The sequence below is a fragment of the Sphingobacterium sp. InxBP1 genome, from assembly GCF_026191775.1.
In the GTDB taxonomy this organism is placed as follows: domain Bacteria; phylum Bacteroidota; class Bacteroidia; order Sphingobacteriales; family Sphingobacteriaceae; genus Sphingobacterium; species Sphingobacterium thalpophilum.
In genome coordinates this window covers 692,057-807,399 of record NZ_JAINDX010000049.1, presented here as the reverse complement: position 1 = coordinate 807,399, position 115,343 = coordinate 692,057, and the positions used below count along the sequence as shown (strand labels likewise).

116 protein-coding genes, 4 tRNA genes, 1 pseudogene and 1 riboswitch (2 of these 122 running past the window's edge) are annotated in these 115,343 nt (G+C 43.9%); of the genes and pseudogenes, 59 read left to right on the top strand and 62 right to left on the bottom strand.

The genetic code is table 11. The annotated features are described in order from the left end of the window. Together K7A41_RS23330 and K7A41_RS23325 are read right to left on the bottom strand one after the other, a co-directional pair. On the bottom strand, positions 1 to 381 hold the 5' portion of the coding sequence (locus K7A41_RS23330; RefSeq protein WP_265715778.1) for a DUF2306 domain-containing protein. Its footprint begins 327 nt before the window's first position; 381 of the gene's 708 nt are visible here — the first part of the coding sequence; the start codon lies at positions 379 to 381; its stop codon lies beyond the left edge, outside the window. An 8-nt stretch (positions 382 to 389) separates the two neighbouring features. Then, positions 390 to 1,634 (bottom strand): ABC transporter permease, encoded by a 1,245-nt coding sequence (locus K7A41_RS23325; protein WP_028068493.1) that lies wholly within the window; start codon positions 1,632 to 1,634, stop codon positions 390 to 392. A 183-nt stretch (positions 1,635 to 1,817) separates the two neighbouring features. Between K7A41_RS23325 and queA the strand changes: the two genes are divergently transcribed. Continuing rightward, positions 1,818 to 2,867, top strand: coding sequence for a tRNA preQ1(34) S-adenosylmethionine ribosyltransferase-isomerase QueA (queA, locus tag K7A41_RS23320; RefSeq protein WP_028068494.1), 1,050 nt, complete (start codon positions 1,818 to 1,820; stop codon positions 2,865 to 2,867). An 85-nt stretch (positions 2,868 to 2,952) separates the two neighbouring features. Beyond that, on the top strand, positions 2,953 to 3,639 hold the full coding sequence (locus tag K7A41_RS23315) for a 2-C-methyl-D-erythritol 4-phosphate cytidylyltransferase (protein WP_028068495.1): 687 nt from the start codon (positions 2,953 to 2,955) through the stop codon (positions 3,637 to 3,639). Here the strand turns inward: K7A41_RS23315 and K7A41_RS23310 are convergent. The 9 genes from K7A41_RS23310 to K7A41_RS23270 form a co-directional block, all read right to left on the bottom strand. Continuing rightward, a complete protein-coding gene (locus K7A41_RS23310) occupies positions 3,636 to 3,788 on the bottom strand; it encodes a lmo0937 family membrane protein (RefSeq protein WP_138097065.1) in 153 nt (50 codons plus the stop codon). The genes K7A41_RS23315 and K7A41_RS23310 overlap by 4 nt on opposite strands. A gap of 83 nt (positions 3,789 to 3,871) precedes the next feature. Continuing rightward, positions 3,872 to 4,636: an MBL fold metallo-hydrolase gene (locus K7A41_RS23305; RefSeq protein ID WP_028068496.1), complete on the bottom strand. Its 765-nt coding sequence runs from the start codon at positions 4,634 to 4,636 to the stop codon at positions 3,872 to 3,874. Then, a complete protein-coding gene (locus K7A41_RS23300) occupies positions 4,633 to 4,902 on the bottom strand; it encodes a hypothetical protein (protein ID WP_138097066.1) in 270 nt (89 codons plus the stop codon). Before K7A41_RS23300 ends, K7A41_RS23305 begins: the two co-directional genes overlap by 4 nt. Positions 4,903 to 5,070: 168 nt before the next feature. Then, positions 5,071 to 6,198: a glycosyltransferase gene (locus tag K7A41_RS23295; RefSeq protein ID WP_265715777.1), complete on the bottom strand. Its 1,128-nt coding sequence runs from the start codon at positions 6,196 to 6,198 to the stop codon at positions 5,071 to 5,073. 7 nt (positions 6,199 to 6,205) lie between these two features. Further along, positions 6,206 to 7,156 (bottom strand): glycosyltransferase family 2 protein, encoded by a 951-nt coding sequence (locus tag K7A41_RS23290; RefSeq protein WP_265715838.1) that lies wholly within the window; start codon positions 7,154 to 7,156, stop codon positions 6,206 to 6,208. Positions 7,157 to 7,253: 97 nt separating this feature from the next. Continuing rightward, the gene (locus tag K7A41_RS23285) at positions 7,254 to 7,856 is read right to left on the bottom strand and encodes a DUF4199 domain-containing protein (protein WP_051606469.1); all 603 of its coding nucleotides are present in this window, start codon (positions 7,854 to 7,856) and stop codon (positions 7,254 to 7,256) included. A 4-nt stretch (positions 7,857 to 7,860) separates the two neighbouring features. Continuing rightward, positions 7,861 to 8,535 (bottom strand): hypothetical protein, encoded by a 675-nt coding sequence (locus K7A41_RS23280; RefSeq protein WP_028068500.1) that lies wholly within the window; start codon positions 8,533 to 8,535, stop codon positions 7,861 to 7,863. Between the two features lie 3 nt (positions 8,536 to 8,538). Then, positions 8,539 to 9,807, bottom strand: a complete 1,269-nt coding sequence (locus K7A41_RS23275) for a dihydroorotase (RefSeq protein ID WP_028068501.1) — start codon at positions 9,805 to 9,807, stop codon at positions 8,539 to 8,541. A 215-nt stretch (positions 9,808 to 10,022) separates the two neighbouring features. Beyond that, entirely contained in the window at positions 10,023 to 10,592 is a 570-nt protein-coding gene (locus tag K7A41_RS23270; RefSeq protein ID WP_028068502.1) for a UbiX family flavin prenyltransferase, read from the bottom strand. A gap of 334 nt (positions 10,593 to 10,926) precedes the next feature. On the opposite strand from K7A41_RS23270, the gene K7A41_RS23265 reads away from it, so the two are divergent. After that, positions 10,927 to 11,577, top strand: coding sequence for an ankyrin repeat domain-containing protein (locus K7A41_RS23265; RefSeq protein WP_265715776.1), 651 nt, complete (start codon positions 10,927 to 10,929; stop codon positions 11,575 to 11,577). On the opposite strand, the gene K7A41_RS23260 is transcribed toward K7A41_RS23265, so the two are convergent. Further along, complete coding sequence (locus K7A41_RS23260; protein ID WP_265715775.1) at positions 11,574 to 12,854, bottom strand: DUF2851 family protein; 1,281 nt, start codon at positions 12,852 to 12,854, stop codon at positions 11,574 to 11,576. The two genes, K7A41_RS23265 and K7A41_RS23260, sit on opposite strands and share 4 nt — an antisense overlap. A gap of 66 nt (positions 12,855 to 12,920) precedes the next feature. Then, positions 12,921 to 13,964 carry a bifunctional diaminohydroxyphosphoribosylaminopyrimidine deaminase/5-amino-6-(5-phosphoribosylamino)uracil reductase RibD gene (ribD, locus tag K7A41_RS23255; RefSeq protein ID WP_265715774.1) on the bottom strand — a complete coding sequence of 348 codons (1,044 nt, stop codon included), beginning with the start codon at positions 13,962 to 13,964 and terminating at the stop codon, positions 12,921 to 12,923. Positions 13,965 to 13,997: 33 nt separating this feature from the next. Here ribD and prmC point away from each other — a divergent pair, with 33 nt between their 5' ends. The 7 genes from prmC (at position 13,998) to K7A41_RS23220 (ending at position 20,275) form a co-directional block, all read left to right on the top strand. Further along, positions 13,998 to 14,858, top strand: a complete 861-nt coding sequence (prmC, locus tag K7A41_RS23250) for a peptide chain release factor N(5)-glutamine methyltransferase (RefSeq protein ID WP_028068506.1) — start codon at positions 13,998 to 14,000, stop codon at positions 14,856 to 14,858. 119 nt (positions 14,859 to 14,977) lie between these two features. Beyond that, positions 14,978 to 15,050: transfer RNA gene (locus tag K7A41_RS23245), tRNA-Lys, on the top strand. A 254-nt stretch (positions 15,051 to 15,304) separates the two neighbouring features. Then, positions 15,305 to 15,478: a hypothetical protein gene (locus K7A41_RS23240; RefSeq protein ID WP_162835065.1), complete on the top strand. Its 174-nt coding sequence runs from the start codon at positions 15,305 to 15,307 to the stop codon at positions 15,476 to 15,478. A 304-nt stretch (positions 15,479 to 15,782) separates the two neighbouring features. Then, positions 15,783 to 16,853, top strand: coding sequence for a LacI family DNA-binding transcriptional regulator (locus K7A41_RS23235; RefSeq protein ID WP_265715773.1), 1,071 nt, complete (start codon positions 15,783 to 15,785; stop codon positions 16,851 to 16,853). Between the two features lie 30 nt (positions 16,854 to 16,883). Further along, a complete protein-coding gene (locus K7A41_RS23230) occupies positions 16,884 to 18,191 on the top strand; it encodes a Gfo/Idh/MocA family protein (protein ID WP_265715772.1) in 1,308 nt (435 codons plus the stop codon). 15 nt (positions 18,192 to 18,206) lie between these two features. After that, a complete protein-coding gene (locus tag K7A41_RS23225) occupies positions 18,207 to 18,959 on the top strand; it encodes a 3-keto-disaccharide hydrolase (RefSeq protein ID WP_265715771.1) in 753 nt (250 codons plus the stop codon). A gap of 1,094 nt (positions 18,960 to 20,053) precedes the next feature. After that, complete coding sequence (locus K7A41_RS23220) at positions 20,054 to 20,275, top strand: hypothetical protein (RefSeq protein WP_265715770.1); 222 nt, start codon at positions 20,054 to 20,056, stop codon at positions 20,273 to 20,275. Here the strand turns inward: K7A41_RS23220 and K7A41_RS23215 are convergent, their stop codons facing one another. Genes K7A41_RS23215 through K7A41_RS23205 form a run of 3 tightly spaced genes read right to left on the bottom strand, consistent with a single transcriptional unit; the run spans position 20,276 to position 23,066 of the window. After that, positions 20,276 to 21,052 (bottom strand): enoyl-CoA hydratase/isomerase family protein, encoded by a 777-nt coding sequence (locus K7A41_RS23215; RefSeq protein WP_265715769.1) that lies wholly within the window; start codon positions 21,050 to 21,052, stop codon positions 20,276 to 20,278. Positions 21,053 to 21,058: 6 nt separating this feature from the next. Further along, positions 21,059 to 21,898, bottom strand: a complete 840-nt coding sequence (locus K7A41_RS23210; protein WP_265715768.1) for a hydroxymethylglutaryl-CoA lyase — start codon at positions 21,896 to 21,898, stop codon at positions 21,059 to 21,061. Positions 21,899 to 21,917: 19 nt separating this feature from the next. Further along, positions 21,918 to 23,066, bottom strand: a complete 1,149-nt coding sequence (locus tag K7A41_RS23205) for an acyl-CoA dehydrogenase family protein (protein WP_265715767.1) — start codon at positions 23,064 to 23,066, stop codon at positions 21,918 to 21,920. A 153-nt stretch (positions 23,067 to 23,219) separates the two neighbouring features. Between K7A41_RS23205 and K7A41_RS23200 the strand changes: the two genes are divergently transcribed. Further along, a complete protein-coding gene (locus tag K7A41_RS23200) occupies positions 23,220 to 24,827 on the top strand; it encodes an acyl-CoA carboxylase subunit beta (protein ID WP_265715766.1) in 1,608 nt (535 codons plus the stop codon). Positions 24,828 to 24,924: 97 nt separating this feature from the next. Here K7A41_RS23200 and K7A41_RS23195 read toward each other — a convergent pair whose 3' ends face one another. Continuing rightward, positions 24,925 to 26,850, bottom strand: a complete 1,926-nt coding sequence (locus K7A41_RS23195; protein WP_265715765.1) for an acetoacetate--CoA ligase — start codon at positions 26,848 to 26,850, stop codon at positions 24,925 to 24,927. Positions 26,851 to 27,004: 154 nt separating this feature from the next. Then, positions 27,005 to 28,051: a 2Fe-2S iron-sulfur cluster-binding protein gene (locus K7A41_RS23190; protein WP_265715764.1), complete on the bottom strand. Its 1,047-nt coding sequence runs from the start codon at positions 28,049 to 28,051 to the stop codon at positions 27,005 to 27,007. Between the two features lie 168 nt (positions 28,052 to 28,219). Here K7A41_RS23190 and K7A41_RS23185 point away from each other — a divergent pair, with 168 nt between their 5' ends. Then, on the top strand, positions 28,220 to 28,936 hold the full coding sequence (locus K7A41_RS23185; protein ID WP_265715763.1) for a superoxide dismutase: 717 nt from the start codon (positions 28,220 to 28,222) through the stop codon (positions 28,934 to 28,936). 51 nt (positions 28,937 to 28,987) lie between these two features. On the opposite strand, the gene K7A41_RS23180 is transcribed toward K7A41_RS23185, so the two are convergent. Continuing rightward, on the bottom strand, positions 28,988 to 29,386 hold the full coding sequence (locus K7A41_RS23180; RefSeq protein WP_265715762.1) for an SRPBCC family protein: 399 nt from the start codon (positions 29,384 to 29,386) through the stop codon (positions 28,988 to 28,990). Between the two features lie 18 nt (positions 29,387 to 29,404). Then, positions 29,405 to 30,055, bottom strand: coding sequence for an orotate phosphoribosyltransferase (gene pyrE, locus K7A41_RS23175; protein WP_028068519.1), 651 nt, complete (start codon positions 30,053 to 30,055; stop codon positions 29,405 to 29,407). Between the two features lie 22 nt (positions 30,056 to 30,077). Here pyrE and K7A41_RS23170 point away from each other — a divergent pair, with 22 nt between their 5' ends. From K7A41_RS23170 to K7A41_RS23155, 4 genes are all read left to right on the top strand, one after another. Continuing rightward, complete coding sequence (locus K7A41_RS23170) at positions 30,078 to 30,665, top strand: NUDIX domain-containing protein (RefSeq protein ID WP_232048769.1); 588 nt, start codon at positions 30,078 to 30,080, stop codon at positions 30,663 to 30,665. Positions 30,666 to 30,722: 57 nt separating this feature from the next. Continuing rightward, positions 30,723 to 31,439, top strand: coding sequence for a 3-ketoacyl-ACP reductase (locus tag K7A41_RS23165; protein ID WP_265715761.1), 717 nt, complete (start codon positions 30,723 to 30,725; stop codon positions 31,437 to 31,439). 66 nt (positions 31,440 to 31,505) lie between these two features. Next, complete coding sequence (locus tag K7A41_RS23160; RefSeq protein WP_265715760.1) at positions 31,506 to 32,567, top strand: NADH:flavin oxidoreductase/NADH oxidase; 1,062 nt, start codon at positions 31,506 to 31,508, stop codon at positions 32,565 to 32,567. Position 32,568: 1 nt separating this feature from the next. Then, complete coding sequence (locus K7A41_RS23155; protein ID WP_028068523.1) at positions 32,569 to 32,961, top strand: VOC family protein; 393 nt, start codon at positions 32,569 to 32,571, stop codon at positions 32,959 to 32,961. A 100-nt stretch (positions 32,962 to 33,061) separates the two neighbouring features. Here K7A41_RS23155 and infB read toward each other — a convergent pair whose 3' ends face one another. The 4 genes from infB to K7A41_RS23135 form a co-directional block, all read right to left on the bottom strand. Beyond that, positions 33,062 to 36,169, bottom strand: coding sequence for a translation initiation factor IF-2 (gene infB, locus K7A41_RS23150; protein ID WP_265715759.1), 3,108 nt, complete (start codon positions 36,167 to 36,169; stop codon positions 33,062 to 33,064). Positions 36,170 to 36,272: 103 nt separating this feature from the next. Continuing rightward, positions 36,273 to 37,514: a transcription termination factor NusA gene (gene nusA / locus K7A41_RS23145; protein ID WP_028068525.1), complete on the bottom strand. Its 1,242-nt coding sequence runs from the start codon at positions 37,512 to 37,514 to the stop codon at positions 36,273 to 36,275. Positions 37,515 to 37,521: 7 nt separating this feature from the next. Then, the gene (gene rimP, locus K7A41_RS23140; RefSeq protein ID WP_265715758.1) at positions 37,522 to 37,986 is read right to left on the bottom strand and encodes a ribosome assembly cofactor RimP; all 465 of its coding nucleotides are present in this window, start codon (positions 37,984 to 37,986) and stop codon (positions 37,522 to 37,524) included. Between the two features lie 143 nt (positions 37,987 to 38,129). Next, on the bottom strand, positions 38,130 to 38,906 hold the full coding sequence (locus K7A41_RS23135; protein ID WP_028068527.1) for an XRE family transcriptional regulator: 777 nt from the start codon (positions 38,904 to 38,906) through the stop codon (positions 38,130 to 38,132). A 101-nt stretch (positions 38,907 to 39,007) separates the two neighbouring features. On the opposite strand from K7A41_RS23135, the gene K7A41_RS23130 reads away from it, so the two are divergent. Next, entirely contained in the window at positions 39,008 to 39,331 is a 324-nt protein-coding gene (locus K7A41_RS23130; protein ID WP_265715757.1) for a hypothetical protein, read from the top strand. 89 nt (positions 39,332 to 39,420) lie between these two features. On the opposite strand, the gene K7A41_RS23125 is transcribed toward K7A41_RS23130, so the two are convergent. After that, the gene (locus K7A41_RS23125; protein ID WP_265715756.1) at positions 39,421 to 41,856 is read right to left on the bottom strand and encodes a penicillin-binding protein 1A; all 2,436 of its coding nucleotides are present in this window, start codon (positions 41,854 to 41,856) and stop codon (positions 39,421 to 39,423) included. Between the two features lie 380 nt (positions 41,857 to 42,236). Here K7A41_RS23125 and rpoN point away from each other — a divergent pair, with 380 nt between their 5' ends. From rpoN to K7A41_RS23110, 3 genes are all read left to right on the top strand, one after another. After that, positions 42,237 to 43,703 (top strand): RNA polymerase factor sigma-54, encoded by a 1,467-nt coding sequence (gene rpoN, locus K7A41_RS23120; RefSeq protein ID WP_028068529.1) that lies wholly within the window; start codon positions 42,237 to 42,239, stop codon positions 43,701 to 43,703. 80 nt (positions 43,704 to 43,783) lie between these two features. Further along, positions 43,784 to 44,659, top strand: a complete 876-nt coding sequence (locus K7A41_RS23115; protein ID WP_265715755.1) for a carbon-nitrogen hydrolase — start codon at positions 43,784 to 43,786, stop codon at positions 44,657 to 44,659. Positions 44,660 to 44,736: 77 nt separating this feature from the next. Further along, positions 44,737 to 45,813: an agmatine deiminase family protein gene (locus K7A41_RS23110; protein WP_265715754.1), complete on the top strand. Its 1,077-nt coding sequence runs from the start codon at positions 44,737 to 44,739 to the stop codon at positions 45,811 to 45,813. Positions 45,814 to 45,885: 72 nt separating this feature from the next. On the opposite strand, the gene agaR is transcribed toward K7A41_RS23110, so the two are convergent. The 3 genes from agaR to proS all read right to left on the bottom strand — a co-directional run bounded on the left by agaR (position 45,886) and on the right by proS (position 49,153). Further along, positions 45,886 to 46,647 (bottom strand): transcriptional repressor AgaR, encoded by a 762-nt coding sequence (gene agaR, locus K7A41_RS23105; protein WP_028068532.1) that lies wholly within the window; start codon positions 46,645 to 46,647, stop codon positions 45,886 to 45,888. 231 nt (positions 46,648 to 46,878) lie between these two features. Then, on the bottom strand, positions 46,879 to 47,667 hold the full coding sequence (locus K7A41_RS23100) for an NAD-dependent epimerase/dehydratase family protein (RefSeq protein WP_265715753.1): 789 nt from the start codon (positions 47,665 to 47,667) through the stop codon (positions 46,879 to 46,881). Between the two features lie 13 nt (positions 47,668 to 47,680). Beyond that, on the bottom strand, positions 47,681 to 49,153 hold the full coding sequence (gene proS, locus K7A41_RS23095; protein ID WP_028068534.1) for a proline--tRNA ligase: 1,473 nt from the start codon (positions 49,151 to 49,153) through the stop codon (positions 47,681 to 47,683). Between the two features lie 178 nt (positions 49,154 to 49,331). Between proS and K7A41_RS23090 the strand changes: the two genes are divergently transcribed. The 6 genes from K7A41_RS23090 to purH all read left to right on the top strand — a co-directional run bounded on the left by K7A41_RS23090 (position 49,332) and on the right by purH (position 56,229). Next, complete coding sequence (locus K7A41_RS23090) at positions 49,332 to 50,450, top strand: hypothetical protein (protein ID WP_265715839.1); 1,119 nt, start codon at positions 49,332 to 49,334, stop codon at positions 50,448 to 50,450. A 71-nt stretch (positions 50,451 to 50,521) separates the two neighbouring features. Further along, a complete protein-coding gene (locus tag K7A41_RS23085) occupies positions 50,522 to 52,114 on the top strand; it encodes an OmpP1/FadL family transporter (RefSeq protein WP_265715752.1) in 1,593 nt (530 codons plus the stop codon). 114 nt (positions 52,115 to 52,228) lie between these two features. Further along, the gene (locus K7A41_RS23080; RefSeq protein WP_265715751.1) at positions 52,229 to 52,984 is read left to right on the top strand and encodes a hypothetical protein; all 756 of its coding nucleotides are present in this window, start codon (positions 52,229 to 52,231) and stop codon (positions 52,982 to 52,984) included. An 11-nt stretch (positions 52,985 to 52,995) separates the two neighbouring features. After that, positions 52,996 to 53,913 carry a LysM peptidoglycan-binding domain-containing protein gene (locus K7A41_RS23075; protein WP_028068538.1) on the top strand — a complete coding sequence of 306 codons (918 nt, stop codon included), beginning with the start codon at positions 52,996 to 52,998 and terminating at the stop codon, positions 53,911 to 53,913. Between the two features lie 37 nt (positions 53,914 to 53,950). Next, entirely contained in the window at positions 53,951 to 54,589 is a 639-nt protein-coding gene (locus tag K7A41_RS23070; protein ID WP_028068539.1) for a uridine kinase family protein, read from the top strand. Between the two features lie 113 nt (positions 54,590 to 54,702). Then, on the top strand, positions 54,703 to 56,229 hold the full coding sequence (gene purH / locus K7A41_RS23065; RefSeq protein WP_265715750.1) for a bifunctional phosphoribosylaminoimidazolecarboxamide formyltransferase/IMP cyclohydrolase: 1,527 nt from the start codon (positions 54,703 to 54,705) through the stop codon (positions 56,227 to 56,229). Positions 56,230 to 56,369: 140 nt separating this feature from the next. On the opposite strand, the gene K7A41_RS23060 is transcribed toward purH, so the two are convergent. Continuing rightward, a complete protein-coding gene (locus K7A41_RS23060) occupies positions 56,370 to 56,741 on the bottom strand; it encodes a YkvA family protein (protein ID WP_265715749.1) in 372 nt (123 codons plus the stop codon). Positions 56,742 to 56,897: 156 nt separating this feature from the next. Here K7A41_RS23060 and K7A41_RS23055 point away from each other — a divergent pair, with 156 nt between their 5' ends. Together K7A41_RS23055 and K7A41_RS23050 are read left to right on the top strand one after the other, a co-directional pair. After that, a complete protein-coding gene (locus K7A41_RS23055; protein WP_265715748.1) occupies positions 56,898 to 57,140 on the top strand; it encodes a hypothetical protein in 243 nt (80 codons plus the stop codon). Between the two features lie 180 nt (positions 57,141 to 57,320). Beyond that, on the top strand, positions 57,321 to 58,031 hold the full coding sequence (locus K7A41_RS23050; protein ID WP_265715747.1) for a DUF4397 domain-containing protein: 711 nt from the start codon (positions 57,321 to 57,323) through the stop codon (positions 58,029 to 58,031). A 98-nt stretch (positions 58,032 to 58,129) separates the two neighbouring features. Here the strand turns inward: K7A41_RS23050 and K7A41_RS23045 are convergent, their stop codons facing one another. After that, positions 58,130 to 58,435, bottom strand: coding sequence for an FtsB family cell division protein (locus K7A41_RS23045; protein WP_265715746.1), 306 nt, complete (start codon positions 58,433 to 58,435; stop codon positions 58,130 to 58,132). Positions 58,436 to 58,652: 217 nt separating this feature from the next. On the opposite strand from K7A41_RS23045, the gene lpxB reads away from it, so the two are divergent. Then, on the top strand, positions 58,653 to 59,768 hold the full coding sequence (gene lpxB / locus K7A41_RS23040) for a lipid-A-disaccharide synthase (RefSeq protein WP_265715745.1): 1,116 nt from the start codon (positions 58,653 to 58,655) through the stop codon (positions 59,766 to 59,768). Positions 59,769 to 59,824: 56 nt separating this feature from the next. Continuing rightward, positions 59,825 to 60,469, top strand: coding sequence for a hypothetical protein (locus tag K7A41_RS23035; RefSeq protein ID WP_265715744.1), 645 nt, complete (start codon positions 59,825 to 59,827; stop codon positions 60,467 to 60,469). A gap of 50 nt (positions 60,470 to 60,519) precedes the next feature. On the opposite strand, the gene K7A41_RS23030 is transcribed toward K7A41_RS23035, so the two are convergent. From K7A41_RS23030 to K7A41_RS23020, 3 genes are read right to left on the bottom strand one after another with little or no spacing between them, the layout of a single operon-like run. Beyond that, positions 60,520 to 61,599 carry a DUF3810 domain-containing protein gene (locus tag K7A41_RS23030; RefSeq protein WP_265715743.1) on the bottom strand — a complete coding sequence of 360 codons (1,080 nt, stop codon included), beginning with the start codon at positions 61,597 to 61,599 and terminating at the stop codon, positions 60,520 to 60,522. 6 nt (positions 61,600 to 61,605) lie between these two features. Next, positions 61,606 to 62,664 (bottom strand): nucleoid-associated protein, encoded by a 1,059-nt coding sequence (locus K7A41_RS23025; RefSeq protein ID WP_265715742.1) that lies wholly within the window; start codon positions 62,662 to 62,664, stop codon positions 61,606 to 61,608. Positions 62,665 to 62,673: 9 nt separating this feature from the next. Beyond that, positions 62,674 to 63,579, bottom strand: coding sequence for a histone deacetylase (locus K7A41_RS23020; RefSeq protein ID WP_265715741.1), 906 nt, complete (start codon positions 63,577 to 63,579; stop codon positions 62,674 to 62,676). A gap of 241 nt (positions 63,580 to 63,820) precedes the next feature. Between K7A41_RS23020 and K7A41_RS23015 the strand changes: the two genes are divergently transcribed. The 3 genes from K7A41_RS23015 to K7A41_RS23005 are packed head-to-tail and all read left to right on the top strand — an operon-like array spanning position 63,821 to position 66,542. Further along, positions 63,821 to 64,462 carry a YceH family protein gene (locus K7A41_RS23015; protein WP_265715740.1) on the top strand — a complete coding sequence of 214 codons (642 nt, stop codon included), beginning with the start codon at positions 63,821 to 63,823 and terminating at the stop codon, positions 64,460 to 64,462. 3 nt (positions 64,463 to 64,465) lie between these two features. Next, positions 64,466 to 65,656 carry an MFS transporter gene (locus K7A41_RS23010; RefSeq protein ID WP_265715739.1) on the top strand — a complete coding sequence of 397 codons (1,191 nt, stop codon included), beginning with the start codon at positions 64,466 to 64,468 and terminating at the stop codon, positions 65,654 to 65,656. Position 65,657: 1 nt separating this feature from the next. After that, positions 65,658 to 66,542, top strand: a complete 885-nt coding sequence (locus tag K7A41_RS23005) for a DUF72 domain-containing protein (RefSeq protein WP_265715738.1) — start codon at positions 65,658 to 65,660, stop codon at positions 66,540 to 66,542. Between the two features lie 121 nt (positions 66,543 to 66,663). Here K7A41_RS23005 and eno read toward each other — a convergent pair whose 3' ends face one another. The 9 genes from eno to K7A41_RS22960 form a co-directional block, all read right to left on the bottom strand. Beyond that, entirely contained in the window at positions 66,664 to 67,959 is a 1,296-nt protein-coding gene (eno, locus tag K7A41_RS23000; protein ID WP_028068552.1) for a phosphopyruvate hydratase, read from the bottom strand. Between the two features lie 210 nt (positions 67,960 to 68,169). After that, on the bottom strand, positions 68,170 to 69,270 hold the full coding sequence (carA, locus tag K7A41_RS22995; protein WP_265715737.1) for a glutamine-hydrolyzing carbamoyl-phosphate synthase small subunit: 1,101 nt from the start codon (positions 69,268 to 69,270) through the stop codon (positions 68,170 to 68,172). Between the two features lie 248 nt (positions 69,271 to 69,518). Next, positions 69,519 to 69,809, bottom strand: a complete 291-nt coding sequence (locus K7A41_RS22990) for a DUF2752 domain-containing protein (protein WP_037532168.1) — start codon at positions 69,807 to 69,809, stop codon at positions 69,519 to 69,521. Next, complete coding sequence (locus K7A41_RS22985) at positions 69,810 to 70,166, bottom strand: TM2 domain-containing protein (protein ID WP_028068554.1); 357 nt, start codon at positions 70,164 to 70,166, stop codon at positions 69,810 to 69,812. A gap of 317 nt (positions 70,167 to 70,483) precedes the next feature. Further along, positions 70,484 to 71,482, bottom strand: coding sequence for a GTPase ObgE (obgE, locus tag K7A41_RS22980; RefSeq protein WP_265715736.1), 999 nt, complete (start codon positions 71,480 to 71,482; stop codon positions 70,484 to 70,486). 35 nt (positions 71,483 to 71,517) lie between these two features. Then, a complete protein-coding gene (locus tag K7A41_RS22975; RefSeq protein WP_028068556.1) occupies positions 71,518 to 72,087 on the bottom strand; it encodes an adenylate kinase in 570 nt (189 codons plus the stop codon). A 74-nt stretch (positions 72,088 to 72,161) separates the two neighbouring features. Then, positions 72,162 to 72,235, bottom strand: a tRNA-Arg gene (locus tag K7A41_RS22970). Positions 72,236 to 72,393: 158 nt separating this feature from the next. Continuing rightward, positions 72,394 to 72,467: transfer RNA gene (locus K7A41_RS22965), tRNA-Arg, on the bottom strand. 32 nt (positions 72,468 to 72,499) lie between these two features. After that, a tRNA-Arg gene (locus K7A41_RS22960) sits at positions 72,500 to 72,573 on the bottom strand. A 187-nt stretch (positions 72,574 to 72,760) separates the two neighbouring features. On the opposite strand from K7A41_RS22960, the gene K7A41_RS22955 reads away from it, so the two are divergent. Continuing rightward, positions 72,761 to 73,591: an alpha/beta fold hydrolase gene (locus K7A41_RS22955; RefSeq protein ID WP_028068557.1), complete on the top strand. Its 831-nt coding sequence runs from the start codon at positions 72,761 to 72,763 to the stop codon at positions 73,589 to 73,591. 110 nt (positions 73,592 to 73,701) lie between these two features. Here the strand turns inward: K7A41_RS22955 and K7A41_RS22950 are convergent, their stop codons facing one another. Next, entirely contained in the window at positions 73,702 to 74,037 is a 336-nt protein-coding gene (locus tag K7A41_RS22950) for a DUF3276 family protein (RefSeq protein ID WP_028068558.1), read from the bottom strand. A 263-nt stretch (positions 74,038 to 74,300) separates the two neighbouring features. On the opposite strand from K7A41_RS22950, the gene K7A41_RS22945 reads away from it, so the two are divergent. The 6 genes from K7A41_RS22945 to K7A41_RS22920 all read left to right on the top strand — a co-directional run bounded on the left by K7A41_RS22945 (position 74,301) and on the right by K7A41_RS22920 (position 79,704). After that, positions 74,301 to 75,182, top strand: a complete 882-nt coding sequence (locus K7A41_RS22945; RefSeq protein WP_265715735.1) for a LiaF transmembrane domain-containing protein — start codon at positions 74,301 to 74,303, stop codon at positions 75,180 to 75,182. Between the two features lie 3 nt (positions 75,183 to 75,185). Then, on the top strand, positions 75,186 to 76,232 hold the full coding sequence (locus tag K7A41_RS22940) for a sensor histidine kinase (protein ID WP_265715734.1): 1,047 nt from the start codon (positions 75,186 to 75,188) through the stop codon (positions 76,230 to 76,232). Next, positions 76,225 to 76,965: a LytR/AlgR family response regulator transcription factor gene (locus tag K7A41_RS22935; RefSeq protein WP_265715733.1), complete on the top strand. Its 741-nt coding sequence runs from the start codon at positions 76,225 to 76,227 to the stop codon at positions 76,963 to 76,965. Before K7A41_RS22940 ends, K7A41_RS22935 begins: the two co-directional genes overlap by 8 nt. A gap of 31 nt (positions 76,966 to 76,996) precedes the next feature. After that, complete coding sequence (locus K7A41_RS22930; protein ID WP_265715732.1) at positions 76,997 to 78,436, top strand: serine hydrolase domain-containing protein; 1,440 nt, start codon at positions 76,997 to 76,999, stop codon at positions 78,434 to 78,436. A gap of 144 nt (positions 78,437 to 78,580) precedes the next feature. Continuing rightward, positions 78,581 to 79,555 (top strand): 2-hydroxyacid dehydrogenase, encoded by a 975-nt coding sequence (locus K7A41_RS22925; protein WP_028068562.1) that lies wholly within the window; start codon positions 78,581 to 78,583, stop codon positions 79,553 to 79,555. Beyond that, positions 79,552 to 79,704, top strand: coding sequence for a hypothetical protein (locus tag K7A41_RS22920; protein WP_265715731.1), 153 nt, complete (start codon positions 79,552 to 79,554; stop codon positions 79,702 to 79,704). Before K7A41_RS22925 ends, K7A41_RS22920 begins: the two co-directional genes overlap by 4 nt. Here K7A41_RS22920 and K7A41_RS22915 read toward each other — a convergent pair. Further along, positions 79,701 to 80,567, bottom strand: coding sequence for a mechanosensitive ion channel family protein (locus K7A41_RS22915; protein ID WP_265715730.1), 867 nt, complete (start codon positions 80,565 to 80,567; stop codon positions 79,701 to 79,703). The two genes, K7A41_RS22920 and K7A41_RS22915, sit on opposite strands and share 4 nt — an antisense overlap. A gap of 146 nt (positions 80,568 to 80,713) precedes the next feature. On the opposite strand from K7A41_RS22915, the gene K7A41_RS22910 reads away from it, so the two are divergent. The 6 genes from K7A41_RS22910 to K7A41_RS22885 all read left to right on the top strand — a co-directional run bounded on the left by K7A41_RS22910 (position 80,714) and on the right by K7A41_RS22885 (position 86,314). Further along, complete coding sequence (locus tag K7A41_RS22910; RefSeq protein WP_028068564.1) at positions 80,714 to 81,580, top strand: AraC family transcriptional regulator; 867 nt, start codon at positions 80,714 to 80,716, stop codon at positions 81,578 to 81,580. A 2-nt stretch (positions 81,581 to 81,582) separates the two neighbouring features. Next, complete coding sequence (locus K7A41_RS22905; protein WP_265715729.1) at positions 81,583 to 82,008, top strand: DUF983 domain-containing protein; 426 nt, start codon at positions 81,583 to 81,585, stop codon at positions 82,006 to 82,008. Between the two features lie 26 nt (positions 82,009 to 82,034). Further along, positions 82,035 to 83,213 (top strand): cysteine desulfurase family protein, encoded by a 1,179-nt coding sequence (locus K7A41_RS22900; protein ID WP_265715728.1) that lies wholly within the window; start codon positions 82,035 to 82,037, stop codon positions 83,211 to 83,213. A gap of 79 nt (positions 83,214 to 83,292) precedes the next feature. Next, positions 83,293 to 83,619: a HesB/IscA family protein gene (locus tag K7A41_RS22895; protein ID WP_028068567.1), complete on the top strand. Its 327-nt coding sequence runs from the start codon at positions 83,293 to 83,295 to the stop codon at positions 83,617 to 83,619. 276 nt (positions 83,620 to 83,895) lie between these two features. Then, complete coding sequence (gene asnA, locus K7A41_RS22890) at positions 83,896 to 84,903, top strand: aspartate--ammonia ligase (RefSeq protein ID WP_028068568.1); 1,008 nt, start codon at positions 83,896 to 83,898, stop codon at positions 84,901 to 84,903. A gap of 157 nt (positions 84,904 to 85,060) precedes the next feature. Beyond that, positions 85,061 to 86,314, top strand: a complete 1,254-nt coding sequence (locus K7A41_RS22885) for a DEAD/DEAH box helicase (RefSeq protein ID WP_416221956.1) — start codon at positions 85,061 to 85,063, stop codon at positions 86,312 to 86,314. A 112-nt stretch (positions 86,315 to 86,426) separates the two neighbouring features. Here K7A41_RS22885 and K7A41_RS22880 read toward each other — a convergent pair whose 3' ends face one another. From K7A41_RS22880 to K7A41_RS22865, 4 genes are all read right to left on the bottom strand, one after another. Further along, complete coding sequence (locus tag K7A41_RS22880) at positions 86,427 to 87,158, bottom strand: menaquinone biosynthetic enzyme MqnA/MqnD family protein (protein WP_265715726.1); 732 nt, start codon at positions 87,156 to 87,158, stop codon at positions 86,427 to 86,429. Further along, a complete protein-coding gene (locus tag K7A41_RS22875; RefSeq protein ID WP_028068571.1) occupies positions 87,151 to 87,777 on the bottom strand; it encodes a histidine phosphatase family protein in 627 nt (208 codons plus the stop codon). The genes K7A41_RS22880 and K7A41_RS22875 overlap by 8 nt, the downstream gene beginning before the upstream one ends. Before the next feature lie 15 nt (positions 87,778 to 87,792). Further along, positions 87,793 to 88,992 (bottom strand): aminofutalosine synthase MqnE, encoded by a 1,200-nt coding sequence (mqnE, locus tag K7A41_RS22870; RefSeq protein ID WP_265715725.1) that lies wholly within the window; start codon positions 88,990 to 88,992, stop codon positions 87,793 to 87,795. Between the two features lie 123 nt (positions 88,993 to 89,115). Continuing rightward, positions 89,116 to 90,939: an ABC transporter ATP-binding protein gene (locus K7A41_RS22865; protein ID WP_265715724.1), complete on the bottom strand. Its 1,824-nt coding sequence runs from the start codon at positions 90,937 to 90,939 to the stop codon at positions 89,116 to 89,118. A 192-nt stretch (positions 90,940 to 91,131) separates the two neighbouring features. On the opposite strand from K7A41_RS22865, the gene K7A41_RS22860 reads away from it, so the two are divergent. Together K7A41_RS22860 and K7A41_RS22855 are read left to right on the top strand one after the other, a co-directional pair. Then, a complete protein-coding gene (locus K7A41_RS22860) occupies positions 91,132 to 92,292 on the top strand; it encodes a pyridoxal phosphate-dependent aminotransferase (RefSeq protein WP_265715723.1) in 1,161 nt (386 codons plus the stop codon). A gap of 32 nt (positions 92,293 to 92,324) precedes the next feature. Then, entirely contained in the window at positions 92,325 to 93,164 is an 840-nt protein-coding gene (locus K7A41_RS22855) for a prephenate dehydrogenase (protein ID WP_265715722.1), read from the top strand. A 93-nt stretch (positions 93,165 to 93,257) separates the two neighbouring features. On the opposite strand, the gene K7A41_RS22850 is transcribed toward K7A41_RS22855, so the two are convergent. The 3 genes from K7A41_RS22850 to K7A41_RS22840 all read right to left on the bottom strand — a co-directional run bounded on the left by K7A41_RS22850 (position 93,258) and on the right by K7A41_RS22840 (position 97,623). Then, on the bottom strand, positions 93,258 to 94,454 hold the full coding sequence (locus K7A41_RS22850) for a tetratricopeptide repeat protein (protein ID WP_265715721.1): 1,197 nt from the start codon (positions 94,452 to 94,454) through the stop codon (positions 93,258 to 93,260). 68 nt (positions 94,455 to 94,522) lie between these two features. Further along, positions 94,523 to 95,041 (bottom strand): hypothetical protein, encoded by a 519-nt coding sequence (locus K7A41_RS22845; protein WP_265715720.1) that lies wholly within the window; start codon positions 95,039 to 95,041, stop codon positions 94,523 to 94,525. Beyond that, positions 95,011 to 97,623, bottom strand: coding sequence for a TonB-dependent receptor (locus K7A41_RS22840; RefSeq protein ID WP_265715719.1), 2,613 nt, complete (start codon positions 97,621 to 97,623; stop codon positions 95,011 to 95,013). The genes K7A41_RS22845 and K7A41_RS22840 overlap by 31 nt, the downstream gene beginning before the upstream one ends. 383 nt (positions 97,624 to 98,006) lie before the next feature. On the opposite strand from K7A41_RS22840, the gene K7A41_RS22835 reads away from it, so the two are divergent. The 11 genes from K7A41_RS22835 (at position 98,007) to K7A41_RS22785 (ending at position 107,520) form a co-directional block, all read left to right on the top strand. Further along, positions 98,007 to 98,633 carry a Crp/Fnr family transcriptional regulator gene (locus tag K7A41_RS22835; RefSeq protein WP_265715718.1) on the top strand — a complete coding sequence of 209 codons (627 nt, stop codon included), beginning with the start codon at positions 98,007 to 98,009 and terminating at the stop codon, positions 98,631 to 98,633. Positions 98,634 to 98,756: 123 nt separating this feature from the next. After that, entirely contained in the window at positions 98,757 to 99,644 is an 888-nt protein-coding gene (locus K7A41_RS22830) for an NAD(P)-dependent oxidoreductase (RefSeq protein WP_265715837.1), read from the top strand. A gap of 137 nt (positions 99,645 to 99,781) precedes the next feature. Further along, positions 99,782 to 100,528: a dienelactone hydrolase family protein gene (locus tag K7A41_RS22825; RefSeq protein ID WP_265715717.1), complete on the top strand. Its 747-nt coding sequence runs from the start codon at positions 99,782 to 99,784 to the stop codon at positions 100,526 to 100,528. A gap of 236 nt (positions 100,529 to 100,764) precedes the next feature. Then, entirely contained in the window at positions 100,765 to 101,613 is an 849-nt protein-coding gene (locus tag K7A41_RS22820; RefSeq protein ID WP_265715716.1) for a VanW family protein, read from the top strand. Between the two features lie 38 nt (positions 101,614 to 101,651). Continuing rightward, positions 101,652 to 101,744, top strand: a riboswitch (TPP riboswitch). Positions 101,745 to 101,822: 78 nt separating this feature from the next. After that, the gene (thiM, locus tag K7A41_RS22815) at positions 101,823 to 102,626 is read left to right on the top strand and encodes a hydroxyethylthiazole kinase (protein ID WP_265715715.1); all 804 of its coding nucleotides are present in this window, start codon (positions 101,823 to 101,825) and stop codon (positions 102,624 to 102,626) included. Then, positions 102,616 to 103,248: a thiamine phosphate synthase gene (thiE, locus tag K7A41_RS22810; protein ID WP_265715714.1), complete on the top strand. Its 633-nt coding sequence runs from the start codon at positions 102,616 to 102,618 to the stop codon at positions 103,246 to 103,248. The genes thiM and thiE overlap by 11 nt, the downstream gene beginning before the upstream one ends. Next, positions 103,245 to 104,084, top strand: a complete 840-nt coding sequence (gene thiD / locus K7A41_RS22805; protein ID WP_037532178.1) for a bifunctional hydroxymethylpyrimidine kinase/phosphomethylpyrimidine kinase — start codon at positions 103,245 to 103,247, stop codon at positions 104,082 to 104,084. Before thiE ends, thiD begins: the two co-directional genes overlap by 4 nt. Next, positions 104,071 to 104,739 (top strand): thiaminase II, encoded by a 669-nt coding sequence (gene tenA / locus K7A41_RS22800; RefSeq protein WP_265715713.1) that lies wholly within the window; start codon positions 104,071 to 104,073, stop codon positions 104,737 to 104,739. The genes thiD and tenA overlap by 14 nt, the downstream gene beginning before the upstream one ends. Positions 104,740 to 104,953: 214 nt before the next feature. Then, positions 104,954 to 105,697, top strand: a complete 744-nt coding sequence (locus K7A41_RS22795) for a GIN domain-containing protein (protein ID WP_265715712.1) — start codon at positions 104,954 to 104,956, stop codon at positions 105,695 to 105,697. Positions 105,698 to 105,896: 199 nt separating this feature from the next. Then, complete coding sequence (locus K7A41_RS22790) at positions 105,897 to 106,424, top strand: DUF1572 family protein (RefSeq protein WP_265715711.1); 528 nt, start codon at positions 105,897 to 105,899, stop codon at positions 106,422 to 106,424. 208 nt (positions 106,425 to 106,632) lie between these two features. After that, positions 106,633 to 107,520: a helix-turn-helix domain-containing protein gene (locus tag K7A41_RS22785; protein ID WP_028068587.1), complete on the top strand. Its 888-nt coding sequence runs from the start codon at positions 106,633 to 106,635 to the stop codon at positions 107,518 to 107,520. Here K7A41_RS22785 and K7A41_RS22780 read toward each other — a convergent pair. From K7A41_RS22780 to K7A41_RS22730, 11 genes and pseudogenes are all read right to left on the bottom strand, one after another. Then, positions 107,517 to 108,323, bottom strand: a complete 807-nt coding sequence (locus K7A41_RS22780; protein WP_028068588.1) for a DUF2490 domain-containing protein — start codon at positions 108,321 to 108,323, stop codon at positions 107,517 to 107,519. The genes K7A41_RS22785 and K7A41_RS22780 overlap by 4 nt on opposite strands. Before the next feature lie 25 nt (positions 108,324 to 108,348). After that, entirely contained in the window at positions 108,349 to 109,239 is an 891-nt protein-coding gene (locus K7A41_RS22775; RefSeq protein ID WP_028068589.1) for an urea transporter, read from the bottom strand. A gap of 40 nt (positions 109,240 to 109,279) precedes the next feature. Then, positions 109,280 to 110,071, bottom strand: a complete 792-nt coding sequence (locus K7A41_RS22770; RefSeq protein WP_265715710.1) for an urease accessory protein UreD — start codon at positions 110,069 to 110,071, stop codon at positions 109,280 to 109,282. A 2-nt stretch (positions 110,072 to 110,073) separates the two neighbouring features. After that, positions 110,074 to 110,712: an urease accessory protein UreG gene (gene ureG / locus K7A41_RS22765; protein ID WP_265715709.1), complete on the bottom strand. Its 639-nt coding sequence runs from the start codon at positions 110,710 to 110,712 to the stop codon at positions 110,074 to 110,076. A gap of 11 nt (positions 110,713 to 110,723) precedes the next feature. Beyond that, on the bottom strand, positions 110,724 to 111,413 hold the full coding sequence (locus K7A41_RS22760) for an urease accessory protein UreF (protein ID WP_265715708.1): 690 nt from the start codon (positions 111,411 to 111,413) through the stop codon (positions 110,724 to 110,726). A 61-nt stretch (positions 111,414 to 111,474) separates the two neighbouring features. Further along, positions 111,475 to 111,975, bottom strand: a complete 501-nt coding sequence (locus K7A41_RS22755) for an urease accessory protein UreE (protein ID WP_051606480.1) — start codon at positions 111,973 to 111,975, stop codon at positions 111,475 to 111,477. Positions 111,976 to 111,979: 4 nt separating this feature from the next. Further along, entirely contained in the window at positions 111,980 to 112,561 is a 582-nt protein-coding gene (locus K7A41_RS22750; RefSeq protein WP_265715707.1) for a hypothetical protein, read from the bottom strand. A 63-nt stretch (positions 112,562 to 112,624) separates the two neighbouring features. Further along, on the bottom strand, positions 112,625 to 114,346 hold the full coding sequence (ureC, locus tag K7A41_RS22745) for an urease subunit alpha (RefSeq protein ID WP_265715706.1): 1,722 nt from the start codon (positions 114,344 to 114,346) through the stop codon (positions 112,625 to 112,627). A gap of 65 nt (positions 114,347 to 114,411) precedes the next feature. Beyond that, positions 114,412 to 114,717, bottom strand: a pseudogene (gene ureB / locus K7A41_RS22740) (urease subunit beta); the annotation flags it as partial. A gap of 17 nt (positions 114,718 to 114,734) precedes the next feature. Then, positions 114,735 to 115,037 carry an urease subunit gamma gene (gene ureA / locus K7A41_RS22735; protein ID WP_028068595.1) on the bottom strand — a complete coding sequence of 101 codons (303 nt, stop codon included), beginning with the start codon at positions 115,035 to 115,037 and terminating at the stop codon, positions 114,735 to 114,737. A gap of 159 nt (positions 115,038 to 115,196) precedes the next feature. After that, positions 115,197 to 115,343: the 3' end of a hypothetical protein gene (locus K7A41_RS22730; RefSeq protein WP_265715705.1), read on the bottom strand. The gene runs 264 nt beyond the window's last position; 147 of the gene's 411 nt are visible here — the last part of the coding sequence; its start codon lies off the right edge, out of view; it ends in the stop codon at positions 115,197 to 115,199.

The following is a 115,343-nucleotide window of genomic DNA, read 5'->3' as shown; positions in this document are numbered from 1 at the left end:
CAGTTCAAAAGAAATAATGGCCAGTATACCACCATTGGCCACCACGCCAATCAATAGTCCAGAAGGTGCCGCAAGCATTAAAATGCTCAGGACATAACTGTAACCAATAATACGGTGCAAGCGGGGATAACGTTTGAGCAGATAACGGTTAAATTGGGTAAAACCGGCAGGAAGGGCTAATATGGCCGAACATACATGCACATAAAATGCATACTTATACCACCAGAGCGCCTCAATTTCGCTTTGCTTTATCATCAGAAAATTGGCATCCAGCGCAAAGCTTCGGTATCGCCATGTAATCTCTGCCATCAGCGCCGCACTGTAGGCAAAGATCAAAAGCCAAAAGCCCTGTACAACCGAAAACCGAACTTTCTTTAACATCCCCCTGTTTATTTACTACGGATCGCCTCGACAGGATCCAGACGCGAGGCCATCAAGGCAGGAACAATACCCGATATCAGACCAATAAATGTGGATAATGAAACTGTCAGGATCACCATCTTGAGACTGACAACAATGCCCACCCCTGTCGCCACCTGCACGATAAAGGCCAAAAAATACACAACAAAAAGACCAATGCCGCCGCCCAACAGACATAATACAATGGATTCTATCAGAAACTGGGATAAAATAAAGAAGTTTTTGGCTCCCAATGCCTTTTGAATACCGATGATATGCGTACGTTCTTTAACACTCACAAACATGATATTGGCAATACCAAACCCGCCAACGAGGATGGAAAAGATACCGATTGAAAAACCAGCGAGATTGATGATGCCAAACAACTGGTCGAGCGCCCCGGTGATCATCGTTGTTTGATTGATCGAAAAATTATCTTCACGTTGTGGCGAAATACGCCGGATCGAACGCATCAGCGTCTTCGCTTCACTTTCGGCTTCCGCCAATGTATAATTCGATTTGATTAACATCGCGATACTCGGAGAAAAGTTGTCGTAATTCACTAAATTGCGGGCAAGTTCAAACGGAATAAAAGCCGTATCATCCGGAGAAGTATTGATCAGCACACCATTCCCCTCTTTCTTTAGCACCCCAATAACCTGTACCTTTCTCCCAAGCATACTGATATACTTGCCGATCGGCTGCTCATTCGGAAAAAGGCCTTCAGCAATATTTGCTCCCAAAATCGTCACCAGCGCACCACCTCTGGATTCGCTTTCTGCAAAATAACGTCCATTGACAATATTGAGATTCTGTATATACAGGTTTTCATAGGTCGCTGCATTCACGGAAGATCCCTGCGCTGAATTGTTTTTGTATTTAATCGTCGTGTTCCCGATATTGATCATATAGGCCATGTACTCGGCAGTAGTCATCCGGTTTTTCAGATCAAGATAGTTGTTGTAGGTAGGCTCAGGCCGATTGAGGTATTTCCACCAAGGATAATTTGGACCTCCGTCCCATGGCCATTTTTCGATATAGAGTGTCTTGCTTCCTATTTTCTTCACGGATTCCTCTATATTGTTTCGTAGGGTATCCACTGCTGAAAATACACCTATAATCGTAAAAATACCAATCGTCACGCCCAGCAAGGAGAGCATGGTACGTGTCCGGTTGTCCTTTAATGCTGACAATGCAAACTGACAACTTTCCAATATCAATCGAAGGAATAACATAATTATATTCTAAAATACGAGATAGTTTTGATTTAATGTCAAAATCAATAAAAATATATCTACAAATTGGAAATAACGCCTTTCCATACCCAAAAAAGTTATAACTTTGTATGCTTTTTGCAACCTGGTATTTGGTGCACTGTAATGCACTGAAAGGTAGACATTAAAATTATATCATTAAAGATGAAGTTATCTCAATTTAAATTCAACTTACCAGAATCACTACTTGCTTCTGAACCTTCTGAAAATCGTGACGAATCGCGTCTGATGGTCTTACATAAGGATACTGGTAAAATAGAACACAAAATTTTCAAAGATGTATTGGATTATTTTGACGACAAAGACGTCATGATATTGAACAATACGAAAGTTTTTCCAGCACGTCTATACGGCAATAAAGAAAAAACTGGAGCGACTATTGAGGTTTTTTTGTTACGCGAATTGAACAACGAGCTTCGTCTATGGGATGTACTGGTGGATCCGGCACGTAAAATTCGTGTTGGCAACAAGTTATATTTCGGTGATGATGATTTGCTGGTAGCTGAAGTTGTTGACAATACTACTTCCCGCGGCCGGACGATCAGATTTTTATTTGATGGTACAGACGAAGAATTCCGCCGTAATATCGAAATTTTAGGCGAAACTCCACTGCCGAAGTATATTAAGCGCAAGGCTACGCCTGAAGATAAGTTCCGTTATCAAACCATCTATGCCAAAAATGAAGGAGCTGTGGCTGCACCAACTGCCGGCCTTCACTTCTCACGCGAACTGATGAAACGTCTCGAACTTAAAGGCGTTGATTTTGCTGAAGTCACCCTTCACGTTGGTCTCGGTACTTTCCGTACGGTAGAGGTAGAAGATCTGACAAAACACAAGATGGACTCCGAGCAGTTTATTATTACGGAAGAGGCTGCCAGAATCGTGAATAAGGCTATCGACAACAAACGTCGTGTCTGTGCCGTAGGAACCACTTCCATGCGTGCGATCGAATCTTCGGTTTCTGCCGACCACCATTTAAAGCCGGCGTCTGACTGGACGAGCAAATTTATCTATCCACCCTACGATTTCAGTATTGCAAATTCGATGATCACCAACTTTCACACACCCGAATCTACCCTGTTGGTGATGATTGCGGCCTTTGCAGGTTATGAAAACGTCATGAACGCTTATGAAGTTGCCGTGAAGGAAAAATATAGATTTTACAGCTATGGTGATGCCATGCTGATTATATAATTAGACTTTCCAAAGGAATAAAACAGAACGTGGGTAGCTGCAAACTATCCACGTTTTTTTACATAGACACTATAATTTCTATCCGATGAACTTTGTCGTTATCGTTGCTGCAGGCACTGGAAGCCGCATGAACAGCAGCCTTCCTAAGCAGTTTCTTGAATTGAATGGAAGACCTGTGCTTATGCACAGCATAGAGCGGTTTTCCCAATCCCAAGATGTATCAGAGATTATTCTCGTAATTAGCCGCGAGATGGAAGAGTTTTGGAAAGCATTGTGTATGGAAAATCAGTTTGACGAAGTGTATCACTTGGTGTACGGCGGGAAAAGCCGCTTCGAAAGTGTCAGAAACGGCATCTTATATATACAGGAGCATTTTCAAATCGGGAATAATGACTACATTGCCGTACACGACGGCGCCCGGCCTATCATCTCTTCGGAACTGATAGCCCGTGCTTTTCATGGCGCCTACCAGCACCATGCAGTTGTACTGGCTCAATCCAGCGTGGAGTCAGTGCGCATAGGCAATCCTAGAAGCAGTAAAGCACTGGATAGAAATCAGGTTTGGCTCGTTCAGACACCGCAGGTCTTTCAAGCGGAATTACTGATCAACGCCTACTGCCAGCCAGAAGACCCCTTATTTACTGATGATGCTTCAGTCGTTGAAAAAATGGGCAATTCGGTCGCCATCGTTGAGGGTGATCCCAAAAATATTAAAATCACCTATCCCCAGGACTTGCAAATTGCCCAGTTTTATCTCAGCCTGCCAGATTAAGCATTACCACGTATAACACGCAACAAAACGACAATAATGGCGATGACGAGGAGGATGTGGATGATATTACCTCCTGCATAACCTCCAAAAAAGCTGATTGCCCAGATAATGACCAGGATGACGGCAATGATGTACAATAAATTTCCCATTTTTTTATTATTTAATACCTTATTCTGTTTTACACTAGGTATAACAATGAGAAATACAGTAAAGTTTTGAAATAAGTAGAATCTTATAATTCGAGCTGCAGTCTGTCGTAGGCCAAAAACATGGAGGCAGGCAGTTCTTGGGAGACTACTTCGTGCAGTCCCATCCGATGTCCAATATGCGTAAAGTAGGTCTTTTCAGCATGAACATCACGTGCAAACTCAATTGCCTCCTCAAGTGTAAAATGTGAAATATGGGACTCTTTCTGCAGAGCGTTGACGACCAGCACCTTCACTCCCTCAAGAAGCCGCCTCGATGCCGCACCAACAAACTTGGCATCGGTGATATAGGCAAAGTCATCAATTCTATAACCGATTACCGGCATTTTATAATGCATGACCTCAATCGGCATGATATCTTTTCCGAAAAGCTGAAAAGACTCTCCAGCCGTGATCTCTTCCAAATCCAGTCGCGGTGCTCCTGGATATTTTACGTCTGTAAACGCGTAGTAAAACTCACGTTTTAAAGCCTGATGGAGATCAGACGTCCCGTAGATGGCTATAGACGAGTGCTGCTGGTAGTTAAATGCTCTGACATCGTCCAACCCCGCGATATGATCTTTGTGGGAATGAGTCATCAGCACGGCATCCAGATGGGTCACCTTTTCCCGAAGCATCTGGTACCGGAAATCAGGCCCCGTATCCACGACAAGGGTGTGATCGTTATATTCCAGGAGTATGGATGAACGTAAACGCTTGTCCCGCTTGTCCATGGATTGGCAGACTTGACATTGGCATGCTATAACAGGCACACCCTGTGATGTTCCGGTTCCTAAAAATGTTACTCTCAAACTGCTGTCTTTGATTTCAGTACTTCTTCGTATATTGGCACGAGTCCTTCGGAAATGGCTTCCGAATTAATTTCCACTTCCAACAGAATATTCCACAAGGATTGGATCTTTACCTCGAGGTTAGAAAACTTATTTACAACCACGACCTTGGTCGCTTGCAACATACAGGCTCCGGTACGGAATGATCCCTTCTCATACCTCACTTTATATCCCTGTTCCTTAAAAAACTCTTCTATTTTTGCTAAACTGCTTTGTGTAAACGGCAACAAATCTTCCTCCTTTTAAAATATCAAGCTCAGTAAACCAAACTTAGCTAAATTTGCTTTCAAATACAAATTTAATCAACCTGCCAATGCAGCCCTCCTGCATCATACTCATTACGCAAATGCGCTGAATCACTCAATAGCAAACGATGAACTGAGGACGATTTGTCATTACTCAGCAAGCTTAAGAATTACATTACCGAACGTCTGCCAGCTATATTTTTTCTTTTCATCGATAATATTTGTCCGGAATTGCTGCTCTTTGTTACGGGTATAGAAGTCCATAATTCCATTGGCAATAGCCTCTGCGTTGGGCTCCACCACATATCCCACGTAGTCACTTTCCACGAGCTCGGGCAGTCCCCCGACATTGCTGACGATCATGGGGAGATCGAAGTGATAAGCAACTTGGGTAATTCCGCTCTGCGTGGCTGCTCGGTAAGGTAGCACAACACAATCTGCTGCGGAAAAATAACGTCCCACTTCTTGGTTCGGAATAAAATCGGTATGCATAAAAATGGCGTCATCCAGATTAAGCTTGCTGATAATTGCCCGGTAAGGTGCAGGATCGCCATAAAATTCTCCAGCCAGCAGCAGTTTCACCTGAAGCTGCCGAACCCGGGCGTCTGCCAAAGCTTCCAACAGCAGATCCAAGCCTTTATAATGCCGGATAAAACCAAAGAATAAAATGACTTTTTCATTTTCGGGAATATGGAGCTGCTTGCGCGCCTCTGCTTTAGACAGGTGAGCTCCATAATTATCGTACAACGGATGTGGGCTGTATACTGCAGGCATATGCGGACTTAGCCGCCTTAAATCAGCCAATACACTTTTGCTCATGGTCACACAGGCATCGACGGATTTCAAAAAATAACGGATCAGCAAGGTATCACCAAAGCGTTGTTCGTGCGGAATGATATTGTCGGCGATACAAACTATCCGGGTATGCTTGTTTTTCTTTACCTGACGTTGGATTGTACCCAAGCAGGGCCCAAAGAAAGGCATCCAAAACCGGACAATCAACAGGTCATACCGAGCATTTTTTAGTTCTCTTCCGACTCTAACCCAATTCAGCGGGTTAACGGAATTCACTTTGGTCCTGATGTGCAAACCCGCAGGCGGGGGCTCATCCGAGTACTGAGATTTGCCCGGAAAAAGAAAATTCGGATATTGCAAGGAAAAAGAATAGATATCGACTTCATGGCCCTGTGCTTGGAAATGGGATGCCAGCCGCTCGTTGAAAGAAGCGATCCCCCCCCCTCTTAGCGGATAAGCAGAGCCTAAAATGACAATACGCATATGCCGATTAAATGACTTTTTCGATCTGATACTCATTTCGATCAGAGCTGCTCCTGGAGACCAATTCCGCCAAAAAACCGGTCAGGAACAATTGTGTTCCCAAGATAATCGCTGTCAGCGCAAAGAAAAACAAAGGCTGATCTGTGATATCTCTAAACGGTGTGCCATTAGCGATGCTCATCAACTTATGACAGATCAGATAAATCGAAATGAAAAGGCCCGCAAGAAAACTAACCACGCCCATGACGCCAAAAAAGTGCATAGGCCGTTTAGAGAATTTTCCGACGAAAAATATCGAAAGTAGGTCTAAAAAACCCTTGATAAAACGACCGGGGCCAAATTTCGTGGAGCCGTACTTGCGCGGATAATGTTGCACAACCTGCTCCTGAATATTGGTAAAGCCTGCCCACTTGGCTATGACAGGAATATACCGGTGCATTTCACCATATACTTCTATATTTTTGACGACCTCCTTTTTGTATGCTTTGAGACCGCAATTGAAATCATGTAAATTGTGAATTCCCGACATCGATCGGGTCACACCGTTGAACAGTTTTGTCGGAATTGTTTTGGTCAACGGATCATAACGTTTTTGTTTCCAGCCCGAAACCAGGTCAGCGCCTTTATTCATAATGCGGTCATACAATTCCGGAATCTCGTCAGGACTATCCTGAAGATCTGCGTCCATAGTAATGACGACATCCCCCTGAGCAGCCGCAAATCCTACATTTAAAGCAGCGGATTTTCCATAATTACGTCGGAATTTAATCGCCGAAATATTGCCGTTCTGCAGCTTCAGCTGTTCAATGATTTTCCATGAATTATCCTTGCTGCCATCATCTACCAGAATGACTTCATACGAGAAGTGATTGGCAGTCATGACACGATCAATCCAGGCGGTCAACTCCGGCAGGGACTCTTCCTCGTTAAATAATGGAACTACAACTGAAATATCCATGTGTATGTTAATCATGCTAAAAATGTACTATTGTAATACGAACAAAGGTATTACTTTTCCAGCAATACCTTAATGATATATATTAATTTACCTGTTCCTACTTGTTATCTTGCGCATACACGAGTCTTTCCCTTTTTGACAATGCAGCCAAAATCAAGGCAAAGACAAATTGAAACAACAAAGTAATGGCCAAGCCTTTAAAAATCTGTCCAAACGTAATTTTACCGATTGAATCCACCTGTTTCTCCAATTCTGCGATTTTCGAGTCGATTACTTCATCGGGTATATTGTTTTTTTCCATATAGTCAATGGTCACATTAATAGTATGTGTCACAACTTTTTCCTGCAGTTCTGGATTGATAAAATTTACGTAAATCTGGGTTCCAATAGTAGAGATAATGGTTGAAATGGCCAGCATCATGAATATGGACTTCAATGCTATGGAAAAACTCCAATAACCGCCGTAGGCTTTCCGAAGTGCAAAAGAAAATAATGCTGCAATAATAATAAAAATCCCTGTATTGACGATAAACGACATGGACATTACTGCCCAAAAAGACTCTTGGTCTTTGACGACAAAGAGAACCGCGAGACCAAGAATAAAAGAAATAACTCCTAGTATTATACCATAGACTATACTCCTCTTCTTATCGATGACCGCATCGAAGCCAGCATGATTTGGGTTGATTGAATCTACCATGGCATTATTTATTATAGTAAGTACTGATAATTTTATATAGAGCTAGATCAAAGGCTTTATTGTCTGACGCCGCGACATATTCGTCAAATTGACTTTCATTGGGATTTAGCTCGCTAAAGAAACTCATTACCGGATAAAACAACTCATAGATCTCGCTTCTAGGATTGATGCCCTGGGCAACTTTTGCTATCTCGCTGTAAGGGCTATCTACCACAATCTGATTGGCGATGATGTCTTCGTAAATTTCGTGCTCATCCTGAAATTCATCTTCATCCACAAGCAAAAACTCCTTTAAAAAATCATCCAGTTCAGGTTCGATTTCATCGTCTTTGCATTCACCAAGATAAAGAAAAATGTTGAGCAGCTCGGTTCCACGATCTATTGTCTCATCTTCGATGGCTTCCCATTCCTCGGAATCCAGATAATCGTCTTCCAGTTTCAGCACATCACTCGAAAAGAAATTCATTAACAACAAATCAACATAAACCTCCCGCAATTCGTCGAAAAGAGGATAATCATCAAAGGTCTCATCCAACAGGGCCAGCTTGTCGAGATAGGGAGCCTCGGTGTCAAATACTTGCAGGAGTTTCGTTAAAAACTCTTCGGCATTTCCAATGCCGTCAACTTGGCCATAATTTAAGATTCCTGCCTCTATAGCAGCCTTTACATTTGCTTCCATGGTTTAATCGTTTTTAGTCAATTGATTATTATTGATGATCATTTCGACAGCCCCCTGTAATGTCTGTCCGAATAATGGAGAATTTTTTGATTTCGACTTATTTGATTTTTCATCAAAAGTCCAGGATTTTGTCAGATCAAACAGCACAAGATTTGCCAGCGCACCGACCTGTATCTGGGGCACTTCAACACCTAAAATCTGTCTTGGCCTAACGGCAAGGCAGTTAACGATTTGTTCTTCATTTAATCCCGCACGAACCAATAGCGGCAATACGGTCTGCAGGCCGATGATACCATTTTTAGCGATATGGAACTCCACATTTTTAAATTCCACCTCCTGTGGGGTGTGCTGTGACACAACAGCGTCTATAATCCCATCTTTCAGAGCTTTGATTAAAGCTTTGGCATCAGTCTTTGTCCGCAGCGGAGGGCTCACTTTATAGTTGCTGTCGAAGCCGGCAACATCCTCATCCGTAAATACCAGCTGATGTGCCGCGACATCGCAGGTGACACGCAGCCCCTTAGCTTTGGCCTTTTTGATCAGATCCACAGCTTCTGGCGTGCTGATCGAAGCGAAATGTATGGGCGCATCTGTATACTCGGCCAGATAAAGGTCGCGCGAGACCATTAAAGACTCCGCGAGATTAGGTATACCTTTCATCCCCAGATAGGTACTCATAGCCCCTTCGTTCATCTTATTACCCCCTGCCATCGACTCATCTTCTGCATGAGAGAATATTAGCCCCCCAAAACCTTTCGCATAAAGCAGCGCTCTGCTCATTAAGCCGGCCTGCTGTACACTTTTATTCCCATCACTGAAGGCTACAGCACCATTTTGCCTCATATCATAGAGCTCAGCCAACTCCTTTCCTTCTCTATTTTTACTGATCGCTCCAATGGGGTGCACGTCCACAATATTACCTTTGGCGGTATTGACCACAAGCGCCACTTCGGCGCGGCTCTGTATGGCCGGCTGTGTATTCGGCATCACCGCTACGCCGGTAAAGCCGCCTGCAGCAGCAGCCGCGGTACCCGTTACGAGATCCTCCTTTGTTTCCAATCCCGGCTCCCCGAAATTGGCATGTAAATCAAAAAATCCGGGCGACAAAATTTTACCAGTACCGTCAATAGTCTCTACGTTTTTATCAGCTACCTTGATGCTGTTTGCAATTTGCATAATCTTGCCCTTTTCGATCAATACATCAACAACCTGCTGATGAAATTCGTTACCTGGCAAAATTACTTTAACAGCAGTAATCAATAAGCTCTTCATATGTGAATGGAATTGAAATTAATAGGATACAAATCATTTGCTGAAGCTTGTGGCGTGTTCCATGTCATCAGACAAAAAACGGATCGATTACGATAATTAGTATCGTTATAAACCGATATTTTGCGTGATGCCTCTGATTGCTTCATTTCGAGAAACAAAGTTACAAAATACAATTTTATTATAGAACACCAAAAATGGATTTCAGTTCGTACTCCTTAAGAATTTTCTCCCCATTGGTAATGCTTAAATTCGAAGCCCGCCAGACTCAGAATCCGGTCGACAACTGTTTCTGCCAGCTCTTCCAATGTCTTCGGCAAGCTATAAAATGAAGGTGACGCAGGGCAGATAATTCCCCCCGCTTCGGTCACGAGTTTCATATTTTGGATATGGATAAGGCTCAGCGGCGTTTCCCGCGTGACCAAAATCAATTTCCGCCGTTCTTTTAGCATAACGTCAGCCGCACGGGTCGTGAGATCAGAGGAAATACCGTAGGCAATTCTTGAAAGTGTCCCCATCGAACAGGGACATACAATCATCGTATCAAAACGAGCCGATCCCGAAGCAAATGGCGCAAAAAAATCATTTTTGTCATAAAATTTAAAAGGGACATCCTGATAGCTTTCATCACCCAGTTCAGCACGCCACACATCTTTAGCATTGTTTGACATCACAATGCCGACCTCAGCGAGCTGAGTTTTTAATGAATTCAGCTTTTCCAGCAACACTTTCGCATATATAGAGCCGCTTGCTCCAGTAATGGCAACAACAATCTTTCTTTTGGACATTTCTCTTAAATAATAAACAAAGCTATAAAAAAAGGGCCGAAGTGAGAAACACCCGACCCTACATCTACCTATGAAAAACATGCCCTTGGGAGGGGCTTAACAAAAGTACATCTACTTTTGAATTTTCAAAAATATTATATGAAATACTACACATTTGTGTATTAAAAAATCGCAAAAAAGTATTTTTTCATGCTTCGCTATCCGCTTCAGCCGGATCGAAACGCGCCGAATCCGACTGAACTGGTTCTTTTTCCTGCAAATAAATTCCCGGATCAAACACAATTTTCGCGAATAAAACTTATTTTAGCGAGTAAGTTATGCAATTAGACTAAACATGAATCTTTCTATTTTAGAACAATATATCGAAGAAGGCAAAAGCCACGACATTGATTTATTATTGATTGGCAATCCCGAGCTACTGCAAGAAACGACAAGCCATGGCATATCACCACTTCTGCTGGCCTGTTATTACAATAAACCGCAGATCATCCGCATATTGTTACAGCATACCAAGACAATGACAATACATGAGGCTTGCGCTGCCGGACTAACCTCTTATGTGGAAGCAATCATCCAGCAGGCTCCATCAGTAGTTAATGAGTGGTCCGCCCATGGCTTTTCACCGCTGGCTATGGCCACGTATTTCAACAAAACCGACATTGTACGACTTTTGTTATCAAAAAAAGTAAATCCGAATATTGCCAGCAGAAATGAACAGCAGGCCTATCCACTTCATATTGCGGCAGCAAATAATCATGAAGAAATTGGAAAAATGCTGCTCGAAGCTGACGCGGACGTCAATGCCGTGCAGGCGACTGGCGAAACAGCTTTGCATTTTGCGGCCCAGCATGGAAATATCGACCTGATCGTTGCTCTGCTGGAATTCGGTGCCGATACCCGGATAGTCAACATAAAGGGACTAACACCCGCAGATCTTGCCGCCGAAAAAGGTTTTAAAGAAATTGCGGAGATACTTGCAAATTAATTACGTAAAATTTCGGTTCCGATCCTACACTTCAGACACTGCTTCCGCTCACAGTAGTGTTTCTTGAGCTGTAGCATACCCTGCCCCTGAGATGCATTCGTCGCATGCCAGCCCAGATCTGCGAACTGCTTGATAATAGCATTTTTTTCTGCCGGCATCGCTTCCAGCAGCGCGACCGCCCGGTCCATATATGGATGAATACCATAGTATTTTCCATAAGCAAATAGCATCAGAACCACAGTGTTGATAACCAAGATATCAACGGTCCCCTTTCCAATTTTTCCGCTCCGTTCGATACCTGGGCTAGCCCCTATTGAAAACCGGGATTTCCAATAAGAATTAATAGACGAAATATCGAACAGTAACCTCGCCTCAGCCAGGTTCTGAATTGTTAAAACCTTGGATAAACTCAGTGATTTTTCAGTGAATAAAGCGACAAGCTGTGCAATACGCAACTCGGGGAAATTATAGGGTCTCATACGCAGCTTTTTCCAGACACCATTAACCAAACGGATACCGTGCACTGCCTGCTGATAGGCAAATTCATGATAAAGCCGCTGCATGTACTGATCAGCGCACTCCGGGGTTAAAAAGCCGGCAATCCCAAACAACAAAGCTTCTATTTTCAGCCCATCGGAGCGGTATTTTTGCATCGTCGCCAACGGAAGTTTCTCCCCCAGCTCCTGAAATGTATCCGCATTAACCTTGAGCCCCATACATCGGCACATCCAAACCCAAAAGACCTTCTCCCAATCACTATTAAATTGCGCCAGCAGACCAAATATGTCCTCGGCTTTCACCTCCAGCCGCTCGACAGATAAGGCATCCAGCCACATGTCTTTTTTAAGCTCCTCCACTTCGCCGATCCGGGACTGACAGGGAAGCCAGTTTGTAGCACGCATCATGTTGGCATACTTATCCAGGAGATCCTGCCTTACGTACTCTGACAACACAAGCGTGGGTATAACACTTCCGTCGCTCCGATAGATAATCTGATCCTCTATCCATACCACATGTAAAATAACATTATTATAGGCTTCATCATATTGGTGCAGGTGTCTGTTCCAATCGGAAGAACGAAAATGGATTTCAATATTCCCAACCCATTCTTCATCAGCGAGTATAATATGTGACAGCACGAAATCCGGCCCGGCATCGGTATTATGCTGGCCAACACGAACTACAGCCAAAGGCGTCCCCGCACTCGTTCGCAATCCCACCCTATTGAATAGCCGTAGTTTCCAGATAAACTGCATTAAGTTTTCTGACACTACCATATTTGTATCTTAATAGATCTTGTTGATCAAAGGTTTATAACGCTCTAAAGATACAACTTTATACGATCATTTCACAAAAATGGTTAGTAAATCACTGGAAATTAACCGTTTTTCTAAAACATGCCCGTTCAGACGGGGAGCTGCTATTCCCATATGCAGTGTTTTCTCTGCTTGAAAAACACGCGCCTCATCCCAGAGTCCGGCATCGATAAACATCTGCAGGGTCGCTGCACCACCTTCAATAATGATGGACTGAACATCCATCAAATATAATTGGTAAAGAACCGTCTGAGGTAAATATAAACCATAATTCTCCAGCTCGATGTGTTTGATATGGCCTTGCCAGTCCGTTTTTTTTGCGTTGAAGACAATCGTTTCGGCCTGATCGTCGAAGATCTTCGCATCAGGAGGCACAACCAGGTCTCTATCGATCAGCACGCGGCGTGGATTAGCCCCTTTCCAATACCTGACGGTCAGCCTGGGATTGTCTATTAAGGCGGTTTTGGTGCCGACGAGAATAGCATCTTCTTCCGCCCGCCATCGATGCACCAGCTGCAAGCTTGCGGCATTGCTTATTCCCACCTGTCGATCTGCCTGCCCGATAAAGCCATCGGCGGATTGTGCCCATTTGAGAATAACATAGGGTCGATGCTGTCCTATCCGCGTAAAAAAACGACGGTTGCCCCACATGGCTTCTTTTTCCAGCAGACCGACTTCCACATCGATACCTGCATCTTTCAAGATACCGATCCCCTTTCCATTGACCTGCGCAAAGGGATCTAAACAGGCCACAAATACTTTTTTCGGCTTTAGACTGGCGATCATATCCGCACAGGGCGGAGTTTTCCCAAAATGCGCACAAGGCTCGAGGCTCACATAAAAAGTACTTTCCCCCCACAGTTCGCCTGCCTGATCTCCATATTTTTGCAATACGGCACGAACAGCATTCACTTCAGCGTGTGGCCCGCCGTACGGCGAGGTATACCCTTCGCCAATAATACAATGATTGTGAACAATCACGGCGCCCACCATGGGGTTGGGGCTCACCGAACCCGCTCCTTGTTGCGCCAGATCCAAGCAGCGCTGCATATATTGCCGATGTCTATCCATGTTACAAATCTATGAAAATCGTACCTTTGACGTATGCGAATACTCAAGGATTTCGAATTATTATTTCAACAGGAATTGACATCTATCTATGACAAGGATGAAGTCAAAGCCTTATTCCTTTTTACGGTAGAGGAAATGTTTGGACTGAAGAGGGGAACCTATCCCCTAAAAAAAGAAGATATAGTAACAGAAAAAGATGCGGAGCGTTTTGATGAAATCCTCCGTGAGCTCAAAAAGAACAAGCCGATTCAATATATTTTTAATAAAGCTACGTTTTATGGAGAGTCCTTTGAAGTGAATGAATCCGTGCTGATCCCCCGGCCTGAGACCGAGGAACTCGTTGATCTGATTCTTAAACAGCATTCAGCACAGGCCGGCCTGCATATCATGGACATCGGAACAGGCTCCGGCTGTATACCTATTATATTATCCAAATACCTCCCCGGAGCACAGGTTACCTCCATGGACATATCCAAAGAGGCAATTGCCACAGCAAGAAAAAATGCTGGGCAATTAAATGCTCCGGTACAGTTTATCAATGCCGATATTTTTGAATGGGACTACATCTTTTCGGAACAGCAATATGATATCATCGTTTCTAATCCACCTTATATTACTCCACAGGAAAAAGCGAGTATGCAGCAGAATGTGCTGGCGTTCGAACCCGAACTCGCCCTATTTATCGAAGACAGTGCACCACTGATCTTCTACGACGTGATATCCTCTTTTGCGCTCAAACATCTGGCTCCTCAAGGCGATCTCTACTTCGAGATCAACCAGTATCTCGGCCCGCAGACAAAAGAGCTCATAGAAAAAAAAGGATTTCGCCCAGTGAAGCTTCTAAAAGATATAAACGGAGCCGACCGCATGATCCACGCAAAAAAAAGTACGTAGTCAAAAAATAATCTTTTTATTTACTAGACAGTTAAGCCTGTCTCTCCAAATTTTAAAGACAATAATTTGGAGCGTATAAAAAGAAATTCTACCTTTGCATCACTTTCAAAAACAGAAAGGATTCCGTAGCTCAGCTGGTAGAGCAATACACTTTTAATGTATGGGTCCTGGGTTCGAGTCCCAGCGGGATCACAAGCCACTCCAAAAGAGTGGCTTTTGCTATTTCAGCTTGTGACGTAGCAGGAAAACCAGCCGAGCCGAAGTGCTAACGGTGTCCAAATCCTGTGTCGCTTCTTGCTAGCGACGTGTGAAACACTACTAAATATAAACTCCATTGGAATCGCCAAACGGAAGTCAAAGAAGTTGCTAAAATAATTCTCCAGCAACAAAACTATTTACCGTGTAAATTGTCATCATCTTAGGTAACAGATAACAATAAATCCATTATGAAAAAGATTGTACCTCTATCCCTGATGTCGGCCACATTGTTGCTGATGACAAGCTGTTCAGTTATTGAGGGTATTTTTAAAGCCGGCGTCTGGACCGGAATCTTAATTGTAGTCATCATTGTCGCCTTGATCATCTGGCTGATTAGCAAGCTTTTTGGCGGTTCCAGATAATCTCCACTTAACAGACTGATATCCCTGAACGCAGCTTATGCGCACGATCCTGCTCACCGGAGCCTGTCTTCTTGTAGTCATGTGAGATTGATCAGCTGTGACGGATCAGTCCTACCTGCCCTTTGCCTAAAATCAGGTTTTTACCATTCTCATTTGAAAACCTCTTTTTTATCTTATCTTTATCATTTGTTAGTTCTTCGCCTGATACAGCCGGAGCAGCGACAGCACATATATACAATAACCAATCCCCTTTCGATACCGAACAGGAGTAGAGCGTGATAATCAATATAGAAGGAAAGAGAACATGAAGCGAGTTACCTTAAAAGAAATCGGAAAACAACTGAACCTTTCGCCGGGCACTATTTCCAAAGCACTGAACGACAGCCATGAAATCGGTGAGGAAACAAAGAAAATGATTTTAGCGTATACCCAGCAGATTAACTATATACCCAATTTTTCTGCAAAAAGCCTTAAAACTGGGCGCTCAAACACGCTCGCTATCATTGTACCGTTTATTTCCAGCTCTTTCTTCTTCGATTTTTATGAAGATATTTCACTGATCCTCGCCGAGACAAATTACAAGCTCATCCTATTACAAACCTTCAATGATGAAAAAAAAGAGAAAGAAGCGCTTGAACTCTGCGTACAGAGCAACATTGAGGGAATTATCATTTCACCTGTAAAAAATGATTCCAGCCTTCCGCTCTTAAAATATATTATGGATCAGATCTGTCCGGTCATTATTTTCGACCGCATAAGCCACCAGCTTGAAACTTTTAAAATCGGCATTCAGAACAACCGCATAATCTATCAGGCCACGGCTGAAATGATCAAAGGCGGCCGCGAGAACATTATCCTATTACTGTGCAAAGATATCGGAGGCAACACAAGCCGAATAAAAGGTTATAAAGACGCACTTTTCAATTTTTCCATTCCGTTTAAGCCAGAGAATGTGGTGGAGATCTCTTATTCGAGCCCTAAAGACGATATCGACGCGGAGCTAGAAAGTAAGATAGGCGCACTGCTTAACAGCGCCACACCACCCAATGCACTACTGTCGTCAACTGATACGCTGTCACTCAAAGTATTGCATATCCTCCACAAACTAGAGATCCGTATTCCTGAGGATATGAATCTGATAGGCTTCAGCAATACACCTTTTGCAAATAGTCTAAACCCTTCTCTGACGACAATAGCCCAGCCAACCCGTCTGATGGCAGAAAAATCAGTGGAACTGCTGCTGCACATGTTAAAAAAGAGAAACAAAAAGAATTATTTCGAGTTTGAAACTTATTTTCTGGACTGCCGGATCGAGCATCGGAAATCAACGTCTTCTGTTTCCGCTAAAAACGAAACATCTAAAAGAACGATATAATCCTATTTTCAATATAAAATAACCATATCCATGCCACTTCAATTCAGCAACCACAGATTTGCCTCAAGAAGGTCATTCTTAAAAAAAACAAGTATCATTGCGCTTGGAAGTACGTTGCCAAGCCCAGCTTTTCTGTCTTTTGACACAGTCTCCAAGGATCAGATAATAAAAGTAGGAGTGATAGGCTGCGGGGGCCGGGGAACCGGCGCCGCCATTCAGGCTTTACAAGCGGATCAGAACTGTCGGCTTACCGCCATGGCGGATATTTTTCAGGATCGCATGGACGAATCGTATGCCGCATTAATGGAAGTACGTCCCCAACAAGTGAAGGTTGACAAAAAACATCAATACTTAGGTTTTGATGCTTTTGAAAAGCTGATCAATAGCGACGTCGATGTCGTTTTGCTGACTTCACCTCCAGCGTTCCGGCCGTTGCACCTGAAAGCCGCTGTGCAGGCTAAAAAACATATTTTTTGTGAAAAGCCAATGGCGGTCGATATTCCTGGGCTGCGGAGTGTAATGGAATCGGTCAAAAAAGCGAAAGAGTCAAACCTATCTGTCGTTTCAGGCTTTTGTTTTCGGTATGACCTGCCAAATCGCGCTATTTTTTCGAAAGTTCTGGACGGCGCTATTGGCCAGGTGAAGTCCATCAGCACTTTTCGTTATGGTGGCGAGGCAACCTACGTCGATCCCCGTCCCGAATGGAATAAAATGATGCAGCAAATGCGAAATTGGATGTACTACAATTGGCTATCAGGCGATTTCATCGTCGAACAAGCTGTCCATAGCCTGGATATGATGTCCTGGGCCATGGGCGATATCATGCCCATCTCTGCTATGGGCACCGGTGGGCGACAGGTTCGCATCGATCCGAAGTACGGAAATATCTATGACCACTTTGCTGTTGAGTTCAGGTACCAGAACGGAGCCATAGGGACCCATTTCTGCCGTCAACAGGCAGGTACAACACCCAGAAATACCGTGAGCATGCTGGGCACAGAGGGGCAGGCAGAGGTAGTCATCGGAGCAAAACAGATAATCTCCGGCAAAGTACAGTGGCATTACGACGGTCCGAAAAACAACATGTATCAAACGCAGCACGATGAACTATTTGCCGCCATAAGAAACAATAAGCCCATCAATGATGGAGAATGGATGGCAAACAGCACACTGCTGGCTATCTGGGCACGAATGGTAGGGTATACGGGTCAGATTCTAACCTTTGACCAGGTGATCAACTCAAAGGAAAGCCTTGGACCTGACTTATCGTCGTATGACTGGGAAATGAATTTCGACGGACCTGCAGTCGCCATACCCGGCAAAACAAGGTTCAGCTAACATAGACAATACAAGATGAAAAGATTGCTTTATGCTGTTCTCGCCATCATGGTGCTTATCCCCGGGACCACGATAGGACAAGCGGAAAATTTCTTCTATTTTGGTAATGAAATGCAATGGGACGAACTACTGTCAGGCACACAGACCGCAGATAAGATACAATGGATAAACGTAAATACCGATCCTGATACCTGGCGTGTCGAAAAAAATAAACTGGTTTGTACAGGTAAGCCCATCGGTGTGGTCTGCTCGGTGAAGCAGTACGAAAATTTTATTATTCATGTCGAATGGAATCATCAGCATGCAGGCGGCAATTCGGGTATCTTTGTCTGGTCGGATGCGAAGCCCGATAGTATCGGCCGGCTACCGGGTGGTGTAGAGGTACAGATGCTCGAACTGGATTGGGTAAATCAAAACCGCATTGACGGCAAACAGGCCCCAATAGCCTATGTACACGGCGAACTTTTCGGCGTAGGTGGCGTTCAAACGGTTCCGGACAATCCGCGTGGAACCCGGAGCAAATCCGTTGAAAACCGGGCCAAAGGTAAGGGAGAGTGGAACAGATATACAATCATATGTGTAGATGGAACCATCAAGCTTGCCGTGAACGGCAAATTTGTCAACGGCGTACGGAACTCAACAATTAAAAAAGGCTATCTCTGTCTCGAATCTGAGGGCTCAGAAATCCACTTCCGAAACTTCAAGCTCATTGTACTCGAACCGGGCGCCATTATCGACCGGCAGGTAGCGACACCTATTCTACCTTAGCAAAATAAAGAAAGTCCAAATTCGGGCGTTGGGGATCTGGACTTTCTTTACCGCTTTCCTTCATCCGCGAACAGTAACCCAATAGGCTATCTAATCATTCGACGCAAGGCATGAATAGTGATCAATTTTGGTGTCATTGAATAAACTGCCCCGCAAAGTATTCCATTGCAAGCTGCCCATCCGGACAGTGAACAGTCCTGTGGTTTTGATATCCAGAATATCCGCACGGTATTGCCCGTCTTTTCGGTTGAAATGGATCGCTGAAGTGTACTTGCCAGGTCAAACACGCAATATCATTATTAAACAATAAGTTTATATAAAAAATAGTAAATATATGATTAAAAAGCAATTAAAATAGTAAATTACAAAATTGATAATTCGTCCGTCCAAGCAGAACTGCACATAGTTTCAATGCTCAGATGAAAACATCAGGTATAGAAGCTGCCAGCGGCATTCAACTGCAAAACTTGCCCTCTACACGACAATGGATAAAAAATCTTTTAGAAGGCATAAAAAGTGCGCTGAAAGCGCCATATGTAATACCCTCCTCGGTTACGAGCCATAACGTCGCGTGACCGCCAATAGCGACAGTCCAATGGGATACGAAAAGGGAATAAATCACTATCAATTAGATTAACCGTAAGTTATAAATTTTTTTTCAATATTATTAAATCATTAAAAATCAAAAATATACAAAACTAATCTAAACAGATTGTTAAGATATAAATCGAATATACTGAGGAGGCTTATCCAGCCCCACATCCAGCCCAAATCTTCGCTCATCAGCTAAAATTTATCGATACGCTCTATTTGATTACATTTATACTGATCTTTGTGTCATGACGAACGCTGTTTACCCTTTTATTCTCGCTTTACATTCTTCGTGGCGCTGGGTTGTTCTGATAATCCTGTTGTTTAGTTTGCTCCGTTTTGCTCACAGAAAGAGGAGAAAACTATCTTTCAGTTCCGGTGACGCACTCACCAGAACTGCCGTCGTAGCCATTTTTTTTACTCAGGTTTTATTAGGTGTGATTCTCTATGGATTAAGCCCGATCACGCACTATTTTTTGGCGCATTTTAACAACGCTGTTCATATGAGACAAATCCGATTTTTTGGCATGGAGCATAGCAGCATGATGTGCGTCGCCGCTCTCTTACTTCTTGTCGGGAACCTAAAATGCAAAAACGCCGATACTGATGAACGACGTTTCCGTATTCTGCTCACCTGGTATGCTGCGGCATTGCTGGTTATGCTGAGTTCAATCCCCTGGGAATTCTCTCCCCTAACCAGCAGACCGAGCTTTCGTGCCTTCTGATTAACTGTTTTGCCAGTTTCCTTTCCGCTTTTCTCGGAAGGCAGCCATTCCTTCTTTAAAATCGTCCGTTTCTCGCAACAGGGCAAGCTCACTGAGAAGGAATGAATACTTTTCCCCTTCGGCCTTCTGCCGAAGCTTACGCAAAGCAATAAAGCCCTTTGAGATGGCCAATGGGGCATTGTCAACGATCGTCGCTTTCAATGCCTTTAATTCCCCCTCCTCATCGTCTAAAATCGCGTGTAACAGACCTTTCGTTAACGCTTCCTCTGCAGAAAATGAGCTGCCACGGATGCAGAGGTCCATCGCCTTTCGCTCAGGCAGGTATTCCAGCAACAATGCGAGTACCTGAAAAGGAAAGAGCCCGATCTTCACTTCTGGAAGCGAAAACCGAACATGGGGCAACGCGAATAAATACGTGCAGGACAGGGCGATCAGAAATCCGCCTGCAATGACATCCCCTCTTACCACACAGACGGAGGGTTTATTCAGCTCTGCGAAGACTTCGGCCAAGGATTTGTCCACTTTCGGAATCCGTGGGTTTATGTTATCAACACTGGGATCCTCAAAAGCTTTAAGATCCATCCCTGCACAAAATACCGAACCTTCGGCTTCTATCTGGATCAGCCGCACCGTCGGATCTTCATTCGCCAGCCGAAGTGCGTAAGCAATCTCACTTACCATGGTCGGAGTAAAGGCATTTCTTTTTTCCGGTCGGGCAAGGGTAAGCACAAATACATGTTGTTCGCGCTGTATTTTTACGAAATTTAATTTTTCCATTGTGGTTCACATGATAAGGTTCCTGAAACTTTCCTCCAGACGTACGACGTCCAATGGGCGTCCTCTTTCAAAAAAATCGAGCAATATTTCGGAAGGAATATTGCCAACCAGATCATCCTTGGCGAATGGACAGCCACCGTAACCAAGCAGTGCGCCTTCAAATTTACGGCATCCGGCAGTGTAAGCGGCTTCAACCTTCGCCAGACTGTCGTCCCGTTTCGCATGAAAATGCGCACCGATAGAAAGAGCAGGATAACGGCTGTTCACATGATCAAAAAGGGCGGTTATCTGCGGGACATTCGCTTCAGAAGTGGTATCGGCGAGAGAAAAATCGCTTATGCCAATTGCCAACAGCTTGTCTAGCCATTGGTCGACCAGTTCGGTGGACCAGGGATCATGATACGGATTTCCGAAAGCCATACTAATATATACAGCCAGCGTCTTTTTATGCGCATCAGCTAAAGCTTTCATTTCCTTCAACTGCTGATAGGAATCAGCAAGGCCTTTATTTGTATTGCGCAACTGAAAGGTCTCCGATATTGAAAATGGATAGCCAATAATATCGACTTTCTCTTCCTTGATCGCCTCCTCAGCACCCCGTAGGTTGGCCACTATTGCCAATAATTTCACACGGTCGTTTTTTACAATGCCCTGGAGTACGGCTTTTGTATCGGCCAGCTGCGGAACAGCCTTCGGCGAAACAAAAGATCCAAAATCAATAATATCAAATAATCCGCTCCTGATAAGGGTATTGATATGCTCAACTTTCTTCCCTGTCGGAATCAAAGCTGGCATGCCTTGAATGGCGTCCCGCGGACAGTCTACTAATATGACCTGGTCTTTCATCGCTATAATAGAATATCATTTATAGAATATCTTTCTGAATTTCTCTGGCAATTACCATTTTTTGGATACTCGACGTCCCCTCTCCTATCGTACATAACTTGGCATCCCTGAAAAATTTCTCCGCAGGGTAGTCTTTGGTAAAGCCGTAGCCTCCAAAAATCTGCACAGCTTCATTCGAAACATGAACTGCAGTTTCTGAAGCGTATAGCTTGGCCATCGCGCCGATTTTGGATACGCGTTCGCCGTGATCCTTCAGGTAGCCCGCCTGACGGGTCAGCAATTCGCTCGCTTCCACCTGGGTAGCCATATCTGCCAAAGCAAAGGAAACCGCCTGAAAATCGTAAATCTTCTTTCCGAACTGCTCACGCTCCTGCGCATAACGTAATGCACACTCATACGCGCCACGTGCGATACCCAACGACAAGGCCGCAATAGAAATGCGCCCTCCATCAAGCAATTTTAGTGCTTGCACAAAGCCCTGTCCCTCTTCCCCAATCAGCTGATCGCGATGAACCCGGCAATTGTCAAAGAAAAGGCAGGCTGTCTCCGAAGCGCGCATACCAAGTTTATTTTCTTTCTTTCCAGCACTAAATCCCGGCGTTCCCTTCTCGACAATAAACGCAGACACCCCCTTCTTGTCGCCTTTTGCTCCAGTACGTGCAATGACAACCGCAACATTTGAACTGATGGCATGGGTGATGAAATTTTTGGAACCGTTGAGAACGTAATGATCGCCGTCTTTTTCAGCAAATGTAGCCATTCCTCCAGCATCTGAGCCAGACCCCGTTTCCGTCAGCCCCCAGGCGCCGATCCACTCCGCTGTAGCGAGCTTAGGAAGATATCGTCTTTTCTGCTCTTCACTGGCAAAACTTAAAATATGATTGCTGCACAGCGAATTGTGCGCGGCAACCGACAGACCGATAGAACCGCATACTTTAGAAATCTCATCCAGCACAGTGATATATTCCTGATAGCCCAGCCCAGACCCGCCATAGGCTTCGGGGACCAGGATACCCATAAAGCCATGTTCACCCAATTTTTTAAAAACTTCGACCGGAAATATCTGGGCTTCATCCCATTCCATCACATAAGGTTTGATATGATACTGTGCAAAATCACGCGCACTCGCTCTGATCATATCCATTTGTTGTTTATTTTCAATAAACATAAGCATGAATATTAAATTTACAATCGGTAATACAATTCAAATATATCAAAATTATTAGGAATAAAATTGCAAAAATTCTAAAATTTTATTTTAAATTTATCTAAAAATAAGAAATTCTTAATAAAACAGCTTTTTAAACCAAGATTATAAACTATGGAGGCGCTACTTGCATTACTTCGTCAAAAAAGAGAAAATCTAAAACTGGGCGGCGGCATCGATAAAATCCAAAAATTGAAAGAGAAGGGAAAAATGTCTGCGTGGGAAAGGATTGAGTTTCTACTGGACCCCGGCCGTGAGTACCTTGAAATCGGCATGTTTGCCGGCGAAGACATGTATGAGGAGCACGGCGGCTGCGTCAACGCCGGCTGCGTTGCAGTGCTGGGCTATGTTCAGTCAAGGCTCTGTGTGATCGTATCCAACGATGCCACGGTCAAAGCTGGTGCCTGGTTTCCGATCTCAGCAAAAAAAAACCTTCGGGCCCAGGAGATCGCCATGGAAAACAACCTACCGATCATTTACCTGGTGGACTCTGCAGGTGTTTTTCTACCCATGCAAGATGAAATTTTCCCTGATAAGGAACATTTTGGCAGGATATTCCGTAATAATGCCCGTATGTCATCGATGGGTATTCCCCAGATTGCCGCTATTATGGGCAGCTGCGTCGCTGGTGGCGCCTACCTTCCGATCATGTCGGACTATGCCTTTATCGTGGAAGGCACAGGATCGGTATTTCTCGCAGGCCCCTATCTGGTCAAATCGGCGATTGGTGAAACAGTAGATGCCGAAACCTTGGGCGGTGCCTCTACACATTCCGAAATATCGGGCGTCACAGACAATAAATTTCCTGACGATCAAAGCTGCCTGACAGCCATAAAAAATGTCATCGATAAAATAGGAGGACATACCAAAGCAAATTTTAGCCGGAAGGAAAGCATTGCCCCCAAGGTTGACCCTGGGAAGATTTCGGACATATTGCCCGACGACCGGACAAAACCCTACCGCATGCAGGATATCCTGGAAGCCATTGTAGATGCAGACACGCTCGAAGAATACAAGCCTGATTATGGCAAAACCATTGTTTGCGCGCTGGCCCGGGTGGATGGATGGGCAGTAGGCATAGTCGCCAACCAACGGGAAATCATCAAAGCGAGGAAACCGGGAAATGCCATGGAAATGCAGATGGGCGGCGTTATCTACAGTGATTCGGCAGACAAGGCAGCACGCTTTATCATGAACTGCAACCAACAGCATATCCCGCTTGTTTTCTTCCAGGATGTGACGGGATTTATGGTCGGTAGTCGCTCCGAACAAGGCGGAATTATTAAAGATGGTGCCAAAATGGTAAACGCGATGGCCAATTCGGTTGTACCTAAATTTACTTTTATCATCGGCAACAGTTATGGTGCAGGCAATTACGCGATGTGTGGAAAAGCGTATGATCCACGGCTTATATATGCCTGGCCCACTGCACAGATGGCGGTTATGAGCGGTGCCGCCGCCGGCAAAACGTTATTCCAGATACAGGAGTCTGCACTTAGAGCCCGGGGTAAAGAGATCAGTGATTCGGAAAAGAACACACTGCTGAAATCCATTGAAGACCGTTATAATAAGCAGCTCAGTCCTTATTATGCCGCTGCAAGGCTTTGGGTCGACGGCATTATAGCTCCGCAAGAGACGCGCAAAGTCATTAGCATGGGCATCGAAGCAGCCAACGAAAAACCTATTGTCGAACGCTATAATGTAGGTGTGATCCAGGTATAACCCAATCTAGACCCAATCTAGACGATTAAAATAACAAAAAAGTCCTCACCGCAATCTGTTTGGTGAGGACTTTCGGAAAAATAAAAACGTATAAGTGCTAGGTGCTCCATACACGGCTAAGGTGCTCAAAAGCAGCTATAGACTCCGGATTTCGCATAATATCCCGTGACACGGCTTTATCGGCCGGTATGCCCGAAAAAAGCTTTTTAATGGGCAGTTCCAGCTTTTTACCACTCAAGGTATACGGAATCGCATCCACCTGAAAAATTCGGTCCGGGACATGACGCGGGCTGTATTGCTGCCGCAGCGACCTTTTAATCCGATCTTTTAAAGCGTCTTCCAGCAGGCCATCGCGAAGCTGCACAAACAGAAGCATGTCAGATCCTCCGTTCTGATGATCGACGCAGATAACAAGGCTATCTCCTACTTCCTCGATCGTGTTGAGGACGTTGTACACTTCGGCTGTTCCGATCCGGACCCCACCACGGTTTAGGGTTGCGTCCGAACGTCCGTACATGATAACGCCATCATTTTCAGTAATTTTGATCCAATCACCATGACTCCAGATTCCCGGAAATTTATCAAAATAACTGTCAAAGTACTTTTCATTGTTTGCATCGTTCCAAAAATAGATCGGCATACAGGGCATGGGCGCCAGGATAACCAGCTCGCCGACCTCCTGCTGCACAGCAGCGCCATTTTCGTTAAAGGCAGCAATCTTGGCTCCTAAAGTACGACATTGAATCTCGCCGGCGTACACATCTAGCAGTGTACATCCGGATAAAAATGCGCTGCACACATCCGTACCGCCACTTAGTGATATAATCTGACTTTTTGGAAATTGATCATGAAGCCATTCAAATACGTCCGGCGGAAGTGGTGATCCCGTCGATCCGAGGGTCTTGGGACAATAGTTTAACGCTCGCAGGTGCTGATCCCGGCAGGAAATCAAATAAGCAGCACCGGCACCGAAATGGTCTACCTCTGCTTCTTTAGCAAATTGCCACAACTTCATTTTATCGGGATAATGTGTTGCGCCATCATAGATACAAAGCGTATTGCTCATCAATAGCGCCGAAAGCGCATAGTTCCACATCATCCAGCCCGTCGTCGAATACCACATGAATCGCTCCCCTTCCTGTACATTCTGGTGCAGTGCCAGAGCCTTCATATGCTCCAGCAGCATGCCCCCTGTGCCATGGGTGATTGCCTTCGGCTTTCCCGTAGTACCGGAGGAATACAGAATCCATATCGGATCATCAAAACTGACAGGAGTATACTGGAGGACTGTATGGGCAATATCCCTCGTCATGATCTGCGTCCATGCAGGATCATCCACAAAAACACAAGCCGACAGTGAAGGAAGCTGCTCTGCAAGCATTCGGATGCTTTGCTCCTTGTCAAATAGACGTCCATTGTAAGCATAGTTTGCGTTTGCAAAGAGTACTTTGGGCTCAATTTGCCCAAAGCGATCCTGAATGCTTGCTTCCCCAAAATCAGGAGAACAACAGGACCAGATTGCGCCAATCGAATTGGTGGCCAGAAACAGGGCAACAGCTTCGACGCCGTTGATCAGCACGCCTGCGACACGGTCGCCCTTGGATACACCCCTGTCTTTCAGAAATAGTTGCAGCCGCAGGACCATATCGTGCAATTCAGCCCAGGAGACCTCACGCAACGCCGTCCGTTCGGACTGAAAGATCAAAGCCGGCCGCAGATCGGTGGCACACCGAAATACATGCTCGGCATAGCTTAATGTGGCGCCACTAAACCATTTGGTTCCAATAAAACTTGCGGTGTCCGTTGGCGGTTCCAGGATAGTTACCGGCTCGGCATGAAAATTTACCTGAAAAAATCTGGCGACATCAGCCCAGAAAACAGCGAGGTTGTCTGTGGACCATTCCCAGAGCGCATGATACGACGCGAAAGTCAGTTGATGCCGCTGTTCGACGTACTGTTTAAACTGCCCAATCCCAGATTCAGATTTTTGGTCTTCTGTCGGACTCCAGAGTAATTTTCCCATAATAGTTGGATATAAAACGGTTATACTCAAACTTAGCTAAATTTGACCGCATTTACAACTTTATTTCAGAGAAAAACAGAACAAAAAAATTATAAATATATAATAAACAAAAGATTATTTGGGGAAAAGGTTGCAGCATAAAACAATTTATACACTAAAGCACCTCAATCTCCGTTCCGTCTGCCGTCGGATGCCCTGTACATAGTAAAATGCGTCCGTTTTCCACTTCACGGTCCGTCAGCACTTCATTATAATCCATGCGTACATTTCCTTTTGTACATTGCGAAATGCAGGTGCTGCACATCCCCGACTTACAGGAATAGGGCAGTTTTATGTTATGCTCGAGACCGACATCAAGAATCGACTTATCGTAAGGAACCTTCAGCGCATAGGTATGCCCCCTAAAATGTAATTTGATTGCATATGTTGTCATATCGACCTGCTTCTCGGTTTCGTCATCATCATCTTCTTCATTTTCAGGCAACAAAAAGGTCTCCCGTTTGATCTGTTGTGCATCGAAGCCTATTCCCAGTAAGGTGAACCGGCAAAGATCCATATAGATGACCGGGCCGCAGGTGTAAAAGAGCGCCTCGGACCTGGCGCCAACCAGATGCTCGTTAACAATAGAAAGGATATAGTCTCTATTTAGCCGGGCTTTCAATAAAAATTTGCTATCGGAATAGATCCATATAATGGTTAACCGGTCGGGAAACTGCCTTGCCCAATGTTCCAGTTCTGCCTTAAAAGGAGTTTGTGCCGACGAGCTATTACTATAGACAAGGACAACCCTGGATTTATTTTCGGCAAGCAACGCCGTCTTCAGAATCGAATACAACGGGGTAATGCCTATCCCCGCTGCAAACAAAAACAATGTCCGCACTTTGTCCCTTTCCGGCTCATAGAAAAACAATCCCTGGGGTTCCAGCGCCTGAACAATATCACCTTCGGCAACCCTATGATGCAATAAGCGGGATATCTCGCCGTTCTCCACACGTTTCACCGTAATGCTCATTGGCTCATCGTTGTCAGGAGAACTATTAAATGAATAGGACCGCCGGACCTCCCGATCGCCAAACATAAATGAAAGAGTGATAAACTGCCCCGCCTTATACTTTGGATAGTCCGCAGTCAATGGCTCCAGCTGAAAAGTAAGATTATGATTAGGCTGGGGAATTATTTTTGTTATCCTGAGTGCATACATAATTCAAACATAGATAAATTTGCTATGAAATGCAATCATACAAGGCCGTGTATAGCAACAGTAAAATGATAACAATTTTGTTGTATTACAATAGGCAGACAATTCTCGCACAATAATTGTGAATTTTCACGTTATATTTATATCAAAAATTAATCATAACAAGATTATATGCAAACACGCAGAAACTTCCTTCAAAATGCAGCAAAAGCCACATTGGGCATCGCTGTATCTGGATCGATATTACAAGATATTGCTTCCGCGAAAGCAACTGAATTAAATGCCGCTACGTTAACGTTCTCTCAAGTAAAGTTACCTTTCAGTTATGCTGCATTGGAGCCAAATATTGATGCCTTGACGATGGAAATCCATTATACAAAGCATCATATGGCATATATAAACGCTGTTAATGACGCAATTATTGCTGAAAACATCAAGGAAACTTCTGAGGAACAGCTTTTGGCGAATATATCCAAGTATTCTGCTAAGGCTCGCAATAACGCAGGCGGGGCCTGGAACCATAATTTTTTCTGGGAGAGCTTATCGGACAAGCCCGGACAGCCCGGTGAGAAGCTCTCTGCGATGATCAATAAAGCCTTCGGTTCATTTGATAAATTCAAAGAACAGTTTGGCGCCGCTGCGGCTTCCCGTTTTGGTTCGGGCTGGGCATGGTTGATTCTCGACGATTCCGGCAATCTGAAGATCAGCTCCACGCCAAATCAGGACAATCCGCTAATGGATGTAGCGGAAGTGAAAGGTATTCCCGTTTTAGGCTTGGATGTATGGGAACATGCTTACTATCTGCATTATCAAAACAAAAGAGCGGACTACATCAAAAACTGGTGGAATGTCGTGAACTGGAAAAAAGTCGACGAAAGAATAGCATAATAAAAAAGCCTGATATAATCAGGCTTTTTTATTATCTGTCCGTTAGACATTCTAACCGAGTATTTCTTTTAGCTTATTAATCTGGAAATCTGTTAGCTTCTGAAGCGGTCCGGAGGCAATCATTTTCATCATCATATTGAGGTCAGCGTCAATGACAAATGTAGCTTTCGTAACAGTTGCAGCGGCTTCCTCTAACTCCCAGCGTAATGTCACCTCAAAAGGTGCCTTCTCCGAAGGGACCAATCGGATGAGCTGGTTCTTTAACCTTTCGGCTACCGTCAATGCTAATTTTGCCATGTTCTGAATGGTGAAACGCGCTTCGTCAGCAGTTGATGACCAGTTGTAAATATTATCGGGCATCAACTGTTCATGGTTATTCAAGTCCGACAAAAAGGCATATACCTCACTGATATTCCTATTGATCGCTGTAGTATTTTGAATAGTCGTCATAACGGTATATATTGGTTTCTATTGAAAGCTTACGCCCCATCCTGCTGGATTCAATCTCCATTTTTTCAAGATCTCAACGTCTTCCTCCAGGACGTAGCTGTTTTCTGCTGCAACCTGAATCAACGCATCATAATTGCACAGACTAAAGTAAGGACATTTCGCTTCTGCAAAATTGTCCGTTGCTTCCTGCAGTCCATAGGTAAAAATCGAAACCAGGCCAACAACGTTACATCCCGCTTCCCGAAGCGCCTTGACAGCCACTAAACTACTTTTTCCTGTTGAGATCAAGTCTTCAACGACAACAACGCGCTGACCGCTGACCACTTCTCCCTCGATCATATTTTGACGGCCATGATCCTTCGCAGAACTTCTTACATAGGAAAACGGCAGTCCTAAATCCTGTGCCACCAAAACACCTTGCGGAATACCTGCCGTAGCGACTCCTGAAATCATATCCACTGATCCAAACTCCTCTTGAATAAGCTTTGAAAGCTTCTGACGAATATACGTACGTATCGCTGGATGAGATAAAGTGATACGGTTATCACAGTAAATTGGAGACTTCCAACCCGACGCCCATGTAAAAGGACTTTTAGGTTGCAATTTTATTGCTTTAATTTGCAATAAGGATTCAGCAACTTTTTGTTCAACCTCATTTAAATTATTCATGGCGCAAATTTATAAAATTTATATGAACGAAACCGTGCTAATTTTGGCAGATTTCGTTCCTTCAAAAATCAAAAACCCGCAAACAATTAGTATTCAAGACATTGAACTCCAAAAACTTTTCAAACAATCTGAGATTGATAAAGTTCCAAAGACCTATCTCTACATCAATAAGGATTTTGAGACTGTATTCCAAAACTTAAAAAGCAAGCACAAAATCATAAAGGCAGCTGGCGGGCTGGTCAAAAACGGCGACGGGGAGTATCTTTTTATCTACCGTCTGGGCAAATGGGACCTGCCGAAAGGTAAAGTCGAAGACAACGAGAAAATGAAAGAGGCGGCAGTCCGTGAAGTGGAAGAAGAATGTGGCATAAAAATCCATTATTTAGGAAAAAAAATCACCACATCGTATCATACTTATTATCTACGCAATGGCGAGTTTGTGCTCAAAGCGACCAATTGGTATGAAATGGGTGTGAATAAAGTTCCAAAGCTGATCCCACAGACTGCAGAAGATATTACAAAGGCAGAGTGGCGCAGTACGGACCAGTTTGAAGACCTGCTGACCAATACCTACCCGATTATCGAAAATATCATCAAAAAGGCGAAATAAATAACCTTTTGAGGTTCATCTGACACTAGTACGTCGGATCATGCTTATTTTTATGCTATGGAAAATTTAACTGGAAAAAGAGCTTTAGTGACGGGTGGAGCAAGAGGCCTCGGCAGAGCCATTGCTGCAGCGCTCGTCAAAGAAGGGGTGCAAGTGGCTATAACAGGCCGGAATGAAACGGCATTGAAACAGGCTGTTGCCGAACTCAGCGTCTCGGGTACAGCGGTTACCTATGCCGTGTTTGATGTGGCTGACCACGCAGCAGTGGAACGTGAAATTCAGCAATTGAACCACAGCTTTGGCAACTTTGACATTCTTATCAACAATGCTGGAATATCTTCTTTTGCTTCGGTCGCTGACATGGATGTAGCGGACTGGACGGAAATCATACAGGTCAATCTGCTGGGCACATATTTTGTTACAAAGGCCATGCTGCCACAATTTCTCGCACAGAATTATGGCGATATTGTAATGGTATCCTCAACTGCCGGATTGAATGGCGCGGCGACCACTTCAGCCTATAGTGCATCAAAATTCGGTGTTATCGGATTTGCCGATTCACTGATGCGTGAGGTGCGCAAAAACAATATTCGTGTATGTACCTTGATGCCGAGCACTATTGCTTCAGATATGTCCAAACAGCTGGGCCTGACAGATGGAGATCCGGACAAAGTCCTTCAACCTGAAGATTTTGCCGAACTCGTCGTGGCAAATCTGAAGCTACCGCGGAGAGCGATGTTAAAATCGGCTTCTTTGTGGTCCACAAATCCCTAAAACAACATCGTAAAAACGTTGGCACCGCCGGAGCAACTGCCTCCGGCTGTTATAAATAAAGAAACTATGAGTCAATTATTTTCACCGATCACCATTGGACAGCTTCAGTTCAAAAACCGCTTAGTGGTGTCTCCCATGTGTCAATATTCTGCAGAAGATGGCTTTGCCAACAACTGGCACCTTGTGCATCTCGGACAATTTGCCCTTGGCGGCGCGGCAGCTATCATTCAGGAAGCGACAGCGGTCACACCTGAAGGCCGCATCAGTTATGGTGACCTGGGACTATGGGAAGATAGTCAGATCCCAAAATTAAAAGAAATAACAGATTTCATAAAGGCCAATGGCGCTATCCCCGGTATACAGCTCGCGCACGCAGGCCGCAAAGCAAGCAGCAATAAGCCTTGGGCGGGACGTGGTCAATTTGCGCCTACAGAACCCTTAGGATGGCAGACAGTAGCCCCATCGGCACTGACCTTCCATACTGGCGATTATCTTCCCCAGGAACTTAAAATTCATCAAATAGAGGAACTGGTCGAGCAATTCGGTGCAGCAGCAAAAAGGGCGGTGTCTGCCGGCTACGAGATTATAGAACTGCATGCTGCCCATGGCTACCTCATCCATCAGTTTTTGTCTCCGCTGAGCAATGTCCGGACAGACATCTTCGGCGGTACATTCGAAAATAGAATACGCTTTCTCCTTAGGATCGTACAGCGGGTGAAACAAGAAATGACAACACAGAACCTTTGGGTACGTATTTCCGCAACCGACTGGGCGCCCAATGGCTGGGACCTGGAACAATCCATCAGGCTATCTCAGCAACTGGCACCTCTGGGTGTCGAGCTCATTGATGTTTCAAGCGGCGGATTGGTGTCGCACCAAAAAATCGATGTCGGGCCTGCGTATCAGCTTCCCTTTGCTATAGCCCTCAAGGAAAAGACAGCTCTTAAAATAGCCACCGTTGGAATGATAAAGACGGCGGACCAGGCAGCCGATATCATTGCACAAAATCAGGCCGACCTGATTTTGATCGCAAGAGCTTTTCTGGATGATCCTCATCTTCCTTTACGTTTTGCGAAACAACTCCAGACCGAGGTATCATGGCCCAAACAGTACGAAAGAGCTAAATAAGATGACACTTCACTTAAATAGAATACATCACATCGCCATAATCTGTAGTGATTATCCGCGTTCAAAACACTTCTATACCGAGATTCTAGGCCTTGAGATCGAGCGGGAGCATTATCGGGCTGACCGCGATTCCTTTAAGCTGGATCTCAAATTGAACGGCTCCTATATTATTGAGTTGTTCTCCTTCCCTTCGCCACCGAAGAGATCCAGCTTTCCTGAAGCAGCCGGGCTCCGACATTTGGCTTTTGAAGTGGACAACCTAGCCGACGAAATGGCTAAACTGGAAGCTGCCGGTATTCTCCATGAAGGAATCCGCGTTGATCCACTGACCAACAAAAAGTTTACCTTCTTTTCCGATCCGGACGAGCTGCCGATCGAATTGTATGAACGCTAAACAGAAAAGGCATTGACTTTCATCAATGCCTTTTTTATTCTTGTCGTAAATCTGTCCGTAGATAAACTATCCACTTGTCTTTCCGAATTCGGAAAGCACATTACAGTTTACGTTTTACTTCGACTTGCTCGTAAGCTTCCACAATGTCTCCGACCTGAATATCATTGAAGCGATCAATATTTAGACCACATTCATAACCTTGGCTAACTTCTTTGACATCATCTTTGAAACGTTTTAAGGAAGCCAGCTTACCAGTATGGATCACCACACCGTCTCTGATGACACGGATATCGTTATTTCTACTGATCTTACCTTCGCGAACCATACATCCAGCAATGGTACCCACTTTCGAAATTTTAAAGGTCTCCCTGATTTCAACCTCAGCCACAATTTTTTCTTCGTATTTCGGAGCCAACATACCCTCCATCGCAGATTTGATCTCTTCGATCGCATCGTAAATGATAGAATATAAACGCACATCAATTTGCTCATTTTCTGCCAGTTTACGTGCATTTTGCGTTGGTCGCACCTGGAAACCAATGATGATCGCATCAGAAGCGGAGGCCAATAATACATCCGATTCAGAGATCGCACCTACAGACTTATGGATAATGTTAACCTGGATTTCATCAGTCGACAATTTCAGTAATGAATCTGACAGGGCCTCAATGGAACCATCCACATCCCCTTTGACGATGATATTAAGCTCCTTAAAGTTACCAATAGCCAAACGACGGCCGATCTCATCCAATGTGATATGCTTCGTAGCACGCATTCCCTGCTCACGCTGTAGCTGAAGGCGTTTGTTGGCCACTGTACGGGCTTCGGACTCGCTCTCCAATACATAGAGTTTATCACCGGCAGTAGGCGCTCCGGACATCCCTAAAATTTGTACCGGAACTGATGGGCCAGCCTCTTTCACACGTTCGCCTCTTTCATTAGTCAAAGCTTTCACTTTACCCGAATGAGAACCTGCCAAAATCGGATCACCAACACGTAGGGTACCGCCCTGAATGAGCACCGTCGTCACAATACCGCGTCCTTTGTCCAAAGCAGCTTCGATGACCGAACCCACAGCACGTTTCTTAGGGTCAGCTTTCAGATCCAACATTTCAGCCTCCAAAAGAACTTTCTCGAGTAGAAGATCTACGTTTTCACCTGTTTTAGCCGAAATCTCCTGTGCCTGGAATTTACCGCCCCAGTCCTCAACAAGAATGTTCATGGCCGAAAGTTGCTCGCGAATCCGATCAGCATTTGCGCCCGGTTTGTCCACCTTGGTAAAGGCAAACACAATAGGCACACCTGCTGCCTGAGCATGATTAATGGCCTCTTTGGTCTGAGGCATGACGGCATCGTCAGCCGCAATAACGATAATAACGATATCCGTCACTTTAGCTCCACGTGCACGCATCGCCGTAAAGGCCTCGTGGCCCGGTGTATCTAAAAATGTAATCTTGCGATTATCATCTAATTTTACAGCATATGCACCAATGTGCTGGGTGATACCTCCTGCTTCCCCCGACGTAACGTTCGCTTTACGGATATAATCCAGTAAAGATGTCTTACCGTGGTCCACGTGACCCATCACCGTTACGATAGGTGCCCGAGGGATCAGATTCGCCTCTGTATCTGGCTCTTCCAGTTCGGCAGTTTCCTCGTCCTCAGGTTTAATAAACTCTACCTGATAACCAAATTCATCTGCTACGATGGCTAATGTCTCCGCATCCAAACGTTGGTTGATGGACACAAACATACCCAAACTCATACAAGTTGCAATAATTTGCGTAACAGGCACATCCATTAAGTTAGCTAGTTCGTTGGCCGTTACAAATTCTGTAACCCGCAGAACTTTTGCCATCAGTTCCTGTTCCATTGCAGCTTCTTCAGCATGTTGAGCCACGTCATCACGTTTCTGACGTCTCAGCTTAGCACGCTGCGCAAACTTACCAGATTTACCGGCACCGCTCAAACGGGCAAGTGTTGCCTTGATCTGATCTTGGATTTCCTTTTCAGAAGGTTCTTCCTTATTCTCAACAGGTCTTCCTTTTCCTCGGTTGTCAAAACGTCCCTGTTGTGGTCTTCCCCCCTGTCCAGGTCTACCTTGATGCTGACTATTGCCTCCTTGGCCCGGTCTTCCAGAATGTGGTGCATTTTGCCCCTGACGGTTGTTAGGATTACCTGTATTTCCAGCATGGCCACCTCTATTTTGTTGATCACGACCAGCGTTTCCATCACGAGGTCCGCGGTTCTGGTGACCACCTTGTCCAGCATTCGGATTCACTGGACCATTTGGATTTGTACGCTTACGCTTACGTTTTTCATTATTGTTACCAGCATTGGAAGAGGAAGCCACTGGCTTATGAGAAGGTCTTGCAGAGGGCAATTCGATTTTACCGATTACCTTGGGACCAGTTAATCTCTCTGCACGGGCAGAAATGATATCATCTTCGTCTTTTTTTTCAGGCTCCGCTGTCGGAGTTGCTGATACAGCTTTAACTGCTGTTTCGTCTTTTTTCTTGTCTTCTACCTTCACAGGTTCAGTTTTAGTCTCTACAACCGGAGTTGCTTTTACTTCAGTTTTATCTACTTCAGGTTTTGAAGTTTCAACCTCTGGCACAACGGCTTCCGGTTTCTTTTCGACAACCTGTGGTTCTTCTTTATTTGCTTCCGCGGCAGCACCTCTTCCTTCTGCTTTTACATCAGCCTTAGCCTCCGCTGCTGTATCTTTGGCAACGTTAGGTTCCTGATTTGAAGCCTCCCCTTTTTTATGCCTACTCCCACCTCTGTTTAGGGCGTCAAGATCGATTTTGCCAACCACTTTCATTCCCCCTTGATGAACAGGCTCCTCTGCTGGTTTAGCTGGAGCAGTGTCCTTGGCAGACGGAATCTCTACAGTATTCTTAACCAAAATTTCCTTTGGCTCCTCATATTCTTCAAAATCGTCATTTCTAGATGATTCTTTAGGAGAAGCGGACGGCGACTCCTCACGACGAATTTTGCCAATAACGATCTGTTTAGCTTCATCTTTCAGTGATTTGTCTCCCTGAAACTCTTTTAACAGCACACCATACATCTCTCCGCTTAGTTTAGTGTTAGGTTTTGCTTCTACATCATATCCTTTTTTCACTAAACATTCGACGGCGGTATGTATCCCGATGTTGAGTTCCTTTGCTGCTTTAAGCAAGTTTGTTCCTTTTCCTTCAGTCATCTATAATATAAACTATTTTAATGTAATTACAAAAATATGATTTTTTCTATCCATAAACAATTTATTCCGTCTGTTAGATTGAAAAAAATCGACAAGCTGAATTTTATTCAAATTCAGCTTGCAATATACGTACGATCTCGCGAATGGTATCCTCTTCCAGATCGGTACGTCTCACGAGCTCTTCCTCGCTCAACGATAAAACCGACTTCGCAGAATCCAATCCTACCCGTTTCAATTCGTCAATAACCCAGCCTTCAATTTCGTCGCTGAACTCTTCAATGTCCACATCCTCATCGAACTCATCATTTTCACGGTAAACATCAATTTCGTAACCAGTCAGCTTACCCGCAAGCTTGATATTGTGTCCCCCACGGCCAATAGCCAATGAAACCTGATCCGATTTTAGATAGACCGCCGCAGTTTTATTCTCTTCATCTATCTTAATGGAACTGATGCGTGCGGGACTTAGGGCACGTGCAATATACAAAGAATGATTTGTGGTGAAGTTAATCACATCAATATTCTCGTTTCGCAGTTCACGAACGATACCATGTATACGTGAGCCTTTCATACCCACACATGCTCCCACAGGATCAATACGGTCGTCGTAAGATTCCACAGCAACTTTTGCGCGTTCCCCCGGTTCACGAACAATTTTTTTAATCGTAATCAATCCATCGAAAATCTCTGGTACTTCAAGCTCAAATAAGCGCTGCAAAAACGCCGGTGCTGTACGTGAAATGATAATCTTCGGATTATTGTTCATCATATCCACTTTATGAACGACAGCACGGATACCATCCCCTTTTTTGAAATAATCAGCTGGAATCTGCTCCGACTTCGGCAAAATCAACTCATTACCATCCTCATCCAGTACAAGAATCTCTTTCTTCCAGATCTGATAGACTTCACCGATAACTAATTCGCCCTCCCTGTCTTTGTATTTCTTAAAGACCTCGTCTTTCTCCAGTTCAAGGATCTTGGAAACCAAGGTTTGGCGCGCTGCCAGAATAGCCCGGCGTCCAAAACTCTCTAATGTAATCTGCTCAATAAAATCATCGCCTACTTCCAGATCCTCATCATGCTTTCTTGCTTCCGCCAGCTCAATCTCGAGATCATCATCTTCCGAAAATTCATCCTCCACAACGACACGCGTTCTCCAGATTTCCAAATCTCCATTGTCCGGATTCACGATGACGTCCACATTTTCATCCGTACCGAAACGACGACGGATCATACTGCGAAAAACCTCCTCCAATACGGTGATGACTGTAGGTCTATCGATATTTTTAAACTCTTTAAACTCCTGAAAAGAGTCTATCAGATTGATGTTGCTGTTGCTCATTATTCTTTTAAAATGAAATTACCACTTTTGTTGCTTTTATCTGGTCAAAAGGAAGCTCTTTCTCCACCTCTTGTACTTTTTTGCCTTTTTCCTTAATTTTTTGAAGAACGTTAATTTTCGTATCATCCACGGCAGTCAATTTTCCCTCAACTTTTGTATTGTCATTTAGCTTGACCTGAACCGTACGGCCAATATTTTTCTGGTACTGTCGCAAATTCACAAAATTTGCATCTATTCCCGGTGATGAAACCTCCAGACGATAGGCATTATCAACGACATTTTCCTCTTCCAAATGGTACCCTACGTGGCGGCTTACCTGTGCACAGTCATCAATATTCACCCCATTATCCCCATCCAAAAGAATTTCCAAAATCTTATTTGGATGCATTTTCACACTGACAATAAACAAATCCTCGCGATCTGCTATCTTTTCTTGTATGAGTTCGACGACTCGTTTTTCTATATCTTGCATTGTTCTGCTTGCTAGAAACGCTAAAATTAATTGTATTAAAAAAAGGGGGCAATATAAGCCCCCTTCCTTTCAGATTATGCAAATATAGTACTTTATAAAATAAAAAACAAATACCTAGCAAATTCCACAACGTAATTTGACAATTACTTCGAATTGTCGACCACCGCATTAATTGTTTTTTGCATCTGGGCCATCATACTGGTGAGCGTCTCCATTGTCGGCTCCGGCGTCGGCTCCGGCAGCTGCGTACTGATAAACGCCTTAGCTTTCCAGACCTCCAGAATATCGGAAGTCTCCACCCAATAGGGCTCGTAAGTTTTGTTGTCCGACACGAGTTTCAGCCCCTTATCCTCTTTGAATTTGTAAGCAATACGCTTGTACACCACACCTTCTTCTTTCGACACAACAACATAGGTCTGTCCGGGCTTGATGTCATGCCAGTTCTCCACGTATTCAGCAACGATAATCGAGCCGGATGGAAGGGGAAGCATGGAATCCCCTTTTATTTCAAAGGCCCGGAAAGTGCCTTGCCCAAACATCGGCAACGAAAACTTAGGCAGCTCTGCCACGTATTCCGGATCACCATAACCGTTTAAGTAGCCCGCACTCGCTTTAACAGGCACCAATTCGATATTCTCACGGTTGTCCGCGTCTACCGTCACACTGAGCACCCTTAAATTGGAAGCGTTACTTTTGGGCACCGGCTTCCACTTCTCATCAATTACATCGTTCGCCAGCTCATCCATGGTCAAACCATAAAATTCAGCTATTTTTTTTAGTAATTCATATTTTGGCTCAGCTCTATCCTCTTCATAAGCGCCGACAGAAGCTCTTTTAATTTCCATGATATCAGCAAATTGCTGCTGAGTAAGTTTCTTTCCTTTTCTAAGGAATTTCAGGTTGGACGAAATATTTGACATATTATTTTTTCAAAAAATATTTTGCAAAAACTAATTTTATTAGTAATATTGTGCCAATAAAATTAGTAAATAAATTTTAAACATCCAAATAATTTAGCATTATGGGTAATTTTATTGTATATATATTGACTGACAACAATAGAAATCACTTCAAAATCGACTTCACATCGAACATTATACGTACAGCCGTGGAGCTGCAGCAATCCAGTAATTTTATTTTTCAGCAGGGCCCAGATTTAACCCGTATCATTTACTGTGAAACATTTCCCAGCTTGGGAGCAGCCCGAAAAAAAATACAGGAACTGCAGCGATTTACAAGAATGCAGATCGAAAGAATCATCCGTAAACACAATCCGAACTGGAACAATCTGTTTCAGCAGCCGCAGCAAGGATACCCGAAAAGCACCTCACATTACGCAGCTTAATACCACCTAGCTTAGTTGATAAACCTGCCTGAAAACGAAAAAAGCCGCCTGCGTTCGGCAGGCAGCCTTATATATTCGTGTATCCCGTTTTACACCCCCTGTGGACCCATATTTTCCCGAGATGGCAGATGTGTTTCGGTATCTGCGGAATGACCACCCTGCTGATCCGTACTTTCCGAAGCTCCGTTATCTCCGCTGTTATGCTGTCCAGCTGCCTGCTCTTCTGCACCTTCTTCTTCTGGCCCTATGAAACCTTCATCAACCTGTTCATCCGTATTGGTCGAGTCGCTCTGCTCCGGCTCAGGTTCACTATAACGCGGTGTCTCACACTTATAAGGTTTGGTGATATCCACAGTTGGGGCCGGAAATTTCCCTTGTACATAACCGAGTTGCTTATCTTTATAAACCGACTCCAAAAACACACCGAAAATAGGCAGAGCGGTACGTGAACCCTCCCCAGTATGCGAATTCTTAAAGTGAATGCTGCGCTCGTCACAGCCAACCCATATACCAGTGACCAGATCTTTGGTCACCCCCATATACCAGCCATCCACATATTCTGACGACGTACCCGTTTTACCGCCGATTTCATTTTCCTTATCAAAGAGATCCCACTCCCACAACCCTTGGGACGTGCCCCGCGGTTCTTCCATTCCGCCTCTGAGCATATAAGTCATCAGCCAGGCATCCTGCTTATTAATAACCTGTTTGCGCTCTGCCTGAAATGTGGCGATTACATTACCGTCATGATCCTCGATTTTTGAAACGAGAACCGGTGTCAAACGCTCCCCATGATTCATCATTGTTGCATAACCATTCACCATTTCAAATACCGAAACATCATTTGGCCCCAGACCAACCGACGCCACGGGGTTCAGTTTGCTCGTAATACCGCAGCGCTGCGCCGCGTCGACAACTTTAGCCGGCGTCACCTTTTCCGTTAACTGCACGGTCACTGAGTTAATAGAACGTGCCATGGCATGCCGCAGAGTCATTTCCCGGTAGGAAAAACTCCAGTCTGCATTTTTAGGCTCCCATACTTCTATGGAATCTCCCTTATCAATCTTGATGGTGACCGGCTTGTCCGTAATTTTATCACAAGGTGACATTCCCGATTCCAATGCTGCCAGATATACAAAAGGCTTGAATGTCGAGCCTGCCTGCCGCTTAGCCTGCATAACGTGGTCATATTTGAAATATTCATGGTTGATCCCACCCACCCAGGCTTTAATTTCGCCGGAATAGGGATCCATTGACATCATGCCAGCATTGAGCATCATCGCATAATATTTCAAAGAGTCCATTGTGGACATTTCTTTTTCGATCTTTCCACCGTCTTTCCAGTTATAGACCTCCATTTTTTTCTTTTTGTTCAAGAAGAAATTGATGCTGTCCGGATTATTTGGATATTTTCTGGTTAAATACGCATAATAAGGTGTCTTTTTGGCCAGATTGTCCAAAAAGTTTGGAATTACCTTGCCCGAAAGGTCACGCCAAGGCTCCTGCCCCGACCAGGTGTTGTTCAAACGCTGCTGTAACTCCGCCATTTGTTTTGCAACAGCCGCTTCCGCATGTCTTTGAAGTTTTGAATTAATGGTAGTATAGATCTTCAAACCATCAGTATAGATATCGTAGTTATTCTCCTCCGACCATTTCTCCAGCCATTTGGCGACAGCGGTCCGCAAGTAAGAATCGCCCCCTGCATTAATTTCTTGATTATTGGTATGCAGTACAATTTTCTCTTTGATCAAATTTTCGTATTCTGCCTTTTTCAGGAAATTGGCCTTATAAAGCTGACCCAAAACTGTATTTTTGCGATCAAACGCTTTTTCAGGATTACGGATCGGGTTATAGAGTGTGGTTCCCTTCAGCATGCCGATCAATACCGCAGCTTCATTCTGGTCCAGCTGAATAGCCCTTTTCGAAAAGTAACGTTTTGCGGCCGTCTCTATACCGTAAGCATTGTTACTAAAAGACACTGTATTCAGATACATTTCCAATATCTGATTTTTTGTGTATCGCTGCTCCAGTTTATAGGCTGTCATCCATTCCTTGAATTTCGTAATCACTAGTCCTGCGCCGGGCAACCGCGTCAGCAGCCCACCGGATTTATTGTATCGGGTGCGGTACAGATTCTTCGCCAGTTGTTGTGTAATCGTGCTCGCCCCTCGTTTATCCCCTTTCAATGTCGAGACTATTCCTGAACCCAAACCTAGAAAATCGACCCCATTGTGGCTATAGAAACGTACGTCTTCCGTAGCAATCAGTGCATTGATCACTGTTTTTGGAATACTGTCAAAAGGGATTGGATTTCTGTCCTCATCAAAATAGCGGCCTATCAGAACACTGTCAGCCGTATAGAGCTCAGTCGAGATATTAACGCTGGGCATAATGATATCCTTTTTCGTTGGCGAGTAGCCAAAAAGCCACAGAAAGTTAAGCTGTATGGCACAAATCAGGATGATTACGAAATATATTGCAATAACGAGGTAACGAACGACCCTATTCTTAATACGTCTGAACATAAATGGAAATTTATCTTATATTCAACACACCGGATCGACAAAAGGTTTTACTGCCGCTCGATATGCTGCTTCACATGTTTCAGGGGCTAAATATACAACTAAATAAATCTCTCCAATCACGTATTTACATTTTTTAACAATAAAAAATACGCATTTCTTTGTGATTTTGCAAACGTAAAAACGGCAGAACATAATTAAATCCGGAAACAATATAAGACAGCCAGAAAGCGTAAAAAAAAGAAGGAACAGCTTTTTCTTCATAAGGAAGCAAGTCGACAGGTTCCACAAATATTATACCTACTTTTAATTTATTATCTATTTTATTCTAAAATAATAATGATATTTGCTTAATTTTAGATGTAAACTAGTCAACTATTAGCATGTTAAAACAGACATTACAACAAAAGCTATTACAAAAACTGTCACCTCAGCAAATTCAGTTTATCAAGTTGCTGCAGGTACCCACAGTTTCTTTAGATGCCAGAATAAAAGAAGAATTAGAGGAAAACCCCGCTTTGGAAGATGGTAGCTTGACTAATATGACCGACCCTATAGAAGAGTATCCTGACAAAGATCCTGATGACAACTTTGATAACGAAGAAGGATTTGATTCGGATGACCTCAGCCTGGAAGATTACATCCAGGAAGATGACTATAAAGACTACGGAAATGGCTATGACTATGGCGACGATGACGAGGATCGCAAGGAAATGCCCGTTGCCATTCAGCATTCCTTTTACGAACAGCTTCAAGAACAGCTGGATCTGCTGGCTCTCGATGACAAACACTTTTTGATTGGTCAGCAGATCATAGGCAGCCTCGATGACGATGGCTACCTCCGGCGCCCCATCATCAACCTCGTGGACGACCTGGCTTTCGGGCAAAACGTCATGACCGACGAACAGGAGGTGCTTGAGATGCTTAAGGTCATACAGGATTTTGAACCTGCCGGCATAGGTGCCAGAGATCTGCAGGAATGTCTTTTGATCCAGCTACAGAAAAAAGATCCTAACAGCCCAACCATCAAGCTGGCCATCAGGGTTGTCGCAGATTATCTGGAAGAATTTACCAAAAAACATTACGACAAGCTGGAAAAATCACTGGGTGTTTCATCAGAAGATTTAAAAAACGTCGTCAATGAAATACTAAAACTAAACCCCAAACCCGGAGATTCTGGCGCGGTAGCGGGCAAACAGCTCCACATCATCCCCGATTTCCATATCAGCAACAACGACGGCACACTGCATTTGACACTCAACGGACGTAATGCACCCGAGCTTCGAATCAGCCGTGATTACCAGCACATGTTTGAACATTATGAAAAGTCTGATCAAAAGGACAAAAAAATGAAAGAAGCTGTGCAGTTCGTCAAACAGAAACTCGATTCGGCCAAATGGTTCATAGATGCCATTAAGCAGCGGCAGCAGACCCTGCTCAAAACGATGAATGCAATCATGGAATATCAGTATGAGTATTTTCTGACAGGTGACGACCGCAAATTAAAGCCGATGATATTAAAAGATATCGCCGACAAAATTGACATGGATATATCCACCGTCTCCCGTGTGGCAAATTCAAAATATGTGCAGACCGAATTCGGCACATTCCTGTTGAAGTCCTTTTTCTCAGAGGCCATACAAACAGATTCTGGAGAGGAAGTATCCAACAAAGAGGTCAAGAAAATATTGGAAGAATGTATTGCCAAGGAAAATAAACGCAAACCTTTGGCAGACGAAAAATTAACTGAGATCCTCAAGGAAAAAGGCTATAACATTGCCCGACGTACCGTGGCCAAATACCGCGAAGCACTCAACATTCCTGTGGCAAGATTACGAAAAGAGCTCTAAGAGCTCTTTTTGCTTTTGCGATCTGCCAAATCTGAATTAAGAATAGTATCTTTGTGCTTGAATTAAATAAGCATGAAGGAATGAGCAAAGTAAACGTTGGAGTCGTACAGATGAGCTGTACCGCAAACAAACAGGATAATCTCGAAAAAGCGATCACCAAAGTAAAAGAAGCTGCTGCAAAGGGCGCACAAATTGTATGCCTGCAAGAACTCTTTACCTCTTTATATTTCTGCGATGTCGAAGATTATGACAATTTCGCACTAGCTGAATCTATCCCCGGACCATCGACAGATGCGCTTTCCGCTGTGGCAAAAGAAACAGGAGTCGTTATCATCGCTTCATTATTTGAAAAAAGAGCTGAAGGCCTCTACCATAACACCACAGCTGTATTGGATGCCGATGGCTCCTACTTAGGAAAATACCGTAAAATGCACATCCCTGATGATCCCGCATTTTACGAAAAATTCTATTTCACCCCCGGCGATCTGGGATATAAAGTTTTCAAAACAAAATTTGGCCGGATCGGTGTGTTGATCTGCTGGGACCAATGGTACCCCGAAGCCTCCAGAATAACAGCGCTGATGGGTGCAGAAATCCTCTTTTACCCTACTGCGATCGGCTGGGCAACAGACCAGGACGAGGATACAAACCAAGATCAATACAATGCATGGCAGACGATACAACGTTCGCATGCAGTGGCGAATGGTGTACCCGTAGTATCTGTCAACCGTGTAGGCTTTGAGCAGAACGGCGCTATGAAATTCTGGGGCGGAAGCTTTGTCACCAATGCACAGGGCAGAATTCTTTACCTTGCTTCACACGATAAAGAAGAAGTGGCAGTGGTCGAACTGGACCTTAGCGAATCGGATTATTTCAGAAAGCACTGGCCTTTCCTGCGAGACCGCAGAATAGAGACTTATTCGCCAATAACCAAACGTTTTATCGACGAGGATTAATATAAAATCATATAGGCCATTTTTTTGCGTACTTCGAAACCGGAGGAACGGATTAAAATGGCTTTTACTTTTTTAGCATGGAACAAGAAAATACATTCACACAAGCATACTTTGACAACTCGCCCAAGAAACAGGGTTTTTCCTTTCCTCCCGAATGGGCAAAACAGGAAGCCCTGTGGTTGAGCTGGCCACATAAAGAGGAATCCTGGCCCGGGAAAATCGAAACCATATATCATCCTTATTGCGAATTCATCAAGGTAGTGGCCGCAGGACAGAAAGTTCGAATTAACGTGGCCGATGAGGAAATGAAAAGCTTTGCTTTGGCCGCATTGCAGCAAGTCACGTCAGACTTCTCCAATATCGAGTTCTATTTTAATCCGACCAACGATGCCTGGTGCCGCGATCATGGACCTGCTTTCCTCGTCAATGACAGCACCCAACAGAAGGCGGTTGTCGACTGGGAGTATAATGCCTGGGGCGGAAAGTACCCCCCATTTGATCTGGACGACGTGGTCCCTACGCGTATTGCTCAAACATTTAATTACCCGCTGTTTACACCCGATATTGTCATGGAGGGCGGCTCCGTCGAATTCAACGGTGCAGGGACAATCATGACAACAACAGCCTGTCTGCTCAACAAAAATCGCAATCCTCAGCTAAACAAAGAACAGATCGAAACTTACTTAAAAGAGTTTTATGGACAGGAGCAGGTTCTTTGGCTTGGCGACGGTATTGTAGGCGACGATACTGACGGCCATATCGACGATATTACCCGTTTTGTGGATGAGCATACCGTTTTGACCGTGGTCGAAGAAAATCCTGAAGACGAGAACTATGCCATACTTCAGGAAAACCTGCAGACCCTCCGTTCTTTCACATTGTTGAATGGGAATCCGCTCAACATTGTTGAACTGCCCATGCCGTCGCCTGTGATCTATGAAGACACCCGGCTTCCCGCTTCTTATGCCAACTTTTATATTGCCAACGAAGTCGTTGTTGTACCGACCTTCAATGACCGCAATGATCAGCGCGCTTTGGATATCATCCAGAAGTGCTTCCCTACACGAAAAATCGTCGGCATTAACTCTGTCGATATCATCTGGGGCCTCGGCAGCTTTCATTGCCTGAGTCAGCAGGAACCGGCCATACGTTAAATAAATATCAAGGGCGTCCGAAAAAGATTGGACGCCCTTGTTTTTGTCAGTATCAGGACACCTATTTACCCATTAAACGACAATAACGCTCACGCCTGCTTTTTCCAGTGATTCCACAAAGCCTGCACTTACTTTATCATCGGTTATTAGCACGTCGATCTTATCAAAACCGCATATCCGGCCAAAACTGCGACGTCCGAACTTAGAAGAATCAGCTAGCACCACCACTTTTTGCGCAGTATCGATCATAATACGGTTCAATTGTGCTTCCTGTGCACTCGAAGTGGATACACCATAGTCCAGATCAATACCGTCCACTCCTAGAAACAATTTACTACAGTAAAAATCCTGCAATAGGTTTTCAGCATACTTACCTGTTACCGAAGTCGATGTTTTGCGAAGCGTCCCGCCCATCTGCATGATCTCAACGGAGGGATACTTAATAAGCTCCATGGCAACATTTAGGGCAGAAGTGACGACAGTAATATTACCCTTGGGCATGATTTGCCTGGCTAGCGATTGCATCGTCGTTCCGGATGCGATAATGATAGAATCATTTTCCTCGATCATTTCGGCGGCCTTCTTCCCTATCCTATTTTTGTCGTCAGAACGGAGTTTTTCTTTCTCGAATACCGTCCTGTCGGTGGTGTACGGATTGTACTGAGTCGCCCCACCGTGGGTACGGAATAGCAAACCGCTTTCCTCCAGCAGGGTAAGGTCTTTGCGGATGGTCACCGAGGATACCCCCAGCTCTTCACAGAGATCCACCACCTGTACAATACCTACTTCTTTTAACTGTTTTAAAATATATTGATGTCGCTCTACATTTGTCATGGTGTATAATAATATGCTAAAGTATCCATTTTGATACGCCTAAATGGGCGCGATGATGCCAGATCAGGAAATATCATCCACACATCCGCTGCAATCCCGTCAGGTACGAGGTTCTGTCACTTCGGTTTACCACCATAGAACCGGCGTTAAAATAATGAAATTATTTAAGTATTTATAACCCGAAAACGTAAAATTAATTTTGACATACAATAACCGATAAAACGGCTCGGACTAAAAGTCAACAGGATCGGGCCAGATGTAACGGTAATTGAGTTCACCGCTAAGCAATTCGCCACTCACCATTTTTTGGAAATCCGCCACCGTTTCAAACTTCACGGGCAGCTCGAAGCCGTACTTTCCAGCGGAAGCTAAGATTACTTCCTTCTTGGCCGGGTGCATGGGAGCGACCACATTATAGACAGGATGTTGGAGATCGTTTACCATAGCCAGATCGATCAGACGGATCACATCCTCCAGATGCACGAAATTGGCCACCTGCTCAGCCGTTGTACAGACTCGGTTCGAAAAATACCTGGCGAATATCCGGTTCCGACCAAATAAACCTCCTAGGCGATAAACACAGGTATGTGACAGATTCAGCATCAATTCTTCCGCCGCCAACAGCTTCTCTGAGAGCTTGCTCCTTTCATTATACTTTTCGTCAAACCATCCGTCTTGGTCGGGATAAATCCCAACTGAACTTAAAAACACGTGTTTATTCCACCGCAGGTTGCTGAGAAAAGACTGGATATTCAAAAAACGGTTCTGGAGAGTGGCAAGATCATTTTTCTGACTGGCAGGGACACTGTTCAGCACAAAATCAAACTCTCGTGGGATCGCTACGCTATCCCTAAAGTCAGAATGGTCAAAGTCGGCGATAAACGAAAAAATACCATCGTTTTTGAGGCGATGGTATTTTTCCTTGTTCGTCGTGCTCGCCCACACTTCGTGCCCACGGAGCCGCTGCTCCATAGCAAAAGCTGAGGCCAGCCACCCGCAACCTAAAATGAGTATCCGCATACCAGACAAATAATTAATATGCTTTCGCAAACAACACCCGTTTGTTTGAAGGCTTTCCGGTGAAAATACAGATACCTTCTTCTTCCTTCGCATCCAAAGGAATACAGCGGATGGTCGCCTTGGTCTCTTCTTTCACCCGCTTCTCAGTTTCGACAGTACCGTCCCAATGGCAAGAAATAAAGCCGCCTTTGCTTTCCAGTACTTCCTTGAATTCTTCGTAAGAATTCACCTCCGTAATGTGGGCATCCCTGTAATCCAGTGCTTTTTGATAGATATTTTCCTGAATAGTTTCCAACAGCTGTTCGATAGTCGCAGCCAGTCCCGCTTGAGCCACAGTTTCCTTGGTCTGTGTATCACGGCGCGCCAGTTCCACAGTTCCATTCTGCATATCCCGGGTTCCGACGGCAACCCGCAACGGCACTCCTTTGAGTTCCCATTCCGCAAATTTAAAGCCCGGACGCTGGGTGTCTCGGTCATCGTATTTCACCGAAACATCCTTTCCTTTTAGCTCGGCGGTCAGCTGATGTACAAATACATCGATCTGGGCTTTTTCCTCCTCTGTTTTGAAGATCGGAACGATGACCACCTGAACTGGTGCTAATTTTGGAGGCAATACCAGCCCCTGATCATCCGAATGGGCCATAATGAGTGCTCCCATAAGACGCGTCGAGACCCCCCAGGAAGTCGCCCATACATGTTCGAGTTTACCTTCTCTGGATGTAAATTTGACATCAAAAGCCTTGGCAAAATTCTGGCCTAGAAAATGAGATGTTCCGGCCTGTAAGGCTTTACCATCCTGCATCAGCGCTTCGATACAATAGGTATCCAGCGCACCAGCAAAACGCTCGTTTTCGGTTTTGCGCCCACGGACTACAGGCACAGCCAGAATGTTCTCGGCAAATGTGGCGTAGACCTCGAGCATGCGTTCGGTTTCCTCAATCGCTTCCTCCTTAGTGGCGTGTGCAGTATGTCCTTCCTGCCATAAAAACTCCGCCGTGCGCAGGAAAAGACGCGTACGCATTTCCCAACGAACCACATTTGCCCATTGGTTGACCAAGATTGGCAGATCACGGTACGACTCGATCCAGCCACGGTAAGTATTCCATATGATGGTCTCAGAAGTAGGACGTACGATAAGCTCCTCTTCAAGTTTCGCTTCTTCGTCCACGACAATTTTTCCATTTCCATCGTTTTTCAGCCGATAGTGTGTTACGACAGCACATTCGGTAGCAAAACCTTCCACGTGCGCAGCCTCCTTCGAAAAAAAGGATTTCGGAATGAATAAAGGGAAGTAAGCGTTGCTATGACCTGTCTCTTTAAACCTCTTGTCCAGGATTGCCTGCATTCTTTCCCAGATCGCGTACCCGTATGGCTTGATCACCATGCATCCCCGTACAGCTGAATATTCCGCCAGATCAGCTTTGATCACAAGGTCATTGTACCATTGTGAATAGTCTTCTGCACGACTTGTAATTCCTTTACTCATATAAAATTGATAAAATATTGTAACATTATTACGTTAAATCTCGTCTGTATTCCTATCACGGAAAGCGTTCAATAAAAAATATTTGTATTTTTGATTACTTCGATTAAACCCCGTTGAGAAATTTGCGTCTAAGATAGTAAATAAGGCTGTATAATCGAAAATAACGATTTAGGATATTATGAAAAAAAATAGATTATTTATCGGAGCACTTGCCATGACAGGAGCATTTATGTTAGGTTCCTGCGGTACAAGTAGGCAAATCTATGGCGACGATGTCTATGGCAGTAATGGACAGGCTAGACAGAAAGTCTACCAAAGTCCAGACTACTATTATACCGATGCGGATCAACAGGGAGGCCAGGCTGGCAGCGGATATTATGATGATGAATATTCAGATCAGGAGTATAACGATGATTCGTACGAAGATCTTGAATATGCCAATCGTATCAACCGCTTCTACTATGCGACACCGGGCATGACATACTTTGATCCATTCTTCGACCCTTGGTATGGCTATGGTCTTGGAGGCTGGTATGGTTATGGGCCATCCTTTGGTTTAGGCTGGGGATGGAATTCCGGCTGGGGCTCGTCCTGGTCCATTGGCTTTGGCTGGGGCTGGGGGACTGGCTGGGGATCACCTTGGTACGGCTATAGACCTTGGGGGGGCTGGTACGGTGGTTACTGGGGCTCTGGCTGGTATGGCAACGGCTATTGGGGCGGCAGCTACTGGGGCGTATCCAGACCAAGATATGCATCTGTCCGATCGTCTTATAGAGACAGTTATAATGTCCGCACCTCCTCGGCAAGAACCCGTACCTCAGGAAGTTATGACCGCACTGGTGTAGCGCGTGATTCCAGAGGACGTATTACTTCAGTAACAGGTGCACGGACCCGCACCTCCAACGGTTCGGTGACACGTGGCGGTTCTTATGACAGAAGCAGCGCACGTACAAGAACATCAGATGGTACAATAAGTAGAGGTTACAACGAAGGTAGCCGCAGCAGGACCTATGACAGATCCAATGGCGCTTACCCAAGCACAAGAAGCTCCATCGGAACTTCAAGGACCCGTACTGGTTCCGATGCTTATCGTCCAACAAGCCGGTCCATGGAGACAAGGACACGTTCGAGTTATCCAAACTCCACTTCGCGGCCATCCTATACGCCGCCAACCAGAAGCTATGATGCTGGACCAACCCGTTCCTCAGGCGGATTTTCCGGTGGCGGCAGCAGCAGATCGAGTGGCGGTTTCTCCGGTGGGGGCAGTACAAGGTCAAGCGGCGGACGTACACGCTAAGAACAAAAATGACTTACAGTAGCATACATGACAATGTGTGCTACTGCTTATTATAGACGATATTTTAGCTTATGACAATCAGAAAATTACTTTTTGGAACTGCATTTTTAATGGGCGCAGCAGGAACAGCCCAAGCACAATATACGAAAGACGTACTCTTATTTTCCCAAGGGGATAATGGCGGTACCGCTCGTTTTAAGGCGATGGGAAACGCATCGACCGCATTGGGAGGCGATATTAGTTCAATCACCAGTAACCCCGCTGGCCTAGGATACTTTAACCAGTCGGACATTTCCGTCACTGGCCGCTACCTAAATAACAAAAACAAAACAGAATATTTCGGTCAAAATTCGAACAGCAGCAAAAATAATTTTAACTTAGACAATGCCGGGATCGTTTTCCACTTGCCTACCTACCGCAATGGGGGCAACCTGGACAAAGGCTGGCTGAATTTTAATGTCGGTATCGCTTATAACCGGAATTATGTATACAACAACCTGCTGGAATACCGGGGTGTCAATAATACGAGCTCAATCACGGATGCATACTCCGATCGCCTATCCAGTCCGGATGGTATGCGTGGCTGGGGGCAGGAAGTATATAATAATTCCTTGCTTTTCGACGTGGATCCAAATAATGCAGGGCAGTATAGACCCATTTCTGTCGGAGGTCTGTACGATGGTAAACAGGGTTTTGATCAAGTAAACTCCATACTGGAAAAGGGAAGTAAGTCCGAGTCCGTCTTATCCTTTGGCGCAAACTATAGCAATAAATTGTACCTGGGAGCCGCTCTTGGTTTTACGGCTTTTACCTATGACAATTCAAGCTGGTACACCGAATACGGACAGACGATGACTGCTGACGAACTGAAAAAGGTCAACCCCAACTCTGACTTCTTAGACCCTAAAAACACCAAGAAACATGAAATGCTCGATGTGGACTATGAACTATTTGACGATTACGTTCAGGCCAGCGACGGTACCGGAATAGACTTCAAATTGGGTATGATCTACAAGTTTACACCCACCTTTAGCATGGGGTTCACGGCCAAAACACCAACCTTCATGAGTATTCGCGATGAATCTTACAGCAACTCCGAATTCCGTTACTTTAATAAAAATGAAAATACATCGTTCAAGGAGTATCGGACCAGTGATGACGCCGGATATAGCTATCTTGAGTATAACATGAATACGCCTTACCGACTTTCTTTGGGTGCTAGTCAGCTGTTCTCCAGAGGATTGCTCACCGCCGATGTCGAATGGGTTGACTATGGTGCTATGCGCTTCCGAGACGCCGGAACGAGCAATAAAGCGCTGGAAACAGCCATGAACCAGAATATCAAAGAGAACTACCAAGGCGCTTTTAATGCGCGCATCGGTGGCGAAATTCTGTTTGACAATGTGTTCAGTGGACGGGCTGGTTTTAATTATAGTGGCAATCCTTACAAAAATGCGGATTACACGAACTACACGGCTTCGTTGGGAATCGGCGCAAAACTGGGCCGCGGGATGTATATTGATCTGACGGGCGCTTATAATGCAGTCAATTACAAAGAAAACCCTTATCTTATCGCCGAAGATTATTGGAATACGGCCAGCCCTGCTGCAGATATCAAAAATCAACGTACCAATATTGTCCTGACAATTGGTTCGAAATTTTAAAACAGATTTAAAGAAAAACGTCCAGCATGTCTGGGCGTTTTTCTTTAAATCTGTTTTTTTAGCGGCATTATTCTAAAAGCTTTTAGTAAATTTGTCGCCTTGGTTGAATTTCACATGGCGAATCAGATAATTTCAAAAGCATTCAATGCGCTGTTTACCTATCCCATCTGGCGGATCGAAATCGATGCCACCAATAGATTGATCGCTATAGAGACGCGAAACCCCGAGGATACGTTTCCATATTTTAACGTCATTACCTTTGAGGGGGATGAGGTACTTCGGGACTTCAAAGGCATCAGCAAAGAATGGGTAATCGCTGGGATTCAATGCCGAAAACTAGTGTTAAAGAAAATCTCGAGTCATTCACCTTCCGATGCCGGAATACAGGTCGTCGATTGTTACGATCCGACGCAGCAGGAAACCTGGTTTAACTATATTTTTCTTGGCATGGCCGACCAAAGGATTATTCTCCGGCCCAAAATGATTGAAGATGGTCTGCAACAGTTTTTGAACCTGAATACGATGACCATGGAAGCAAAAAACGACCGCAGCGTTAAACCATTTGACTCATCTATAGTCTATCCTGTAATCTACAACGGTAAAATACCTCAATTTTTAGCAGATTTCACCATGGATGATGAAGTCTGGATAAATGTATTGAATGATTATTTTATTTGGGCTTTCTATGAAAAAACTAATAACAATCACTTTCAGATCCGGATAGTACGATCCACAAAAGATGAGCTGCTTGAGTCCGCAGTTGTCGTATCACAGCTATCTTTAAAATTTTTCAGTATCTATTTTCTGGTAGGCAAACAAATATTCCTTTTGACAGACAATAAACGGGAGTTTGTTTCGTATTTAGTATAATTGCAAAATATATGAAAGTTTTATTCGAATTAAATACATATAAAAAGATAGCTATGCTATCGATGACTATGCTCGCTTTTCAGCATCTTGAAGCGAAAAATTTCAGGTTTCCATCTTTGACAGCGGCACCCGATTCCATTGGAACTGACGTCATCAATGGTGAAGAGTACGTCCTGTTTAAAATAGAAAAAGGCGACAATTATTACCAGTTGAGCAAAAGGTACAGGACTACCGTCAGCCAGCTCACAAAGATCAACGGTAACGGTACATTGAGCATTGGCCAGATTGTCAAAGTACCGACAGGACGAAAGCCAGCTCCCGCCCGTAGCAAATCTCCAATGGACAATATCCCCCTTAATCCGCGTAATCCGCAGCAGGGTTTTACAGAATATATTGTCGGTGAGAAGGAAACGCTTTATGCTATTTCCAAAAGATTTAGCATCAGCGTGGAGGACATCAAAAAAGCCAACAATCTCAAGAATAATATTATCAGCGGCGGAATGAAATTGATGATTCCAAACGAACCGTTGCCACCCGAAAGACCCAAACTCGTGGAACCCAAAGGAATAGAGGTGGTCACACCAGATTCTACCGGTGAAGATGATAAAGAAGAAAATCAAATTACGACCAACCGCTACGGAATACGCGAAAAGTCAGAGCGTGGAATTGGTGTATGGATCGAAGGCTTATCGTCTCAGGGCACAAGCAATCTGGCACTCCACAAAAGCGCTCCGGTAGGCACCATCCTGAAAATTACCAATCCCATGACCAAAAGTGTCACATATGCCAAAGTGGTCGGAAAATTTAACGATAACGCCGAAAACCAAAACGCCATCGTCGTGTTATCCAAATCGGCAGCCGCAAGCATTGGGGCCCTGGACAAACGTTTTCAGGTAGAAATTGCTTATGGGCTACCCTTAGAAAATTAACTCAAATACTTAAACTAGCGCATACAGCAAAATAAGAATGGATAACAAACCGTATGTCATCGGGATTGCCGGAAGCAGTGGCTCGGGAAAAACATTTTTCTTAAATAGTTTTCTGAAGCACTTCAAAAAAGACCAGGTGACGTTGATTTCCCAGGACGATTATTATATTCCTGCAAATACAAAGACCCAAGAAGAGAACAAACTCTACAATTTTGATATTCCAACGTCAATAGACCGCGATGCCTTTTATAGAGACATCAAAGCGCTCTTTGACGGTGAGACAATATATAAAGAGGAATATACGTTTAATAATCCTGCACTCACCCCTAAGATACTGGAAATAAAGCCAGCCCCCATCCTGATTATTGAGGGACTGTTTATTTTTTATTATACAGAGATCAACGATCTGATTGACCACAAAATATTTTTAAGTGCCGATCAGGATATCGCCCTTCGAAGACGCCTGCACCGGGATCTGGTTGAACGCGGTTATTTTGAAGAGGATGTGATGTATAAGTGGGTAAATCATGTGCTTCCCTCCTATAACGAATATTTATTGCCGTATCAGGATTCCTGCGATCAAGTCATCTTTAATAACACAGATGAGCCTGAGCCTATCTGGGAGATCACGAACCAGATATCGGAAGAACTGAAATCGAAACTCCATATGGCATAACAGCAATCCATAGGGCTTGTTTTAAGAATAAGCCTTGTGGATTTAAAAGCGCTGATTTATTGACATCAAGGTTTTAAATTCTTATCTTTGCGCCACGAAACAAATCCATCATAATGAACCATCCTGTAAAGATTAAAAATGCTTTGGTTTCAGTCTATTATAAAGACGGCCTCGCTCCTTTAGTTGAATTATTAAACAAATACGGTGTCACATTCTATTCTACTGGTGGGACAGAAACCTTTATCAAAGATTTAGGTATAAATGTTGTCCCTGTCGAAGACTTGACAAGCTATCCTTCGATTTTAGGAGGTCGTGTTAAGACCCTGCATCCCAAAGTATTTGGCGGAATCTTGGCACGTCGCCCGCTGGAGTCAGATCAGCAGCAGCTAGCTCAATATGAGATACCCGAAATCGACCTGGTTATTGTGGATTTGTATCCATTCGAAGAAACCGTAGCTTCAGGCGCACCAGAACAAGATATTATTGAAAAAATCGATATCGGAGGTATTTCGTTGATCCGTGCTGCCGCAAAGAATTTCAACGATGTCGTTATTATCTCTTCCAAAAATGATTATAAGGAACTGGAAGATATTTTGGCAAGCCAAGATGGAACTACTTCTTTGGAACAGCGTAAAGAATTTGCAAAACGGGCGTTCAACACCTCCTCTCATTATGACACAGCAATTTTCAATTATTTTAATCAGGACAATCCACTAGACGTATTCAAACAGTCAGAGCAGAAAGCCCAGGTCTTAAGATATGGCGAAAACCCGCATCAGAAAGGGGTCTTCTTTGGCGATCTGGACAAGATGTTTGACAAACTAAATGGCAAAGAACTCTCCTACAATAATCTTGTTGACGTAGATGCCGCAGTAGCTTTGATCGATGAGTTCGAAGCGCCTACCTTCGCTATTTTGAAACATACTAATGCTTGTGGTGTTGCCTCACGGCCGACAATTAAACAGGCCTGGATAGACGCTTTGGCTTGTGATCCGGTGTCCGCATTTGGTGGCGTCCTTATTACCAACGGACAGGTGGACAAAGAGACAGCAGAAGAAATCAATAAATTATTTTTTGAAGTATTGATCGCACCATCTTACACAGACGAAGCGATTGCTATACTGACTGCAAAGAAAAACAGAATAATCCTCGTCCGTAAAGATGTCAAGTTACCGGCACAGCAGTTCAAAACGTTATTGAATGGTGTCATTTTGCAGGATAAAGACCATACCGTAGAAGGCCCAGAACAAATGGTAGCCGTAACGACAATCAAACCTACAGCTGAACAACTTGAGGACCTGTATTTTGCCAATAAAATTGTCAAACACACCAAATCCAATACGATCGTTTTTGCCAAAAACGGCACTTTGCTAGCCTCGGGAGTAGGACAGACATCCCGTGTTGATGCTCTTAAACAAGCTATTGAAAAGGCTGTTTCTTTTGGATTTGACCTCAAAGGCTGTTCTATGGCGTCAGATGCTTTCTTCCCTTTCCCAGATTGTGTTGAAATCGCTTCTGAGGCAGGTATCGCTGCGGTATTGCAGCCCGGAGGTTCCATCAAAGATCAATTGTCCATCGATATGGCCAACGAAAAGGGTATTGCGATGGTTACCACAGGAGTTAGACATTTTAAACATTAACACATTAAATTACACTAAAAAAGAGCTACTGATTGGACTATTAAGTAGCTCTTTTCGTTTCTGAATATATTATTCTATATTGTTCCGAAGCACTTTCAGCCGATCCCAATAGTAGTTGCTATTGATGAAAAGCTAAAGGTTTACTTTTCTGACTTTGCAACCAATTTTTCCACCTTATACCGTTCTATTTCCTCGGAAAGCTTTCGCATGGCATAAGCCACAATCGCAACATCATCGAGCCAGCCGCCCACCGCAATAAAATCTGGAATAGCGTCCACAGGGGAGATCACATATAGAATCGTCCCAATAATAATGGACAAATTCCAGCTATTCATTTTATATTTACCGCTGAGCACATCTTTGCACATGACAATCAGCAATTTAAAATCTCCCACATAACTTCCCAGATTTTTTGCCTTTGATTCGGCCTGTAGCAATTCTGTTTCGGTTATCTTCCGATTTCTAAACTGCTCAAACAGTCCTTTGGCCATCTTTTTCATTCTGCTGTTCATAACTCAAAATTATCATATTTTTTCAAATAGCAAAGCCCGTGCCCTAATCACGACAATACCGTTTCCATCAACATGGTCCCATTAAACTCCCCTCAACTCCCTCCAAGTCCCCACAACTCCCTTAAAGCCCGTACTGTATCCGAGAACGGTTGGGGAATGATTCGGAACAGCGCCGTACCATCTTTGCAGTATCATCGGCCCTCCTCCGGCACTTCCTGTACCGTTCGCTGGCGGCGCTTCGGTACAATGACGAATCCAAGTCAATGGATAGCCGGAGTTATGCCAAACCTATACCGCATCAGTCCCAAAGCAATCTCGAAGGCCGCCCGAAGGCTTCCCGAAGCAACACCGAAGCCAGGCCAGACAGAGTTTAAGCTTTTGGCTACGAACAGTCTGTAACGCAGTTCGATAGGCTACGAGTGGATAGCGACACGCTCCAATATATACGAAGCCGAATCTGGTTGGCACAATTTTATTATTTTTGCATTTTGTTGTAGCAAAGTGTTACTTACCTCCGTATAATAGACAACACAAACGCAATGTGTTCATCGATTAACAAAAGTTTAATATTACACGATTATGAAAAACTATAGATTATTTAATTTTATTGCAATCGCAGTCGCGACGTTTCTACTATCCAGCTGTCTGAAAGATAACGATGATCAGCGTATTCCAAGAGCCATATTTACCATGGTCAATGGCTATGCAGATGCTAACGCGGTTATATATTACGCGGATGGCGGGTCTTTACAAAATCCATACTACCCGTTGGACTTCAAAAGCTATAGCCAAGTTGGCTTATTTACTGGGGCACGAAAAATTGCCATCTCTTCGGAATATAACAGCGTCTTATTGGACACCACAATTACCATCAAGGACAGTACAATTTACACATCTTTTGTATATGGTAGCAAATCAAAACCAGTTCAGGTAATTACTACTGACCGCATCAATAAGGATATTAAAGATACCGAATCCGGGGTCCGCTTTTTCAACCTTGCGGAAGGCACTGATCAAGTTACACTACAAATAGGTGATCAGGCTTCACCGACCGAATGGTCCAATAGAGGTAAAGAAACACAGAGCTCCGCGACCGCCCACCAAGGTTTTATTGCACAAAAAAGCGGTACCTATACAATAGTTGCCAAAGACAAAGCAGGTAAAACCATTGCAAGCCGAAAAGATGTCAAATTGGCCGAAAATTACTATTATTCTTTGATCTTAATCGGTAAGGCTAACGATCAGAAAACACCATTATACATAGGTCTTGTAGCACAAGCAGCAAATTAATAAATTCCATTTTCTATATACTAAAAGACCATCCCGATATGAGGATGGTCTTTCTATTTATACGTCGTACATTTTTTGCTAATCGATTACAAGGAGTATCATGGCGTTTCCTTAGCTGGCACTTTCGAAACCACGTAAATATCCTCATTGTCTTTTTTCATTTTGTATTTCTCACGGGCAATACGTTGCACTTCCTGAGGATTTGACCGGATATCATTAATGGTTTTAATAATAGCTGCGTTTTCCTTTAAATAAAAGGATCGCTCACTTTCTAGATTCGCTTTTTGCTTTTGATAGCTGTATTGCGTGGCAAAATCATTCCGGTCAAAGAACAACATCCAGACCAAAAAGGCCAACGTGGCTATCAAATACTTATTTCTTATTAAAGACCATAATCGTTGCATAGGACAAAAATACTATTTAGCTTTTATACTCACGATATTTTCTTCCAAAGTTAAACATCTTTAATAAAGATATGGAATAACGACATCAATTTCATCATATCATTAGATAATATTATCTTTAACTGTTCAAAACATCATTCCGCTGAACGTACGTGCGCTGGGACACAGATAAACTGTTATATGGCCTGAAGATGTTGAACAAAAAACCCACTTACATATGAAATACTATCTTATTGCTGGCGAAACTTCAGGTGACCTTCATGGTGCCAACTTAATCAAAGCGTTGAAGGCTGAAGATCCGCACGCCACATTTCGCATTGTTGGCGGCGACCTGATGCAGGAAGCAAGCGGCGAAAAAGCATTGATACACACCGCCGAAATGGCTTTTATGGGTTTTGTTGAAGTATTGAAAAATCTTGGCAAAATCGCGAAAAACCTCAAAAGGGTCAAAAACGATCTGCTGGAGGAAAAGCCTGACACGGTTATATTGATCGACTTTCCGGGCTTCAATCTGAAGATTGCGGACTTTGCGAAAAAACATGGTATCAAGACCTGTTATTATATTTCTCCGAAAGTTTGGGCGTGGAACCAAAGCCGTGTAAAAAAAATCAAGAGGGTGGTCGATCACATGTTCTGCATATTACCATTCGAAGTGGATTTCTATAATAAGTGGCGTATGCACGTGGATTATATTGGTAATCCGCTCCTTGATGCAGTAGCCAGCTATCGCTTCAATCCTGCTTTTAGGCAACTGAATGGCTTTGGAGACAAGCCAATCATTGCCCTATTGCCCGGCAGCCGTGAAATGGAGATTTCCAGGCTGCTACCCATTATGGCCGAGCTGCCTTACTTCTTTCCCGTCCACCAGTTTGTGATCGCTGGTGCACCAAATTTTGAGGAAGCTTATTATAAGCAATTTTTAAGAGGAATCGATATTCCTGTGGTTTTCAACCAAACGTATGATATTCTCAACAACGCTGAGGCCGCAGTAGTAACCAGTGGTACGGCCACGCTAGAAACCGGGATATTGAAAGTGCCCCAAGTAGTGGTATATAAAGCAAATGCACTTTCAGTACGTATAGCTAAACTCGTTATTAAAGTCAAATTCATCTCTCTGGTCAATCTGATCAATAACTTTTTGTCCGTCCGAGAACTTATACAGGAGGACTGCACGGCTTTTGACATTGCACATGAGCTAGGAGAACTGATCAACAATAAAGCGCACCGCGCAAGTGTCATGGAAAACTACGATATCCTCGCTGAGAAACTAGGTTCACCGGGAGCTTCAGAACGAGCTGCGAAATTAATTGTAAAATATTTAGTCAATAATTAAACCCTTTGGCACCTCAATTGTCAAAGTATTAAATGTTTACAAATAAGAACATAGTTATGAAACTGAACTTTGTTTTAGGTTTTCTTTTTCTTGTCTCCTTTACTTTTGTATGTAAAGCACAGGAAACACAGCATTTTTCCAAGCTCGAAATCGGAAAAAAAGCCAAAAAAAATATTGACAGCAGGGATTCCACTGCAATCATCCATATCGACACACTGATTATGAAGGATAAGGCGACGTTGTCATTTTACGGAAAGAAAGATGTAAAGCTCATCGTCGATTATGCAGAGATTGGTGACAAAGCCACACTATATGGCTCTGACGGTAAAAACAACGGCAGTAATTTTGACATAAAAGCTAATTTCCAGAAACTGGGCTCTTTATATATTATTGCTAAAGGGGATGATGCTTTCAATGGTACCAAGACTTTCCCAAACGGGAATGGCGGAAAAGTCAAGATAACATTAATGGAAGGCAGCCTGAAGCCGCAAACGACAGATAAAAAAGCTATAAATTATATTTACGCTGATGTTGTCGCTGGAGGAAGAGCCGTCAATGCGAACACCGATTTAAGAAATATTTACGATCGCATCAAAACAGCTCCGACAGGACTGAGAGGATTGCCACAGGGTCAGATCTACTCTGGCAGTGCGGGTAATGAGGGTTCTTTTGAGCTGATTTCGACACACACAGATAATTAATAAAACGCTGCACAGGACTGGAAAGTTGGTGCAGCGTTCTTTTTATACGGTCAACGGCATCCTCTTTCCTTGAGCGCATATGCGAGTACCAGCCTGGTCATGCGATCGTATCTCGCCAAGCCCTCTTTTTGATTATTATGGGTTAGGTATTGGTTGTAAAAGATTCCCATAAGGTTGTTGAACCACCCTGTATAATGAATCCAAAAAAGGCGTTCCGCTTCGATGTCTCCCCGGACTGGCTCACTTAATCGCCGCTGATACTCTTTCGCAAGTACGGGGTACATCGCTCCCAATTCCCGGAGCATATATAAAGTTGTTTGCAGGTAAGCGGAATAACGGTAAAAAGCCTGCGGATGATGCTGCAGCCGTACAAACGCGATAAAGTTTGCTTCATCTTCGAACCCGACCCCCTGCTGGTGCGCAAGTTCATGCACAAAAGTAAAGGGGAAAGATAGTACCGGCATGGCATAATTGACCTGTGCTTCATGCGTAAACGGATTAAAATATCCAGAGACACCAAAATACGAAACCAGGGTACTATTCAAAGGCGGTTTGGCATGCACTTGGCTGACCGATAAAAAAGATGCAAAGGTTGTATCATTTTTGACCCATTTGGTCAGGTCCTTTTGTATTCTGGTCTTCTGATTTTCCCATTTCGCAGGACTGACCTGCTGTCTAAGCATGTTTGTGCTATCCAGATATTCATCGAGCACGACGAGATAATCTGCCAGCTTTAAACTGTCTACCTTCAGAGAAGCATTTATGCTGATCGGTTTCCTGTAATAGTTAAGTCCCCAGGATAGGTAAAAGAAAACATATAGCCCCAGCAGTACATTGACAACAGAAAAAAATGCATGCATGGCATCCGGCCACTGTTTCCGCCACAATTTCCGAAGCATTCGAATAGTGAAAAAAAACAGTAGCACAGCAACAGCGGCATAAAAGATATCTCCAACGCTAAAGGGGGTATAACCGAAGAAATATTTGGGTATATACCCGTAATACCGGTAAAAACTGCGGGTATAATACAGCTCAATCCACGAGCTATCACGCTGGATCAGTGACAGCAGCCCAATGAGCCCTATTAACAATACCGAAACAATGCCCGCTATCTTAGTTCGCTTTGCCATAGCTCATCAGGCTTCGTTTTCGAAATATAATTTATAAAAGTTCATGCCCTTCTCTTCATCAAATCCTTTTTCCAGGAATTCGCGCTTTCCATGCACATAGATATGAAAGTTCTTGTCCAGCTTCAGTACGGACTTATAGGACGCTTCCATCTTTTTGACCGCTTTGTCGGCAATTTCGAAGCTAGCCTGAAAAGGCGATTCAAATTCATCTTCAAAACCAGCCCTAAAATCCTGAAACAAGGCGATTGCCTGCGGATTACCCAATACTTCTTCCTCAAATTCCTCCTGAACAAATGTTTCCTTTTCCTTGAAATAATTCATTGATCTGTTCATCAGATCAATTTTGTCGGCTTTTTCAAGTTCGAAGGTTTCGTCCAGCTTCTCCTCAACGAAGTCTTTATAGACCTTTAAGTAATTACCTGTCTGGTTAAAATTATCATTGCGTACACGTAGCTGCAGAAATTCATCCTTCCAATACACGGCTTCCTGCTGTCTGTTGGTCTGGTCAAGCACAAGGACCTTGTACCCCTTCTCTTCCTCTACATTGATGATAATACAGCCCTTGTCCAGCTTATTGATGTTGATAGCCTCCTGCTCGTATTCAAGCATAAAAGCGCCCTGCTCCGGATATACCTTCAGGTAAGTTTCTTTGTTTTCGGATTTGAATATTCCGATGGCATCGTGCTCTTCACCTTCTATCTGCACATTCTTCAAGGCAACCACATATACCTCCCCGGCCTTAATTTTGGGATGGCTGGATACCTCATAGAGGTGTTTGGAAATCTGTTGGGAGAAGTCATGAAACGGAAGCTGGTCATTAAAATACTGACGGACAAAATAAAATACCTCATTTAGCTCCAGCTCACCATTGGGGTGATATAATCGGTATATCTCGTTGACCTTTGCAAAAGGGCTCATGAAGTATTGCATAAGCAGACCGGGCAATATTTCATCTCCCTCAAGCGATATGGGGGCATCCGACAGAATGTAAAATTCATCCTGGGCTTTGTTACCAACCCGGTGAATGGATAAAGCTTCAAACGTTGCGTCCTGGTGAAAAAACATATTTCTATTTTATAAATTATACAAGTCTATTGCGATGTTAAATGTCTGGCAGTGGGCGTCCACGATGTCTTTGATCTGTGGGGAGTACCCTCCCCCCATGCTGATCTGCACTGGAATACCCAGTTGCTGACACCTACCCAATACCATTTCGTCACGCCGGCCGCAGGTCGCTGGTTTTAAGTTCAGCCTGCCCAGCTTGTCAGTGGCGAGGATATCCACACCGGCTTGGTAAAATACGAAATCCGGTGCGAAATTCAGGAATAAAGCGTTAAGATTTTCTTCCAGGATATCGAGATATTCCTTGTCGGTAACAGTTTCAGGAAGCCCGATATCGAGATGTGACTTTTGTTTAATAAAGGGGTAATTTTTCTCTCCATGCATGGAAAACGTGAAAACCTCCTGTCGGCCGGCAAAGATATCCGCAGTACCGTTTCCTTGATGCACATCCAGATCGATAATCAGAATTCGGTCAGCAAGCTTGTGCTGCAACAGATAGCCCGCTGCTGTTGCCTGATCGTTCATTAGACAGAACCCCTCACCGAAGTTGTATCCCGCGTGATGCGTCCCGCCGGCGACCGAGAAAGCGATCCCATATTCGATCGCATATTGTGCCGCCTGTATGGTTCCATCCAGGATATAGCGCTCTCTATCCACCAGGCTATGGCTTAAAGGAAACCCGATACGGCGCACCATCTTCGCGTCAAGCGTCTGATCAAAAAGCCGCTTGACATAATTGGGATCATGTACGAGGCAGCAGATTTCGAAACTGGCCAATGCCGGACTGAAAAAATTTTCTTCATCGGCCAGCCCCAGATATTTTAGCTGCAGTGGTATCAGTTCATATTTCAGCATCGGAAAACGGTGCCCTTCCCTGACTGGGTGAACAAATTCTGGACGAAAAGCAATCTTGAGCACGTTAACTAGTCTTTATTTCATGCGAAGATAAGAAAAACTATAGCAATGCTTCTGTCTGCAGATGAGATTCACCGGCCTTGCATCGACAGTGATCGCCCCACAATTTAAATAATATCCCGTCGATATTTTGGAGTTGTATTGGAAAAAGGCCATCTTTGAGTAACAGCTCATCCACACATGGATGCGGTTCAAAATCTGATACAAACTTATACACGATCATACATTTTTGTTAAGAGAATACATGGAAACGACGAATTTACCCCAATTATCTGCAATGGAGCAACGTGTACTTGGCTCGTTAATTGAAAAAGCAAAGGTAACTCCTGAGTATTATCCAATGACCATCAATAGCTTGCTGGCAGCATGTAATCAGAAGACCTCGCGAAAACCTGTTGTCCAATATACGGAGGAAGACATTGTCGCCACCCTGGATATCCTCAAGAAAAGGGGGCTGATTTCCACGGTTGTCGGAGGCGGATCCAGAGTGACAAAATACAAACATAATTTTGCCATCCAGTTTCCGCTTGTCCCGTCCGAACTAACGATCATTTGTCTATTACTTCTTCGCGGGCCGATGACAGCGGGTGAAATCAACTCAAGTTCCGGAAGATTATATGAATTTGAGTCATTAAATGAAGTCAATGAACAGCTTGAGAAGCTTGCTTCGGAACGTTATCTGACAGCTCTTCCGAAACAAGCAGGACACAAGGAAGTCCGTTACATCCATTTATTGGGTGAGGTTAATGTTGAAGCATTTGAAAACACTGCCCCAGTGCCGCCATCCGTCGCTGATGCAGCTTTACTGGAACGTGTCGGACTGCTGGAGCAAGAAGTTGCGGAGCTGAAACAAAAGTTTCGGGAATTATGGGATGAATTACATTAATGCATGACAATTAACGAAACTTCGAGAGCAGGACTATCGACATCGACCTTATGGTTAATGACCATCGCCACCGGTCTGGTTGTCGCTAATAACTATTACAATCAGCCACTATTGGGCCTCATCGCCAAAGATCTGTCTATTGATGAAGCCACAGTGAGCAGTTCTGCCATGCTTACCCAGATCGGATATGCCTGTGGTTTACTGCTCATCGTCCCTTTGGGTGATATGTTCAAAAGAAAGAAAATGATCCTGATCGATTTTATGTTCATCATTCTTTCTCTTGCCGGTATGGCCTTGTCCACATCCATCGTCTCCGTACTCCTTTTTAGCTTTCTGATTGGCTTTACCTCGGTTATACCGCAGGTATTTGTTCCTATGGCGGCCGAACTGGCCAGTAAAGAGAAACAGGCATCTGCCATTGGTATGGTGATGTCCGGCTTATTGCTCGGGATTTTGCTGTCGAGGGTCATCAGCGGATTTATCGGTTCGTATTTCGGTTGGCGTGAAATGTACTGGATTGCCACGCTTCTAATGATACTCACGGCCGCAGCAATCGCGGCAAGGCTTCCGGAGGTATTGCCAAACTTCAGCGGTACTTACAAGCAACTGATGCTTTCCGTTTGGAGGTTTGCCCGGACCCAGCCCGTCCTCCAGCTGGCCGCTTTTCGGGGCGCAATGGGCTTCGGTGCATTTTCGGCCTTCTTTACCACGCTGGTCTTCCATATTGAGGGGCCTCCGTTCTATGATGGGCCAGCCACTGCCGGTGCATTTGGTCTTGTCGGTGCCTGCGGGGCGTTGGCAGCGGCTTTTGTCAATCGAATAACGGGTTATATCAGCAAAGCCAAAATCATCTTTTACGCGATATTAATGATGCTGCTGAGCTGGTTACTGTTTGGATTGTTTGGCCATTATTACGCAGGACTGATTGTGGGTGTTATCCTGATTGACCTAGGCTTACAGTCCATGCACATACTGAATCAAAGTGATTTTTACGCTCTCAATCTAGGTGCAAACAACCGTCTGAATACGGTCTATATGGTGAGCTACTTTATCGGGGGCTCAACGGGCACCTTTTTCGCTGCTCAGGCATGGCAGCACTTTCAATGGCCGGGAGTGGTTGCCGTTGGCAGCAGCTATACCTTACTGGCATTACTTGCACATGTAATATTTGATCATAAATTAAGAAAAAACTGATATGAAATTTGGCCAAGTAGATCATCCCGAAGAAGTGGATTTCACCTTACCACCCACTTCAGCAGACACCTTAAAATTGCTTCAGCATTTTAAGAACGACACGGCTTTTGAAGTTTATGTAGGCTGTGCAAAATGGAACAAACAGGATTTAAAGGGCTTCTATCCAAGGGGTACAAAGGACGAACTGGTCTATTATGCAAACCAATTTAACAGCATCGAACTGAATGCTACGTTCTACAATTCTCCGACGCTGGAACAAGTCGAAATCTGGAAAAAGAAGACACCAGCAGACTTTAAGTTCTTTCCAAAAGTCCCCCAGTCCATCAGCCATTTTAGTAGGTTGCTGAATACGGCAGACAAAGTAAAACTATTTACAGATTCGGTCGTGCGATTTGAGGAGAAGCTTGGCATGGTGTTTTTACAGATGCACGACAACTATGGGCCAAAAGATATGGCACGTCTTCAGTTATTTCTACACGATTGGCCCAAAAACGTACCCTTGGCGCTGGAAGTCCGCAATAAAGAATGGTTTTCCAAGCCCGAAGTGGCCAAGGAGCTATATACCTTATTAGAGGAGACCGGTGTGACCAATGTCCTGGTGGATACGGCCGGACGAAGGGATATGCTCCACATGCGTCTGACGACTCCCATCGCATTTGTCCGCTATGTCGGGGCCAATCACTCTTCCGATTACGAGCGTCTTGACCAATGGATAGAGGTAGTTAAACTATGGCGTGAAAACGGCCTACAAAAATTGTATTTCTTCATTCATCAGAACATAGAAATTGAATCGCCACTACTTGCCGTGCACTTCATCAAGAAGCTTAACGACAGTCTCGGACTCGACCTGAAATACCCCAATAAGGCGGCGGACACCTTGTTTTAACCGATATCGCTTAACGTCCATGCCTCGCTGCAGGCGCGAGCACGGGTTTAAGGAGCGAAATCGCTCATAAAAAAGGCGAATCAGTTGATTCGCCTTTTTTATATTTTATATAGACCGGAGCCTATTTTTTGGCGTATTTAAAGTCCTTGCCGATGAAACGGGCATTACCACCCAATTCTTCTTCGATACGCAATAACTGATTGTATTTCGCCATACGGTCCGAACGAGATGCTGAACCCGTTTTGATCTGGCCACAATTAAGTGCTACCGCAAGGTCAGCAATGGTAGAATCTTCGGTCTCACCTGAACGGTGGGACATAACTGATGTATAACCTGAGTTTTGCGCTAAAGTCACAGCATTGATGGTTTCGGTCAATGAACCAATCTGATTTACTTTAACCAAGATGGAATTTGCAGTGTCCGTATCAATACCTTGTTGCAGACGTTTGGTATTTGTAACGAAAAGATCATCACCTACCAACTGTACACGGTCACCAATTTTGTCGGTCAACGTTTTCCAGCCAGCCCAGTCATCTTCTGCCATACCATCTTCGATGGAGATAATAGGATATTTAGCTGTTAGTTCAGCCAGATAGCTTGCTTGCTCTTCACTGGAACGTACAGCGCCTTTATCGCCTTCAAATTTCGTGTAATCGTATTTTCCGTCTTTGTAAAATTCAGAAGAAGCGCAGTCTAATGCTAAACAAACATCTTGACCTGGTCTGTAACCTGCAATCTCGATTGCTTTCAATACCGTTTCAATCGCATCTTCAGTACCTTCAAAAGTTGGGGCAAAACCACCTTCGTCACCCACAGCAGTCGAAAGACCTCTATCGTGCAGGATCTTTTTCAAGTTGTGAAACACTTCAGTTCCCCAGCGCAACGCTTCAGAGAAAGAAGGAGCTCCAACGGGCATGATCATAAACTCCTGAAATGCAATCGGCGCATCCGAATGCGAACCGCCATTAATGATATTCATCATTGGGATAGGCAAGGTATTGGCGTTAACTCCGCCGATATAACGGTATAAAGGCTGACGGGATTCTTGTGCAGCTGCCTTAGCAACAGCCAATGATACACCTAGAATAGCATTTGCGCCCAAATTTCCTTTATTTTCACTGCCGTCTAAATCAATCATGATTTTATCGATGGCGTTTTGCTCGAAAACATCCACGCCTTCCAAAGCTTTCGCTATTTTGGTATTTACATTTTCAACAGCTTTCAAAACACCTTTACCTAAGTATTTTGATTTGTCGCCGTCGCGCAATTCAACTGCTTCGTGAACACCTGTTGAAGCACCTGAAGGAACAGCTGCACGACCAACAAAACCATTTTGTGTAGTAACGTCTACTTCGATTGTAGGGTTACCGCGCGAATCCAAAATCTGGCGCGCATGAACATCGATAATTAAACTCATCTTTTTATTAGACTATAATTTATTTGCTTTACTTAGTGTAAATAAGACACACTCTTATCTACAGTCATATTTCACAACCAAATATAACAAAAAATGTATTTATTCCGCTATTTAATATGAATAAAATATGACCAATTTGAATAATTTGTTTACCCGGAAAACACAAAAAAACCCTCCGTTAAAAGGAGGGTTTGGATATCGTATGTTGTATTAATTTTTGATCATTGCAACGAAATCATCAAACAGATAGCGTGAATCATGTGGACCCGGAGAGGACTCGGGGTGGTACTGCACCGAAAATGCTTTTTGTCCTTTGATCCGAATTCCTTCAATCGACTGATCGTTCAGGTTGATATGAGTGACCTCCACATTTTCCGACTTCTGAATATCTTCTGCCACCACACCGAAACCATGATTTTGCGAAGTGATCTCGCAACGGTTGGCGATTATATTCTTAACCGGATGATTGATACCACGGTGTCCATTGTGCAACTTGCTGGTACGGATGCCATTGGCCAAAGCTAAAATCTGATGCCCAAGACAGATCCCGAACATGGGTTTATTCGCTTTCAGAATCGATTTTACAGTTTCGACAGCATAGTCCATCGGCGCAGGGTCACCAGGGCCGTTGGAGATAAAATAACCATCAGGATTCCACTTTTCCATTTCTTCGAATGTAGTTTTCGCAGGAAATACCTTCGTATACACATCGCGCGCTTCAAAATTGCGTAAAATATTTTTCTTAATCCCAAGGTCTAATACAGCTACCCGCAAAGAAGCATTCTCGTTTCCGAAAAAATAAGGCTCCGGAGTAGTGACTTTTGACGATAGTTCCAAGCCGTCCATTGACGGAACTTTTGCCAGTTGATTTTTTAACTCTTCGACATCAAGTGTTTCAGAGGAGATGATCGCATTCATTGCTCCCTTATCGCGGATGTGCCGCACAAGTGAACGTGTATCCACATCAGAAATACCGACTAAATTTTCCTCTTCAAAGTAGCTCTGAATAGACTCATCGGCCATTTTTCGGCTATAATTGATATTGTAGTTTTTGCAGACTAATCCGGCAATCTGGATTTGAGTCGATTCGGTATCCTCCTCATCAATACCATAGTTACCAATATGCGCATTGGTCGTTACCATGATCTGTCCAAAGTAAGATGGATCCGTAAAAATCTCCTGATAACCGGTGGTCCCTGTATTAAAACAGATTTCTCCGGTAGTCGTACCTATTTTACCAGCGGCTTTACCGTGATAAACTGTACCATCTTCTAAAACTAAAATTGCAGGCAATTTGCTGTAGTTGGTCATTATCGATGTAATATTATAAAATGTGTATCTCTTCTGTCCTGAATCTTAAAGTGTCCTCATGGGATATAAAAAAAGCCCTCAAATGGGCTAACATATCAATTAATAATACCTTATCACGATTGACAAACCGTTTCCTAAGGCACCTACCAATAAAGACTCTACTTTAATTTTCACGGGAGACAAAGTTACGACATATCCCTTAAAAGTGAAAACATTTTTTAAAAATTTTAAAACAGATCTCCCTCTCCTTATGTATATCGCTTAAAATCTCTCACGACCAACAAGATTGTTGCTGGTACCAACAGAAATATCAGGGGATTCGCTGCCCATGCCTGTGCCCACTTTAGCTGAATCATTGCAATAAAAGCTGTTGTCAGCCCACATCCTGGGCAGCTGTAGCCACTCAGCATCTTCCAGATACAAGGAATAAGGATATGGATGTCAAAGGACATATGAAGCACAACCGAAACCACAAAATATGCCGCCAAACCGCCATAAATCCAATGCTGACGTAAATATTTTAGGAGTTGACCAATCATTTAATTGTTATTTAGCGGACTTTTGATATACTGCCCATCGCGATCTCTGTATTTACCAACAATGATCATAATCAAATCGACAATGTACCAGATTCCACAACCACCTAAGGTCACCAGTTGTAGGATCGCTGTGCCTATCTGCCCCAAATAGAAACGATGCGCACCAAATGCACCCAGAAAAAAACAAAACAGTAATGATGGCAACCAGCGGTCATCCTGGAGATCGTTGCTCCTTTGCTGGAAAGGCTGATTGGCATAAAAAACAGGCTGTCTAACACCACATAAGGGGCACACCTCGGCCCTGACATTGATAGCCTGACCACATTCGACACAGTATTTTTCGTCTGCTGCTTTCATTTTTTAGATTTGATTAGTTCTTAGTTTGCGAATGAAATTACAAAAAAGAAATCAATATTCCGATATCATAGAAGGTATTTTAAGATCGTACGGCTTTCCCTGTGACGTTGTCACAACCGGCACATCACTGTGAGCACTACAAAGTTGGCAACAAACAAAAAGACGCTCTACTTAGAGCGTCTTAGATCGTATAGTTAAATCCCTTTTTTCTGAAACTGTCTGCTTTGTACCCTAGAAGAAGCGTCGATATTTTTCATCGCTATCAGCGCTATTTCTCAAATCACAACGTTCTGTTTTGGAGTCAGTCTAGATTTACATCAGGCGTTGATGGCCTTCCAGATCATATCTTTCAGCGGTAGGATATTTTTGCCTGCCACAGAAGAGATAAAGATGTGCGGTACACCATCGGGAAGCTGCTGCTCCATCTCTTTTTCCAGCTCATCGTCGAGCATATCGGACTTGGTGATAGCCAATAACTTGGGTTTATCTGCCAGCTGAGGATTATAGGCTGTCAGCTCGTTGAGCAGAATATCATATTCTTCGGCTATGGTACGATCGGTGTCTGCCGGAACCATAAACAGCAGTACAGAGTTCCGTTCGATATGCCGTAAAAATCGGTAACCCAGTCCCCTGCCTTCCGAAGCCCCTTCGATGATTCCGGGGATATCCGCCATTACAAAAGAACGGTTATCACGATAACTCACCATACCAAGATTGGGAACTAAAGTAGTGAAAGGATAATTTGCAATTTCGGGTTTGGCTGCCGATACAACAGACAATAAGGTAGATTTGCCTGCATTGGGGAAGCCCACCAGTCCGACATCTGCGAGCACTTTAAGCTCCAGGATAATCCACTGTTCTTTTCCCGGAAGTCCGGGCTGTGCAAAACGTGGAGTTTGCTGTGTGGCCGATTTAAAATGCCAGTTGCCCAGTCCTCCTTTTCCACCCGGCACCAGAATTTTGGTCTCGCCATCCTCGGTGATATCAAATAACACCTCGCCTGTTTCCGCATCTTTGGCAATGGTACCCAAAGGAACTTCCAGAATCTCATCCTGCCCTGTGGCGCCAGTGCGTAGTGCACTTCCTCCCGACTCACCATTGGATGCAATGATGTGCTTACGATATTTGAGGTGAAGCAAGGTCCAAAGATTACTGGTCCCTTTTAGGATAATATGTCCGCCACGACCGCCGTCACCGCCATCTGGACCACCTTTAGCTGTGTGCTTGTCACGATGCAAATGAGCCGAACCTGCCCCACCATGTCCCGAACGACAACACACTTTCACATAATCAACGAAATTCGATCCTTGCGCCATTACACTATCTACAGTCTAAAAAATATGATTTCCAATTAATAATTATCGATGATATCGGTCAGGTTTTTGAAGATCGTATCGATATCTCCAATACCATTGACTTTGGATAATTTACCCTGTGCTTCGTAATAGGGTAACACATGGATCGTCTTCGTAAAATACTCATCTATGCGTTTCACCAATTTATCCGCGTCGTCATCCGAACGGCCGGAGATCTCTCTGCGTTTGGCGATACGTGCTTTCAATTCGTCTTCATTTACATCCAGCGCAATTACGACTGAAATTGACGTATTGATACCTTCCAAAAAAGCATCCAATGCCTCAGCTTGAGCAACAGTACGAGGAAAACCGTCAAAAATAAATCCTTTTGCATCGGGATTCTTTTTTACTTCCTCTTCCAGCATTGCTATCGTAATTGAATCTGGCACTAAATTTCCCTCAGCAATAATCTGGCTCACTTGTTGACCAAGTGGCGTCTGACCTTTAATATGTGCTCTAAAAATATCACCTGTTGAAATATGAACCAATTGATATTTTTCAATAAGCTTTGCAGATTGGGTTCCCTTACCTGCACCCGGAGGGCCAAATATTACAAGGTTTAGCATAGTTTTATTTTAGAAATTAAAACGAGTTAAAAAATAAAAGCCTAATCACAGATGATGACTAGGCTTTTCAGTTGTGCGCTCCAAGGGAGTCGAACCCCTAACCTTCTGATCCGTAGTCAGATGCTCTATCCAATTGAGCTAGGAGCGCAGTAAACCATTACGTTTAGAACTCTGTCCCATTTGTTTTGGTGACGCAAATATAGTCAGAATTCGTTTTTTTACAAATTTTTTTTCAAAAAGAGGCAGGCCATTCAGCTATCGCCTCTGTTATTAAAAAAGCCAATCCTATCGATTGGCTTCCAGTCGTGCACTCCAAGGGAGTCGAACCCCTAACCTTCTGATCCGTAGTCAGATGCTCTATCCAATTGAGCTAGGAGTGCCTTCGTTAAGCAGCTAGAAAAAGCTGTCACTGTGCGCTCAAAGGGAGTCGAACCCCTAACCTCCTGATCCGTAGTCAGGTGCTCTATCCAATTAAGCTATGAGCGCTGGGCAACCAAAAATGAACCTGTATGTGTTCCGATTTTGGTGATGCAAATATCGATATATTTATCGATTTAACAAACATTTTTTCTCTTTTTTAAACTTTATGAAACTACATTTCGTTTATCTCACTGATAATATTATATTTAAAATATCAACTTTTTTTTTCAGACACTGACAAATGTTATTATTCATGAGCAAAAGAGAATTAAAACTTAGTAAAATCCGCATCGGAGACATCAGTATCTCTTATTATATCCGCCCCAGCAAATCTTATCCCGCGCCGAGAACCGTTCTCTTTATCCACGGTTTCCCATTTAATAAAAATACCTGGAAGCAACAATTATTGGATCTCGACGAAGAGTATACCGGGATTGCGATCGATGTCAGAGGCCATGGACTTAGCACAAACGGTCATGGTTTCTTTTCCGTTGACGTGTTTGCCAAAGACCTGGTGGAGTTTATTCGAAAACTCGACCTGAATCATGTGGTCTTGTGCGGCATTTCAATGGGGGGATATATTGCCCTGCGGGCATACGAATTGATCGGACAGCAGCTTTCAGGGCTTATTCTATGCGACACCAACTCGTTGGCTGATGACAACAAAGCCAAACAAAAGCGTTTTGACTCCATTCAGGCATTACTCAAATATGGGCGAAGACCATTTGCAATCGGTTTTACGGAGAACGTATTTTATGAGAAAACGATTCGGGAAAACCCGGAGGCCGTGGAATTGATCAAAAGCTGTATCCGCAGAAACGAGCTTGCCAGCATCTGTTCTACACAACTGGCGCTGGCCTCAAGGACAGACACTACGCATTCGCTCAGAACGATTATTATCCCCACATTGGTTATCAAAGGGAAGTACGACAAACTGATGAGCGAAGAACAGACGAATGTCCTCATTGAGAACATTCCTGACGTACGCTTCATGGAATTTGAAGAATCAGGTCATCTACCAAATCTCGAAGAACCTGAAAAGTTCAGTGCTGTATTGAATGAATTTCTCCGCAGCTTACCGTAAGCTCCCCAACGGCAGTCTAGATATAAGGAGGCGATGCACCGATACATTCAAAAAAAGCCACGGCAGTGGCTTAATTTCTTTTTTTCATTGATATTTCATTCCATTTCCGATTAGAACGAAAAATCATCTTTTGAGCGAACATCAGCTTCCTCAGCGAACGCATCGTCAAAATTAGGCTCATAACGTTTTTCGATTACTTCCTGATTAGACTTTATATAATTCACTACGTCCGTCAAACCTTCAGCAAACTTTTCAAAATCTTCTTTATATAAGAAAATCTTATGCTTAATAAACTGGCCATCCTCAAAGCGTTTCTTGCTTTCTGTGATAGTAATGTAGTAATCGTTCGATCGAGTTGCTTTTACATCAAAAAAATAAGTACGCTTGCCTGCTCTCACCTTTTTTGAAAAAACCTCTTCACGCTCTTTGTTTTCAAAATCTCCCATTGGTTGTTATTTAAGTTTAAAGTAATCTTAATCTTTGATAAATATATAATAATTCATTTTAATCCACCAAATAATATTAAAAAAAAAGAGAATAACTCGTAAAATTGATAGATTTGATCAGCCCTGTCCGGATAAAAATTAAACAACAAAGTTTTTTACCGACGAAATCAGTACATTTACCGAAAATATAAGTTGTATTACCTAAAGCGAATATGTACCGTTTATTTGTGTCTCTATCTTTGAGTCATAAATAGTAAAACATTATGGAAAAAGAACCTATCATACCGAACAGCAACAACAGCCGCAACATCGTGGGAGCGATTGTGATCATCATAGGTATATTCTTATTATTGAATAACCTTCACTTAGGAGACTGGTTTCCGAGCTGGCTGTTTGGCTGGCAGATGATCCTGATCATCATTGGCCTAGTCATTGGTATCAACTCTCAATTTCAGAAAAAATCGGCTATCATCCTGCTCATCATCGGCGGAGCCAGCCTTATTTCGAGGATGATGCGGACGGATTTTGGTTCGGTCACGGTCCCGATCATTATTATTTCTCTGGGGATTTATTTTATTATGAGCAAACGGAAGCCACCTGTAATTCCGCCGAGTTATCCGAATCCGCCTCAAGACAATTACGATTGGGACAAGCGCGTCCGTATTCCGGATGAAGGTGCTACAGAGCCAAGAACTGACACCTCTGAATCAAAGCCTTTTAATGAACGATATGGATCCAGCCAACAAGCCTCGCCCGACGCGCAGGCTTTTGGCGGCAATAGCAATAGCTCCTTTCATCAATCTTTTGAGGACAACCTCAACCTGAACAGCATCTTTGCCGGACAGAAGAAAGTGATCTATTCGAAGCAATTCAGAGGCGGCAATCTGACCAATGTATTTGGCAGCATTGAGCTGGACCTCACCAAAGCCGACATTCAGCAGCCTATTGTCATTGATACCTTTCAATTATTCGGTAGTGCACGAATTATTATTCCTCCACACTGGACAGTCGTCAGCAATGTTGCTTCTATATTGGGTTCGGTCGATGATCGCCGATTTCAGACGATATATAATCCCGACGCGGACAAAAAGATTTATATCACGGGTACCTGTATATTGGGTAGCCTAACGATCAAAAATGCTTAATACATGAAAACCAAACTCTCTTTCAGTATTAAAGGTCGATTAATAGGTATTATTTGCATATCCGTATTTATCGGATATCTGGCGTTGCAGTATTTGCTCATGCTACGCTCAGGCTTTGACGCACAACTGGCATTTAAAGACGCGCTGATCAATAGCGGGGTGATGATGTTCTGCTGCTATGGTATGTCGTCAGCGCTAAACTTCTATACCCCGCAACCCCGCGAAATATGGAAAGTTCTGATTATTGGTCTGGTCATGGCAGCAATCAGTACCCTATTAAGCCGTTTTTTGATGAGTTACCTGATCCAGTCCAATTTCATCGCATTGCTGGACTTGACATTACCTTATCGGGCGCTGGTCAATTTCCTAATTTTAACCTCTGTCGCCATTATCAATATTGTATGGAATATCCAGGAGGACAATATTAATAACATGAAGCGGAAGCAAGAGTCCGAAAATCTGCTGCGTGAAGCTGAGTTATACAATTTACGCCAACAGCTGCAACCCCACTTTTTGTTCAACAGCCTAAACTCCATCATTGCGCTAATCGGGTCCAACCCGGACGAAGCGCGTAACATGACATTCCAGCTTTCGGACTTCCTTCGAGGCACGCTGAGGAAAGAAAATAACCAGATCATTTCCCTGGAAGAAGAGCTCGATCATTTGCAACTTTACCTAGATATAGAAAAGGTACGTTTTGGCCACCGTCTCAACACGAGCATATCTTCAGCGGAGGATATATTCAGCTACAGACTACCCGCGATGATCATTCAGCCCCTGGTAGAAAACGCCATAAAACATGGGCTTTATAACGTCACCGATCAAGTCGACATCCAGATCAAGTGCATGGCAAACGAGGGACAACTCCTCATTCAGATCAGCAATCCTTTTGATGTGGAAGAACAATCAAAACCAAAAAAAGGCACCGGATTTGGCCTTTCTAGCATCCAGCGCCGTTTATATCTGCTATACGGAAGAAATGATCTGCTTGATACGCAGGTCCAGGACAATATATTTACCAGTACCCTAAAAATACCTCAATATGATTAAAGTCGTTATTATCGATGATGAACCATTGGCACGCTCAATTATTGCGGGCTACCTTAAAAGCGAAGCTGATATCAGCATTGTAGCAGCATGCGGAGACGGCTTTGAAGGTGTCAAAGCGATTCAGACCCATGAGCCGGATCTAGTTTTCCTGGATGTCCAGATGCCCAAACTGACAGGCTTCGAAATGCTTGAGCTTGTGGACGACCCACCAGCAATTATCTTCACCACTGCTTTTGATGAATATGCTCTAAAAGCGTTTGAAAAGAGTGCCTTGGATTATCTCCTTAAACCTGTTTCCCCCGCCCGTTTCAAAAAAGCGCTGGAGAAGTTCAGATCTAGCTACGCCGCCCCCGAAAAAAAAGTACAGCCTAATTATGAGGTCCTGTCGGCACAGGATGAAACAAAAATAGATCGTATCGTGGTCAAAACGGGCACCCAGATAAAAATTATCCCTATTGATACCGTCAAATACCTTGAATCATACGACGATTATGTGAAGATCCACACAAAAGATGGGATGTATCTAAAGAACAAGACGATGTCATTTTTTGAAAAATCACTGGACCCCAATCAATTCGTCCGCATTCATCGTTCATACATTATCAAGGTAGACCAGCTGGCCAAATTGGAACCGTATGAAAAAGACTCCTATATCGCTGCGTTGATATCCGGAGAGAAGCTTAACATCAGTAAATCGGGATATGCCCGGTTAAAACAATTGATTGGCATTTAAACATTACGTAGATTTGTGCCTATCGATAGTTATGAAACATTTTTTTACAACGATATTGCTAGGCATTACATCTTGTTCATTCGCACAGACAGACCCTGCGGAACAGATCAACAAGGGTATTTATAACAGGTTAGAATTTTTCATTAATTCACAGCTAACAGATTCTGCCTACCATCTGGCCAGCGATTCTTTTAGAAAACAATACAGTCAGTCAAGATTTTCGCAGATGCTGCAGGAGCTCTATCCTTTGGGGCGGATACAAAATTCGGTTATTACCGATTTTAAAAATGATACCGCAACTTACCGTGTAGATTTTGACGACAGATCGTTTGACCTGAAGCTCGCTACAGATTCAACACTTCAGTTTAACTGGTTAACCTGGAGTCCGGTGGAAGTCGATCAAGAAGAGATTGCGGTCGAAAAACCAAAAGAACCAGTAGTGGCTCCCAAAGTGGGCCAAATGGAGAATTTTTTCGTGGACTCGGTGGCACATGCTTACTTACAGCAACAAAACACACAGTCATTAGCCGTTGGTGTCGTGACAGGGGGACAATTGAAAACCTATTTTTATGGAGAAACCATCAAAGGCAGCTCCAGCTTGCCGACTGCCAATACCGTCTACGAAATCGGTTCGTTAAGCAAAGTGTTTACCGCGATCCTCCTCTCCAATTTGGTTGAAGAAGGTATCGTTACCTTGGATCAGCCTATCTCTCTATTTCTACCCGATTCGCTAAAAAAAAATGAGGACGTGGCGAAAATAACTTTTAAAATGCTCGCCAACCATACCTCCGGGTTGCCGCGACTTCCTGAAAACTTGGAAAAAGTAAAAAATTTCAATGCCAGCGACCCCTATAAAAGCTACGACCGAAAGGCGCTTTATACCTACTTATCTAGCTTCAAAAACACGAAAGTCGCAGGTGAGGAATATGAATACAGCAACTTGGGATATGCCGTTCTGGGAGATATCGTTAGTACAATCTATAAAAAATCTTATGAGCAGCTCGTAAAGGACCTAATATGCACGCCATTGGGCATGAATAATACCTTTCAAGTAATAAATGCAGCAAACAAAGATACCTTTAAAGTATACAACAAAGATGGTCAGGAAGTACCGATCTGGTCGTTTGACGCGTTCGCTCCGGCCGGTGGGCTAAAATCAACAGTTGAGGATCTGCTCAAATTTGTCCAGGCGCAGTTTAAGATGCCGCAAACCACATTGGAAAATGCCATGGCGAACACAAGACTATTTACATTTTTCCTTCCTCCGGACACGGACCTCGGACTGGCATGGCATATGAATTTATTGGACGATCTTACATTTTACTGGCACAACGGCGGTACAGCGGGCAGCAGTTCCTACCTTGCATTATCGCCAGATAAAAAATGCGGTGTCGTTGTATTGTCGAACTCTGCACATGCAGTTGATACCACAGGAACGGCCATACTTGACTACTTGCTTCATCACAAATAGAACATAAATACATTCGAGTAGAAAGCCGTATCCAAACAATGATATGGCTTTTATTGTTGTCATAAAAACCGCCAACTGTTCAATTTTGCTCAAGCTTCGAATATTGGCGCTCGACGAACAGCAGACCACGTAACGTATATGCAAATGAAAATATTTATAACAAAACGAATTCCCCAAAAAGGTATAGATTTATTAACCGCTGCCGGACATGAGGTCGAGGTACACAGTTCGCCCGAACCGCTATCGGAAACGGCACTGATACAGGCATGCCAGCGAGCGGACTTTGTGCTGAATGGAGGAATGCAAAAATTCGACAGCCATTTTTTCGCCAGCTGTCCCAATCTCAGAGCTCTTTCCCTCATGAGCGTAGGCTATGACAATGTTGATCTTTCTGCTGCCACACAGTATAAAGTTCCTGTCAGTAACACGCCGGGTGTATTATCGGGAGCTACTGCAGACCTTGCCTTTCTACTGATATTAGCCGTTTCCAGAAAAGCCTTTTTCCATCACAAGCGGATTCTTCAAGGCGACTGGAAAGGTTTCGACCCTACAGCACATCTTGGCGTCGAGCTCAATAACAAGACATTGGGCATATATGGTCTTGGCCGGATCGGCCTTGAATTGGCCCGAAAGGCAAGAGCGGCTTATAATATGGAGATAATTTATCATAATAGAGGACGGAACCATGAAGCGGAGCGGGTGCTTGGCGCCCGTTACGTTAACTTTGACGACCTTCTTACCCAGAGTGATGTACTGTCCATCCATGCGGCCCTCACCGCCGAAACGGCCAACAGATTTAATCAGGATGCCTTCCGGCGGATGAAAAACACTGCGATCCTGATCAATACGGCACGCGGGGGATTAGTTCATGAAAAGGATCTGGCGGATGCATTATATAGCGGACTATTGTGGGGCGCAGGGCTGGATGTGACTAACCCCGAACCTATGAAATCCGATAACCCGCTACTGCAGCTAGAAAATGTATGCATTTTACCTCATATCGGTTCAGCAACAGTGGAAACGAGAGATAACATGGCCCTCATGGCAGCAAGCAACTTGCTGGCAGCGATTAAAGGTCAACAAATGCCTCAGATCATCAATCCAGAAGTGTATATATGAAACAGCTTTTTTTTCGATTCCTGAACCGAGTCAATAAATTCCTGCTTCCCAAATATGGGAAGACAGATCCAATAAAATTAAAAAAGTACCAGCAGGCGATTATCGCCTACCGGTACTTTGTTCTTATCCGTGCTTTAGGAGACAGCTAACTATCTGTTTTTACAGGCCGACCTTGATCGCTTGCGTTCGAAACGATACTGATCTGCGTCGGATTGGGCGCCACACTGATGTCGTTCCGTTCCAATTCCAGCATGATTTTTTCCTGCATGGAGTTACGCACAGGCCAATAGTGTTCCCGCTTTGTCCAGGCACGTACGGTCAGCACAATCGAGCTGTTCCCCAACTCTTTCACAAATACCGTGGGCTCGGGGCTTGTCAGCACATTTTCATTGGCCCGGAGTACCCTAAGTATAATGTCTTTTGCGTCTTTAACATTCTTATCGTAAGAAATGCTAACTGTATATTCAAACATCCGCTGCACTATCTTCGTATAATTTTTAATCACCGAATTAGCCAGTGGTCCGTTGGGGCTAAAGATCCGCACACCATCATCACCGATCAAAGTCGAGTACAAAATATCAATCCGTTCGACAGTTCCGGAAGTACCATTGGCACTGGATATATAGTCCCCCACCTCAAATGGTCTGAACATCAGGATCAGGACTCCGCCTGCAAAATTACTAAGGCTTCCCTGAAGTGCCATGCCCACGGCCAGACCAAAGGCAGACAGTGCCGCGATAAAAGAAGTCGTTTGTATTCCGATCTGGCTCGCCACAGTCAGCAAAAGCATTACCCACATCACGATTTTTACAATACTGGATATAAAGGCCCGGATCGAGGGATCAACATTTCGTTTTTCAAAACGCTTATGTAACAGACGGTTGATCAAATTAATCACGTATTTACCAATAATCAAAAGTATAATACCCCCGATGATACCAGGTATCGCATCGATCACAACATCCGTTAGACGGCCCACTTTCGTTTCCAGATTGTCCAAATTACTTTCCATAATATTCAAATTATTTATCGTTTTTCGAAACAAGTATTGTTCCAAGCTGACAATTTCGCCTCCAAAATTTTCAAATCATTGAAAAATACCACAAAACATGCTATTACCACCACTTTAATAAAAGGAAAACTAGGTATCTTTGTGATATGAATAAAAAAAGCACCATTCCAATCATTGATAGCTGTAGTCTTGACTTGAATAATAAGACGACTATACATATTGATGATTTAGGAGAATATGTCATCAAGCATGACAATATGGTGTTTCCACATAAACACAATTTCTACCACTTTGTATTATTTACGGCCGGCTCGGGACAACACATCATTGATTTCAACCAGTATACCATCCGGCCTTATCAGCTTTATTTTATGGCTCCCGGCCAAGTTCACACCTGGAACTTCCAAGGCGATGAAGAAGGTTTTGTTGTCAATTTTGCTTCAGATTATTTTCAGTCTTTTCTTCTAAGGACAGATTACCTGGAGCGCTTCAGCTTCTTACAGGGCAAAATGGAGCACCTGATTTTCGAGTTGGAGGAGTCATTCCGGGAGCAGGCAATACACATTCTTAAGCAAATTTTAACTGCCAAATCAAATCATCTCAACGAAGACTACATCCGGACTTTGTTATTACAATTCTTGCTATACATTGCCATGCGTTCGGAAAAAGAAGAGAAAGAGGGCAGTAATCCGTACAACCATAAAATTTTCAATAGTTTCCAGCAGCTGGTCGAACAGCAGTTTAAGTCCACGAAGTTACCTAGTGTATATGCGGATCAGTTGTTTATCACTCCCAATCATCTCAACGCCATCTGTAAGTCTTATATAGGACAGTCCGCGGGCGAGATCATCCGAAGCCGTATCATCCTTGAAGCCAAGCGGCTACTGATCAATAAGAATTTAAATATTACTGAGATTGCCGATGAACTACAGTTTAAAGACAACTCCTATTTCACAAAATTTTTTAAAAAATCCACTGGACTCACACCGGAAGAGTTCAGAAAACGACTATAACTATGAAAGAAGCAAAACAGGAATTATCCGAATTCAAAGCTGCATGGCAGGCAAAATGCCCAAGATGCCGTATCGGTCATGTTTACAAAGGTCCGGCCTATGGTTTGAAAGTACAGAAAATGAACAAACACTGCGAATACTGCGGTCTACGATACGAACGTGAACCCGGCTATTTTTACGGTGCTATGTACGTTACCTATGCTTTTGCCATCGCAGAGATGGTAGCAGCTTGTATGGCAACCTATATCATAACTGGTAATGACTCATCTTTTGTACTATACGCGACGGTGGCCATATTAAGTGTAGTGCTGATGTCACCTTTCAACTATCGGTATTCACGGATCATATTGATGTATTGGCTTACCCCCGGTCTACGCTATGATCCCAATGTTAAAAAGAAAGAAGTTGATGTCAGGGCTTCTGCATAAAGATCAATATCCTTATCTTTAGGCTAATGAAGGATATCATCTATTTGGATAACAACGCCACTACCCGGATTCTGGATGAAGTATGGAACGAGATGTATCCCTATTTCATCCAGAATTATGCAAATGCCTCCAGCATCTATCATCCGATGGGCAGGGAAGCTAACGCTGCCGTAGAAGTAGCCCGTACTCAGGTTGCCACAGCGCTACACTGTTCGACAAAAGAGGTCTTTTTCAATTCCGGTTCCACGGAAAGTATCAATACGGTACTACGGGGTGTTTTTGAAAAATATCGATCTAAGGGAAAACATATTATTACCGCAGTTACCGAGCACAAAGCTGTGTTGAGCTGCTGTGATCAGCTCTCCCTGCAGGGAGCGCTGATTACTTATCTTCCGGTGGACGCACAAGGACAGATCTCAACAGCTGACTTACAAGCCGCCATTACCCCAGAAACCATATTGGTCTGTTTAATGGCTGCCAACAACGAAACAGGCGTCCTATCTCCTATCGATGAAATCGCTACCATTTGCAAGCGAGAAGATATTCTATTTTTTTGTGACGCTACTCAGGCCGTCGGCAAGGTCATCCTGGACCTGCAGTCGACTCCCATTGATATGTTGTGCCTAAGCGCACATAAAATTCATGGTCCGAAAGGAATCGGCGCGCTTTTTATCCGCAGGAAATCCAAACCCATACAGCTCTCCCCATTGATCGTGGGCGGCGGTCAAGAGCAGAGTTTCCGCGGGGGAACCTACAATGTACCCGCTATCGTCGGACTAGGCAAGGCGATGGCAAGCGTTACACCCAACATCTATAGCGGTGTCCGTGATCTTCGGGATCTGTTGGAAACATCGTTGGGCGAAATACCGGAAATAATTATCCATGGCAGCTGTGCAGCACGCCTGCCCACCACTAGTTATATCAGTTTCAGGCACATCCTCGCCAGCGAGATTATGACCGCTTGTCCAGATTTAGCTTTATCGTCAGGTGCAGCCTGCGTAACGGGCTCCAGGGAGCCGTCACATGTACTGACGGCAATGGGTCTGTCCAAAGAGGATGCGCTTTCGGCTATCCGGTTTAGTCTCAGTATACTGACAACACGGGAAGAAATTATCCAATGTACCGAGCTGATCAAAGCCGCTGTAAAAAAGATAAGAGCACAATCCCCTATCTGGCAGCTTCATCAGGCGGGACTCCTAAGCTGATTTATGACATTCTAAAAACTTACAACAGGCAAAACATATTCATATTGTATGTATCTTTGCTTTACACAAAGACAGAGCTATGATTACAGTTACAGACAAAGCGAAAGACCGCATCGAGGAAATCATGAAAAATGAGCAATATGACAGCAGTTATTTTGTACGTGTTGCTGTGGAAAGTGGTGGTTGTTCAGGCTTGAGCTATAAGCTAAATTTCGACAACGAAGAAAAAAAAGGCGACCAGTTTTTCGAAGATAAAGGAGTCAAGATATGTTTAGATATCAAGTCCTTTCTCTATTTAGCGGGGACAGAACTTGATTATTCCGATGGATTGACGGGCAAAGGTTTTGAGTTCCACAACCCCAATGCCAGCCGTACCTGTGCCTGCGGGGAAAGCTTTTCTGTTTAATTCATACTAATGAAAAAAAGAGCTATGGACTCATTTCAGAGCTCTTTTTTTATTTCTTGAGATTTTCTCTTTCGAAATTGATAGTTTTATAATTAACCGCCAGCCCAGCTACTTATTGTTATAATATTTGTATTTTTTCAACACTTTAATATATAAATATTAAAAATAACAACAAAATACCCTAGCCAATGATATTTTCATATTTTTGTATCAAATAACTAAAAATAGGAATGACGCTATATACCTGTTCCGTATATAGCTATTCAATTGACTCGTATGGAGGGAAGAAAACTTTTGAATACCGAGGTTGCTATCAGCTTCGTTAAAGATACATTTGTCCAAGAATTAAAAAAACGACTAAATCTTATTCCCATTTCGTCACCACTGGTTGTATTAGATGGCACAGGACTGAACGATGACTTAAACGGCATTGAGCGGCCCGTTTCCTTTCCGATCAAATCACTAAATGAGAAAAAAGCGGTAGTGGTCCACTCCTTGGCAAAATGGAAACGTGTACGTTTGAAAGAACTTGAAATGCTACCGGGAGAAGGTATAATAACTGACATGAAAGCCCTTCGTCCTGACGAGGATTACACACCGATACACTCCATCTATGTAGATCAGTGGGACTGGGAAAAAGTCATCGCAAAAGAACAACGCAACCTCTCCTTTCTCAGGGAGACGGTACTTGAAATATATCAATCGCTTCGATTTGCAGAAACCGAAGTGGAAAAGAGATACCCACATTTACAAGCGATCCTACCGGAGAATATTACCTTTATTTCGTCCGAAGAATTACTGCAGAAATATCCGGAACTGAGCGCCAAAGAACGTGAGAACGCCATCACCAAAGCGTATGGGGCAGTCTTCCTGTATGGTATCGGCGGTGCACTCAGCAATGGTGTGGCACACGATGGACGCGCGGCTGATTACGATGATTGGAGCACGGTAAACGAGGCTGGTTACCATGGACTAAATGGCGACATTCTTGTCTGGAATCCTGTTTTAAATGCTGCCTTCGAACTGTCTTCGATGGGAATCCGGGTTGATAAAAAGGCATTGTCGCATCAGATGGAAATCAGAAACTGTACTGAAAAATCAAAATTAACGTTCCATACCATGCTGCTCAACGACGAGCTACCCCAATCCATCGGCGGTGGAATCGGACAATCCAGGGTCTGTATGTTTATGCTCAAAAAGAAACATATCGGAGAGGTACAGGTCAGTATATGGGAAGAGGACAAAAAGCAGTCCCTTAGACAGGAAGGTATAGATATCCTCTAGAATAATACTTTTGAGGAATTATTAACATCCATAGCCGTACCTCATAAACAAAAGGTAATCTTTGTCATCAAGGATTACCTTTTGTTTTTAATTTGTACTTTTGTACATGCAGCTACAAGCGATCTTAAACAGGTTAGGCATTTCATCTTTGAATGAAATGCAAGAGGACGTTCTGGAATCTTATGAAAGTGATAGGGATCTGATATTACTTTCACCTACGGGATCAGGAAAGACATTGGCCTTTTCATTGTTGCTGCTTGGACAGCTCGCTGGACATGCGGGTAAGGTGGAAGTGCTCGTCATGGTCCCCAGCCGTGAGCTGGCCATGCAGATTGAACAAGTATTAAAAAAAATTGCGATCGGTCATAAGGTGACCTGTGTATATGGAGGACATAGTACCAGTATTGAGAAAAACAGACTGAAGGAGGCTCCGGCAATAATTATCGGAACACCCGGCCGAATAAAACATCATCTCGAAGAAAGAAATTTTGATGCCGGGCATATCCACACCTTGGTTTTGGACGAGTACGATAAATCACTGGAATTGGGTTTCCATCAGCAGATGGATTTTATCATTCGACAGCTCCCAGCGGTCCGATCGCGCATAATGACCTCTGCAACTTTCATGGAGAGCATTCCTGCCTTCACAAAAATTCAGTCTCCGGTGCTTGTGAATTTTCTAGGTGATCGAGCAAAGATGCCCCAGATAACGATAAAAAAGGTCGTGGCCCCCGTACAAAAGAAGCTCGAAGCGCTGCTCAAACTTATCTGTAAAACCGGGAATAAAAAAACGATCGTTTTTTGCAATCATCGTGAGGCGGTAGACCACGTCAGCCAACTGCTTTCGAATAGAAATATTATCCATGACAGTTTCCATGGCGGGCTTGAACAGCAGGACCGTGAGTTAGCACTTTTAAAATTCAGAAATCATTCCAATCACTTACTGATTACGACTGATCTCGCTGCTAGAGGACTTGACATTCCACAAGTTGACGTCATCATCCATTACCAGCTGCCCTTGCAGGAAGATGCATTTATACACCGTAACGGTCGTACGGCACGCATGCAGGCAGAGGGTGAAGTGTATGTGATGCTCAAACCTGACGAAGTATATCTCTTTATTCCGGCGGAAACAGCCAAAGAAGAATTTCCCGAATATTACGATCTTCCGGAAAATTCACCTTTCGCCACCCTTTACATCAGTGCAGGCCGAAAAGATAAGATCAATAAGATCGACATCGTCGGCTTTTTGCTCCATTTAGAAGGCGTAGAAAAAGAGGACATCGGCATTATCGAGATCAAAGACAAGGCAGCCTATGTGGCTGTAAAACGGGATCTGGCAACAACAATCATTAAAATAGCAAATGGCCAAAAAATCAAAGGCCGAAAAGTAAAAATTGGTCTCGCCTAGAAAGGCAATGCGCCCGGAAACATACCGGGCACACGATAGCGTATCCAGTCATGAAAATATTCGGACTTCCGGACATAAGGCTGAACACTCTGTTTGCAAATTGCCATTTATTTTACTGTTGTAGATCTTTTAAGTAATCCAGATACCGTCTCACAGCTTCCCGTTTTCGATCTGTCAAATGGAAGTCGAGATGCTGAGTAAGATACTTGTTATAATCAAAACCTTCAAATTTGGGCAGCCCAACAATTACATCGGCCGCGTGTGCCACACCATAAGCCAGAGCGGCGTTAAAATCCCGCACGAAGCGATCCGGTAACCTCTTATTGCTCACCCAAAGCGCGAAGGCAAACGGCAAGCCTGTAAAATTGAACCATTCCTGACCTAAATCATAAACAAAAGGAACAGAATTTTTCTTTCCAAAGGTACGGTCACCTATCAGCACATAGGCGTCTGCTGTTTCGGCATCATCCGTAATCAACCTAACATCCTTTTTCCAATAATTTTTGAGTAATACACGCGCCAAACCATTTGACGTACGGGACTGCTTATCAAGCTTCAAGGTATTCACCTCCTCAATCGGTTTGATAGAAAAGATAAATACGGAATCCACCGCTCCTTCGGTACCTATACAAAAATCCGTATTGATATAATATTCTGGTAGACTCAACAATGCAGCGGTAGGAATAATACCGATATCCGCTTCATCGTCTATGACTTTTTGTGCACATGCACTTGGATAATCAACGCTCAGATCAATCTGATCCATGACCTCTGATTTACGTATTCCATTTAAAAATGGATAAGTATTTGTGTAAGATACGGCTGAAACTCTAATTTTATTCATTCATTAATGCTTCTAAGTGCGCTATATTGTAATGGTCGATAATCTCAAAACGGCCATTCTCATACAGCAGTTTATACAAAGCAGTATTTGTATGTGGAAAATCATCCATATAACGGGCATCAATACCGGTCATCAGACAGAGCATAATACGCAAGGCGCGTCCATGCATGCAGACAAGGATATTTTTTTCATCTTTTCGAGCCAGCATATGGTCCAATGCAATCTGCTGACGTGCCATCAACTCGTTCGGAGACTCTCCATTTTCAATACTGACGTCCAATTCTCCGTTGCGCCATGCGGCAACCAATTGCTCAAAACCAGCCAATAGTTCGGGAGTCTGCTCTTTGCCTTCATAGATTCCCCAACTGATTTCGTCCAGGCCCACCAATTGCTCCCAGGGTAGATTCATATCAATAAAGCCTTGCACCGTCTGATGCGTACGCAATAAGGTTGATGTATATATTTTATCAAAAGGCACCGAACGATAACGTTCGAAGAATGCCTGCGCCTGAGCCAAACCCGTTTCATTTAATGGCGAGTTAACTCCTCTTCCCTGTACAATCCCTCTCAGATTTAAATCCGTCTGTCCGTGCCGTATAAAATAAAATGTCTTTTTCAAAATAAGGTATCTAATTTAAGGATTCACCACAGGAAGTGCATAATAGCTTTTCTTTTGTGGGCTGTTATCGAAGACATAATCTTGATAATCAGTCACCACATTATATAAAGTATCCCGTTCGATCGGATGGCGTCCCACATTTTTTATGAGTTCCACCACCTCCTGTGTCGTCATACCCGGCTTCTGCTCCTCTGCCCCCGCCATGCTATAGATCTTGGTCGTATCGTCCAGTGTCCCGTCAATATCGTCCACACCAAAAGCCAGAGACAACTGTGCTGTATCTCTTGAGATCATTGCCCAATAAGCCTTAATATGGTCAAAGTTATCCATATAGATTCGGGCAATAGCATAATTTCTGAGATCCTCAACAACCGATACTTCCGGAATATGAGACATTTGATTTTCTTTATTCCTAAATTTCAACGGAATGAATGTCTGAAATCCGCCTGTCTTGTCCTGTAGCTGTCTCAGACGTTCCATATGGTCTACTCGATGCCAGAATTGCTCAATATGGCCATATAACATGGTCGCATTGGTATGCATTCCAAGACGGTGCGCCTGTTCGTGAATGTCAAGCCATTGTTCGGCAGTACATTTGTCATGCGCGATCTGCTCCCTAATTTCGGGATGGAAGATTTCCGCGCCACCGCCGGGCATGGAATCGAGCCCACAGGACTGCAGGTATTTCAACCCTTCGTAATGACTTAATTTTGCTTTTTTGAAGATATAATAGTATTCTACCGGCGTCAGCCCCTTGATATGTAACTCGGGGCGATGTGCCTTACATCTTCTAAAAAAATCGGCGTAGAACTCGAGGTTTTGCTTAGGCACGACACCGCCCGTAATATGCACTTCCGTCACGGGTTCATGATCGTATTTCTTGACGATATCCATCATCCCGTCAACGTCCATCTCCCAGCCTTCAGCCCGCTGTTTGATCAGCCTGGAATACGAACAGAATTTACAGTCATAAACACATACGTTGGTGGGCTCAATATGAAAATTGCGATTAAAAAACGTACGGTCTCCATGACGTTTTTCACGGATATAGTTGGCAAGGACACCAAGATAGCCCAATTCTCCTTTTTCGTATAAAAGAACTCCTTCTTCAAAAGTGATACGCTCTTCTCGCAAAACTTTTTCTGCTATATTTCTTAATTCACCCGCTAAATTCTTATCGTTGATCAAGAAATTCAATTTATCTGTTGCGTTCATTACATGTATCTCCTATCTCAAACAAATGTACCGAAAAGGCGACAAATGTTATAATAAAAAATGTCATAACACTCATTTTACGAACCATTACCCCAGTTCTTTGCCTTATAATACAACGGGGAGTTAATCGGTAAACTGCTGCATCTCAATCAGCTTTCGATAGAGGCCATCGTGTTGCAGCAGTTCACTATGACTTCCAGTCTCTACAATCTTACCGCCTTCAATCACAACAATTTTATCCGCATTCTGAATAGTGCTCAGCCGATGTGCGATGACGACCGTCGTCCTATTGTCCATGAGTTTATACAGTGAATCCTGTACCAACTTTTCGGATTCTGTATCCAGTGCAGAGGTGGCTTCATCGAGCAACATAATTGGCGGGTTTTTCAAAACAGCACGGGCAATACAGATCCGTTGCCGCTGGCCACCGGACAATTTACCTCCCCGGTCACCAATATTTGTCTGATACCCTTTTTCGGTCTTTAGAATAAACTCATGGGCATTCGCAATTTTTGCCGCCGCTTCCACTTCATCCTGGCTCGCCTGCTGGTTTGCGAACGCGATATTGTTGTAGATCGTATCGTTAAATAGGATGGACTCCTGATTGACCACTCCGATCATATTTCGCAGCGAGTCCTGATCAAGATCCCGCAGATCTATACCATCAAAAAGAATCTGCCCACCAGTAACATCCATAAACCTGGGGATTAAATCCACCAGCGTCGATTTTCCGCCTCCTGAGGGGCCCACCAACGCCACAATTTTTCCTTTTTCTATCGTGAGATCAATCCCTTGGAGCACTTTTTTATCCTTGGTATATCCAAAATCCACCTGTTTAAAGGCAATCTCCCGCGCAAAAGTTTCGACAGACCTCGCATTTGGTTTGTCCGTAACTGCACTTCTCTCATCAATCAGCTCGAGCACACGTTCACCGGCAGCCAGACCGTTATGTATACCACTAAATGCATCCGTCAGTGCTTTAGCGGGACGCATAACCTGGGAGAAAATCGCGATATAGGCTATAAAATCGGACGCGTTCAGGTTTTGATCACCGGATAGTACTAAATGTCCGCCGTACAGCAGAATGACTGCAACCATAATAACCCCCAATAGTTCGGAAACAGGAGAACTCAATTGCTGTCGTTTCGCCATTGCGCGGCCGATATTTGCGTAACGTTCATTTTCGTTGTGGAACCTATTTTTGATAAAGGATACCGCGTTAAATGCCTTGATAATTTTAATTCCGGAGAGCGCCTCATCCAAATAGGAGATCATGTTGCCGTAGGACTCCTGCGCTGAGCGGGCCTGACTTTTTAGATTTTTTACGATGCGCGCGATGAAAAACGCGGACACTGGGATCACCAACAAGGAGAAAAAAGTCAATTTGGCAGAAATAACAAAGAGCATCACAATATAGGCGACTAGCTGTAGAGGTTCTTTAAAAACCACCTGTAAAGTACCCGTTACCGAGTACTGTACCACCTGAACATCAGATGCAACTTTGGAGACAATATCTCCCTTACGCTGCCCCGTAAAGTAGCCGACATGAAGGTCCATCACATTGTCAAAGACGGCTCTACGTAACTTTAGCAAGGTATGGATGCGAAAATTTTCCATGATCCGCTGGCAGAAATAGCGGAACATGTTGCTGATAAAAACCGAAATTACAATTACAATACAAACGTATTTTAGTGCTCCATACGCACCGAATTGCTCGTTGGCCACGCTGGCGTAATAATTAAACCAGTCCAATATATCCATGAAATTTTGTGGTTTTGTAACCGTTTCAGTAGTTTCACCGGTATGAAACAGTGTCTGGAGCAATGGAGCAAGTAACGCTAAATTTAAGGTGCTAAACACAACTGTGATCAACGTGCAGATCACGTAAGGGATTGCAAATTTTTCTATGGGTTTAGCAAATGATAAGAGCCTAAAATATGTTTTCATTTATTTTGAATTGAACAAAAATAACAAATTAATCAAGAAAAGCGCCCATGCATTTAGATACAATAAAATTGTTGCACGGCGGTGATACATGTTAAAGTAGCGCGTCTCTTGAAAAATCGATAAAAAACTCTCCTTTTTATAGATAATTCCCTAATTTAGCCCCAACAAACATCCAATTTATTAAAATACAAAATGCAAATAAACGTTGCTAAAAGATTACAGCATACCGAGGAATACTATTTTTCAAAAAAACTACGGGAAATAGATGAACTGAATAAGCAGGGGTTACGCGTAATCAACCTTGGGATCGGCAGTCCTGATTTGCCTCCTCATCCGGAAGTGATCAAGACGTTGAACACGAATGCTGAATACCCGCATGTACATGGCTATCAAAATTATAAAGGGGCTCCTGCCCTGCGGGAAGCTGCCGCAGCTTGGTATCAACGTTACTATGGTGCTACCTTTCATCCGAATACCGAAATACTACCGCTTATCGGGTCAAAGGAAGGCATTGTCCATATTTGCATGACCTATCTTCAGGAGGGTGATCAAGCTTTGATCCCAAATCCGGGCTATCCGGCTTATGCCGCTGCTGTTCGGCTGAGCGGTGCAGAAGCGGTTACCTACGATCTTACTCCCGAAAACAACTGGCTTATCGACTTGGAAGAACTTCGCAAGAAAGACCTGTCACGGGTAAAGCTCATGTGGATCAATTATCCGCATATGCCGACGGGTGCATCTGCCTCTGATGAGTTTTACAACGAACTGATCGCGTTTGCCAAGGAGCACCATATCCTTATCTGCCACGACAACCCTTACAGTTTTATACTGACGGACACACCGCGTAGCATTATGAGCGTTCCGGGGGCGAAAGAAGTGGCAATTGAATTAAATTCATTAAGCAAGTCTTCCAATATGGCCGGTTGGCGTATAGGCTTATTGGTGGGCGCCGAGGAACGTATCAACGAAGTTCTGCGTTTTAAGAGCAACATGGATTCCGGCATGTTTTTACCTGTACAGCTAGCAGCTGCAAAAGCCTTACAGCTCGAGGAGTCCTGGTACCGGGATCTAAATAAAGTTTACGGTGAGCGGCGTCATAAGATTTATGAAATCATGGATCTATTGGATTGCAGCTATGAAAAAAACCAAGTTGGCTTATTTGTCTGGGCAAGGGTGCCGGAAACATATACCGATGGCTATGCCCTCAGCGATATTGTATTAAGCCGCGCTCGCGTATTCATTACGCCCGGAGGTATATTTGGAGACAAAGGAAACAGCTATATCCGGATCAGCCTTTGCGCAACCGTTGACACATTGGAGGAATCAATCCAGCGTATCAAGAATAGCTTTTAAGCTTATTTTTTCAACATTAATCATTCCATAAAATGAATATAGCCATCGTAGGTGTAGGCTTAATTGGCGGCTCAGTTGCCATACGTTTAAAAGAAACAAAATTCTGCAGCAAAATCGTTGGTGTGGATAAGAGCGAGAAAAATCTTGATAAAGCCAAGCAGATCGGCTTTATTGACGAAGCCGCTAGTCTGGAGGATGCCATAAAAACCTGTAAGGTATTGATATTGACCATTCCGGTAGATGCTATTCTACAGGTCGTACCATTTATCCTGGATCAGGTCACTGATCAGGTCATCATTGATATGGGGTCAACCAAAACCAACATATTGAACAAAATTACCAACCATCCGAACAGGGGGCGCTACATCGCTGCGCACCCTATGGCCGGTACGGAATATTCAGGTCCGGAAGCTGCTATTGCAGGCTTATTCAAAGGGAAAATGATGGTTTATGTAGAAGCCTTCCGAACAGATGAGGACGCTTTCGAGATTGCCGATGCCATAACGGACCAATTGGAGATGCGCACCTGCTTTATGAATGCAGATGAGCACGATGTACATACGGCCTATGTTTCGCATATTTCCCACCTGACTTCGTTCGCCTTGGCGTTAACGGTTTTGGAGAAAGAGAAGTCACAAGGACGCATATTTGAATTAGCGGGCTCGGGATTTGAATCAACGGTACGACTCGCCAAGAGCTCCCCCGACATGTGGACGCCTATTTTCAAACAGAACCGCGAAAACGTGCTTGAAGTACTGGAAGAGCATATCAAGCAGCTGCAATCACTGCACGACGCTATTGCCAATGAAGATTACGATAGATTACACAAGCTGATTAAACGTTCAAACAAGATCAAACGCATAATCAAATAAAGGCAGGCGAAGGCCACTTATCTTACCGAACTACATCTGCAAAATCAATCAACCTGACGGAACCTCGGGCGTATTGATTTTGCGGATTACAGGCTATTCATCTTCCAGTTCTTCAAACTTTTCCAAATCTTGTTTAGCCCCTTCACTATCACCCAATTTTTCTTTAATTGCCGCCCGATAGGCATATAGATCAGAATAATATGGATTTAGTTCTATCGCCCGCGAATAATCAAGTAGTGCTCCTTGCATGTCCGCCAGTTTTTCCTTCAGATCAGCCCGCAGGGAATAGACGTAAAAGTCTGTGGGATTCAGTTCGACAAGACGGTCGAAATCTGATAATGCTTCATGGAGAGACCCTAGGCGTTCAAATAGTGAAGCCCTTTCTTCAAAGACAATAGACGACTGGGCATCGAGCTCTTCGGCTTTTGCATAGTCTGCCAACGCTTTTTGGGTGTAGCGATATGATTCGAATACTTTGGCCCGAAATATATAGGCGGCTGTCTGTTGTGCATCGAGTGCGATCGCCTGATTAAAATCGCGCAGCGCCAGTTCAAAACAGGTTAGCTTTAAATAAAGGCTGCCTCTAAAAATAAGAAGATTGCTATCGGGGCTTTCATTCCGTTCGATCGCCATGGAATAAAGCTCTATAGCTTTCACATAATCATAACAATGAACATACTCCAATCCCAATGAATTCAGTTCATCTACACTCAGTTGCTGCTGTTTAGGTTCAAGTTCCTGGATAACCAGATTTTCAGCTTCAAAATATGTGATGTCGCCTTGGTTTTCTTGCCATTCGAGCACACTGTGGTAATTAAAATCCAATCTTTTCGCAATTTGATAGTCGTAAAACGCACCTTCTTCCTCGCCCATGAGCCGATAGATCAGACATCGGCTAGCATAGAAATAGGCTTCTTCCGGGTATTTTTCAATTGCCCGCGAATACACTTCGGCAGCATTCTGATATGCATTGGTCTTATAATAATAGAGTCCGAGGTAACTGTAGGCAAGTACATGCCCCGTGGATGAGATGATCTCTTCAAAACGGGCGACGGGATTACCTGTGGCCAGTATTCCATCCAAAAAACCTGTAAACAGTTCACTTATCACTCCCTGAGGGATGGCCTGGAGCCAATCTTGAGCGATAGCAATGCTTTCATCCGGAAAAAAAGAAGTAATTGGCAAAAAAGAATATTTGGCAAGCAATACCGTTGGGGGAAATTGAAAATCAGTTTCTGTAAGCACGTTGCCCTGGAGGATAACAGATAGATTTGAAATCATTTGCTTCATATCCAAAACTAAGTTAAATTTCTTTACAAAAGAAATTTAACCGCTGTGCATTTCCCCTTTTATGCCTGTTACTGCGACTCACCTGTCAAATACAGATATTTATACCGAACTATATCTCTGGAATTGGTAAATCGGATTAATTTTTCACGTTTGAAAACATAATTTGAAACTTTATCTTCCATTAGACGCAGAAATTCCACAAACTCAGCAAAAAAATCCTGTCGTTCACCTGGACTGAACTGACTATTTTTAACAATCCAAAAAAACTGTTCTTCATTGACGTGAAAAGAAACTTCATTTTTCTTTTCTTTTCTAAAAATAAAGATGGGATCACTTTCTTGGTTAATATATAAAGCAAAACCAGTATTACCACCATCCAGATTAACAACAAACGCAGAAAAATAGACAGTGCCTATCTGCAAATTATCCAGACAAATTAATTTATGCAACATCAGGTCGACAGTTAGATCACCTAAAAGTATTAAGTTTTTATTAAAAAACAAAAAAAGACCCACAATATTATTTGTGGGTCCTTTTACTGATTCGTTGCCGATTTTTAGAACGTAAATTTCACCGAAGCGTTCCATGTGCGGCCCTGACCGATTAAGACAAAGTTGGAGGTATCGATACCGTTCCATGTCTTATCCACATCAGTCGTCACATTACTTGAGGTAGCTTCCGAAATGTAGAATTTATTCAATACATTATTCATATTCACACGGAAGCTCATGGTGTTTTTGTCATTGACTTTCACTTCATAAGATAATCCGGCGTCGAGTAGATTGAAGGAAGGAAGCTCCAGTACACGCCCCATTTTTCGACCATCTTCTTCGACGGTTCGGTGTTTTGAAGAATAGAGTCTATTGTACTGTCTATAGTTCCCGTCAATGGAGAACCCTTTGAACAGGATGTATTTCGCACCGAAACCATAGGTTGTCTGCGCTGCATTTCCAACATGTTCTCCCGTCAGGTCTACTTCTTCACGACCCAATTCGACACGATTATCATTACGGTCTACAGCGGTCACTTTCCCATCATATTTCCAATCACCAACTGACGCAAACCCAGTCAAGGTCAATCCGCTGAACGGCCGAGCAGCCACATCCAGTTCTACCCCCCTATGGTCCTGTTTGACACCATAGTTTGTTGTATAAATAAATTGACCAGCCACAAGGATACCCGGATCGTTGTCGGGATTATACTTAGCTACGTCTTTGTCTGTTGCTAATCTGGAACTACCCGTAACCCGGTTGTCCCAAGTGGTTCTGTAAACGTTTACATCCACATCTAAATAGTCTGAAGCAAATTTGTATCCTGCTTCTAATCCAAGGATTTTTTCGTTCACCGCATTTTCATTGATATCATTTGCATAATTCATGAAAATATTGTTTTGGTAGGGCTGACGAGCATAATACCCGGCGTTACCGAATATGGTGTGCTGCCCCAATGTATAACTAAGTCCCCCCTTGGTATTGTAGCCAAAATTATTGACATCTTTGGACTTTTCATTGCCAGGAGTGTACTGAAAATAGTCTTTACGGATATTTTGCTGCTCGGACAATGAACCCTGAAAAAATGCAGTAAATCCATCTTTTGCATATTCGATCTGTCCAAAGAGACCTGCGTAACGAATATATTGGTTATAATCCCATGCCAGCCTATTTTCTCTCGCATCAGGTTTGCTAGCGAATGCTTTCCATGGATTGGTTGAATAGGTTTCGGTAACCCGAGGCAGCTGGGGCAAGTTCACATTGCCTCCCAATACGACACCCTCTGTATTGCTCAAAGGGTCAATCAGCTTACGGTAATGTGTCCCTTTATAATCTCTAACATCAAATCCTACATTCACATTTAGATTTTCGGTCAGTTTGTTGTTATAATTTGAAACAATACCAAACCACTGGTGATTGTTCACGTCCGCTGCTAGGTATCCGCCTTTATTATACTTATCCGATTTAAGCCCCTGTCCTCCCCCAGCTGCCAAAGAGGCATACACCACAGTGGACAATGACGACTTATCATTAATTGTCCAGTCCCAATTTAAGTTCGCCACCGGTTTATGATAAAAATTTTTCTGTGGGTTCATCATAACGCCGTTAACATCTTTATAGTTGTCATTGAAGCGTTTGCCGTGTTGCAAATAGTTTGACAGTTTCGATGTATAGCCTTGATTATGCCATTGTGGTGCGCCAGTAACCATAAAGTTCAAGTTGTGCTTTTCACTCGCTTTATAACCAACCGACAAGAAATAACTTTGTCCTGCACCTTCGGTATGATCTGTATATCCATTGCCGGACCACTGTGTGAACATGGCGGATACTGCAAAGCCATTTTTCATCAGACCAGTATTATACCCTACCGTCGCTTTCATGAACATATCATTACCCACGGTCGTTCTGATAAAACCGCCCTCTTTCATGGCAGTGGATTGAGTAACATAGTTAACAGTACCGCCCACTGATGATATCGCCAATTTGGAGGAACCCAAACCACGTTGAATCTGTACTAAAGATGCGATGTCTGTAAGACCGGACCAATTCGACCAATAGACACTACCATTATCCATTCCATTGATCGGCTGACCATTCAATAAAAACGCCGTGTTGGACTGATCAAAACCACGTGTGGTCATCGATGACTCGCCAAAGCCTTTGGCCTGCCCCGTAATGTAAACAGATGGCGTATTTGCAAGCGCCGAAGTAATATCCTGAGCACCTACCTTTTCCTCTAAATCTCTTTTATGAATTGTCGAAACAGCAATGGGAGTCTTTCTGCCTGCAGCAATATCGATCACACCATGACCAACAATCACAACCTCATCTAGATTTGTAGAAGAATTGGCTGCAAAGGTAGGATTCAAGTTGAGCACCTCCCCTGATTTTAGCATAACACCTTCGATAACAACAGGTTGCTGACCAATATAAGTCACTTCCAATCTATAAGGCCCACCTGCTTGGAGATCTAAAATTTGAAATTTGCCGTCGGCATCAGCTGAGCCGCTGAACACTTGACCACTTGGAATGTGGATGATTTTAATAGTTGCCCCTTTAACTGTTTGTCCAGTAGCCTCTTTTACAACTCCTGAAACCGAACTAGATTTTGCACTTTGTGCTTGAATAGCACCATAACTGGCAAAAAAAAGTGCAAAAAAAAGTAAAGACTTTTTCATGTTAGATGTGATTGTTTTGTTTTTGTGCCGCAAAATTAGGAATTGATTGTCTTTTTAACTAATTTTAACACTAGGTAAGCTTCCTTCTCTCGAAGTATGGCAACTCTATATTTTAATCGTATTCATCAGAACAGCGTTTTTTAGAATATAATTATCTGCTTGACATCGTTTTATTAGAAATAAATCATACACAACAGCTTTTTTATAAAAATTTGGCAAAAGCATCCAAAATAAAATTTTGTCCATTTTGAATAAGTCGGATAAATCTTTATTAATCCAATAGCTCTATTGAGCAGCTTCCTAATGATTGATGATGAATTGATTTAGACGGAGCTGTACGGTAACGGCTGAAAAATAACTATCTTTAGGCAAGATTAATTGTTATGTTATCCATTGAACAAGTTTATGCTGCTGTACTTGAGCCGGCCTTGATTGCTGAAATCAACGAAGTGGCTATTAACAAAAGTTTCAGCGAGGGCGACTTAATCATCGATTCGAGACAATATATACGGTCGATGCCCCTGCTGCTTGAAGGCGCCGTCAAAATCGTTCGGGAAGATGATATACAAGGCGAGTTGCTGTTGTACTATCTCGAAAAAGGGCAAACCTGCACCATGTCCATTGCCTGTTGTTTAAGCAATAGAAAAAGCGAAATCCGTGCCATCGCCGAAAGACAAACAACTCTCGCTATGATCCCCAATGAGTTCGTCAGCCGTTGGATGGGAAAATACGCTTCTTGGCGCAATTTTATTGTGGGAAGTTACGCCAGCCGAATGGACGAAATGCTACAAGCCCTAGATAGCCTCGCGTTCTCAAATATGGAAGAGCGTATCCTTAGTTATTTGACCACGAAGATGAGACTCAATGCAGAGAGAATTCTCACGCTTACACATCAGAATATAGCCTCCGATTTGAATACCTCACGGGTCGTGGTGTCCAGAATTCTAAAGAAGCTCGAAAACGAAAATAAAATCGTATTGCTACGCAATGAGATACGGGTTTTGATCTGACAACGGAATGGAAGATATCCGCACAAAGATGACGCGATTAATTGCAAAGACATTATCTCCTTTATTATTTCGGCGTAAAGCGCCGTACTTCGATCCGAAAAACATTTGTATCTTTAATTCAAAATAAATTTTTCGGACCAGACAAAATCTTCTGACATGAAAACAGATCACATTGGATTTATAGGACTGGGCAATATGGGGTATCCCATGGCCAAAAACTTAGAACGTGCGGGCTTTCCTCTCGCTGTCTATAACAGAAATATCGCTAAGGCGAAAGATTTCGAACACCATACTACAGTACAAAGCAGTATCGTGGAGCTAGTTCAATCCAATGACGTCATCTTTTCAATGTTAACAGATGACAAAGCTGTACTGGAAGTATATGGTATTATTCTTGAACAAGAGATACAGGGAAAACTATTTGTGGACATGAGCACCATATCACGCGGTGCCAGTGTAGCTCTAGCTGCTAAATTAAAAGAGCGGGGCGCTTCATTTTTGGACGCTCCTGTGGCGGGAAGTACCAAACCAGCCGCAGACGGAACTTTGATTATTATGGTCGGCGGTGAGCAGGCAGACCTTGAGCGCGCGCGCCCCTATCTTGAAAAAATGGGCAAATCCATTAAACACCTCGGCGAAAACGGCAAAGGCATTGCCGCTAAACTTGCGATCAATTATTTCCTGTCGATCATCTATCAGGGCCTTGCTGAAACGATCCTATTTTCGGATAAGCTGGGAATCGGGCGAAGTGACATGCTGGAGATCATCAACGACAGTGCCAGTGGCAGCGGCGCAACGAAAGTAAAAACCCCTTTACTGATAGCAGAAGACTATACACCGGCATTTGCATTGGATCTGATGCTAAAAGACATCCGTCTTGCGCAGCAAGCGGGAGCAAACTACCCCTTGATTGGTGCCCTGCTCGACACCTACCAGAAGGCACAAGGCAACGGCCTGGGCCAACAGGATGTCATTGGGATCATAGAATCCATAAAACAATTTTCCATTTAAATCGTTTACTGATTGACACAAAAATACGGCTGGACCGGCACTTGATAATGAAGTAATTCAGGGCTTTTCATAACCCGACCGGTGGCAGTGAAGATCCGGCTAAGCCAGTACGAGATGAACAGTTAATTTAAGAAAACATGAAAACAGCTTTGACACTATTTATATTAACGATGATTACGATGACAAGCATTGCCCAACAGCTGAAACCGATTTCCTACCAAGACGGAGCACAGAAGCTCAACGGACTGATGACATCCACCCCAGCTAAGAATGGACCTGGCGTGTTAATTTTGCCTGCCTGGAAAGGAATTGATAATGAAGCAAAGCAAGCAGCTCTACAGCTAGAGAAAGAAGGTTACGTCGCCTTTATAGCAGACATTTACGGTGAAGGAAATGTGCCGGCCGATAATACTGCCGCTTCGAAGATTGCTGGCCAATATAAGGCCGACTATAAAGCCTATCAACGTCGCATTGCCGCAGCATTGGAACAGCTTAAAAAAGCTGGCGCTGCACCCACCAAGATTGCTGTCATCGGCTATTGTTTTGGCGGAACAGGTGCACTGGAAACAGCACGGGGGGGACTTCCGGTGGCCGCAGTTGTCAGTATCCATGGCAGCTTATCCAAAGCAGCTGACCGTACCAATACGCCAATTGCCCCTAAAGTACTTATCCAACACCCCGCGGCAGACAAGAGCGTATCGAAAGAAGATTATGAGGGGTTAGTCAAGGAACTAAACGACGGCCATGCAGATTGGCAGATTATTACGTATGCTAACTCTGGGCATACGTTTACCAATCCCGAATCTCCCGAATATAACCCGATAATGGCCAAACGTGCCTGGGACCATATGCTGTTATTTTTAAAAGAAGTATTGGACAAATAGAAACCGTCAGACAACTGCATACTGCATCTCAATGGCTCATCGTCCAATTGTTACATCATCTTATCACCGCTGGTACTATTAGGGTATGCGGCCACAGCAATACCAATGGCGATAAGATGACTGCGGACAGTCAGATCCCTCCGAGACAATATAACAGTAAAAGAAAAACCAAACACATAAGACAGGAATACTAGGACAATACAAGTGCGGAAACAATTTATAATCGGGTTTTATTCGTGGCAAAACGAAAATTAATCAGTCAGCGCCATCCTCTACTCTATACAATCGCTGTCTGGGTAAGAAGAATACAAAGAAAAGCCATCTGGCTGTTGGACAATAAGCGATATGCACAGGCAAAAACAGCAGAGTTGCTTCGGTTCAGGGTAAAGAAGCACCAGTCGGTTTTATTGAAGAAGCTTGGAGAGAACAATATGCAGCTTCAGATCAATAAAGTAACCAACCTCAAGATTGCGGCACAGCAGATCACTGGGATTTTAATCCGGCCAGGTGAGACGTTCTCGTTCTGTAAACTCGTAGGACTGCCGACACAAAAGAAAGGGTATCTTCCGGGGATGGAACTCTCTTTTGGAGAGGCTAGGGCGGGCATAGGGGGTGGCATATGCCAGATATCCAATCTTATCCACTGGCTCGTGATCCACAGCCCGCTAACCGTCGCTGAACGCTATCACCATTCCTTCGATCCTTTTCCAGACGATGGCCGAGTTCTGCCTTTTGGTAGTGGCGCGACCATATTCTACAATTATCGCGACTATCAATTCACCAACCATACGGACCATACCTTCCAGATTAACCTGTGGTTTACCGAAAAATGTCTGGAAGGTGAGCTTAGGATTGATCAGGAACTGGATTTTGCCTACCATGTGTTTGAGCGCGCGCACCAATTTCTGAAGATCGGCAACGACTTCTACCGTAAAAATGAGATCTGGCGCGAAAAGCTGTTAAAATTCGAGGGCGGTAAGATAATCGAGACAGCGTGCATAATGAAGAATTTTGCACGGGTTGCTTATACTCCCCCTTACTATATTGTGCCTGATCCCAAAAACGAAAAAGGCACTACTGAATAGACAGCCTTTCTGTTTCTCCTTTTTTTTGATTAAGTTTGATGTGGCTTTGGGGGTATTCTGTACAGAATTGAGATAGTCCCTTTGAACCTGATACGGTTTACACCGACGTAGGGAAAAGCATCCGCTTGACATATACGATAGGATGGACAAGTCCGACTGTCCCGATTCTTCCTGACAAAGCCACAACAAGACATAAAAGAACTGAAGGCATGGAAGAAACTATTATTCAACTATTAAAAAGAGTCAAGCAGCAAAGGCCCCTAGTGCACAATATTACCAACATGGTGGTTATGAACAATACGGCCAATGCCTTACTTGCACTTGGCGCATCACCGGTCATGGTTCATAGCCCATCTGAAGTGCAGGAAGTTGTGGATCTGGCTCAGGCGCTCGTTTTAAACATCGGTACAATAAGTGAGCAGACTGCCGAGGCTATGCTTATTGCCGCCGAACATGCAAACAATAATGGGAAGCCCTGGGTGCTGGACCCGGTAGGTGCCGGTATCTCCGCTTTCCGAAACGACCTACTGGCTAACCTACTGGAACTTCGGCCAACTATAATCCGGGGAAATGCATCAGAGATCATGAGTTTATATAACGTCCAGCAGGCGACCACAAAAGGCGTGGACAGCACTGCTGACAGCGCTGCTGCGGTTGATTCAGGCAAAGGTCTGCAACAGCAAACCGGTTCCGTTATCTGTATCTCGGGAAAGGTTGACTATATCCTTTCGGATCAGCGTTTGGCCGAAGTACGTAATGGCCACGCCATGATGACCCAGGTAACAGGCTTGGGCTGTAGCGCCACCGCCCTCATTGGTGCATTTATCGGCGTCACGGGGCAAGTATTTGACGCAGCAGTAGCGGGAGTTTCCATTTTGAGCCTTGCCGGAGAACTGGCAGCCGGAAGATCCGCAGGTCCGGGCTCCCTGCAGGTAAACCTTTACGACGAACTATACCGCCTGGATGAGGACACCCTAAAGACACATCTTCAGATTACCTGCCATGGCGTTTAGCCCACAGTTTCCTTACCCTCTGTATCTGGTTATCTCGGAGGAGGATTGCTACCCACAGCCCTGGCTACAGGTTGCGGAAGAAGCAATAATTGGCGGCGTAGATATTGTGCAGCTACGTGAAAAAAAAGCAGTCTATTCCGATTTTCTGGAAAAAGCCCATAAGCTTATACGTCTCACCGACCATTATGGAATTCCGTTAATTATCAATGATGCCATAGATATTGCTGCCGACGTTGGTGCATGGGGCGTACATGTTGGACAAAAAGACCTGCCGCCCCTGGCTATACGGGAAAAATTCGGCAACAGCATACACATAGGCTGGTCGATGGATGCCCTTGCTCAGCTGGAAAGTGAACAGTTAAATGCCGCTGACCATCTGGGGGTAAGTCCGATATTTTCCACTCCGACGAAAACAGACACTATTGGCGAATGGGGCATCTCAGGCTTGCGGCAGTTACGCATGCGTACGAAAAAGCCCCTGATAGCCATCGGCAACATGAATCTCGCAACGGCCGGTGCCGCCTGGGACGCAGGTGCCAATGCCATAGCAGTCGTTTCCGCGATCTGCCGGAGCCAAGATCCCAGAGAAAGCAGTGCACAATTAAAACACTTACTTCGATGACAACAATAACAACATATAGCGTGCCTACTGTACTGAGTATTGCCGGATTTGACGGCAGCGGAGGTGCAGGCATACAGGCAGACACGAAAGCCATATCAGCACTAGGCTGTTACGCGATGAATGTTCTGACCGCGTTACCTGTTCAAAATACGCAGGGCGTACGAAATATTTATGAAATACCAACTCAAGCGGTACGTGAACAGCTTGATGCGATATTTGAGGACATATATCCGGATGCCATCAAAATTGGCATGGTTCACAGCACCGAACTCGTTGAACTGATCAGTTCTTACTTAAGAGATTACACCGGCGACATTGTATTTGACCCTGTCATGGTCTCCACAAGTGGCCATAAACTGATACAGGACGACACTATACAGGCCTGCGTAGACCTGCTATTTCCACTGACAAGGATCATCACCCCCAACTTGGACGAAGTCAGCGTGCTCATCGGTAAGCAAGTTGATAGTGTACCCGAAATGGAAAAGGCCGGCGATCAACTTTTGAAGAAGGGCTGTCGGGCGGTACTCATTAAAGGCGGCCATTTGCAGACGGCTCAACTTACTTCCCTCCTGTTTCAGCAGGACAAAACGGCCCTCGTGTTTAGATCAGAGAAAATAGAAACCAAAAACACCCATGGATCGGGCTGTACGTTATCCTCCGCCATCGCAAGTCAACTTGCTCTTCATCTGCCACTAGACCGGGCTGTCACAGCCGCATTGGATTATGTTCATGAAGCGATCAGATCCAGCAAAGATCTGATGATCGGCAAAGGAAATGGGCCGCTCAATCATTTCCATCACCCACAACAATTAATTTGCCATGAAATGGACTGACAATGCCTGGGAAGCTATCACTCCCATTTATAACGACATTCTTGCGATGCCTTTTATCACCGAACTGAGTAGGGGCAGCTTGCCTTTGGACAAGTTCCAATTTTATATGCAGCAAGATGTATTATATCTTGAAGACTTTGGACGCGTCCTAGCCTATATCGGCGCTAAAAGCGTGAATAATCAGCAGGCTCTCGATTATTTTGAATTTGGAAGGAATGCCCTTATTGTTGAAAAAGCGCTTCATGGAGATTATTTCAGGGAATTTGGTTTCGATACTGAAAATAGTAACAGTGTGGGCCCCGTTTGTCATCACTACATTCATTTTCTTAAGAGTATAGCTGCCTTCGAACCTGTGGAAGTCGCGATGGCGGCAACCCTACCCTGCTTCTGGATTTACAAAAAGGTGGGTGATTATATTTTATCAATTGCCGAGATGAGCAAAAACCCATATACCAAGTGGATAGGGACCTACAGCAGCGAGGAATTTGCCGAGGGTGTTTTAAAAGCGAAGGACTATGTGGATAAAATAGCGGAGCAAACTACTGCAACAAACCGGAAGCGGATGCGACAAGTATTTATAACAGCTTCGAGCCTGGAGTATTCCTTCTGGCAGGCAGCATACGAAAAGAGGATGTGGATGCATACAAATACATAAAAAATGTCCGATAGCGAACAGCGATTGTTCATAAATGGGCAATCGCAAAAAACGGTCAAATAAAAAACAACCTATAACACAACTAGTTACAAATACATTGTATTTTGGCATCACTATTATAGATATAGAGTTAATGGAAAAATCGTGCAGCTCTACGGAAGCGATGAATTGCTAATCATAATCAGAGCATAAAACAATACTAATACAAAAAACAATGAAAAGAATCTTAACCATCGCCTTTATTTCATTCTTGTGTGTCGCACACGGCCAAGAACGCGAAACCCGAAAAATTTCTGCACCCGATGGCATATCGGCTGCTACATCTCTGCGTGTCGATTATGTCCGTTCTAACCGGAATGAGGTCGTGGTAGAGGCCGACAACGCTGAACATCTTTCACTAATTGAAACAACAGTAAAAAACGGCGTACTACACGTTCAGTACAGGCGGAATTCTCAGGTCAGGAATGCACGAAATAATCGGGTAACAGTGTATTCAAACAAGATACCGACAAGCTTTACAGCTTCATCCAGCGGTTCGATCTACACCGATGAAACCATTACTGCGGACAAAATTTCCGTTAGCGTTTCGTCCTCGGCAAAGGTGGTGCTCAAAAAATTGATCGCAGATGATATCAATTTATCCACAAGTTCCTCAAGCAGATTAACGACAGACCTGAGAGCCCGAAACCTTACTGTAAGTTCAAACAGTTCGTCGAAGCAGGAAATCACAGGAGATGCGACTAACCTGGATCTGAACGTCAGCTCTTCTGCTTCCGTCAATATGGCAGCCTTTACGACGAAAAATGCCCATATTAATGCAAGTACATCCGCTGCTGTTACCCTCAGTGTAAAAGACAACTTGCAAGGTAAAGTGTCTACGTCGGCAAAGATTGCCTTAAAAAATAAGCCAAGAAATGTCCAGGTTGATAAATCAACCAGCGGCAGTGTAGTGCTCTAATATTTAGTTTAAGTCGTAAAAGACTGTTTATTTATGTTTAATGTTTAGTTAGCTAAAGGCGGATCCTTCCCCGGGACCGCCTTGTTTTTTTTCCGCTTTAACTGCAGTCATCGCTCTGTCAACTGCGGTATTTTCATTCGATGTGGCCCAGAATTTTCGTATCTTGTCCTCCATGTAAAAACACACTTAATGCGGTATAATGGACAATTTTTTAGCGAGTAGTCTCAAGCAATTCAGGGACTTCAAATCCTTGGGAGACAGAACTTTTTCTCAATTGAACGATGAGCAATTATTCTGGCAGTTTAACGCTTCCAGTAACAGTATTGCCCATATCGTAAAGCATCTCCATGGAAATATGCTTTCGCGCTGGACTGATTTTTTGCATTCTGACGGTGAAAAAGCAGGGAGAAACCGTGACATGGAATTCGAAAATTCGGACATGAGCCGGCAGGAGCTTCTCGGCTTATGGGAGCGGGGATGGGAATGTTTATTTGAAGCCCTCGAAGCTTTGAGCACACAGGATCTGTCAAAAACAATCCTTATTCGGGGAGAGGAACATACCGTTCTGGAAGCTGTCCACCGCCAGCTTGCACATTATCCCTATCATGTGGGACAAATTGTTTACATCGGGAAAATGTGTCTGGATGAACAATGGGCTTCTTTGTCTATACCGAAGGGTAGGTCTGAAAGCTATAATCAAGAGAAATTTGCGCAGAAGAAGAGGTGATCGGAATGACATGTGGCCGTAGCTGTCTGATCTAGGCGAATTGTTATGTATCGGGTTTTATAGCTTCTATTCTAACAAAGATTTGATTATATTTGTTGTACTCCTTGTCGCCTTTTTCGCTTGATTTATAGATAAGCGAAAAAGGCGACAAGGAGTATCTGAAGCCCAGAAGCTATTGTTCTGGCTCAGCTTCAATAATTATCTACCGATGAAGAATTCGATTAAGATCATCAACAATTACGAGTATAAAAAGTTATTCCTACCTGATGTTTCCGAACATACATTGTTTAATGAGAATAAGATTCAGGTATATCGAATCGAAAATTATCTTCGAAGCATATTAATGCCAGTTATACCATATCGCACGACATTCAACTTTCTTATTTTCGTGACTAAAGGGTCACTGACACAGCATCTGGAATCGGCATCTTATACGCTTACCGAAAACCACGTCATCAATATTAAGCAGGGCAATATAACAGCAACATTGGCTATTTCTGAAGATGTCGAAGGTTTTTTTGTTGTTTACGAGAACGAAATCGTGACCGATATCGAACTTGGGATAAATGATATTAAGTTTTTTAACTCACATCCTTTTACGACGTTGAAGCCTCATGTGGCCAATTGGATCCAACAGATGCTGATATTACTGGAGGAGGAACTTTTTACGGAGAGCCGTATCATGGAGGTATGCATTTCGATGATGCAGTGTGTTTTACTAAAAGTGATCAGGTCGGATATCGAAACGAAAGCGCCAATGAGCAGACAACTTGATATTGCGTTCCGTTTTCGTGAGTATGTACAGAAATTTCATATTGACCATAAAAATGTACTGTTTTACGCCAACCTGCTGCACATTTCGGAAAATTATCTAAATAAATGTGTCAAAGAGGCTACCAATAAACCACCTAAACAATGGATTATGGAAACCAGTATTTTACATAGCCAAATCTTGTTACAGGACGCCACCAGGGATATTGCAGGCATTGCATTTGAATTAAAATTCCAATCGCCATCCTATTTTACCCGCCTATTCAAAAAAATCACCGGGTATTCACCCAGTGATTATCGTAAACACAAATTTATCGGGACTTAGCGTTTATCTTTATGATAAGGCAGATTCCAGATCAGGTCCACCGCCAGGTAATGAACACCAAAGCCCCCCTTATCATAGCCTCTGATCAAATCATTCATATAACCAATATCCAACCGTAGAGGTGTCTTTGGAATATCGGTCATATAATAGAAGGCTAATCGTGTTTCTTTATAGCCAAAGCTTGTCCACACTTCGGGTTCATTCATTCTGCTAATAGCCAGAAGCCCTTCCGCGCTGAGCGCCAGCTCTTGTTTATTTCTATCCGAAATTCTGAAATTAACCTGCGATTTGAGGCGTGTTCGGAGCTGAAAATTTTCTTCCGCTTTATGGAAATTAGCTGTGAAAAATTTCCGGAACTCCTGCCGTAGGGTATTTTTCCATTTCCAGCGCTGCGCCAGTTCAAATGTATATGCATATCGGCCGTATAAACGGAATTCTTGTTCAACTCCTTGATTGGAATACGGGGCGAGATCGTCATATACACTTTGACGCCGGTAGCTCAATGCATAACTATACTGTTGATTCGGCGCAAATTTGTGGTATACCTCGTGATTCAACACCCAGATTGCCTGCTTATGAAATGGGTCGGCATCATCCGGAGTGCTCTTGGTGCCTAGTCCGATATAGGTAAGGGCTTCCTTCGTACCCGCACTGTCCAGCTTGCGCTTTAGCCCCAATACCCACCAGGAAGCTGTTTTCGCTTTCCCTAGCCCGGGAGGGCTTACCTGCGCGTAAGCCGGTTGGATTTGTGCTCCCAAAAACAGGATAATTGGGAGTACTTTTATTAAATGATATTTCAACATATCCTAAATTTTAATTCGAATGATATCAGGAAGTCTCCACTTCGGTCGAGAACCTGTTAACTAGCCATTTGTCTATTCGTTTGATGGGTTCCATCACCCACATAGCAAAGACAAAGGGAAAAGTCAGGGTAGTCCAGCCATGATGTATCATAAAATGATCAAAGTAAGTGGCTATCACAACAGCGATAAGCACGTATACACCGTCGCGAACACGCTGGCCGCTGAGTGCAATTCCCACCAAAACCGCATTGAAGCTAAAAATACCATTATTGGTCATATCTGTAGATTCGTGCCCGTGGTGGGATATATAGATACTTACGATTACAGCGGCCGACGCATAAAGAGCTGCAATAGGCTTGCTGATAAAAACTCCGATAAAGAAAATCAGTCCTGCAATTAGACTGCCCTGAAAGATCACCTGTCCGAACGCATGCCCTTCAATTAGGAAATCATCCATCTCCTCGATATCGACAAAATGATCAGGCACTGTCCGTAGTGCCAATTCAGGAATACTCAACACATATAGTGCGATCCAGGTGATGACGATAAAAGGGAAAGTAAAGACAGGAACATTTTTTTTCAAAGCGAACCCCATTAGCATGGTGGTCAAAGCTGATCCAAGGATCAAGGCTCCCCATACCCAGATGTTTGCCTGAAAATAAAAAACCACTGCGATTCCATACAATGCAGCATTAAAACCAAACAGTCCATCATGGATGTGCTCCTCATCAAACTTCATCAGTCTGGCTGTTAGGATGCCAACTATATTCGCCAGAATTCCGGCAAATCCCATCAGTACTGAATCATAAATAATTGCTCCGATAAACAATAGGCCGGTCCAGCTATTGCCTTGGAGCATAATCTGCCCAAATCCTTTAAAGAAAGCTTTTACAAAGGCGAGGATGTTATTTTTCATACGTAGATAATTTTGTTATTTGTTCAATTGTGAGGATGGCTTAATTCAGAAACAGCGACGTCCACAGTATACTTTCAATTTCTTTAAAAAGCATGTACAGCTGCTCTGCGCCATAACCCAATACACGTATCATAAAACCATCCTGCTGTAATTGACTGATGCCAAAAGCGACGTCTTTTGTTTCGCCATATTTTTCATAGAACGTTTCAACCCAATCAGTCGGGTCCAGTCCTGCACTATTCAGATAGATTAGAGTACCCTGATGTGTATAACCTTCCAAAATACCGAGCCCCTGAATAGGCATACGATCAGGCTGCAGAAGTACGTTGTCCTTGAGAACCAGCTTTCCATTAACGAAGCATTCCGTCAAATTTTGAAAATGGTTATATTGAAACTCTTCTCCCGACATCTTACGCCCACAGGTCACGATTTCACTCAGCAATAAATGGCAATTTGCCGCAAGGTGAACAACATTATGGCTCAAAAAATGTGAAGAATGCTGTGGAACAACAGGGTGAGGCACATAAGAGAACACAGCCCCTTCGCCAAGACGGACCTGCATGGTCTGAGAAGAGTGTCCCTTCATATGGAACAACCGTTGATAGGCCTGCGTCTGCAACTGCAACTTCGCACCGGCATCAATATCTATCTGGATCTGATGATCATCGCCATCCAGCAGCCCCGGAGAGGAACTCATAATCATCAGATAGGCTGCATTGTCATTTTGGTATTGCCCGACTGGAACAATACGAAAGGGCTGGGTGACGTACGCATCCTTCATAAAGGATTTTCCTTCACGATGGGCTATTTTAACAGCTAAAGAACACACCATAATTAACGTAACAACTTAGGTTCTTCAATATCCTGTAGCAATGCATATTTTTTGATCCAGCCCACAATTTCCTCCAATCCTTCGCCAGTTTTTAAATTGGAAAATAAAAAGGGAGCTCCTCTACGCATTTTACGGGCATCGTTTTCCATCACTTCGAGACTTGCGCCGACATATGGTGCCAGATCTTTTTTGTTGATCAGCAGAAGATCGGAACGAGTAATTGCAGGACCACCCTTACGCGGCATTTTCTCGCCTTCAGCCACATCGATGACAAAGATGGTAATATCCGCAAGGTCGGGACTGTAGGTCGATGTCAGGTTGTCGCCTCCACTTTCAATCAGGATCAGCTCGAGGTCGGGAAAACGGCTCGCCAATTCGTCAACAGCTTCTAAATTCATACTGGCATCTTCGCGTATGGCTGTATGCGGGCAGCCACCGGTCTCCACCCCGATGATACGTTCGCGCGGCAATAAACTATTTTTTGCCATAAATTCTGCATCTTCTTTGGTGTAGATATCGTTGGTAATCACCGCAAGGTCAAGTTCATTCACTAAACGGCGGCTCAATCTTTCCAACAAAGCAGTTTTACCAGAGCCCACAGGGCCACCGACACCAATTTTAACATATTTTCTATTTTCCATTTTGTATATTTTTAAGAGATATAAACCCTAGAGTATAATCGTTCGTGCTGCATGCAGCGGATATCAAATCCAATATTGCAGAGGCCCACTAAGTTTCGTTCAACTGACAACGTCTCCTGACAGAGGCCAAGGATGTCCTCGTGCAGGCTAAATAGTATATCCTGGCCGTCCAACTGCCCTAGTGGCACGAGTTTTACGGCATTGGTTACCATGGTGATCGCCGCATTATAGTAGAAGGCGTGCAGCGATTCTTCAAGAGGAATCTCCAGCAGAGCGGCCAGCATCCCATACATCAGACAATAGTGGCTGTCGACTTCTTTTTTTTGTATAAGTGCACCCCAGGTGAGCACCAGATTCTCTGGCTGGTAGCGACTGAATATTTTATAAATACGTACGCCTAATTTTTTGCTGGCTTCACGAATTTCTTTGGCGCTTTTCAGCGCAGTACATTCTTGGTCCAATGCGATAAGGGCTTGCAGGTCCTGTGCTATCGTTGCTTCATAAGCCAACCTCATCAGCGCAGCATCGTTGTACTTCAGGTTGTACCACAGGTTACGTCGTACATATTTCTCAGCCGTCGCTTTGTCATGGACCAGTCCTTGCTGCACGTAGGTCTCCAATCCATTGGAGTGCGTGAACCCACCAATAGGCAGCGTAGGATCTGCGAGATGGAGCAATTTGCCCAGAAAGGTATTTTTCATTGACATAAATTATTTGTTCATTATTTGCTTGCGAAGTGTTAGTGCGCTGTGTTCGGGCTTACTACTTACTATCGATCATTATTGAGATATTTTTTGTCGAAAATTTCAGCTGCTCATGATGTCTGGAACCCACGTTTGCATTCAGCTGATATAGAAGCTGACGTTCGCAAAGTTCGGGGCCGAATCCATGTTTGGACAACCATTCAAACATAGACCGTTCGTAAGGCATGAGCAATTCATTTGCCTCCACAAAAAGAGGCAAATGTTTGTTACCAATTTCACTGCACAGATAAGCTATATCCAGGAAATCAGCCGCAATCACTTTGATCACTGAGCAAGGCCGGATCGTAACGATCACTACTTTTTCATCGTCTTCGTATAGAATATCGCCCTCCTTTAGACAGGCAGTATTGCCTAAAAGTCTTATTGCGATATCCATACCTTCAGCTGTGCGGAGTCGCTGTATTCGTTTGGTGGCTTCATACCATTCTATCGCAAGTAGATCATGACGTTTATGGATCTGCTCATATCGGCTATTTCTTGTAATCTCAGTAACGATCATAAGATTAAAAGAAGAGGTTTTTTGATAGTCCCAAACCTACGGTAGAACCGTTGATACCTGTAATGACTTCATGATCATCAGCCAGCACTGCATCTTTGCCATGGATCTTTTTGTAAGACAGCTCCGCTACTTTTGCCTTGAGTGCCCAGCCCTTTCCGAGGTTAATGCCAACTAATGGGTATACTCTGAACAGGAAACCATTGTATTTTCCATCAAGAGGTCCTTCTTGGCCCACTACATGCTGATCGCCCCATAAATAATGTGCGTCCACCTGTCCGATCAACATAAAATGCTCACCTAAAGGCCAGGTGTTGCTATAGAATGGTCCCAGCTCGTGAGTATGATCTGTAAAGTCCAGCGCTTTGTTGTATGCTGTATTAAAGCCGTAGTTGACCCCGACATTCATGTTGTCGTTGAAAAAGTAACCGATCCCGACCGGTGCTGCACCAAATTGGTGACCTGCAGTGGTCTCGTGATAATTGACCGAGCCATAAAGCATGATGCCACCTTTTTGGGCAAAGGCTGTATGTATTGAAAAGCAAGCTGTGGCCAGACAGGTACTCAAAAAGATTTTTATGTATTTCATATATCTGTTTTTCATATATACTATGGCGCGATCAGCTATCACGCCATAGTGGTGGTCATCGGGTTAAAACAAGAAGTATAATTGTCCCAAAGAGACGGTATCAACCGGTTTTGACCGCAGTATTTCTCCGTCTAAGCTCACTTCATAGTTTTCTGGATTCACTACAATTTCGGGTGTTGCGTCATTATGGATCATGTCCTTTTTGGAGATGTTCCGGCAGTTTTCTACCGGAAGCAGTCCTTTGGTCAAACCATATTCTTCTTTGATGTTGTTATCGCATGCTATTTTGGACACGAAGTTGAAACACGTGTGGTGCACAGCTTTGCCCAGACCACCGAACATGGTCCGCAGCATAATCGGCTGAGGTGTAGGGATGGACGCATTTGCATCCCCCATTTTGGATGCGATGATCATTCCACCTTTGATAATCATTTCTGGCTTTGCGCCAAAAAGAGCTGGTTTCCAGATGACCATATCTGCAATTTTTCCGGGTTCAATTGATCCTACATATTTTGAAATACCGTGTGCTATTGCTGGGTTGATCGTGTATTTGGCAACATAGCGGCGTGCGCGGAAGTTATCATTTTGTTTGCCTTCGTCTTCAGGCAGCGGACCAACCTGCTTCTTCATTTTATCTGCTGTCTGCCATGTGCGGGTGATCACTTCCCCCACACGACCCATTGCCTGAGAGTCTGAGCTCATGATACTGAAGACACCACGGTCCTGCAAAACATCTTCCGCAGCGATGGTTTCCGGACGAATGCGTGAGTCTGCAAATGCCACATCTTCGGGAATCTCTTTACTCAGGTGGTGGCAGACCATCAGCATATCCAAGTGTTCATCTATTGTATTTTTTGTAAAAGGGCGGGTCGGATTCGTCGATGCGGGCAGTACATTTGGATACATCGCTGATTTAATAATATCCGGAGCGTGTCCACCACCAGCACCCTCAGTGTGAAACGTATGGATGACCCGGCCATTGATCGCCTGAATCGTATCCTCCAGAAAACCGGCTTCATTTAATGTGTCCGTATGGATCGCAACTTGTACATCATACTTATCTGCGACAGACAGGGCCCTGTCAATTGTGGCGGGTGTCGCTCCCCAGTCTTCATGAATTTTAACACCTAAAGCGCCGGCTTCGATCTGCTCGACAATAGGCTGTTCGGTACCGACATTTCCTTTACCGAAAAAGCCGAAATTCATGGGTAAGTCTTCGACAGCCTGCATCATACGACGGATATTCCATTTACCCGGGGTGACAGTTGTTGCATTGGTACCGTCTGCAGGTCCTGTACCACCGCCGATCATCGTGGTGATCCCACTGTATAGGGCAGTCTCTACTTGTGTAGGGCTAATGTAGTGGATATGTGTATCTATACCTCCGGGCGTCAGGATATAACCTGCCCCACCGTGCACTTCTGTTGAGGCTCCAATTATCATATTCGGCGTGATGTTGTCCATTGTGTCTGGGTTTCCCGCGCGACCGACACCAACAATTTTTCCATCCTTAATACCAATATCACCCTTGACAATTCCCCAATGGTCAATAACGATCGCATCGGTAATTACCATATCCAAGGTCCCCTCATCACGTGTGTGTACCGAAGACTGGCACATTCCATCCCGCACGGTCTTTCCACCACCGAATTTAGCTTCATCGCCATAATAAGCATAATCCTTTTCCACCTCAACAATGATATCTGTATCACCTAAACGGATCTTATCGCCACTGGTGGGACCAAATATGGCGCTATAATTTACTTTACTAACTTTTAAACTCATGACACTTTATTTTTAAAGCCTTTTTCCTTCACTTTTTTTAATGCATTCTCTTTCGCTACTTCAGTCTCGGTATCGCCGTTAACCAAGTCATTATGACCATATATCCGTTTCGCTCCCGCATAAGGCACTAGCTCTACCTCTTTGGATTCTCCCGGTTCAAAACGCACAGCTGTACTGGCAATAATATTGAGACGTTTTCCGAAAGCTTTTGCCCGGTCAAACTCCATCATTCTGTTCACTTCAAAGAAATGAAAATGCGATCCTACCTGGATAGGTCTATCGCCTGTATTGGTCACAGTGATCGTTGTCACTTCTCTGCCTTCGTTGCAGATAACATGACCATCTGCTATAAAAAATTCTCCTGGAATCATCATATCTATTTTAACGGTTATCGAATCGGGTTATGAACAGTCACCAGTTTTGTGCCGTCGGGGAAGGTTGCCTCGATCTGCACATCGTGAATCATTTCAGGTACACCCTCCATAACGTCCTCACGCGTCAACAGTGTGGCGCCAAATTGCATCAATTCGGCCACGGTACGTCCATCGCGGGCAGCTTCCAGCAGCTCACTGCTGATCAAAGCAATAGACTCCGGATAATTTAATTTAAGTCCTCTAGCTTTACGTTTTTTCGCTAGTTCGCCTGCAAGATGAAGCAATAGCTTCTCTGTCTCTCTAGGTAATAAATGCATATAAAAAATTATTTAAATTGTTGTTATTTCAGTCAAGATCGGTCATAGCGAGCCCATACGATTCAAATAATCGTTCCGAAATTGGGGACAGACAAAAGCTTGATACAGAAACTCAAGAGTTTCATGTAAGGAGCCTCTGTCTATTAAGAAAGGGGAAAGTTATCCCTGAAATGGGATCTTTAAACTCTGGAAGAGAATATATTTCGGTGGTAACACCAACCGGTCCATATACGGTGTTCTGTTATTCGGCAGTTGGAGAAATGCCGGATAACAGAATAAAAATAGACAAACAGAGAGTATTGCCCA

Coding starts and splice junctions, on each gene's coding strand:
- K7A41_RS23325 (WP_028068493.1), bottom strand. CDS start 1,634: ATGTTATTCCTTCGATTGATATTGGAAAGTTGTCAGTTTGCATTGTCA.
- queA (WP_028068494.1), top strand. CDS start 1,818: ATGAAGTTATCTCAATTTAAATTCAACTTACCAGAATCACTACTTGCT.
- K7A41_RS23315 (WP_028068495.1), top strand. CDS start 2,953: ATGAACTTTGTCGTTATCGTTGCTGCAGGCACTGGAAGCCGCATGAAC.
- K7A41_RS23310 (WP_138097065.1), bottom strand. CDS start 3,788: ATGGGAAATTTATTGTACATCATTGCCGTCATCCTGGTCATTATCTGG.
- K7A41_RS23295 (WP_265715777.1), bottom strand. CDS start 6,198: ATGCGTATTGTCATTTTAGGCTCTGCTTATCCGCTAAGAGGGGGGGGG.
- K7A41_RS23290 (WP_265715838.1), bottom strand. CDS start 7,156: ATGGATATTTCAGTTGTAGTTCCATTATTTAACGAGGAAGAGTCCCTG.
- K7A41_RS23285 (WP_051606469.1), bottom strand. CDS start 7,856: ATGGTAGATTCAATCAACCCAAATCATGCTGGCTTCGATGCGGTCATC.
- K7A41_RS23280 (WP_028068500.1), bottom strand. CDS start 8,535: ATGGAAGCAAATGTAAAGGCTGCTATAGAGGCAGGAATCTTAAATTAT.
- K7A41_RS23275 (WP_028068501.1), bottom strand. CDS start 9,807: ATGAAGAGCTTATTGATTACTGCTGTTAAAGTAATTTTGCCAGGTAAC.
- K7A41_RS23270 (WP_028068502.1), bottom strand. CDS start 10,592: ATGTCCAAAAGAAAGATTGTTGTTGCCATTACTGGAGCAAGCGGCTCT.
- K7A41_RS23265 (WP_265715776.1), top strand. CDS start 10,927: ATGAATCTTTCTATTTTAGAACAATATATCGAAGAAGGCAAAAGCCAC.
- K7A41_RS23260 (WP_265715775.1), bottom strand. CDS start 12,854: ATGGTAGTGTCAGAAAACTTAATGCAGTTTATCTGGAAACTACGGCTA.
- ribD (WP_265715774.1), bottom strand. CDS start 13,964: ATGGATAGACATCGGCAATATATGCAGCGCTGCTTGGATCTGGCGCAA.
- prmC (WP_028068506.1), top strand. CDS start 13,998: ATGCGAATACTCAAGGATTTCGAATTATTATTTCAACAGGAATTGACA.
- K7A41_RS23240 (WP_162835065.1), top strand. CDS start 15,305: ATGAAAAAGATTGTACCTCTATCCCTGATGTCGGCCACATTGTTGCTG.
- K7A41_RS23235 (WP_265715773.1), top strand. CDS start 15,783: ATGAAGCGAGTTACCTTAAAAGAAATCGGAAAACAACTGAACCTTTCG.
- K7A41_RS23230 (WP_265715772.1), top strand. CDS start 16,884: ATGCCACTTCAATTCAGCAACCACAGATTTGCCTCAAGAAGGTCATTC.
- K7A41_RS23225 (WP_265715771.1), top strand. CDS start 18,207: ATGAAAAGATTGCTTTATGCTGTTCTCGCCATCATGGTGCTTATCCCC.
- K7A41_RS23220 (WP_265715770.1), top strand. CDS start 20,054: ATGAGACAAATCCGATTTTTTGGCATGGAGCATAGCAGCATGATGTGC.
- K7A41_RS23215 (WP_265715769.1), bottom strand. CDS start 21,052: ATGGAAAAATTAAATTTCGTAAAAATACAGCGCGAACAACATGTATTT.
- K7A41_RS23210 (WP_265715768.1), bottom strand. CDS start 21,898: ATGAAAGACCAGGTCATATTAGTAGACTGTCCGCGGGACGCCATTCAA.
- K7A41_RS23205 (WP_265715767.1), bottom strand. CDS start 23,066: ATGTTTATTGAAAATAAACAACAAATGGATATGATCAGAGCGAGTGCG.
- K7A41_RS23200 (WP_265715766.1), top strand. CDS start 23,220: ATGGAGGCGCTACTTGCATTACTTCGTCAAAAAAGAGAAAATCTAAAA.
- K7A41_RS23195 (WP_265715765.1), bottom strand. CDS start 26,850: ATGGGAAAATTACTCTGGAGTCCGACAGAAGACCAAAAATCTGAATCT.
- K7A41_RS23190 (WP_265715764.1), bottom strand. CDS start 28,051: ATGTATGCACTCAGGATAACAAAAATAATTCCCCAGCCTAATCATAAT.
- K7A41_RS23185 (WP_265715763.1), top strand. CDS start 28,220: ATGCAAACACGCAGAAACTTCCTTCAAAATGCAGCAAAAGCCACATTG.
- K7A41_RS23180 (WP_265715762.1), bottom strand. CDS start 29,386: ATGACGACTATTCAAAATACTACAGCGATCAATAGGAATATCAGTGAG.
- pyrE (WP_028068519.1), bottom strand. CDS start 30,055: ATGAATAATTTAAATGAGGTTGAACAAAAAGTTGCTGAATCCTTATTG.
- K7A41_RS23170 (WP_232048769.1), top strand. CDS start 30,078: ATGAACGAAACCGTGCTAATTTTGGCAGATTTCGTTCCTTCAAAAATC.
- K7A41_RS23165 (WP_265715761.1), top strand. CDS start 30,723: ATGGAAAATTTAACTGGAAAAAGAGCTTTAGTGACGGGTGGAGCAAGA.
- K7A41_RS23160 (WP_265715760.1), top strand. CDS start 31,506: ATGAGTCAATTATTTTCACCGATCACCATTGGACAGCTTCAGTTCAAA.
- K7A41_RS23155 (WP_028068523.1), top strand. CDS start 32,569: ATGACACTTCACTTAAATAGAATACATCACATCGCCATAATCTGTAGT.
- infB (WP_265715759.1), bottom strand. CDS start 36,169: ATGACTGAAGGAAAAGGAACAAACTTGCTTAAAGCAGCAAAGGAACTC.
- nusA (WP_028068525.1), bottom strand. CDS start 37,514: ATGAGCAACAGCAACATCAATCTGATAGACTCTTTTCAGGAGTTTAAA.
- rimP (WP_265715758.1), bottom strand. CDS start 37,986: ATGCAAGATATAGAAAAACGAGTCGTCGAACTCATACAAGAAAAGATA.
- K7A41_RS23135 (WP_028068527.1), bottom strand. CDS start 38,906: ATGTCAAATATTTCGTCCAACCTGAAATTCCTTAGAAAAGGAAAGAAA.
- K7A41_RS23130 (WP_265715757.1), top strand. CDS start 39,008: ATGGGTAATTTTATTGTATATATATTGACTGACAACAATAGAAATCAC.
- K7A41_RS23125 (WP_265715756.1), bottom strand. CDS start 41,856: ATGTTCAGACGTATTAAGAATAGGGTCGTTCGTTACCTCGTTATTGCA.
- rpoN (WP_028068529.1), top strand. CDS start 42,237: ATGTTAAAACAGACATTACAACAAAAGCTATTACAAAAACTGTCACCT.
- K7A41_RS23115 (WP_265715755.1), top strand. CDS start 43,784: ATGAGCAAAGTAAACGTTGGAGTCGTACAGATGAGCTGTACCGCAAAC.
- K7A41_RS23110 (WP_265715754.1), top strand. CDS start 44,737: ATGGAACAAGAAAATACATTCACACAAGCATACTTTGACAACTCGCCC.
- agaR (WP_028068532.1), bottom strand. CDS start 46,647: ATGACAAATGTAGAGCGACATCAATATATTTTAAAACAGTTAAAAGAA.
- K7A41_RS23100 (WP_265715753.1), bottom strand. CDS start 47,667: ATGCGGATACTCATTTTAGGTTGCGGGTGGCTGGCCTCAGCTTTTGCT.
- proS (WP_028068534.1), bottom strand. CDS start 49,153: ATGAGTAAAGGAATTACAAGTCGTGCAGAAGACTATTCACAATGGTAC.
- K7A41_RS23090 (WP_265715839.1), top strand. CDS start 49,332: ATGAAAAAAAATAGATTATTTATCGGAGCACTTGCCATGACAGGAGCA.
- K7A41_RS23085 (WP_265715752.1), top strand. CDS start 50,522: ATGACAATCAGAAAATTACTTTTTGGAACTGCATTTTTAATGGGCGCA.
- K7A41_RS23080 (WP_265715751.1), top strand. CDS start 52,229: ATGGCGAATCAGATAATTTCAAAAGCATTCAATGCGCTGTTTACCTAT.
- K7A41_RS23075 (WP_028068538.1), top strand. CDS start 52,996: ATGAAAGTTTTATTCGAATTAAATACATATAAAAAGATAGCTATGCTA.
- K7A41_RS23070 (WP_028068539.1), top strand. CDS start 53,951: ATGGATAACAAACCGTATGTCATCGGGATTGCCGGAAGCAGTGGCTCG.
- purH (WP_265715750.1), top strand. CDS start 54,703: ATGAACCATCCTGTAAAGATTAAAAATGCTTTGGTTTCAGTCTATTAT.
- K7A41_RS23060 (WP_265715749.1), bottom strand. CDS start 56,741: ATGAACAGCAGAATGAAAAAGATGGCCAAAGGACTGTTTGAGCAGTTT.
- K7A41_RS23055 (WP_265715748.1), top strand. CDS start 56,898: ATGATTCGGAACAGCGCCGTACCATCTTTGCAGTATCATCGGCCCTCC.
- K7A41_RS23050 (WP_265715747.1), top strand. CDS start 57,321: ATGAAAAACTATAGATTATTTAATTTTATTGCAATCGCAGTCGCGACG.
- K7A41_RS23045 (WP_265715746.1), bottom strand. CDS start 58,435: ATGCAACGATTATGGTCTTTAATAAGAAATAAGTATTTGATAGCCACG.
- lpxB (WP_265715745.1), top strand. CDS start 58,653: ATGAAATACTATCTTATTGCTGGCGAAACTTCAGGTGACCTTCATGGT.
- K7A41_RS23035 (WP_265715744.1), top strand. CDS start 59,825: ATGAAACTGAACTTTGTTTTAGGTTTTCTTTTTCTTGTCTCCTTTACT.
- K7A41_RS23030 (WP_265715743.1), bottom strand. CDS start 61,599: ATGGCAAAGCGAACTAAGATAGCGGGCATTGTTTCGGTATTGTTAATA.
- K7A41_RS23025 (WP_265715742.1), bottom strand. CDS start 62,664: ATGTTTTTTCACCAGGACGCAACGTTTGAAGCTTTATCCATTCACCGG.
- K7A41_RS23015 (WP_265715740.1), top strand. CDS start 63,821: ATGGAAACGACGAATTTACCCCAATTATCTGCAATGGAGCAACGTGTA.
- K7A41_RS23010 (WP_265715739.1), top strand. CDS start 64,466: ATGACAATTAACGAAACTTCGAGAGCAGGACTATCGACATCGACCTTA.
- K7A41_RS23005 (WP_265715738.1), top strand. CDS start 65,658: ATGAAATTTGGCCAAGTAGATCATCCCGAAGAAGTGGATTTCACCTTA.
- eno (WP_028068552.1), bottom strand. CDS start 67,959: ATGAGTTTAATTATCGATGTTCATGCGCGCCAGATTTTGGATTCGCGC.
- carA (WP_265715737.1), bottom strand. CDS start 69,270: ATGACCAACTACAGCAAATTGCCTGCAATTTTAGTTTTAGAAGATGGT.
- K7A41_RS22990 (WP_037532168.1), bottom strand. CDS start 69,809: ATGATTGGTCAACTCCTAAAATATTTACGTCAGCATTGGATTTATGGC.
- K7A41_RS22985 (WP_028068554.1), bottom strand. CDS start 70,166: ATGAAAGCAGCAGACGAAAAATACTGTGTCGAATGTGGTCAGGCTATC.
- obgE (WP_265715736.1), bottom strand. CDS start 71,482: ATGGCGCAAGGATCGAATTTCGTTGATTATGTGAAAGTGTGTTGTCGT.
- K7A41_RS22975 (WP_028068556.1), bottom strand. CDS start 72,087: ATGCTAAACCTTGTAATATTTGGCCCTCCGGGTGCAGGTAAGGGAACC.
- K7A41_RS22955 (WP_028068557.1), top strand. CDS start 72,761: ATGAGCAAAAGAGAATTAAAACTTAGTAAAATCCGCATCGGAGACATC.
- K7A41_RS22950 (WP_028068558.1), bottom strand. CDS start 74,037: ATGGGAGATTTTGAAAACAAAGAGCGTGAAGAGGTTTTTTCAAAAAAG.
- K7A41_RS22945 (WP_265715735.1), top strand. CDS start 74,301: ATGGAAAAAGAACCTATCATACCGAACAGCAACAACAGCCGCAACATC.
- K7A41_RS22940 (WP_265715734.1), top strand. CDS start 75,186: ATGAAAACCAAACTCTCTTTCAGTATTAAAGGTCGATTAATAGGTATT.
- K7A41_RS22935 (WP_265715733.1), top strand. CDS start 76,225: ATGATTAAAGTCGTTATTATCGATGATGAACCATTGGCACGCTCAATT.
- K7A41_RS22930 (WP_265715732.1), top strand. CDS start 76,997: ATGAAACATTTTTTTACAACGATATTGCTAGGCATTACATCTTGTTCA.
- K7A41_RS22925 (WP_028068562.1), top strand. CDS start 78,581: ATGAAAATATTTATAACAAAACGAATTCCCCAAAAAGGTATAGATTTA.
- K7A41_RS22920 (WP_265715731.1), top strand. CDS start 79,552: ATGAAACAGCTTTTTTTTCGATTCCTGAACCGAGTCAATAAATTCCTG.
- K7A41_RS22915 (WP_265715730.1), bottom strand. CDS start 80,567: ATGGAAAGTAATTTGGACAATCTGGAAACGAAAGTGGGCCGTCTAACG.
- K7A41_RS22910 (WP_028068564.1), top strand. CDS start 80,714: ATGAATAAAAAAAGCACCATTCCAATCATTGATAGCTGTAGTCTTGAC.
- K7A41_RS22905 (WP_265715729.1), top strand. CDS start 81,583: ATGAAAGAAGCAAAACAGGAATTATCCGAATTCAAAGCTGCATGGCAG.
- K7A41_RS22900 (WP_265715728.1), top strand. CDS start 82,035: ATGAAGGATATCATCTATTTGGATAACAACGCCACTACCCGGATTCTG.
- K7A41_RS22895 (WP_028068567.1), top strand. CDS start 83,293: ATGATTACAGTTACAGACAAAGCGAAAGACCGCATCGAGGAAATCATG.
- asnA (WP_028068568.1), top strand. CDS start 83,896: ATGGAGGGAAGAAAACTTTTGAATACCGAGGTTGCTATCAGCTTCGTT.
- K7A41_RS22885 (WP_416221956.1), top strand. CDS start 85,061: ATGCAAGAGGACGTTCTGGAATCTTATGAAAGTGATAGGGATCTGATA.
- K7A41_RS22880 (WP_265715726.1), bottom strand. CDS start 87,158: ATGAATAAAATTAGAGTTTCAGCCGTATCTTACACAAATACTTATCCA.
- mqnE (WP_265715725.1), bottom strand. CDS start 88,992: ATGAACGCAACAGATAAATTGAATTTCTTGATCAACGATAAGAATTTA.
- K7A41_RS22865 (WP_265715724.1), bottom strand. CDS start 90,939: ATGAAAACATATTTTAGGCTCTTATCATTTGCTAAACCCATAGAAAAA.
- K7A41_RS22860 (WP_265715723.1), top strand. CDS start 91,132: ATGCAAATAAACGTTGCTAAAAGATTACAGCATACCGAGGAATACTAT.
- K7A41_RS22855 (WP_265715722.1), top strand. CDS start 92,325: ATGAATATAGCCATCGTAGGTGTAGGCTTAATTGGCGGCTCAGTTGCC.
- K7A41_RS22850 (WP_265715721.1), bottom strand. CDS start 94,454: ATGAAGCAAATGATTTCAAATCTATCTGTTATCCTCCAGGGCAACGTG.
- K7A41_RS22845 (WP_265715720.1), bottom strand. CDS start 95,041: ATGGAACGCTTCGGTGAAATTTACGTTCTAAAAATCGGCAACGAATCA.
- K7A41_RS22840 (WP_265715719.1), bottom strand. CDS start 97,623: ATGAAAAAGTCTTTACTTTTTTTTGCACTTTTTTTTGCCAGTTATGGT.
- K7A41_RS22835 (WP_265715718.1), top strand. CDS start 98,007: ATGTTATCCATTGAACAAGTTTATGCTGCTGTACTTGAGCCGGCCTTG.
- K7A41_RS22825 (WP_265715717.1), top strand. CDS start 99,782: ATGAAAACAGCTTTGACACTATTTATATTAACGATGATTACGATGACA.
- thiM (WP_265715715.1), top strand. CDS start 101,823: ATGGAAGAAACTATTATTCAACTATTAAAAAGAGTCAAGCAGCAAAGG.
- thiE (WP_265715714.1), top strand. CDS start 102,616: ATGGCGTTTAGCCCACAGTTTCCTTACCCTCTGTATCTGGTTATCTCG.
- thiD (WP_037532178.1), top strand. CDS start 103,245: ATGACAACAATAACAACATATAGCGTGCCTACTGTACTGAGTATTGCC.
- tenA (WP_265715713.1), top strand. CDS start 104,071: ATGAAATGGACTGACAATGCCTGGGAAGCTATCACTCCCATTTATAAC.
- K7A41_RS22795 (WP_265715712.1), top strand. CDS start 104,954: ATGAAAAGAATCTTAACCATCGCCTTTATTTCATTCTTGTGTGTCGCA.
- K7A41_RS22790 (WP_265715711.1), top strand. CDS start 105,897: ATGGACAATTTTTTAGCGAGTAGTCTCAAGCAATTCAGGGACTTCAAA.
- K7A41_RS22785 (WP_028068587.1), top strand. CDS start 106,633: ATGAAGAATTCGATTAAGATCATCAACAATTACGAGTATAAAAAGTTA.
- K7A41_RS22780 (WP_028068588.1), bottom strand. CDS start 108,323: ATGTTGAAATATCATTTAATAAAAGTACTCCCAATTATCCTGTTTTTG.
- K7A41_RS22775 (WP_028068589.1), bottom strand. CDS start 109,239: ATGAAAAATAACATCCTCGCCTTTGTAAAAGCTTTCTTTAAAGGATTT.
- K7A41_RS22770 (WP_265715710.1), bottom strand. CDS start 110,071: ATGGTGTGTTCTTTAGCTGTTAAAATAGCCCATCGTGAAGGAAAATCC.
- ureG (WP_265715709.1), bottom strand. CDS start 110,712: ATGGAAAATAGAAAATATGTTAAAATTGGTGTCGGTGGCCCTGTGGGC.
- K7A41_RS22760 (WP_265715708.1), bottom strand. CDS start 111,413: ATGAAAAATACCTTTCTGGGCAAATTGCTCCATCTCGCAGATCCTACG.
- K7A41_RS22755 (WP_051606480.1), bottom strand. CDS start 111,975: ATGATCGTTACTGAGATTACAAGAAATAGCCGATATGAGCAGATCCAT.
- K7A41_RS22750 (WP_265715707.1), bottom strand. CDS start 112,561: ATGAAATACATAAAAATCTTTTTGAGTACCTGTCTGGCCACAGCTTGC.
- ureC (WP_265715706.1), bottom strand. CDS start 114,346: ATGAGTTTAAAAGTTAGTAAAGTAAATTATAGCGCCATATTTGGTCCC.
- ureA (WP_028068595.1), bottom strand. CDS start 115,037: ATGCATTTATTACCTAGAGAGACAGAGAAGCTATTGCTTCATCTTGCA.